Annotated in this window: 98 protein-coding genes, 2 pseudogenes and 2 riboswitches (2 of these 102 running past the window's edge); of the genes and pseudogenes, 64 read left to right on the top strand and 36 right to left on the bottom strand. The window is 70.0% G+C overall.

Translation table 11 applies throughout. The features are described 5' to 3' along the window. The 6 genes from ACN27J_RS19190 to ACN27J_RS19165 form a co-directional block, all read left to right on the top strand. Window positions 1-587 carry the 3' portion of an alpha-ketoacid dehydrogenase subunit beta gene (locus tag ACN27J_RS19190; protein ID WP_421368140.1) on the top strand. It extends 367 nt beyond the left edge of the window, so the window shows 587 of its 954 coding nt (coding positions 368-954); the start codon falls outside the window, past its left edge; the stop codon is at window positions 585-587. Then, the gene (locus tag ACN27J_RS19185) at window positions 584-1,888 is read left to right on the top strand and encodes an aminotransferase class III-fold pyridoxal phosphate-dependent enzyme (RefSeq protein ID WP_421368137.1); all 1,305 of its coding nucleotides are present in this window, start codon (window positions 584-586) and stop codon (window positions 1,886-1,888) included. The genes ACN27J_RS19190 and ACN27J_RS19185 overlap by 4 nt, the downstream gene beginning before the upstream one ends. A 469-nt stretch (window positions 1,889-2,357) precedes the next feature. Next, window positions 2,358-3,590 carry an RCC1 domain-containing protein gene (locus ACN27J_RS19180; protein WP_421368135.1) on the top strand — a complete coding sequence of 411 codons (1,233 nt, stop codon included), beginning with the start codon at window positions 2,358-2,360 and terminating at the stop codon, window positions 3,588-3,590. A gap of 128 nt (window positions 3,591-3,718) precedes the next feature. Then, window positions 3,719-4,966 (top strand): FAD-dependent oxidoreductase, encoded by a 1,248-nt coding sequence (locus ACN27J_RS19175; protein WP_278172281.1) that lies wholly within the window; start codon window positions 3,719-3,721, stop codon window positions 4,964-4,966. Window positions 4,967-4,974: 8 nt separating this feature from the next. Then, window positions 4,975-5,451: a MarR family transcriptional regulator gene (locus ACN27J_RS19170; protein WP_421368132.1), complete on the top strand. Its 477-nt coding sequence runs from the start codon at window positions 4,975-4,977 to the stop codon at window positions 5,449-5,451. Between the two features lie 151 nt (window positions 5,452-5,602). After that, complete coding sequence (locus ACN27J_RS19165) at window positions 5,603-6,889, top strand: cellulose binding domain-containing protein (RefSeq protein WP_278172279.1); 1,287 nt, start codon at window positions 5,603-5,605, stop codon at window positions 6,887-6,889. 283 nt (window positions 6,890-7,172) lie between these two features. Here ACN27J_RS19165 and ACN27J_RS19160 read toward each other — a convergent pair whose 3' ends face one another. From ACN27J_RS19160 to ACN27J_RS19105, 12 genes are all read right to left on the bottom strand, one after another. Continuing rightward, window positions 7,173-7,520, bottom strand: coding sequence for a hypothetical protein (locus ACN27J_RS19160; RefSeq protein ID WP_278172278.1), 348 nt, complete (start codon window positions 7,518-7,520; stop codon window positions 7,173-7,175). Window positions 7,521-7,580: 60 nt separating this feature from the next. Continuing rightward, entirely contained in the window at window positions 7,581-7,946 is a 366-nt protein-coding gene (locus ACN27J_RS19155; RefSeq protein WP_278172276.1) for a hypothetical protein, read from the bottom strand. Between the two features lie 172 nt (window positions 7,947-8,118). Then, window positions 8,119-9,099, bottom strand: a complete 981-nt coding sequence (locus ACN27J_RS19150; protein WP_421368128.1) for a helix-turn-helix domain-containing protein — start codon at window positions 9,097-9,099, stop codon at window positions 8,119-8,121. Window positions 9,100-9,360: 261 nt separating this feature from the next. Further along, window positions 9,361-12,342 (bottom strand): helix-turn-helix transcriptional regulator, encoded by a 2,982-nt coding sequence (locus ACN27J_RS19145; RefSeq protein ID WP_421368125.1) that lies wholly within the window; start codon window positions 12,340-12,342, stop codon window positions 9,361-9,363. Further along, window positions 12,336-12,704 (bottom strand): holo-ACP synthase, encoded by a 369-nt coding sequence (locus ACN27J_RS19140; protein ID WP_421368122.1) that lies wholly within the window; start codon window positions 12,702-12,704, stop codon window positions 12,336-12,338. Before ACN27J_RS19140 ends, ACN27J_RS19145 begins: the two co-directional genes overlap by 7 nt. Then, window positions 12,688-13,920, bottom strand: a complete 1,233-nt coding sequence (locus ACN27J_RS19135; protein WP_421368119.1) for an acyl-CoA dehydrogenase family protein — start codon at window positions 13,918-13,920, stop codon at window positions 12,688-12,690. The genes ACN27J_RS19140 and ACN27J_RS19135 overlap by 17 nt, the downstream gene beginning before the upstream one ends. Next, window positions 13,913-14,515 carry a hypothetical protein gene (locus tag ACN27J_RS19130; protein ID WP_421368116.1) on the bottom strand — a complete coding sequence of 201 codons (603 nt, stop codon included), beginning with the start codon at window positions 14,513-14,515 and terminating at the stop codon, window positions 13,913-13,915. Before ACN27J_RS19130 ends, ACN27J_RS19135 begins: the two co-directional genes overlap by 8 nt. After that, on the bottom strand, window positions 14,512-15,384 hold the full coding sequence (locus ACN27J_RS19125) for a hypothetical protein (protein WP_421368112.1): 873 nt from the start codon (window positions 15,382-15,384) through the stop codon (window positions 14,512-14,514). Before ACN27J_RS19125 ends, ACN27J_RS19130 begins: the two co-directional genes overlap by 4 nt. Before the next feature lie 29 nt (window positions 15,385-15,413). Next, entirely contained in the window at window positions 15,414-15,671 is a 258-nt protein-coding gene (locus ACN27J_RS19120) for an acyl carrier protein (protein ID WP_278172265.1), read from the bottom strand. 96 nt (window positions 15,672-15,767) lie between these two features. Then, window positions 15,768-17,168, bottom strand: a complete 1,401-nt coding sequence (locus ACN27J_RS19115) for an alanine racemase (RefSeq protein WP_421368110.1) — start codon at window positions 17,166-17,168, stop codon at window positions 15,768-15,770. Further along, entirely contained in the window at window positions 17,161-18,555 is a 1,395-nt protein-coding gene (locus tag ACN27J_RS19110; protein WP_421368108.1) for an ATP-grasp domain-containing protein, read from the bottom strand. The genes ACN27J_RS19115 and ACN27J_RS19110 overlap by 8 nt, the downstream gene beginning before the upstream one ends. 2 nt (window positions 18,556-18,557) lie before the next feature. Then, complete coding sequence (locus ACN27J_RS19105; RefSeq protein ID WP_421368105.1) at window positions 18,558-19,526, bottom strand: 3-oxoacyl-[acyl-carrier-protein] synthase III C-terminal domain-containing protein; 969 nt, start codon at window positions 19,524-19,526, stop codon at window positions 18,558-18,560. A 332-nt stretch (window positions 19,527-19,858) separates the two neighbouring features. Between ACN27J_RS19105 and ACN27J_RS19100 the strand changes: the two genes are divergently transcribed. Genes ACN27J_RS19100 through ACN27J_RS19085 form a run of 4 tightly spaced genes read left to right on the top strand, consistent with a single transcriptional unit; the run spans window position 19,859 to window position 25,143 of the window. Then, on the top strand, window positions 19,859-21,631 hold the full coding sequence (locus ACN27J_RS19100) for a condensation domain-containing protein (protein WP_421368102.1): 1,773 nt from the start codon (window positions 19,859-19,861) through the stop codon (window positions 21,629-21,631). Next, entirely contained in the window at window positions 21,628-23,388 is a 1,761-nt protein-coding gene (locus tag ACN27J_RS19095; RefSeq protein ID WP_421368099.1) for a condensation domain-containing protein, read from the top strand. The genes ACN27J_RS19100 and ACN27J_RS19095 overlap by 4 nt, the downstream gene beginning before the upstream one ends. A gap of 2 nt (window positions 23,389-23,390) precedes the next feature. Beyond that, the gene (locus ACN27J_RS19090) at window positions 23,391-24,398 is read left to right on the top strand and encodes an ATP-binding cassette domain-containing protein (RefSeq protein WP_421372337.1); all 1,008 of its coding nucleotides are present in this window, start codon (window positions 23,391-23,393) and stop codon (window positions 24,396-24,398) included. Next, a complete protein-coding gene (locus ACN27J_RS19085; protein WP_421368096.1) occupies window positions 24,382-25,143 on the top strand; it encodes an ABC transporter permease in 762 nt (253 codons plus the stop codon). Before ACN27J_RS19090 ends, ACN27J_RS19085 begins: the two co-directional genes overlap by 17 nt. Window positions 25,144-25,266: 123 nt before the next feature. Here the strand turns inward: ACN27J_RS19085 and ACN27J_RS19080 are convergent, their stop codons facing one another. Continuing rightward, window positions 25,267-27,804: an FtsX-like permease family protein gene (locus ACN27J_RS19080; protein WP_421368093.1), complete on the bottom strand. Its 2,538-nt coding sequence runs from the start codon at window positions 27,802-27,804 to the stop codon at window positions 25,267-25,269. Beyond that, entirely contained in the window at window positions 27,801-28,541 is a 741-nt protein-coding gene (locus tag ACN27J_RS19075) for an ABC transporter ATP-binding protein (RefSeq protein WP_421372335.1), read from the bottom strand. Before ACN27J_RS19075 ends, ACN27J_RS19080 begins: the two co-directional genes overlap by 4 nt. A 580-nt stretch (window positions 28,542-29,121) precedes the next feature. Between ACN27J_RS19075 and ACN27J_RS19070 the strand changes: the two genes are divergently transcribed. The 7 genes from ACN27J_RS19070 to ACN27J_RS19040 all read left to right on the top strand — a co-directional run bounded on the left by ACN27J_RS19070 (window position 29,122) and on the right by ACN27J_RS19040 (window position 37,286). Then, a complete protein-coding gene (locus tag ACN27J_RS19070; RefSeq protein WP_421372332.1) occupies window positions 29,122-29,787 on the top strand; it encodes a response regulator in 666 nt (221 codons plus the stop codon). Window positions 29,788-30,497: 710 nt separating this feature from the next. Further along, window positions 30,498-31,661 carry an amidohydrolase family protein gene (locus ACN27J_RS19065; RefSeq protein WP_421368091.1) on the top strand — a complete coding sequence of 388 codons (1,164 nt, stop codon included), beginning with the start codon at window positions 30,498-30,500 and terminating at the stop codon, window positions 31,659-31,661. A gap of 261 nt (window positions 31,662-31,922) precedes the next feature. After that, window positions 31,923-33,356, top strand: coding sequence for a phosphatase PAP2 family protein (locus ACN27J_RS19060; protein ID WP_421368089.1), 1,434 nt, complete (start codon window positions 31,923-31,925; stop codon window positions 33,354-33,356). A 354-nt stretch (window positions 33,357-33,710) separates the two neighbouring features. Then, window positions 33,711-33,914: a hypothetical protein gene (locus ACN27J_RS19055; protein ID WP_421368086.1), complete on the top strand. Its 204-nt coding sequence runs from the start codon at window positions 33,711-33,713 to the stop codon at window positions 33,912-33,914. An 86-nt stretch (window positions 33,915-34,000) separates the two neighbouring features. Further along, window positions 34,001-35,785, top strand: a complete 1,785-nt coding sequence (locus tag ACN27J_RS19050) for a glycosyltransferase (RefSeq protein ID WP_421368084.1) — start codon at window positions 34,001-34,003, stop codon at window positions 35,783-35,785. Beyond that, on the top strand, window positions 35,782-36,429 hold the full coding sequence (locus tag ACN27J_RS19045) for a DUF998 domain-containing protein (RefSeq protein ID WP_421368081.1): 648 nt from the start codon (window positions 35,782-35,784) through the stop codon (window positions 36,427-36,429). Before ACN27J_RS19050 ends, ACN27J_RS19045 begins: the two co-directional genes overlap by 4 nt. Next, window positions 36,420-37,286 (top strand): DedA family protein, encoded by an 867-nt coding sequence (locus ACN27J_RS19040; protein ID WP_421368079.1) that lies wholly within the window; start codon window positions 36,420-36,422, stop codon window positions 37,284-37,286. Before ACN27J_RS19045 ends, ACN27J_RS19040 begins: the two co-directional genes overlap by 10 nt. 138 nt (window positions 37,287-37,424) lie before the next feature. On the opposite strand, the gene ACN27J_RS19035 is transcribed toward ACN27J_RS19040, so the two are convergent. From ACN27J_RS19035 to ACN27J_RS19025, 3 genes are all read right to left on the bottom strand, one after another. After that, on the bottom strand, window positions 37,425-38,876 hold the full coding sequence (locus ACN27J_RS19035; RefSeq protein ID WP_421368077.1) for an ATP-binding protein: 1,452 nt from the start codon (window positions 38,874-38,876) through the stop codon (window positions 37,425-37,427). Continuing rightward, window positions 38,873-39,565 (bottom strand): response regulator transcription factor, encoded by a 693-nt coding sequence (locus ACN27J_RS19030; protein ID WP_421368074.1) that lies wholly within the window; start codon window positions 39,563-39,565, stop codon window positions 38,873-38,875. Before ACN27J_RS19030 ends, ACN27J_RS19035 begins: the two co-directional genes overlap by 4 nt. 119 nt (window positions 39,566-39,684) lie before the next feature. Further along, entirely contained in the window at window positions 39,685-40,047 is a 363-nt protein-coding gene (locus ACN27J_RS19025; protein ID WP_421368072.1) for a darcynin family protein, read from the bottom strand. Between the two features lie 40 nt (window positions 40,048-40,087). Between ACN27J_RS19025 and ACN27J_RS19020 the strand changes: the two genes are divergently transcribed. Further along, window positions 40,088-40,717, top strand: coding sequence for a TetR/AcrR family transcriptional regulator (locus ACN27J_RS19020; protein ID WP_421368070.1), 630 nt, complete (start codon window positions 40,088-40,090; stop codon window positions 40,715-40,717). A gap of 450 nt (window positions 40,718-41,167) precedes the next feature. Here the strand turns inward: ACN27J_RS19020 and ACN27J_RS19015 are convergent, their stop codons facing one another. Continuing rightward, on the bottom strand, window positions 41,168-41,581 hold the full coding sequence (locus ACN27J_RS19015; RefSeq protein ID WP_421368067.1) for a type II toxin-antitoxin system Phd/YefM family antitoxin: 414 nt from the start codon (window positions 41,579-41,581) through the stop codon (window positions 41,168-41,170). A 125-nt stretch (window positions 41,582-41,706) separates the two neighbouring features. Here ACN27J_RS19015 and smpB point away from each other — a divergent pair, with 125 nt between their 5' ends. After that, the gene (gene smpB / locus ACN27J_RS19010) at window positions 41,707-42,201 is read left to right on the top strand and encodes an SsrA-binding protein SmpB (RefSeq protein WP_421368065.1); all 495 of its coding nucleotides are present in this window, start codon (window positions 41,707-41,709) and stop codon (window positions 42,199-42,201) included. A 159-nt stretch (window positions 42,202-42,360) separates the two neighbouring features. Here smpB and ACN27J_RS19005 read toward each other — a convergent pair whose 3' ends face one another. Genes ACN27J_RS19005 through ACN27J_RS18995 form a run of 3 tightly spaced genes read right to left on the bottom strand, consistent with a single transcriptional unit; the run spans window position 42,361 to window position 44,701 of the window. Continuing rightward, on the bottom strand, window positions 42,361-43,275 hold the full coding sequence (locus tag ACN27J_RS19005) for an NADP-dependent oxidoreductase (protein WP_421368061.1): 915 nt from the start codon (window positions 43,273-43,275) through the stop codon (window positions 42,361-42,363). Continuing rightward, entirely contained in the window at window positions 43,272-43,733 is a 462-nt protein-coding gene (locus ACN27J_RS19000; RefSeq protein WP_421368059.1) for a cupin domain-containing protein, read from the bottom strand. Before ACN27J_RS19000 ends, ACN27J_RS19005 begins: the two co-directional genes overlap by 4 nt. A gap of 14 nt (window positions 43,734-43,747) precedes the next feature. After that, complete coding sequence (locus ACN27J_RS18995; protein WP_421368056.1) at window positions 43,748-44,701, bottom strand: helix-turn-helix domain-containing protein; 954 nt, start codon at window positions 44,699-44,701, stop codon at window positions 43,748-43,750. Window positions 44,702-45,672: 971 nt separating this feature from the next. On the opposite strand from ACN27J_RS18995, the gene ACN27J_RS18990 reads away from it, so the two are divergent. The 3 genes from ACN27J_RS18990 (at window position 45,673) to ACN27J_RS18980 (ending at window position 47,801) form a co-directional block, all read left to right on the top strand. Further along, a complete protein-coding gene (locus ACN27J_RS18990; protein ID WP_278172223.1) occupies window positions 45,673-45,954 on the top strand; it encodes a hypothetical protein in 282 nt (93 codons plus the stop codon). Further along, the gene (locus ACN27J_RS18985; RefSeq protein ID WP_421368053.1) at window positions 45,951-46,307 is read left to right on the top strand and encodes a CopG family ribbon-helix-helix protein; all 357 of its coding nucleotides are present in this window, start codon (window positions 45,951-45,953) and stop codon (window positions 46,305-46,307) included. Before ACN27J_RS18990 ends, ACN27J_RS18985 begins: the two co-directional genes overlap by 4 nt. A 243-nt stretch (window positions 46,308-46,550) precedes the next feature. Then, window positions 46,551-47,801, top strand: a complete 1,251-nt coding sequence (locus ACN27J_RS18980; protein ID WP_421368050.1) for a hypothetical protein — start codon at window positions 46,551-46,553, stop codon at window positions 47,799-47,801. A 179-nt stretch (window positions 47,802-47,980) separates the two neighbouring features. On the opposite strand, the gene ACN27J_RS18975 is transcribed toward ACN27J_RS18980, so the two are convergent. Next, the gene (locus tag ACN27J_RS18975; protein ID WP_421368047.1) at window positions 47,981-49,861 is read right to left on the bottom strand and encodes a hypothetical protein; all 1,881 of its coding nucleotides are present in this window, start codon (window positions 49,859-49,861) and stop codon (window positions 47,981-47,983) included. A gap of 471 nt (window positions 49,862-50,332) precedes the next feature. Between ACN27J_RS18975 and ACN27J_RS18970 the strand changes: the two genes are divergently transcribed. Further along, on the top strand, window positions 50,333-50,674 hold the full coding sequence (locus tag ACN27J_RS18970; RefSeq protein ID WP_421368044.1) for a hypothetical protein: 342 nt from the start codon (window positions 50,333-50,335) through the stop codon (window positions 50,672-50,674). Window positions 50,675-50,721: 47 nt separating this feature from the next. Here ACN27J_RS18970 and ACN27J_RS18965 read toward each other — a convergent pair whose 3' ends face one another. From ACN27J_RS18965 to ACN27J_RS18940, 6 genes are all read right to left on the bottom strand, one after another. Next, a complete protein-coding gene (locus ACN27J_RS18965; protein WP_421368041.1) occupies window positions 50,722-52,308 on the bottom strand; it encodes a hypothetical protein in 1,587 nt (528 codons plus the stop codon). After that, window positions 52,305-53,093: a hypothetical protein gene (locus ACN27J_RS18960; protein ID WP_421368038.1), complete on the bottom strand. Its 789-nt coding sequence runs from the start codon at window positions 53,091-53,093 to the stop codon at window positions 52,305-52,307. Before ACN27J_RS18960 ends, ACN27J_RS18965 begins: the two co-directional genes overlap by 4 nt. Window positions 53,094-53,381: 288 nt before the next feature. Continuing rightward, window positions 53,382-53,969, bottom strand: coding sequence for a hypothetical protein (locus ACN27J_RS18955; RefSeq protein WP_421368035.1), 588 nt, complete (start codon window positions 53,967-53,969; stop codon window positions 53,382-53,384). 535 nt (window positions 53,970-54,504) lie between these two features. After that, window positions 54,505-54,942 (bottom strand): DoxX family protein, encoded by a 438-nt coding sequence (locus ACN27J_RS18950; RefSeq protein WP_421368032.1) that lies wholly within the window; start codon window positions 54,940-54,942, stop codon window positions 54,505-54,507. Window positions 54,943-55,017: 75 nt separating this feature from the next. After that, window positions 55,018-56,253, bottom strand: a complete 1,236-nt coding sequence (locus ACN27J_RS18945) for a 4-hydroxybenzoate 3-monooxygenase (RefSeq protein WP_421368029.1) — start codon at window positions 56,251-56,253, stop codon at window positions 55,018-55,020. Continuing rightward, window positions 56,250-57,053, bottom strand: coding sequence for an arylamine N-acetyltransferase family protein (locus ACN27J_RS18940; protein WP_421368026.1), 804 nt, complete (start codon window positions 57,051-57,053; stop codon window positions 56,250-56,252). Before ACN27J_RS18940 ends, ACN27J_RS18945 begins: the two co-directional genes overlap by 4 nt. A gap of 85 nt (window positions 57,054-57,138) precedes the next feature. Between ACN27J_RS18940 and ACN27J_RS18935 the strand changes: the two genes are divergently transcribed. The 16 genes from ACN27J_RS18935 (at window position 57,139) to ACN27J_RS18860 (ending at window position 76,704) form a co-directional block, all read left to right on the top strand. Beyond that, window positions 57,139-57,951, top strand: coding sequence for a 2-amino-3,7-dideoxy-D-threo-hept-6-ulosonate synthase (locus ACN27J_RS18935; RefSeq protein ID WP_421368023.1), 813 nt, complete (start codon window positions 57,139-57,141; stop codon window positions 57,949-57,951). A 67-nt stretch (window positions 57,952-58,018) separates the two neighbouring features. Continuing rightward, window positions 58,019-59,176 (top strand): 3-dehydroquinate synthase II family protein, encoded by a 1,158-nt coding sequence (locus ACN27J_RS18930; RefSeq protein ID WP_421368020.1) that lies wholly within the window; start codon window positions 58,019-58,021, stop codon window positions 59,174-59,176. Window positions 59,177-59,358: 182 nt separating this feature from the next. Next, on the top strand, window positions 59,359-60,198 hold the full coding sequence (locus ACN27J_RS18925; protein ID WP_421368017.1) for a glycosyltransferase family 2 protein: 840 nt from the start codon (window positions 59,359-59,361) through the stop codon (window positions 60,196-60,198). Further along, complete coding sequence (locus ACN27J_RS18920; protein WP_421368014.1) at window positions 60,198-61,520, top strand: lipopolysaccharide biosynthesis protein; 1,323 nt, start codon at window positions 60,198-60,200, stop codon at window positions 61,518-61,520. Before ACN27J_RS18925 ends, ACN27J_RS18920 begins: the two co-directional genes overlap by 1 nt. After that, window positions 61,517-62,443, top strand: coding sequence for a glycosyltransferase family 2 protein (locus ACN27J_RS18915; protein WP_421368011.1), 927 nt, complete (start codon window positions 61,517-61,519; stop codon window positions 62,441-62,443). Before ACN27J_RS18920 ends, ACN27J_RS18915 begins: the two co-directional genes overlap by 4 nt. Continuing rightward, a complete protein-coding gene (locus ACN27J_RS18910) occupies window positions 62,433-64,775 on the top strand; it encodes a glycosyltransferase family 2 protein (protein ID WP_421368008.1) in 2,343 nt (780 codons plus the stop codon). Before ACN27J_RS18915 ends, ACN27J_RS18910 begins: the two co-directional genes overlap by 11 nt. After that, complete coding sequence (locus ACN27J_RS18905) at window positions 64,772-67,156, top strand: hypothetical protein (RefSeq protein WP_421368006.1); 2,385 nt, start codon at window positions 64,772-64,774, stop codon at window positions 67,154-67,156. The genes ACN27J_RS18910 and ACN27J_RS18905 overlap by 4 nt, the downstream gene beginning before the upstream one ends. Next, window positions 67,156-67,533: a hypothetical protein gene (locus ACN27J_RS18900; protein ID WP_421368004.1), complete on the top strand. Its 378-nt coding sequence runs from the start codon at window positions 67,156-67,158 to the stop codon at window positions 67,531-67,533. The genes ACN27J_RS18905 and ACN27J_RS18900 overlap by 1 nt, the downstream gene beginning before the upstream one ends. Before the next feature lie 98 nt (window positions 67,534-67,631). Further along, window positions 67,632-68,375 carry a glycoside hydrolase family 16 protein gene (locus tag ACN27J_RS18895; protein WP_421368001.1) on the top strand — a complete coding sequence of 248 codons (744 nt, stop codon included), beginning with the start codon at window positions 67,632-67,634 and terminating at the stop codon, window positions 68,373-68,375. Between the two features lie 173 nt (window positions 68,376-68,548). Beyond that, on the top strand, window positions 68,549-70,597 hold the full coding sequence (locus ACN27J_RS18890; RefSeq protein WP_421367998.1) for a YncE family protein: 2,049 nt from the start codon (window positions 68,549-68,551) through the stop codon (window positions 70,595-70,597). A 70-nt stretch (window positions 70,598-70,667) separates the two neighbouring features. Continuing rightward, the gene (locus ACN27J_RS18885) at window positions 70,668-71,795 is read left to right on the top strand and encodes a WxL protein peptidoglycan domain-containing protein (protein ID WP_421367995.1); all 1,128 of its coding nucleotides are present in this window, start codon (window positions 70,668-70,670) and stop codon (window positions 71,793-71,795) included. Continuing rightward, entirely contained in the window at window positions 71,785-72,792 is a 1,008-nt protein-coding gene (locus ACN27J_RS18880) for an ABC transporter substrate-binding protein (RefSeq protein ID WP_421367992.1), read from the top strand. Before ACN27J_RS18885 ends, ACN27J_RS18880 begins: the two co-directional genes overlap by 11 nt. A 35-nt stretch (window positions 72,793-72,827) precedes the next feature. Then, window positions 72,828-73,748 carry a hypothetical protein gene (locus ACN27J_RS18875; protein WP_421367989.1) on the top strand — a complete coding sequence of 307 codons (921 nt, stop codon included), beginning with the start codon at window positions 72,828-72,830 and terminating at the stop codon, window positions 73,746-73,748. Next, window positions 73,745-74,548, top strand: a complete 804-nt coding sequence (locus ACN27J_RS18870; RefSeq protein ID WP_421367987.1) for a hypothetical protein — start codon at window positions 73,745-73,747, stop codon at window positions 74,546-74,548. The genes ACN27J_RS18875 and ACN27J_RS18870 overlap by 4 nt, the downstream gene beginning before the upstream one ends. Further along, window positions 74,545-75,648 (top strand): FecCD family ABC transporter permease, encoded by a 1,104-nt coding sequence (locus tag ACN27J_RS18865; RefSeq protein ID WP_421367984.1) that lies wholly within the window; start codon window positions 74,545-74,547, stop codon window positions 75,646-75,648. The genes ACN27J_RS18870 and ACN27J_RS18865 overlap by 4 nt, the downstream gene beginning before the upstream one ends. A gap of 3 nt (window positions 75,649-75,651) precedes the next feature. Continuing rightward, window positions 75,652-76,704, top strand: a complete 1,053-nt coding sequence (locus tag ACN27J_RS18860) for a FecCD family ABC transporter permease (protein WP_421367981.1) — start codon at window positions 75,652-75,654, stop codon at window positions 76,702-76,704. On the opposite strand, the gene ACN27J_RS18855 is transcribed toward ACN27J_RS18860, so the two are convergent. Next, entirely contained in the window at window positions 76,656-77,471 is an 816-nt protein-coding gene (locus ACN27J_RS18855) for a FadR/GntR family transcriptional regulator (RefSeq protein ID WP_421367978.1), read from the bottom strand. The genes ACN27J_RS18860 and ACN27J_RS18855 overlap by 49 nt on opposite strands. Window positions 77,472-77,602: 131 nt before the next feature. Continuing rightward, window positions 77,603-80,197 (bottom strand): alpha/beta fold hydrolase, encoded by a 2,595-nt coding sequence (locus ACN27J_RS18850; RefSeq protein WP_421367975.1) that lies wholly within the window; start codon window positions 80,195-80,197, stop codon window positions 77,603-77,605. A 219-nt stretch (window positions 80,198-80,416) separates the two neighbouring features. Between ACN27J_RS18850 and ACN27J_RS18845 the strand changes: the two genes are divergently transcribed. The 10 genes and pseudogenes from ACN27J_RS18845 (at window position 80,417) to ACN27J_RS18800 (ending at window position 95,266) form a co-directional block, all read left to right on the top strand. Further along, window positions 80,417-81,487, top strand: coding sequence for an acyltransferase family protein (locus tag ACN27J_RS18845; RefSeq protein ID WP_421367972.1), 1,071 nt, complete (start codon window positions 80,417-80,419; stop codon window positions 81,485-81,487). After that, the gene (locus tag ACN27J_RS18840; RefSeq protein ID WP_421367969.1) at window positions 81,484-82,485 is read left to right on the top strand and encodes a glycosyltransferase family 2 protein; all 1,002 of its coding nucleotides are present in this window, start codon (window positions 81,484-81,486) and stop codon (window positions 82,483-82,485) included. The genes ACN27J_RS18845 and ACN27J_RS18840 overlap by 4 nt, the downstream gene beginning before the upstream one ends. Window positions 82,486-82,562: 77 nt before the next feature. Continuing rightward, window positions 82,563-84,029, top strand: a complete 1,467-nt coding sequence (locus ACN27J_RS18835) for an amidohydrolase (RefSeq protein ID WP_421367966.1) — start codon at window positions 82,563-82,565, stop codon at window positions 84,027-84,029. 95 nt (window positions 84,030-84,124) lie between these two features. Continuing rightward, window positions 84,125-85,282: an enterochelin esterase gene (gene fes, locus ACN27J_RS18830; RefSeq protein ID WP_421367963.1), complete on the top strand. Its 1,158-nt coding sequence runs from the start codon at window positions 84,125-84,127 to the stop codon at window positions 85,280-85,282. A 21-nt stretch (window positions 85,283-85,303) separates the two neighbouring features. Continuing rightward, complete coding sequence (locus ACN27J_RS18825; RefSeq protein WP_421367960.1) at window positions 85,304-86,257, top strand: isochorismatase family protein; 954 nt, start codon at window positions 85,304-85,306, stop codon at window positions 86,255-86,257. Next, complete coding sequence (locus tag ACN27J_RS18820) at window positions 86,241-90,314, top strand: amino acid adenylation domain-containing protein (RefSeq protein WP_421367957.1); 4,074 nt, start codon at window positions 86,241-86,243, stop codon at window positions 90,312-90,314. Before ACN27J_RS18825 ends, ACN27J_RS18820 begins: the two co-directional genes overlap by 17 nt. A 79-nt stretch (window positions 90,315-90,393) precedes the next feature. Beyond that, window positions 90,394-91,161: a 2,3-dihydro-2,3-dihydroxybenzoate dehydrogenase gene (locus ACN27J_RS18815; protein ID WP_421367954.1), complete on the top strand. Its 768-nt coding sequence runs from the start codon at window positions 90,394-90,396 to the stop codon at window positions 91,159-91,161. A gap of 19 nt (window positions 91,162-91,180) precedes the next feature. Further along, window positions 91,181-92,362, top strand: a complete 1,182-nt coding sequence (locus ACN27J_RS18810) for an isochorismate synthase (RefSeq protein ID WP_421367951.1) — start codon at window positions 91,181-91,183, stop codon at window positions 92,360-92,362. Next, entirely contained in the window at window positions 92,355-94,073 is a 1,719-nt protein-coding gene (locus ACN27J_RS18805) for a (2,3-dihydroxybenzoyl)adenylate synthase (RefSeq protein WP_421367948.1), read from the top strand. The genes ACN27J_RS18810 and ACN27J_RS18805 overlap by 8 nt, the downstream gene beginning before the upstream one ends. Before the next feature lie 276 nt (window positions 94,074-94,349). Then, window positions 94,350-95,266 (top strand): annotated as a pseudogene (locus ACN27J_RS18800) (ribonucleotide-diphosphate reductase subunit beta). Here the strand turns inward: ACN27J_RS18800 and ACN27J_RS18795 are convergent. After that, window positions 95,244-95,567 (bottom strand): hypothetical protein, encoded by a 324-nt coding sequence (locus tag ACN27J_RS18795; RefSeq protein WP_421367945.1) that lies wholly within the window; start codon window positions 95,565-95,567, stop codon window positions 95,244-95,246. The pseudogene ACN27J_RS18800 and the gene ACN27J_RS18795 overlap by 23 nt on opposite strands. Window positions 95,568-95,675: 108 nt before the next feature. After that, window positions 95,676-95,884, top strand: a riboswitch (cobalamin riboswitch). 113 nt (window positions 95,885-95,997) lie between these two features. Between ACN27J_RS18795 and metE the strand changes: the two genes are divergently transcribed. Together metE and ACN27J_RS18785 are read left to right on the top strand one after the other, a co-directional pair. Further along, window positions 95,998-98,235 carry a 5-methyltetrahydropteroyltriglutamate--homocysteine S-methyltransferase gene (gene metE / locus ACN27J_RS18790; RefSeq protein WP_421367943.1) on the top strand — a complete coding sequence of 746 codons (2,238 nt, stop codon included), beginning with the start codon at window positions 95,998-96,000 and terminating at the stop codon, window positions 98,233-98,235. Window positions 98,236-98,292: 57 nt separating this feature from the next. Then, a complete protein-coding gene (locus ACN27J_RS18785; protein WP_421367940.1) occupies window positions 98,293-99,708 on the top strand; it encodes a glycine hydroxymethyltransferase in 1,416 nt (471 codons plus the stop codon). Window positions 99,709-99,788: 80 nt separating this feature from the next. On the opposite strand, the gene ACN27J_RS18780 is transcribed toward ACN27J_RS18785, so the two are convergent. From ACN27J_RS18780 to ACN27J_RS18770, 3 genes are all read right to left on the bottom strand, one after another. After that, window positions 99,789-100,739, bottom strand: coding sequence for a MerR family transcriptional regulator (locus tag ACN27J_RS18780; protein ID WP_421367938.1), 951 nt, complete (start codon window positions 100,737-100,739; stop codon window positions 99,789-99,791). 94 nt (window positions 100,740-100,833) lie between these two features. Continuing rightward, window positions 100,834-101,136, bottom strand: a complete 303-nt coding sequence (locus tag ACN27J_RS18775; RefSeq protein ID WP_421367935.1) for a hypothetical protein — start codon at window positions 101,134-101,136, stop codon at window positions 100,834-100,836. 310 nt (window positions 101,137-101,446) lie between these two features. Next, window positions 101,447-101,665: riboswitch (cobalamin riboswitch) on the bottom strand. Window positions 101,666-102,033: 368 nt separating this feature from the next. Continuing rightward, window positions 102,034-103,443, bottom strand: a complete 1,410-nt coding sequence (locus ACN27J_RS18770; protein ID WP_421367932.1) for a short-chain fatty acyl-CoA regulator family protein — start codon at window positions 103,441-103,443, stop codon at window positions 102,034-102,036. Window positions 103,444-103,585: 142 nt separating this feature from the next. On the opposite strand from ACN27J_RS18770, the gene ACN27J_RS18765 reads away from it, so the two are divergent. The 5 genes and pseudogenes from ACN27J_RS18765 to ACN27J_RS18745 all read left to right on the top strand — a co-directional run. Then, window positions 103,586-105,145 carry an MmgE/PrpD family protein gene (locus ACN27J_RS18765; protein WP_421367929.1) on the top strand — a complete coding sequence of 520 codons (1,560 nt, stop codon included), beginning with the start codon at window positions 103,586-103,588 and terminating at the stop codon, window positions 105,143-105,145. Then, window positions 105,142-106,053, top strand: coding sequence for a methylisocitrate lyase (gene prpB, locus ACN27J_RS18760; RefSeq protein ID WP_421367926.1), 912 nt, complete (start codon window positions 105,142-105,144; stop codon window positions 106,051-106,053). Before ACN27J_RS18765 ends, prpB begins: the two co-directional genes overlap by 4 nt. Before the next feature lie 48 nt (window positions 106,054-106,101). Continuing rightward, window positions 106,102-107,223 carry a bifunctional 2-methylcitrate synthase/citrate synthase gene (locus ACN27J_RS18755; RefSeq protein ID WP_421367924.1) on the top strand — a complete coding sequence of 374 codons (1,122 nt, stop codon included), beginning with the start codon at window positions 106,102-106,104 and terminating at the stop codon, window positions 107,221-107,223. 80 nt (window positions 107,224-107,303) lie between these two features. After that, window positions 107,304-107,693 carry an aldehyde dehydrogenase family protein gene (locus ACN27J_RS18750; RefSeq protein WP_421367921.1) on the top strand — a complete coding sequence of 130 codons (390 nt, stop codon included), beginning with the start codon at window positions 107,304-107,306 and terminating at the stop codon, window positions 107,691-107,693. Then, window positions 107,660-108,142: pseudogene (locus ACN27J_RS18745) on the top strand (IS5 family transposase); the annotation flags it as partial. The gene ACN27J_RS18750 and the pseudogene ACN27J_RS18745, both read left to right, overlap by 34 nt. Window positions 108,143-108,302: 160 nt before the next feature. Here the strand turns inward: ACN27J_RS18745 and ACN27J_RS18740 are convergent. Further along, window positions 108,303-108,908: a TetR family transcriptional regulator gene (locus ACN27J_RS18740; protein WP_278110337.1), complete on the bottom strand. Its 606-nt coding sequence runs from the start codon at window positions 108,906-108,908 to the stop codon at window positions 108,303-108,305. A gap of 87 nt (window positions 108,909-108,995) precedes the next feature. On the opposite strand from ACN27J_RS18740, the gene ACN27J_RS18735 reads away from it, so the two are divergent. The 8 genes from ACN27J_RS18735 (at window position 108,996) to ACN27J_RS18700 (ending at window position 115,214) form a co-directional block, all read left to right on the top strand. Next, window positions 108,996-109,280, top strand: a complete 285-nt coding sequence (locus tag ACN27J_RS18735) for an SDR family NAD(P)-dependent oxidoreductase (RefSeq protein WP_421367917.1) — start codon at window positions 108,996-108,998, stop codon at window positions 109,278-109,280. A gap of 59 nt (window positions 109,281-109,339) precedes the next feature. Then, on the top strand, window positions 109,340-109,642 hold the full coding sequence (locus tag ACN27J_RS18730) for a transposase (protein ID WP_421367914.1): 303 nt from the start codon (window positions 109,340-109,342) through the stop codon (window positions 109,640-109,642). Then, window positions 109,639-110,535 (top strand): IS3 family transposase, encoded by an 897-nt coding sequence (locus ACN27J_RS18725; RefSeq protein WP_421367911.1) that lies wholly within the window; start codon window positions 109,639-109,641, stop codon window positions 110,533-110,535. The genes ACN27J_RS18730 and ACN27J_RS18725 overlap by 4 nt, the downstream gene beginning before the upstream one ends. 46 nt (window positions 110,536-110,581) lie before the next feature. Further along, entirely contained in the window at window positions 110,582-111,163 is a 582-nt protein-coding gene (locus ACN27J_RS18720; RefSeq protein WP_421367908.1) for an SDR family NAD(P)-dependent oxidoreductase, read from the top strand. Between the two features lie 152 nt (window positions 111,164-111,315). After that, window positions 111,316-111,768, top strand: coding sequence for a transposase (locus ACN27J_RS18715; RefSeq protein WP_421367905.1), 453 nt, complete (start codon window positions 111,316-111,318; stop codon window positions 111,766-111,768). A 56-nt stretch (window positions 111,769-111,824) separates the two neighbouring features. Continuing rightward, window positions 111,825-112,772: a transposase gene (locus tag ACN27J_RS18710; protein ID WP_421367902.1), complete on the top strand. Its 948-nt coding sequence runs from the start codon at window positions 111,825-111,827 to the stop codon at window positions 112,770-112,772. Window positions 112,773-113,489: 717 nt separating this feature from the next. Next, complete coding sequence (locus ACN27J_RS18705; protein WP_421367899.1) at window positions 113,490-114,713, top strand: PP2C family protein-serine/threonine phosphatase; 1,224 nt, start codon at window positions 113,490-113,492, stop codon at window positions 114,711-114,713. Window positions 114,714-114,761: 48 nt separating this feature from the next. Beyond that, a complete protein-coding gene (locus tag ACN27J_RS18700; protein ID WP_421367896.1) occupies window positions 114,762-115,214 on the top strand; it encodes a PfkB family carbohydrate kinase in 453 nt (150 codons plus the stop codon). Window positions 115,215-115,238: 24 nt separating this feature from the next. On the opposite strand, the gene ACN27J_RS18695 is transcribed toward ACN27J_RS18700, so the two are convergent. Beyond that, window positions 115,239-115,343 carry the 3' end of an IclR family transcriptional regulator gene (locus ACN27J_RS18695; protein ID WP_421367894.1) on the bottom strand. The gene runs 705 nt beyond the window's last position, so 105 of the gene's 810 nt are visible here — the last part of the coding sequence; the start codon falls outside the window, past its right edge; it ends in the stop codon at window positions 115,239-115,241.

Below are 115,343 nucleotides of genomic sequence, written 5' to 3'. Positions count from 1 at the left end.
GCCTGCTCAGCCAGATTCCCGGGCTGGTCGTCGCGGTGCCCGGGTCACCGAACGCCGCCGCCGGGCTGCTGCGCACCGCGCTGGTGCACCCGGATCCGGTGGTGGTGCTGGAATCGCCCCGGCTGTACGCCGCCGACTGGGCGTCGCTGCCCGAGCCGGAGCCGACCGACGCCGCACTGCCGTTCGGCGTCGCCGGCCGCGCCCGCCCCGGCCGCGACCTCACCCTCGTCGGCATCGGCAACACCGTCGCCACCTGCCTGCGGGCCGCCGCCGTCCTTGACCGGGACGGGCTGCACGCCCAGGTGGTCGACCTGCGTACCGCCGCACCGCTGGACCTCGACGGCGTCACCGCCATGGTCCGGGCCGCCGGTGGTCGGGTGATCCTGGTCGACGAGGCCCCGGCCGGCGTCAGCGTCATGTCCGCGCTCGGCCTGCATCTGGTGCGGGCCGGCGTGGTCGCGCCGCACCGGCTCGACCTGCTCGCCGGTGCGCCGGTCCCGGCGCCGGTGAGCCCGCCACTGAACGCCGCCCTGCTGCCAGACGAGGAACACGTCGTGTCCGTCGCCCGCCGAGGAGCCAACCGATGATCGACCGGTCCACCTACCACGCCTGGCACGGCATCACCCCGATGGGCGAGTTCCTCGCCGAGTCCGACCCGGACATGTTCCTCGTCGGCGGCGACGGTAGCTACGCCGTCGACCAGGCCGGCCGGCGTTACCTCGACGCCCGCTCGTCGATGTGGAACGTCACCCTCGGCTATTCGTGCGAGCCGGTCAAGGCGGCGATGCGCCGCCAGCTCGACGAGCTGCCGTCCGGCACGGTCATGCGCTACGAGCATCCGCCCCGGGTCACCGTGCGGTACGCCGCCGCCCTCGCCGCGACGCTGCCGCCGACCCTGCGGCACATCCGGTTCGGCAACACCGGCAGCCAGATGACCGAGGCGGCCGGCATGCTGTCCCGCTTCCACCGCAGAATGACCGGCGAGACAGGCCGTGACCGGATCATCGCGGTGCACGGCAGCTACCACGGCACCGGGCCGTTGGCCACCGCGCTCACCGGTGAGCAGATCCTGCACGAGTGGTCGGCGCCGCTGGACGACCGCGTGGTGCACGTCGTCGGGGGCGACGGACTGCTCGACGCCGTCGCCGGTGTCGTCGACCGGCTCGGCGCGTCGCAGGTGACCGCCGTCATCGTCGAACCGGTGATGGGCAACTATCTGCACGCCGCCAGCGTCGACCAGTTGGCGGCGCTGATCGACTACTGCCGGGCCCGAAACATCCATGTCGTCGCCGACGAGGTGACCACCGGCGCCGGCCGGGTCGCGGCGATGACGGTCAGCGAGCGGCTGCCCAGCCCGCCCGACATGATCGTGCTCGGCAAGGGTCTCAGCGCCGGCTACTTCCCGCTCGCCGCGCTCGCGGTCGCCGATCCGATCTTCGACGCGCTCGCCGAGCCGCCGTTCCGGCTCGGCTTCCCGAACGGCAGCACCACCGACGGGCACCCGCTCGGCGCCGCCGCCGGCCTCGCCGTCCTGGAGATCCTCACCGCCGACGGGTTTCTCGACGGCGTCCGCGACCGTGGCCGGCAGCTGTGCGACATCCTGCGTGACACGCTGGCTGACGATCCGCACGTCGGTGACGTACGCGGTGAGGGGATGCTGCTCGGCCTGGAGCTGCGCTACCGCGACGACGGTACGCCGTGGACGGTGCGCGACGTCTACCGGCTCCGGCTGGCCTGCCGGGACAACGGGCTGCTGACCAGCTACTCCGACGGCGTGATGCCGCTGCTGCCGCCGTTGACCATCAGCACCGACGAGTGCGCCGAACTCGCCGTGATCCTCGGCAAGACGATCACCGCGTACGCCGCCGAGCATCTCGGCGCGCGGTAGCCGGCACGGCCCACCATCGCCGCCGTCGCGGTTACCCGGACGGAGTGGCCAACCTGTCAGGCAACGACCATTCGGTCGATGTCCGGGGAGTGTCTGGAGAAACCGTAGCGCGGTGCCCCGACAAGGTCGCATTTTTCAGCGTACGGCAGGCAGACGGTGCCGTCGTGCAGTCCTCCACCAGCCTGCCACTGTCCACGTAGGCACTGGTGGAAGTGGCAGGTCCGCCAGCACTACGCCGTGATCCTGGTGATGCGGCTGACCGTACATCATCAGGAAAGTGCGTTAATAAGACGTATTCCTACAGTGCTCTCATGCGGGGCGTTCCCGTCATTGGCAACGGTGTCCCATGGCCTCGGTAAGATTCGATGTACATCGATGTATAGTTCACTGGCATGTAGTTGCGGGTCGCTGGTGACCTGCCGGGGCAACGCCGCCTCACCGGAACCGACGATGTCTGGGAGAACAGGACATGAACGAACACCAGGAGAGTTGGCTGCGGATGCGATGGCGGCGGACAGCCCGAACCGCCGTCGCGGTGGCGGCCTCCGTCGGGATCACCGTACTGGCTATCGGGTTCACGGCGGGCGCAGCAACGGCAGGTGTCGGCTCCGCCGACCGGAACGCGCGGGAGGTGGCGATCGCCGCCGCGCCGGTATCCCAGGTCGCCGCCGGCAATCTGCACACCTGTGTGACCCAGACCGATGGAACCCTGTGGTGCTGGGGCAACAACTTCTACGGCCAGCTCGGCGACGGGACCACCACGAACCGGACCGGTCCGGTTCAGATCGGCAGCGCCACCACGTGGGCGGGTATCGACGCCGGCAGCGGCAACACCTGCGGGGTACGCACGGATGGAACGCTCTGGTGCTGGGGCAACAACTCCAGCGGGCAGGTCGGCGACGGCTCGACCACCAAACGGACCAGCCCGGTGCAGGTAGGCACCGCCACCACCTGGGCGAGCGTCAGCATCGGCAGCAACCACACCTGCGCCGTGCGGACCGACGGCACCCTGTGGTGCTGGGGCCTGAACCGTCATGCTCAGCTCGGCGTCGGCTTGTCTCCCTACAAGGCGACGACCCCGCTTCAGGTGGGCACGGCGACCACCTGGGCGAGCGTCACGACCGGCTACGCCCACACCTGCGCGGTGCGGACCGACGGGACCCTGTGGTGCTGGGGCAGTAGCTCGGACGGCCAGCTCGGTCTCGGCATCCTGAGCTACCGGGCGACACCGACGCAGGTGGGCACCGCGACGACGTGGGCCGAGGTGACGGCCGGCTACGTACACACCTGCGCGGTCCGCGTCGACGGGACGCTGTGGTGCTGGGGCGAGGACGGGTACGGCCAGGTCGGCGGGGGCGTCGGCTCCCAGACCACCCCGCTGCGGATCGGCACCGCCAGCAACTGGGCAAGCGTGGACGCGAGCCTCGACTCGTCGTGCGCGACCCGTACCGATGGCAGCCTGTGGTGCTGGGGCAAGAATTCGTCCGGGCAGCTCGGCGATGGCACCACCACCCACCGGTCGACCCCGGCGCAGGTCGGCACCGCGACCACCTGGACGGACGGCTTCTCCGTCACCTACCACGCCTGCGCGGCACGCACCGACGGCAGCCTGTGGTGCTGGGGTGACAACACGTTCGGGCAGCTCGGTGACGGCACCACCACGCACCGGTCGACCCCGGCACAGGTGGCAATGCCGGGCTGAGCACCGCCGGTTCCGCGCCGAGCCGCAGTCAGAAACCGCCGTACGGGCCGCGCCGCTCAACCTGAGCGGCGCGGCCCGTACCGGTGCTACGGCCTTGCCCAGATTGCCTTAGTCATTAAGATAATTGGATGAGCGTATCGACTGACTTCACGGTGGCGATCGCCGGCGCCGGGCTCGCCGGGCTCTGCCTCGCCCAGTACCTGGCGCGCGCCGGCATCGACGTGCACGTCTACGAGCGGGACTCGGGCCCCTACGTCAGGCGGCAGGGCTACCGGATCATCCTCGACCGGCACGGGCTGGCGGCGCTGCGGGAGAGCCTGCCCCGCCCGCTGTACCGCCTGGCGCTGGCCACCGGTGACGAGCCCGGCGGACGCCTGCGCTTCACCGACCGCCGGCTGCGGGACGCGTTCACCATCACCTTCAAGGACGAGCCGCACGCGACCCGCCAGGTCGACCGGCTGACCCTGCGGTCGATCCTGCAGTACGGGCTGGACGGGCGCATCCACTACGGCAAGACCGCCGTCGCGGTCGACAACGGTGATCCGGCCGGGCTGCGGCTACGGTTCTCCGACGGCGGGTCCGCCCCGGCGTCCGTCGTCGTGGGCGCCGACGGCGTCGGCTCGGCGCTGCGCAAACAGCTCATCCCGTACGCGGACCCGGCGACCACCCCGATGGTGGGCATCTACGGCCGGTCACCACTGTGGCAGGGCGGCGAGAGCGTCATCCCGGACGCGCTGCGTACCAGCGGGGTTCTGGCCATCGCCGACCGGCCGGGCCGCGCGTTCTTCTTCACCTCCATGCGGTTCGGCGAACGCCCGCCGGAGGCGTTCGCCCGCCTGGCACCCGGCAGCTACGCGCCAACCGGCGACGACTACGTCATGTGGGGGGTGCTGCTGCGGCAGGAGGAGGTGCCCACCGTCGTCCGCGGAGACCTGCGGGCACTGCGGGACCTGGCCACCCGGACGAGTACCGACTTCCACCCGCTCATCCGGCGGCTGGTCGACACGGCCGAACTGGACGCCACGGTGCTCAACGTCTTCGCCGCCGGCCGACGCCCACGCCGGTGGGCGGTGCCCCGGGCGACGATGATGGGCGACGCCGTGCACGTCATGCCGCCGTTCGGGGCCCAGGGCGGCAACACCGCGCTGCGCGACGCCGCCCTGCTCGGCCGCAAACTGGTCGACGCCCGGACGGACGGCACCCCGGTGGAGGAGGCGATCGCCGCCTACCAGGACGAGATGGTGCCGTACGCCTTCCGTGCCGTCGACACCGCCGCCGGGCTGATGCGCCGCCTCACCGGGGGCGCGGCCGCACCGCACTGGGTGCTGACCCGCGTGCTACCTCGGCTGCACCGGGTCACCGTGCCGGAGGCATGATTGCCGGCATGTCCCACGAGCCGGCCCGTGCGGCCGCGACCGCCGACCTGATGCGCGCCGGGCGGGAGACGTCGCGGCTGTCCATGGTGTTCCGGTACGCCATCGCCGAGCAGCTGGGCCTCACCGTGAGCGACCTGGAATGCCTGGACTACCTGGCGGACAGCGGACCTGTCACCGCGGGGCAGATCGCCGACCGCACCAACCTCACCACCGGGGCGGTGACCAGCATGCTCCGCCGGCTCCAGCAGGCCGGCTACGTCAGCGCCGAGCGCGATCCGGCCGACCGGCGTCGGGTCATCGTCAGCCTGAGGCCAGAGCGGATGGCCGACCTGGAGCGACCGTACGAGCGGTTCGCCCAGCAGACGCAGCGGCTCATCGAGGGCTACACCGTCGAAGAGATCCGGCTGCTGGTCCGGCACTACGACCGGATACAGGCGATGTACCACGCCGAGCTGGACCGCCTCCGCAGCGGCGACACCGCGTAGCGTCCGCCTGAGACGTCGTCGTGCAGCGGTTCTTTGGGAAGTATATTGATGATCTTGACTATTTGTCTCTGACTATTTAGTCTCTTGGTGTCTTGTGTTTCACGGCTGTGGCGGGCTCGCCGGCCACGTCGAACGACGGATCGGAGTGATCATGTCCAAACGGAGATCCGTTGCCGGATCTGTCGCGACGGTGGCGGCCATCGCCCTCGCGTTGAGTGCAGTGATGGTCGGCGGCGGCCTCGGCGCCACCGCCTCGGCCACCGATGTCGGCGCGTTCGCCGCGAGTGCTGGTTGCGGTAAGAATCCGACGCTGACCAGCGGCACGCGGAACATTCAGAGCGGCGGCCAGACGCGGACCTTCACCCTGCGGCTACCCGACGGGTACGACAGGAACCGCCAGTACCGGCTGATCTTTGGCTTCCACTGGCTCAACGGCTCCGCCGGAGACGTCGTCAACGGCAACTACTACGGACTGCTGCCGCTTTCGAACAACAGTGCCATCTTCGTTGCCCCCCACGGCCTCAACGCCGGCTGGGCCAACTCCGGCGGCCGGGACGTGACCTTCACCGACGACATGATCCAGTTGATCGAGAATGATCTCTGCGTCGACACCTCGCAGCGCTTCTCGTTGGGCTTCAGCTACGGCGGGGGCATGAGCTACGCGCTCGCGTGCGCCCGGGCGAACGTCTTCCGTGCCGTGGCGGTCTACGCCGGTGGCGTCATCAGCGGATGCAGCGGCGGTAACGACCCGATCGGCTACCTGCACGCCCACGGCATCAGTGACAACGTTCTGAGTATCGCCGGCGGGCGTTCCATGCGGGACAGGTTCGTCAGGAACAACGGTTGCACCCCGCAGAACGCTCCGGAACCGTCACCGGGCAGCGGCAGGTACATCACCACCACCTACACCGGCTGTACGGCGGACCACCCGGTCGTCTGGCACGCGTTCGACGGCGGCCACACCCCCACCCCAGGGTCCTGGCTCCCGCAGGCGACGTGGCAGTTCTTCGCCCAGTTCCAAGGCGCCACCCCTGGCCCGACGACCCCTGGTCCGACGACCCCTGGTCCGACCACTCCCGGTCCGACGACCCCTGGTCCGACCACTGCGCCGCCGGGCAGCGGAGCCTGCCGGGTCACCGCGAACGTCAACGCATGGAACACCGGCCTCACCGAGGACATCACCGTCACCAACACCGGTACGGCCACGATCAACGGCTGGTCGCTGACCTTCACCCTGCCCGGCGGGCAGAACATCACCAACGGGTGGAACGCCAGCTACTCGCCCAGCTCCGGGCAGGTGACGGCCAGAAACGTCTCCTACAACGGCACCATCGCACCCAACGCGTCAGTCAGCATCGGCTTCCAGGCCACGCACACCGGCAACACGGCCAAGCCGACATCCTTCAGCCTCAACGGCGCGTCCTGCACCGTGACGTGACCGTGGGGTGCCGCAATCGCGCCCATCCAGCTCGGTGGCACAACGGTACCGGACCGGACCGCGCCGGACCTGAGGCCGGCCCGTCGTCGGGCAAGTGGGAGCAGTCGGGCTGCTGACCTGGTCGCCGCACGCCGGACCAGTTGACTACGGACAAGCGGCGGGCCGGATCTCGACAGGGATCCGGCCCACTGCTGTCTGCCAGAATTCTCGCCAGGTCGACGGTCGACGACCGCCGTGGGACCGATCCTGGTCACCGCCGGCAGCTACACCAGAGTCCTGCGGATCAGATGCCGCAGGAGACCGTGGCACCTCCGCCGGAGAGCAGGTCGTTTCGGGACCAGCCCGACACGCCGGTCGCGCGGTTGTGCAGGTAGGTCCAGCGGGCACCATCGTGCCCGGTCCGCCAGCAGCGGAACGTCGCGGTCTGACCGGGCTGGCCGTGGCCGAGTGAGGTGCAGTCGGTGCCGGGTCCGGTGCGGATGTTGATGCCGGTCCCGGCGAACGTGCCGTTGACCTGCGGCTCAAAGCTGGCGATCCCCTGCGGGCAGGACGCTTGGGCCGGAGCGGCGACCGCCAGCACGGCGGCACCGCCCACCATGACAGCGGCGATCGTGATTCTTGCGAGTCTCATCTGGATCTCCCTTGACGATGTGGCCGAACATGTACTGAAGCCGTGCCGGTGGGTGCGGGATCAGAAGTGGGGATCGAGCCCGCTGCCCCAGGTGTACGAACCCGTGCTGGACAGTTGGAAGTCACACTGGATGTGGTATGACCATCCGTTGTTCTTCTCGGTGAGGTAGCTGTGGTGCCGGTAGGTTCCGGCGCTGGGAACCCCGGGCCACAGTTGATCCGTCCAGGTGTACGTGCCGGGCAGGATGCGGCCGGTGTAGGTCTGGCATGGTGCCGATGTGGGGAAGGTCCACCAGCCGTAGCTGCCGTCGTCGAGCTTGATCTCGCGGCTCACCAGCGCGATCGGCATCCCGCTGTAGGGCATGGCAGTCAGGTGCTGGGTCTTCTGGTTGTAGGCCACGTCGGCGGCCTGCGCCGGTCCGGACATGATCGGCATCATGACGAGTACCAGAGCCACCGCGGTGGCCCGGTAGAGTCTCTTTGCCCACGAGCGCACGATCTTCCCTTTCTCAGTGCTGTCGCTTCGAACGAGGTGACATTCCTGAGACGAGACTGCCTGCCGCGGCGACGACTGTCGTTGTGCCTGGACGCACAGGTGTTTAGTCTCCGTGTACGGTCGGGAGCTGATTGCGGAACTCAGTGGGCGACTGGCGGTAACGGGCGCGGAACGCCTGGCTGAAATGCGCGCTGCTGGTGAATCCCCACCGCCGGGCGATCGCGTTGATCGTGTAGGGGGCGAGCCGGGGCTCGGCGAGGTCGCGTCGGCATCCTGCGAGGCGCTGTTCGCGGCTCCAGCCGGCGACAGTGTGCTCCTCCTGCTGGAACAGCTTGTGGAGGTAGCGAACGGAAATGTGGTGCGCTGCGGCGATCACGTTCGGAGTCAGGTCCGGGTCAGCGAGATTGTCGCGGATGAAGGCGTGGATGCGGGCGGTCAGTGCCTGCCGGCGCGTGTCTTCGGGGACGAGCTTCTGGGTGTCCAGCGCATCGGCCAATGCCGTGATCAGCACATCGAGCGTCAGGGTGGCCAGACGCGCGGTCTCGGCCGGGGTCAGTTCGTCCATCTGGTCGGCAAGCTGCAGCAGGAAACGCGACGACAATGCGCCGATGCCGCTGGTGCCGGTAATGCACACAGCACTCAGCTCACGCACCTCCTGGGGAGGAAACGGCAACAGGGCCCGTGGAAAACGCAGGAGTAGCATCCGGCTCGTCGAATCGTCCGGCCGGAGTTCGGCCAGGTACGGCCGCGAGGTGTCGTAGAGCACCAGATCCCCGGTGCCGAACTCCGCGCGTCTACCGTCCTGCGTCAACATGCCGCTGCCACTGACCATGCAGCTCACTTTGAACACTTCCGGGTCTGCCTGCCGGATCAGCCGGGGCGTGCGGCGCACCGAGTGCGGCCTTGTCGTCATCAAGGTCGCCTGTACCGGGCCGAACTCGCAGATGACGACCCGTGCCTCGAACCCGGCCTCGGACTGCCGTTCCCGGGCCAGGTCGTACGGCACCCAGAGTTTCGCGCTGACCTCGCGCCAGAAGGCGAACCGGTCGCCCGGCGAGACGTCGGCAGTACTGACAACGTCCATCAATAGACCATAGCCCACAGTTAGCCTGATGCTAATTCGAGAAATCCGCAGGCCGCCTACCGAGATCAAAGGCGGCTCACAGCGTGACCTCAGCCTGGGCGACCCAGGTAGTCCGGAACCTGGTCAGGGACCTCGAAGACACCGGCTGCCAGGGCCAGGCCGGGCCATGCTCGCCGCCTACGATCTCGACTTGCCCGAATAGGTAGGTATGGGCGTCGGATTGGGCAAAGCCGCACGTTGGCCGCCGTGGCGTCGACGAGGTCAGAAGGACTGCGCCGGGGCCAGCCCGTTGAGGTGGAAGCAGCGCACCAGGGCGGCCCGGTTGGTGACGCCCAGCTTGGTGAACACGTGGGACAGATGCATCTCCACCGTCTTCTGGGTGACGAACAGCCGGGCCGCCACCTGCCGGTTGGTCAGCCCTTCGCTGACCAACGTCGCCACCTGGGTCTCCCGCCGGGTCAGGGCCGAGGACCCGCCTTGGCGGCGGGCCCGCCGGGCGCCGCCCGAGGCACCGGCCAGCCGCCGTCGTTCGGTGTGTACCTGGCGGGCGAACAACCCCGCTCCGCAACGGTCGAAGAGCTCCTCGGCAAGCCGCAGCGTCGCACCGGCCCGATCTCGGTCGCCGTCGGCCACCAGCGCTCTCGCGGCTACTGTGTGGGCGTGCGCGGCCTCCAGCGGCATTCCGACCCGGGTGAGCACATCCGCGGCAGCCCAGGCCGCCACCGCTGCGGCGGTGGGATCCCGTAGCGCCAGGACCCGAGCGCCTGCGGAGGCAGCCAACGCTCTGCGGCCCGGCCGTCCGAGTCGCTCGGCCACCTCGTACGCGCGCTGCGCCCACTCGTCCGCCGCGTCCGGGTCGCCCTCGACCAGCGAGGCCCTGGTCAACATCTCGTACCAGCCGACCTGTGCCCAGGGTTCGAGGTCCGGCAGTCCGGCGGTCGCGGCCACGGCCAGGCAACTGGCGGCGTCCCCCAGCGCGAGCCGGGTCTCGGCGTACGCGCTCAGCGCCAGCCTCCCCGGCCAACCGGAGACGGGCACGTCGAGGGCGTCGGGTTCCGCAGCCGGCCCGACCTGTTCGGTTCCGGTCCAGACGGCCAGCAGTCGGCTCATCGCCTCGGCCGCAACGTGCAGTTCGCGGAACTGCGTGCCGGACGCCAGCCGGAGCGCCTCGGCGCAGTCGTCGGCTGCCTCCGTCAACCGCCCGGCGTACCGGTGGGCCAGGGTCCGGGTACACAACAGGTGCGACAGGGGAAAGTAGCTCGCGGCTCCGGGCGAGACATCGATGGCACGACTGAGGTGGTGTGCGGCCTCGTCGAAGCGGTCCAGCAGGATCTCGCTCCAGCCCACCCACAGGGCGCTCTCCGGCTCCGCGCCGAGTTCCGCGTCCAAGGTGGCGTCGAGCAGCGCTGCCGCTCGGATGGTCTCGCCTCCGGCGGCACGGTTGCCCCGCAGATGGTTCGCGGCCGCGAGCAGACCCAACGCGTGCGCTTGTACCGCACCCGGCACACCGGGGGCGCGGCGGGCGGCGCCCAGCGCGGCTGCCGCCCACCGACGCGCCTGCCCGGCCCGGCCGCTGGTCAGTTCCACCGCGCTGAGCGCGAGTGCCAGGGCCGCATGGTCCGCCGGCCGGGCATCGGCGGGTGGCGTCAAACCGGTGCGCAGCAACGCCGCGGCCTCCCCGTGGCGGCCGAGCTGACGTTCGAGCTGGGCGCAGAGCAGGGTCGCCGACGTGCGGTGCGTGGACGGGTGCTCGTCGAGCAGCCGCAGGGCGTCGTGCAGTACGGCTCGCGCGGCCCTCGGATGGCCGACCGCGCCCAGCGCCCGACCGAGCTGCACGGCGAGCGCTACCCGCTGTCCGGCGGGCTCTGCGGTGCCCGGGAGTAGCCGGATGGCGGTGCCGAGCCACCGGACGGCCGTGTGAGGGGCCCGGTCGACCACCGCAGCGGCCGCCTCGCTGAGCACCTCGACGGCTACGACGTCACCGGGCACTGCCAGCCGCAGCAGGTGTGGTGCCTGAACTTCGGGATGACTCCGGCGACGCCGCAATTCCGCCAACGCGCGGGCGTGCGCGGCCAGGCGCCAGCCGGCGTCGGCGGTGAGGTACGCCGCGTGCTGGACCACGCGGTGCCGGAAGGCGAAACACCCGCTGCCGGTTACCGGGCGCAGCAGGTCGGCGGCGACGAGTTCGTCGATGGCCGCAGGTACCTGTTCGGTGGCGATCCCGGCCACCTCGGTCAGCAGACCGGTGTCGACCGGCTCGGGCCCGAGCACCGCGGCGGCCGAGGCCACCAGGCCGGCCGGCCGGGACAGCAGTTCGAGTTCGGTGGCCAACGCGGCATCCACCTCGGCTGGGAGTGCCCCCAGTTCTGGCAGTTCGCTCGCTGTGCCAGGTAGTGGCACCGCGGCCAACAATGCCGACAGGTACTGCGGGTTGCCCTCCGACAATTCATGCAGCATCGCACGCTGGTTGGCCGAGAGCGGCACGTCGGTCAGCGCGTCGAGGTGGCCCCGGGTGAGCGGCGCGACCTCGATCCGGGTCACCTGCCTGGCGGTGTCCAACGCCAGGCGCAGCCGGGCCGGCGACTGGCGACGGCGGTGCGCCATGACCAGAAGCAGCGGTGTACGCGGGGGCGCGTCGAGTAGGTGGCAGAGCAGGTCGACGGTAGCCCGGTCGCTGTTGTGCAGGTCGTCCAACATGATCAGCAGCGGCCGTTCGGCTGCCAGGGTCTCCAGCAACAGCCGCACGGCGCGTACTTGGCGGGCGCCCACTGGTACGCCGGCCGGGGCCAGCGAACGGGCGCCAGCCAAGCGCAGCGACGGGAAGATGGCGTTGAGCAACTGCGCGTGATCGGACCGGAGTTCGGCCAGGCGTGCCGGTGACACCCGGGGCAGGTACGGGTCCAGCGCATCCACCATCGCCGCCATCGGCACGTCCGAACCGGGCACCGGAGCTCGGCCGGCGAGCACCTGCACCCGGTGTCCTCGCGCCACCACGGCGACCTGGTCGAGCAGCCTGCTCTTGCCGATTCCCGGCTCGCCCGCCACTTCGACGATCCGCCCTTCGCCGTCGAGCAGAGCGGTCACGGCCGCCGCCAGCGTCTCGGTCTCCCGCTCCCGGCCCACCAGTGGCCGGCGGTGGCGATCGACTGCGGTTGACCGGCCGGGCGGACGGGGCAGCAACGCCCACCCCGGATTCCGCTGCTGGTCACCTTGATCGCCCAGCGGGCGTTGCCGAGTCACCATCCGGCAGCGACCACGGCGACCAGGTCCCGCTTGTGGGTGACGGAGACGGTCACGTGGGTGATCGAGGCCGACCGTGCTGCCTGGGCGGCGCTGCCCCGCAACGTGACGTGGGGCGCCCCGCCGGAGCGGCGCAGCAACGCGATGTCCCGGGGAGCGACCCCCTCGAACAGGCCGGTGCCCAGGACCTTGAGCACCGCTTCCTTCGCGGCGAACCGTCCCGCCAGGTACTCCCGGCGTCGGCTGTCGCCGAGCGTCTCCGCCTGGGCCAGTTCCTCGGCAGCGAAGACGTACCGGACGAACCAGCCCCGGCGCAGCAGCCGGTCCAGTTCGTCTACGGCGACCAGATCAATGCCGAGCCGCACCGTCGACCGCCCGCTGCGCCACCGGCTGCGGAGCCGCCTGGCCCCGCAGCAGGCTCTGGAAGACCGCCATGGCGTGTAGGTTCGTCGTGCCCTCCATCAGCTCGAATGCCCGCACGTCGCGGTAGGTCTTCTCGACCCAGGGATGCTCAATCAGGCAGGCGGGGCCCAACAGCTCGGCCACCAGCCGGGTGGCGTCCTCGGCGATCCGCGCCGCGCGCGCCTTGACCGCGCCGATACCGGCCACGTCGACCACGCCGGCGTCGATGCCGGCGGCCACCGCGTACGTCCGATGCCGGACCGCGGCGACGCGGTCCAGAATGCCGTCGAGTCGGTGCCGGTCCCACCGCGCCAGCGTCGAGCGGTGCGTGCGCAGATAGTCGCAGGCGGCCTGGGCACAGCCGATCGCCATCGCCGCGATGCCGGGGCGGAACCGGTAGAGGATGTACGTAGCGCCGTAGAGCCCTCGTCGGCTGGGGGACCGATGCGCGCCGAGCAGGTCCTCCGGGGCCACCACGACGTCCTGGAAACGCAACCGGCTGATCCGTGCGCCGCGCAGGCCGACGGTGGGCAGCAGTTCGCCGCTGAACCCTGGCGCGCTGGTGTCCAGCAGCACGGCCTCGATTCCCCATGGCCCGGGTGCTCGCCGGCAGAACACCACACCGATCTGGGCGCGTGCGCCGTTGCCGATGTAGCACTTCACCCCGTTGAGCAGCCAGCCGCCATTCGGTGCCGGGGCCAGCGTTGTTTCCAGCTCCGCTGCAGCCGAGCCCTTGGCCGGCTCGGTCAGGGCGAAGAACGTGTGGGTGGGAGCGGCAGCCAGCCGGCCGAAGTAGCGCTGCCGCTGCTGCTCGTCGGCCAGCGCCTGGACGACCCCGCCGGACAGCGACGGCCCGGGGGAGGCCAGGATCACGTTGGGATCGCCGTAGGCCACCTGCTCCGTGGCGACCACCTGGCCGAGGACGGTGCTGCTCGCTTCCACCAGCGGCGCCGGGAACTCTCCCGTCGAGCGGTACGGCGGCGGCAGCATCCCCTGAACGGGAAAGCGCACCTCCGGCTCGTCGAGGAATTCGGTGATGGCGTCCGGATCCTGGTCCAGCCGCTGCCCGATCGTGCGCAGCCGACCAATCATCGACGCGCAGTAGCCGGCCAGCTCTCGCGTGCGTTCGTCGAGTAGGTCCGTTCCCGCTGACGGTGCGGCCTCGCGAAGCTCAGTCATCGGCGTTCTCCGTATCGGGGTGCAGGTAGACGTTGCCGACCACCTCGGCGAGGTGCAGGTCACCGGCAGGTCCGTCGGCGAGGAAGCCGCTGGCGCCCAGCAACCGCAGCAGGTCCCGGCCGATATCGACCAGGCGCAGGTGACAGCGCCACCGGGCGTACCGGTCGGTGTGCCGGCGTACCTCGGGAACGAACGCGTCCTCGGCCAGCCGCAGCGCGATGTCGGCCAGTTGACCGACGACGAGCTGCTTGGCCAGCAGCGTGGTGTCCCCTGAGGTACGGCCTTCGAGGTGACGCAGTGCGTGGCTGAGGGTGGTGTCCAGCAGCTCGCGGTGCGCCGGCAGCAGGGCTGACGCGAAGCGGTCGGCGGCAGGCCCCTCACCGAAGGCGGACTCGGGAGTGGCCTCGGCGACGGCGAGGCCGAAACGGGTCAGCGGCCCGGGCGGCGCGTCGGGCAGAGCCACAGTGGAGGCGAGAACATGGCCGGTAGGAGACGCGACCAGCCGGCCGGCTGCCGCTCGACGGTGCAGCGCGTCCAGAACAAGCGGGTACGGCGTGCCCGCCGGGTTCGGTGACGCCGGGGGTGCGGGGTTCACAGTCGAGCCTCCCTGAGCTCGGGTGCACAGGTGTTGGTAAGTACGGCGAGTTGGCTGCGGCCGGTTCGCGGATCGGTGTCACACAGAACCAGGCTGGCGTAACGGTCGGCCCATTCGTCGTGGTGACGGGCCAGGTCCAGCCAGACGCTGGTGGAGTAGCCGCCGGGCTGGCAGCGGTGCACCGGCAGGCCGACCCCGCCGAGCTGATCGTCCGGCGGCCACGGACCGGCGACCAGCAGCGCCAGCCCGGGCGGCAGGCCGGGACGTTGATCGGCCAGCAGGTCACTCAGCGGTACGTCAACACCGGCCGCCCGGGCGGTGCGGAAGCGGAAAGCGGACCTCGCGCCGGTGTCGTTGTCGGTGTCGGTGTCGAAGTAGAGCAAGACGGCGCTGTCCAACAGGGGGGTGTCGTGCACCAGCGGATCCCGATACGGCAGCGTGGTCTGCTCGCAGACGAACAGGGCCAGGCTGGCTGCCTTGCCGGACCGGGCGTATGCGTCGGCGACCCGCAACGCGGTGAACGGTGCCCGTAGGCCCTGCTCGGAGAGCGCGAAACTGCGGCTGCGCCCGCCGAACAGAGCGTTCAGCCGGGTGGTGACGGTCTTGAGGGGATAGCGGTCGGGCAGGCCGTAGGCCAGGATCAGCAGGTCGGGAGTTCCGAACGGGCTGGGGCAGCGCTCCATCAACTCCTCGGCCATCTCGCGGAACCCGATGTTGCGGGACTGTTTCATCAGGTCCTCGTCGACCTCGATTCCGTACGGCGCGAGCAGATCCCGTTGGTAGGCCAACAGCGCCTGGTCACGTTCGTACGGGTTGCCGTCGGGACGTACGAGGGCTGCCGCGCCGCGCAGGGTCAGGGACATCGCCACGTCTCCATGGTGGGCGGTGGGCGTGGCGGTCAGGAACTCACCTTGCGGGCACGCTCCAGGAAGTCGGTCAGCGTGCCCACCGTGCGGAAGTCGTCCATGTTCAGGTTTTCCGGGTCCACCTCGATGCCGATGTTGTCCTCCAGCGCCATGAGTAGTTCGAGGATGGCGGTGGAGTCGAGGTGCATGTCCTCGAAGAGCCGGGTGCCTTCGGACAGCGGGCCGGAGTCACGCATCAGCACCTCGGTCAGCGCGGCCTGGATGCTCTCGACGATCTCGTTACGTTCCATGGGTTCTTCCTCTCGGGATACCCGGTCCGCAGACCGGGTGACACGGCGTGGACTGCTTGAGCCGGCGGCGGTCACATCGACGGCTACGGGACGGGATCAGGTGGCCGCCGGTCCGGCGGACACCGGGATGGACGGCGGCTCCGGCACCGTCGGCACGGCAGCAGCCGACGGTCGGTCCGGCAGCGCCGGAGTGCCCGGGACCGGCGCGGCGGGAACGACGAGATTCTGCGGCCGGAGCAGGTCCTCCACGGTGTCCGCCCGGCGGACCAGGTGCGCTACGCCGTCGAGCACGAGCACCTCCGACGGATGGCCGTGACTGAGAAAGTGCACCGGCGAGGCGCTGGGTCCGTACGCGCCGGAGCGTTCGACGCCGATCAGGTCGCCCGGGCGGACCTCGGGCAGCGGCACCTTCTTGCCGACGACGTCGTTGGGTGTGCAGAGCGGTCCGGTGACCGTGTAGTCCCGCGCGGGCGGGTCGGTGGGTCGGCTCAGCGACCGGATGGGAAAGTTCCGTTTGACGAAGCTGCCGATACCGACCGCCGCCATGTGGTGATTGGTGCCGCCGTCGGCGACGACGAACCACTCGCCTCGCGACGCTTTCACGTAGCGCGCGCGGATCACGTAGGTCCCCGCCCCGCCGACCAGGTAGCGGCCCAGCTCGGTGATGATCCGGGTGCGGGGGTGCTCATCGTGAAACCGCGCCACGGCGGAATTGACGCCGTCGGCCACCGCCTCGATGTCGAGGGGGGACTCGTTGTCGAAGTAGGGGACGCCGAAGCCGCCGCCGACGTCGACGACGTCCAGCCGCAGGTCCAGCGCGGTGGCGAGGTCCGCCGCGGCGGTGAGTACGCTGCGGGTGTTGTGCGCGATGTCAGCGGCGTCGAGGATGCGCGTGCCCATGTAGGCATGCAGGCCGATCACCCGTACGTGGCGCAGCGCCCGCAGGGCCGGGCCGGCCTCGGCGACCAGTTCCTGATCGATGCCGAACTGCCGCGGTTTGCCCCCCATGGCCAGCCGCGATCCCTTGGTGACGAACGCCGGGTTGACCCGCAGCATGACCCGTACCGCCTCGCCTGCGGCGCGGGGCAGCGCACCCGCCATCGCGTCGACGGCGTGGACCTCCTCGATCGATTCGCACACGATCGCGCCGATGCCCTGCTCGATACAGGCGGCCAGCTCCGCCGCCGACTTGCCTGGGCCGAGGAAGATGATTTCCCGCGCCGGCACCCCGGCCCGGCGAGCCGTCACCAGTTCGGCCAGGGACGAGACCTCGGCGCCAGCGCCCAGGGAATGCAGCAACGAACAGATGCTGATGTTGGGGTTGGCCTTGAGCGAGTAGTAGATCTCGACCGACGTGTCGAGCAGACCGCGAAGCTGCCGGTACGTCTCGCGGATGACCTCACCGTCGTAGAGGTACAGCGGGGTGCCGTACCGGTCGGCCAGTTCGGCGACGGGCACGCCCTGGACGGTGTGGCCTTCGATGGCCGGCTCAGTCATGGCTCTCCTCCGGAACGGACAGGGTGGCGACGGCGGCCCGCACCGCGCGGTCGAGGTGGCTGAGCCGGTCGCGGTCTGCGGCCACCAGCAGGGCGTACAGTCGGCCGTCGAACGGATCCGCCGGGCTGCCGGCGCCGACGGGCAGCAGCGCGTTGGCGTTGGCGGTGGCGAAGCAGGTGACCAGCACCTGCTCAGTGTTCCGGGCGGCGCTCACCGTGGTCAGTGCCTGACGTACGGCGTCGAACTCCAGGGACGCGGCGAGCCGCAGAGGGTAATGCCGGGCTAGCGCGACCGCCCCGGGTGGCTGGCACAACTCGGTGACCCCGCCCTGGTAAGTGGACATGTTCAGCCGTGCGTTGATCTCCAGCACCGGGTAGACCGTCTCGTCGGCGCCAACGATGGCGTCCACACCCACCACGCCGTGGTAACCATCGGCGTGCAGCCGGGACGCGACCTCACTGGCGGCGTACTCGATCTGCCGGTACTGATCGGCGCTCAACTCGGCCGGCATCAGGTGGCCCTGGTGTACACCCTGCGCGGTGAGCGCCTGCTTGACGAAGTCGAGCCCGGCCCGCCCGTCCCGCGCGATGGTGACCTGGTAGTTGAGGTCGCACCGCTTGGGCAACCACTCCTCGACGACCACGTGGATCCGGTCGTCGCCGGTGCGGGCGGCCCGACGGTCCACCATGCGCAACAACTGCGCCGCCCGCCCGGGGTTCTCCAGCACCAGCAGTCCCTTGCCGGAGACGCCGTAGGCATCCTTGACGACCAGCGGCTCCCCCGACTCCAACCGGAGCCGGTATTGGGCCAGCACGTCGGCCAGTTCCTGCCGGGTTTCGCAGCATGCTCCGGGCACCGGCCGCAGGCCGGCTGCCTCGGCCAGTCGTCGACCGTAGATCTTGCTGTTTACCTGCTCTACCACTGTGGAGTCCGGTGTGGCGAGGCGGAGACCGCAGCGGCGGGCCAGCTCTTCCTCGTCCGCGGTGGTTCCCATGGGAAGGACACGGGCGCCGGCCGCACCGAGCCGGCGCAGCCGATCGAGCAGGACCGGCGAGTCGAGCGCGTTCGCGGTGGTGGAGCGCTCGGGTCGGCTGTTCTCGGGCACCAGCACGTCTGGCAACGCCAGGCCCTGTTGCGTCAGGTAGTCCCGGTAGTCGGGGTCGAGTGGACGGCTGAGCACGATCGCATCGCCCGTCCCGGCGAGCAGCACGCCCAACTCCTCCATCGCGGCGACCAGCGGACGGGTGGCACCCGCCGGCGGCGCCGGCAGCCCCACGTGGCCTCGGGCCCACTGCGCCTCGGCCTCGAAATTGCACAACAGCACCAGCGGCGTGTCCGCCGAGCCGGTCAGGGCCCGCTTCAGCGTGCGTAGGTATCGGGTGGACATGCTCAACTCCCTGCGCATTCGACGACCATGGCGGAGTAGGTGGCGCCCAGGCCGACGGCGGTCACCAGGTAGCGGCCTCCCTCGATCAGTGCGCCACGTTCGGCGAGCGTCGCGAGGTTGAGGAAAGGGTCCGAACAGGAGCAGTGCGAATATTCGCCGACGTTGTCGAGGAAGACACGGTCCCGATCCAACCCGAGCGTGGCGCAGATGGTGACCCAGGAGGAGACGTTGACGTTGTGGGGGATGACCATGGTGATGTCGTCCAGTTCCAGCGCGGCGGCGTCCAGCGCCTCCCGGATCACCTCTGCCAGGTAGGTGTGGTAGGTGCTGCCGAAGCGGTGCAGTGCCTCCCCGGCGAGTTGGTACCCGTCGAAGAACTCACCCACGGTGCGTGAGGCGTACGACAGCACCCGGGTGCCCGCACCGCCAAGGCCGATCAGGCAGGCGGAGGATGCCTCGCCGATGATCGAGGTGTTCCAGAGCACCTGGATCGCCCTGGTGAACGGCTGTTCGCCGGTGAGCACCAGCGCGAGCGCGTCCGGCTCACCGTCGGCGCGTAGCAGCTCGCCGGCGACCTCGACGGCGAGCAAGCCGCTGGCGCAGGCGTGCTGGGTCACCGCGAACGCCTCGGCGTTGGTGAGGCCGAGGCGTTCACGCAGCCCGTCCGCCGCGATCAGACTGGTCGGGGTGAGGTCCTGCGCGGTGTGCGCGAAGATCAGGTAGCGGATGCGGTCGCGTTCGTCGACGCTAGCCAGCAGGGCCTCGGCGGGCGGACGGACCAGGTCGAAGAGCCCGAGGTCGGGGTCGATGCGCAATCGGTCCAGCCCGCGGATTCGGCGAAACAGCCGGGTCTGGTAGCGGTTGAGCCCCAGCCCTGTCGCGATCTCCTCCACCGTGACCGAGCGCTCCGGCGCGTATGCCTCCATCCGACGCAGTACGACATCGGACCGGATCGGTGCCAGCGAGGTCATAGAGCATCTCTCCGATCTTTCTGATCGTCAGACGTCACTACGTTAAAAGCCGATCATGGCGCTAGCAATGGGGTAATCCCCAGGATCCCGAGGGCTGAGAAAAGCAAAGAAGAAAAGATTGAAGCGTTCGATAGTCATTCATGACAGACAATACGAGAGCTTGCCGGCAATTCGTCGCCAAACCCTCGGTAATCCATACCGAACGGGACGTACGGGCCGGGTTGACTCCCGGGGGCGGCTAACAATGGGGTTTTCCCGACTACCGACAACGGTGCCGTGCGGGCGAGGGTGGGGCGGCAGTGACGTGGACCCGCCGACGCACGGGAGGCACGATGTCCAGTCCCACGCTGGCCGACCGGATGGAGATCGCGTATGCCGGCCTCCGAGCCGGTGAAGGGCCTCTCACCTGCGGTCAGAGAAACACCTGGCAGTGGATGCGGGCAGACGTGTCCAACCCGATGGCCACGCTTCAGTGGAAGCTGCCACTACCATCCGGCACCCTCGCAGTGGACGTGGTGGATGCCTTCGCCATCCTCCTCGCCCGGCACGAGTCGCTGCGTACGACATTCCACGAAATCGATGGGGAGATGCGTCAACGCGTCCTGCTCAGCGGGGTGCTCGCGGCCGAAATCTACCAGGTCAATACCTCTGTCGACCCGAATGTGGCATCTCAGGGGATGATTGATCGGCTCCGCGAGAAGCCCTTCGACTTGGCCAACGAACTGCCCGTACGTTTGGCGATGGCACTGTCTGGAGATAAGGTGGTTTCGGTTGTTGCGATCTATTCCCACATGGCAGTCGATTATGGAAGTATGGCCATTCTGGGCCGGGAGTTCGCCGAGCTGATCGGCACCGCCGGCAACCGCTCGGTCGGGGCAGCCCGACACCAGCCGCTCGACCAGGCGGCTGAGGAGGCCTCGCCGCGCGGGCGGCGCCGGGCCGACGCGGCCCTGCGGTACTGGACCGGGCACCTGCGCCAGGCGCCCCAGTGTCTGATGGCGTTGCCGCCGACCGGCGGCAGGGAGGACGGCCCAGCCAGCGCAGCCCTGCGCTCTCCCTCTGCCGCTGCCGCCCTCGACCGGATCGCCGCGCGGACCCAGGCCGGACCCGTGGCCGCCGTGCTGGCCGCGTTCTCGGCCGTGGTCTCGGTGCGAGTCGACCAGTCCCGCTGTGTGTTTGCCTCGCTGTCGAGCAACCGGTTCACCGCCCGTCTGCGCGACTACGTCGGCACGCTGGCCCAGGACGGCCTCGTGGTGGTGGACGTGGCCGGACCGAACTTCGACGACCTGGTCCGGCGGACCGGTGCGGCCATGCTGCGAGCCAACCGCAACAGCATTTTCGACGTGGCCGATCTGGTGACACAGGCCGTCAAGATCAACAAGGAACAGGGCATGGACTTCAGCCGGGACTGCGTCTTCAACAACATCAGCGCCCACCTGCCCCCGGGTGCCGGCGAGGCGGCCAATGTCCAGTTGCCGGCGTTGGATCCCCCCGACCTGCGCTGGTCGCCCATGTCCGGGGCCGGCGAAAGCAGCCTCACCTGGACGCCGACGCCGCCCTTTCCCAACCGCCTCGTGCTCCAACTGATCAGCGTCCAGCCGGCCGTCGTGCTCGGTCTCAGCACGGGCGACGCCCGACACGTACCCCGGTCCGAAATCGCCGGACTGCTGCGGGGGATGGAACGTGTCCTCGTCGCCGCCGGTGCCGGGCAGGTGTGTCTGGCGGACGTACCCGAACTCAGTGGGCTGACCCCGGTGCCCCGCGACAGCGACTGGGTCCGGGTGGGAGTCAGTTGGGTGCAGCTCAGCGGAGTCCAGGCACTGCTACGCGAGGCACTGGAAACCCCGGCCTACGCGAGCGCCGAACCGGACGGTGACGGGCACCTGCTCACCGCCCACCTCGTCGCCGCCAACGGGGTTCGGACCCCGCGCCAGGCGCATGCGGCGTGCATGGCTCGCCTCGGCGGCCGGTACGCCGTGGTCGCCCCGCACCGCTACGTCCTGCACGACTCGGCTCCGGCCGACCTCACCGACCTGGCGGCCTGGCGTACCCGGCCGGTGCTGGCCAGCGGTGACGGCCGCGCATCCACGGAGGTTGACCAATGACCGCCCCGAGCGAGACCGTCCGGACCGTCCGCCTGCGGGTCGACGGCAACCGCGAGGCTCAGGGCCCGCTGACCCTGGGCCAGGCCAACACGTTGCAATGGATCTCCGCCCTCTCCGACGACCATTTCCTCAGCCTGGTTCAGTGGATCTTCACCGTGCCGGCGGGGACCTCACTGGAGCGTGCCTGCGCCGCCCTTACCGCGCTGGTTCGTCGGTACGAGTCGCTGCGAACTACGTACCACGACGGGCCGGACGGTCCGATGCAGCGTGTGGCGGGCACCGTCGAACTGTCAATCGAGGTACACCAGCGGCCGGCCCAACCCGACAGGACGGCGCTGTCCCGGGAGTTGATCGGTCGGCTGCGCGAGCGCCCGTTCGACCTGTCCAGGGATCTTCCACTGCGGTTCGCCGTGGCGGTCGAGGGGGATCTGGTGCACGCGGCGGTCGCGGTCTATTCGCACATGGCCGCCGACTACGTGAGCTTGACAGTGCTGGGCGAGCGCTTCACCGGGCTGCTCGCCGGGTCCGCGACCGACGAGGACGAGCCACCCCACCAGCCGCTGGACCGGGCCGCGCGGGAACGGTCGCCGCAGGGCCTGCGGCAGGCCGACGCGGCGCTGCGGTACTGGTCGAGCATCCTGCGGCGCCGCCCCCGCTGCGTGCTGCCCCTGCGCGCCGCAGGTGCCGAGTCGTCGGCGCAGGACGGCGGCGCGACGACGCTCGCACCGCGCAGCGCGGACCTCTACTCGCCACGGGCGGCCGCCGCGCTGGACCGGATCACGGCACGTACCGGTGCAAGCCGGGCCATGGCGGTGATCGCCGCGCTCGCCGCAGTGCTCGCCACCCGGTGCGGCCAGCGGCACGTGGTGCTCTATTCCCCCGCCGCCAACCGGCTCGGCATGCGGCCCCGCGACTATGTCGGCACCGTGGCGCAGGACGGTCTGATCAGCGTTGAGGTCGACCAGCCGGACTACGACGCGCTGGTGCGGCACACCGGAACCGCGCTGTTGCGAGCCAACCGGAACAGCGTCTTCGACGCCGACGCGCTGCAGCGGGAGCATGACCGCATCGCACACGAGCGGGGCATGCCGATGATTCGTGACGGCGTCTTCAACAACATCTCCGGCAACGCCCCGCCGGACCTGCCGAAGGTATCCACAGCAGAGACCTTCATCGACTGGTGGACACCGACCGGTTTCACCAATCTGCTCCTGTTTCACCTGGTACGGACCGAGCAGGCGCTGATCCTGGAACTCATCACCGGTGACAACCGACACCTCCCCGACGCGGAAATGGAGGCGCTGCTGCTCGGCACCGAGCGGGTACTCGCCACGGCGGCCACCGGCAACGTCCCACTGGACGACGTCGGCGACATCGCGGGCATCGAACCGTTCGCCCGCGACGGCGACTGGCACTTCGTCGACCACAGTTGGATCCAGCTCAGCGAGGTCAACCGGGTGCTGCGGGCGGCGCTAACCGGACCTGCCCGGGCCTTCGTGGTCGGCGGGGACGAGCCCGACGGCACGACGATCATCGCCCACCTGGCGGCTGCGGACGGGATCACCGACCCCGCGCAGGCACACCTGGCCTGCCTGCGACGGCTCGCCGACTCATACACGGCGATCACTCCACACCGCTACGTCCTGCACCCGGGCGCCCCCGCCGATCCGGCCAATCCGCAGGCGTGGCGCGAGCTGCCAGTGCTGGCCGAGGGCAACGGCCGGTCCGCGGCGGCGGGAAGCGAGGCAGGGACATGACCATCATCGAGGCGAACGGGCTTACCCGTACGTTCCGGGCCGGCCGGCAGAGCGTCGCGGCGGTCCGAGGGGTCGACCTGCGGGTCGAGCCCGGCGAGATCGTCGGATTCCTCGGGCCCAACGGTGCCGGCAAGACCACCACCCTGCGGATGCTCACCACGCTGCTGCGCCCAACCAGCGGCACGGCCCGCATCGTCGGCGCGGATCTGGCCACAGCCCCTCGCGAAGTACGCCGCCGGATCGGGTACGTGGCCCAGTACGGCGGTACCGACCCCAACGCCCTGGTGGAGGAGGAACTGTTCCTACAGGCGCGCCTCTACCGGATCGCCGCCGCCCCGGCGCGACGCCGGGTGGCCGCCCTGCTCGAACAGTTGGACCTCGGCGGGCTGGGTGCCCGGTCGGTCGGCTCGCTGTCCGGCGGACAACGTCGCCGCCTGGACATCGCGCTGGGCCTGGTCCACGATCCGCAGCTCGTCTTCCTCGACGAACCCACCGCCGGCCTTGACCCGCACAGCCGCAACAACCTGTGGGAGCACACCCGCCGGCTACGCGACGACAACGGCACCACCGTCTTCCTGACCACCCACTACCTCGACGAGGCCGACGCGCTCTGCGACCGGATCCTCGTGATCGACCACGGGCGGATCGTCGCCGAGGACACCCCCGCGAACCTCAAGCGTCAGTTGGCCGCGGACATGCTGACCGTGGAGGTGACCGGTGATCCGGACGCCGGCCAGCGGCTCCTGGCCGGGTTGCCGGGCGTCCGACAGGCAGCGGTGACGAGCGCGGGCGATATCCAGATCATCCTGGCCGACGGCGAGCACGGGATCACCGACGTGATCACCACCCTGTCCGGCGCTGGCTTCAACGTCCGTGCCCTGCAACTGGCACGTCCCAGCCTGGACGACGTTTTCCTCAGCCTGACCGGCCGGGAACTGCGCGACGACCCGCAGGGCCGGCCTTCACCCATCCCGACCGCCGAGGGGGCGGATCATGTCCCTGCTCGTTGACATCATCCTGGTGTTCCAGCGCCACCTGCGCATCTCCCTGCGCAACCCGCTGTGGATCGCCATCGGGCTCTCCCAGCCGATAGCCTTTCTGGTGCTCTACGGCCCGTTGATGACCAGCACCCTGTCGATCACCGGCGTCGCGCCGGAACGCGCCTGGCAGACGTACGTGCCGGGGGTGCTCGTGCAGCTCTGCCTTTTCGGCTCCGCCTTCGTCGGGTTCGGTGTGATCGCCGAATGGCGCGGTGGGGTGATCGAGCGATTGCGGGTCACTCCGGTGAGCCGGGCGGCGTTGCTGCTCGGCCGGGTGCTGCGGGACGTCGCGCTGCTGGTGGTCCAGGCGGTGCTGCTGATCGTGGTGGCGCTGCCGCTGGGTCTGCGCGCGTCAGTACCGGGGGTACTGGCGGCTCTCGGCGTGGTCACACTGCTGTCGCTGGGCCTGGCCTGCTTGTCCTGCGCTCTCGCGCTGACCGTGAAGAGCGAGGACACGCTGGGGCCTACGCTCAACACCGGCCTGATGCCGCTGCTGCTGCTGTCCGGGGTGCTGCTGCCGATGTCGTTCGCCCCCCGCTGGCTGGACCTGGTCTCCCGGCTCACCCCGTTCCGGTACATCGTGGACGGGATGCGCAGCGCGTTTCAGGGCGAGGTGTTCAGCCTGACCGTACTCTCGACGGTCCTGGTCGCCCTGGCGATCAGCGTCCTGTCGGTGCTGCTCGGCGTACGGACCTATCTGCGGCTGGGTGCCTGATCCGGTCCTGAAAGTCGGCGGTTCCAGATCCCAGACCCCTACTGATCTCGCGCGCCCGGAGGGACTCGAACCCCTAACCTTTCGATCCGTAGGGTCGCCCGGTCCAGGCGCAGGACCTGCGCATCAGCGGTCCCGGCCCGCCAGCTCGAGCACGGGTACCCGGGATACCCGGAACGCGGGCCACGCCGCGGCTGCGACGCCGGCTGCGACCGCGACGACGAGCGTTGCCGCGAGGCGGGACCACGGTACGACGACGGACGGGATCTCCGCGCCACCGGCGACGTCGATCAGCGCCCAGCCGAAGCCGACAGCGACGGCGATACCGATCGATGCTGCCACGAACGACAGGAGCGCCACCTCGAGCCGCACGATCCGACGCAACTCGCGGCGAGTCGCGCCGACCGCTCGCAGCAGCCCGAGCTCCCCGGAGCGTTCATGGATCGCGAGCGCCGTGGTGTTGGCGACCCCGAGCAGCGCGATGAAGCCCGCGAGGAGGAGCATCCCGTCGATGAAGTTCCGGAACGCGGCGATTCCGCTCCCGCTGCTGGCGACGTGTTCCGCCCGAGTTTCGAAGAACGACCCGGGCGTGGCTCGGACCAGCGCCCGCACGTCCTCGTCGGCGTCTGCGACCGCTCCGTCGGCGAGGTCGACGAACAACCGAGCGTCGAGCAGGCGACCGACCAGGGTGTCGAGTGTCCGACGGTCGACGAAGTACAGAGGGGCCTCGAAACCGCCGGTGCTCCTCGCGACCACGGCGACGATCGGCGCCTCGAGTGTCGAGCGTTCGAACTCGATCACTAGGGTGCCGCCGAGCAGCGTCGGGTCGTCGCCGACCACGGCCACGCCTCCCTCGCTCAGGTCGGCGAGGTCGCCGGCGATCGGGTCGAGGTCGAACGTGGTGGGCAGTGCCGTCGGGTCGATGCCGCCGATCGCCTCGGCTTTGCCTGCCACGATTCCTTCGGTGACGGACAGCGCAGCGACTGCGTCGACGTCGGGCAGCGCTGCGATCCGGCCGGCCAGGGTGGGGTCGATCGTCGGGAAGTCGGCCGTCGCCGACGTGACCACCACGTCCGCCTGCAGTCCGTCCCGAACGTCTGTCCCGACCGCGCTCGTCAGCGAGCTCGCGAAGACCGCGAACATCGTCACCATCGCGGTGCCGAGCATGAGCGCGAGCGCCGTCGACGCCGATCGACGAGGGCTCGCGGCCAGGTTGCCCGCTGCGATCGAGCCACCCACACCGGCGACGCGGCGGGCCACCCGAGCGCCCCCACGCGCTGCGGCGGTCACGATCGCCGGGCCGCACAGCACGAGCGCCGGGACGATGAACGCGACGAGCATGACCCACGTGGGGCTCGAGCGCACCACAGCGACAACTCCTCCAGCGATCGCCGCCGCGGCGAGCAGGAGCCCGCTCGCGGTTCGCGCCGGGCTCACGAGCCGGGGTTCCGCCGCGCTCTCGCGCAGCGCCTCGATCGGCGGCGTCGCCGCCGCGCGGCGAGCCGGGATCCATGCCGAAAGGATCGTCGCGCCGATACCGACGGTCGCGGCGACCGCGATCGAGGCGGTGTTCACGATCGACGGCCCGGTGAGCAACGTGACCCCGGAGAGTCCGACGAGCCAGCGCAGCGCACCCACTCCCGCGACACCGCACACGAGGCCGGCGAGCGTGGCGATCGTCCCGACGAGCGCCGCCTCGATCACCACTGCGCCGAGCAGTTGGCGTCGTTGCGCACCGATCGCCCGCAGCAGCCCCGACTCCCGCCTGCGGCGGGCAACGGTGAGCGCGAACGTGTTGAAGATGATCGTCACACCGATCAACACCGCGACCACGGCGAAGGCCAGAAGGAACACGGTCAGGAACTGCAGCGGTGACGTCGCGGCGTCCTGCATCGTCCGGATGTGGTCGGGCCCGTCGATGACCTCGGCATCAGTCAGCGCTGACAATCGGTCGAGCACCTCGGCGCGGTCAGCGCCCTCCGCGACGTTGACGAGCACCTCCGTCGGCGCCGCGGCGTCGAGCCAGGTGGACACCGCTGCGTCGGGCAACAGCACCGTTCGCTGCAGCGGCGCCGCGTCCGCCGACGCGAACGTCGCGACACCGGTGATCGTCGCGTCGTGTATACCCGTCGTGGTCAGGATCTGTACGACGTCGCCCGGAGCCAGGTCTGCGTCACCGGCGAGGGACCGATCGATCACGATATCGCCGACCTCGATCGGTGGTCGCCCGCTCGTGAGCCGGAAGGGATTGAGCGTCGGGTCGGCGACCCAGTTGCGACCGATGTCGCTCGCCGTGCCGGTTCCGACTGACGATCCGTCGACGACCAGCTTCGCGAATCCGACCCATTGCGAGGCGGCCCCGTCGACGCCATCGACCGTAGCCACGTGTTCGGTGATGTCGGGATCCAGCGATCGCCGAACCGGCCTTTCGGGATCTCCCGGCCCTCCGCCGGGCTCGCCGAGGACGACGCCCTGCACCACGGCGTCCGTCCCGGCCAACGCTTCGGCGATGTCCTCGGCCGCTCGGCCACGCATCGAGTCGGACAGCACCAGCGTCGCGACGAGGAACGCCACCGACAGCGTGATCGCCGTGCCGGTCAGCAGGAACCGACCTCGACTCGCGAACACGCTTCGAGCCGCACTCCGCATCATCATCTGGCTCATCGCGCCAGACCCTTCATCACGTCGATCACCGAATCGGCCGACGGGTGATCCATCACGTCGTGCACTCGGCCGTCGACGACGAACACGACGTGGTCCGCCCAGGCAGCGGCGTTGGGATCGTGTGTGACCATCACGATCGACTGCTGATGCAGGTCTACTGCTGATCGCAGGAATCCGAGGATCTCCTGGCCGGACCGGGTGTCGAGATTGCCGGTGGGCTCGTCGGCGAAAATCACCTGAGGCTGGGCGACCAGCGCTCGGGCGACGGCGACTCGTTGTTGCTGCCCACCCGAGAGCTCCGTCGGCCGATGACGCATGCGATCACCGAGGCGCAGCAGCGACACGACCTGATCGAGCACCGCGGCACTCGGCCGGCGCCCGGACAACGTCATCGGCAGGCAGATGTTCTCCTCGGCCGTGAGCGTAGCCACGAGATTGAACGCCTGGAACACGAACCCGATCCGTTCTCGGCGAAGCCTGGTCAACTCGCGATCGTGAAGGGTCGACAAATCGGTGTTGCCGACGAATGCGCGGCCCGACGTCAGTTGATCCAGCCCGGCGGCGCAGTGCATCATCGTCGACTTTCCCGAACCCGACGGGCCCATCACAGCCGTGAACTTCCCGGTGGGGAACGCGATGGTGACGTCGTCGAGCGCGACGACGGCCGACCGGCCGGAGCCGTACCGCTTGACGGCACCGACGAGCGTGGCCGCAGCGTCATCAACACTGGCTGACAGCGCGCTCGCGGACTGCCGGTCGACGACCGTGGAATCTGAACGTGAGGACACGAGATCTCCGATGAGTGATTGGTCAGGGTTCACACGGTGCTCCGTGGAACCGGATACGGCGAGCGATCTGGGTTGGTAGCCGGCGCGTGCTGTCCCTGTTCACAGTGCCGGCGAGACGCCCTGCTCCATTCATACCGAGCGAACCTGAGGCGACCGTTAATGCGCAGCTCAGGCCGGTGGCCGAACCAGGTGCCCAGCGCATTCATCAGCGTGGTGGCGTCGGGTGACTGCCCGGTGGGGGCAAGGCCCAGGCGACAGAGCACCAGGTCCTGCTGGTGGTGGAGGTAAAGATTGCTCCGGTCACACAGACGTGTGGGAGTACGACGTCGAGCAGGCGAACCGTACGTCACTGGCTTTAACAGTCGTCTCAGGTTCGCTCGGTATGAAGTGGACATCGCCGGGCGACGCGGGTCTCGGCCTCGGCGGCATGGCCGAAGGCGCTGCTCTCCGGCGGCACGGTCAGCCCCGGCCCCGGCCCCGCACCGGACGGCGGCTGGATCGTGCACGCGACCCGGAAAGGCAGCCATTCATGATCACTGTGCTCGTGGTGGAGGACCAGCCGCTCCAGCGCTTCGGGTTCCGCATGCTGCTGGAGAGCACTCCCGACACCGAGGTCGTCGGCGAGGCCGAGAACGGCGCCGACGCCGTTCGGCGGGCCACTGAGCTGCATCCCGACGTGGTGTTGATGGACATCCGCATGCCGGGCGTCGACGGGATCGAGGCCACCCGGCGCATCGTCGCCGCCGGTGGACGTTCGCGGATCCTGATGCTCACGACATTCGACGTGGACCGGTACGCGTTCGCCGCGCTGCGGGCCGGGGCGAGCGGTTTCCTGCTCAAGGACACCCGCCCGGAGGAGCTGCTCGCCGGCATCCGGGCCGTCGCCGCCGGGGACGCGGTGATCGCGCCGGCGCTGACGCGGCGGCTGCTCGACGCGTTCGCCGACCGGCTCGACGATGACCTCTGCGGGCCCACGTGGGAAGATCCCCGGCTGGACTCGCTGACCGACCGGGAGCGCGAGATCCTCGTCGCCATCGGCCACGGCCTCACCAACGGCGAGATCGCGCAACGGTTCACGCTGTCGGAGTCGACGGTGAAGACCCACGTCGGGCGGGTCCTCGCCAAGATCGGCGCACGGGACCGGATCCAGGCCGTCACCCTCGCCTACGACCTGAGACTCGCCCGGCCGAATTAGCGCTTCATCTCGCGCGTCCGTCGAGGGCGCGGCCGTAGTTCCCAGCCACACCGCACCGCACCGCTCCGGGCGGGTCCGCTCTGCCGGGTCAAAGGAGGCGGCGTCAAGCGCGAATCATCGAGGCTATTGGACGTACGCGCGATGAAGGTGAAGTAGTACCGCGGTACCGCCTCCCTCCCGAGATTGACGACCGTGGTACGACGAGACACGACGGAATAGGTCCTAGAGTTCAAGCTACGAAGAGACCTGACAGTCCACGGGGAATTCGCAACGGGCGCCATGGCGCTGGTGACGGCGTTCGCTGCTGTCGTCGCCTGTGAGCGAAACCACCCCCGAATCTGGCGATACGACCAAAACCATATGGCGCACAAACTACGTTATAGGGCGTCCTCTGAGGGGCGCTTGAAGCACAACAGGATCAGGCTCGGTTCGGCCCAGATACTCCCAGAGGAGTACGCCTGCCTGTCGCTGGCGGATGGCGATCCGTGCGTTTTCGTTCACAGCTGAAGGCATCTCTCAACTAAAGGGACATGTCCTGAAGCACTCGCCACCACCTGACCTCTGGTCAGCAACGGGCCGGCCATGTCGCGCCACGCCCGCGCAACGTCAAACTCCGCGCGGAGCTGTCCTGACCTTTGAGGGTGAACTCCTCGGCCTGTTCCACGAACTCACCGACCCGCGCTACCTAAAACAGCAAAGGAGCACATGGCATGAGACCGATCGAAGAAGGCGGAGCGAAACCGTTGATGGGGCGTCGCAGCTTTATCACTCGCGCGGCTGCAATCGGCGCTGGCGTTGGATTATCCGGGACGGCACTCGCATCATGCACCGACGACAAGGAGGACTCGGAAACCTCGCTCAGCGAGAAAGACATCGCGCTTCGTGACCAAGATCTGAAGTTCATCGGCACGGAGGAAACCTTTTCGACTCCCATGTTGTTGCAGCTGAACTCCATCAATAAGGATCACATAGCGTTCCTTGAGGAAATTGGTCTTTCGGATCTGGGCGAGCGCCGGATCGGCGATATGGACGAGGGGGGACTCGATATTCAAATCCTCTCTGCCCATACGCCGTCCGTACAAAACGTCCCTGGGCAAAGGGGCATCGACCTTGCCTATCGTCTTAACCGGCAACTTGTGGACGGGCCAATCGCCAGTTATCCTGGCCGCTTCCAGGCTTTCGCCACCTTGCCCCTGCAGAGCCCGGAGGCGGCGGCGGACGAACTGGAACGCTCGGTTAAGCAAGACGGCTTCTTGGGTGCACTGACCAACGGACACATCGCGAAGAAGTATCTCGATCATCCCGATTTCGAGCCTGTGCTGGCACGTGCCGAAGCCCTCGACGTGCCGATCTACCTGCATCCCGGCTACCCAGCTGACGAGATCTTCCAGATCTACTACAGCACCACACGGTCCAAATACACGGAAGAGTACCAAGACTACATTTTCAGTGGGTCTGGATATGGCTGGCACCAGGAGGTGCTAACCCAATGCATCCGCATGATCGCGTACGGGGTTTTCGACAGATTCCCCAAACTGAAAGTCATCATCGGCCACATGGGCGAAGGTCTTCCCTTCTACTACGAGCGGATTATCGGAGACATGGGCGAGCCGACCGAAGACTCACTCGAGAAGCCCTTCGGGCAGTACTTTCAGGACAACTTCTGGTTCACAACCAGCGCATTCTTCCAAGACAATCTGCTCCATCTCTTGCTGAAATACATCAGCGTAGATCGGGTGATGTTTGCAACCGACTATCCCTTCGCAGGTATCAAAGAAGGGACCGACTGGTTCCGGGCAGTCGATCTTCCGCGTGAGGACAAGGAGAAGATCGCGTTCCGAAATGCCGAGAATCTGTTCGGTATCAAGGTCTGACGCATCGGGGCTTGATTGAGGTATCCCGCTTGTTCAACTGCGGTGACTTTGGTCGCTCCGTTATAGCTGATCCGGAATCGGTCCGGGTTTGCCGGCACTTCAGAGTTGCGGGTGCAGGTCGTTGCTGACATCGCCGGCGGGTTCAGTCCGTGCGGTTCTTGACACCTCCGCCGCCCGCACGTCCGTTAATCGTGGTCTCAGATTCGCTCGGTACGAAGTCGGCATCGAAGAGCGATGTAGCTCGTACCTGGGAGGCTGTTGATGGCAGTCGACGCGGCGCCGTCCGGGGAAGTGCCGCCCGGTCGGTCGGCCGGCCGGTGGGTGCCGCTGCTGGTGGTCGTCGCGGTCGGGCTCGGGTTCGGGCTGCTGGTGCTCCTCGTCCGGCTGCACCTCGAACCGGTGATGAGCGTCGACCGCGGTGTCGTCCGGGAGCTCAACGAGGTCGTGTCGCCCCGGTCGTATCTGGTGAACGCGCTCAACGGGATAACCCGGCTGGGCGGGCAGCCGGTCATGCTCTGGCTGGTCGGCGTCGCCGCGGTGCTACTGCTGGTGCGCCGGCGGTTTCACCTCACGGTCTACCTGCTGGCCACCGCCGCCGGTACGCTGCTGCTCGTCCCGTCGGTGAAGTCGCTGGTCGGCCGGCTGCGCCCAGTGGTGGAGGCGCCGGTGGCGGTCGCGCTCGGCAACAGCTTCCCGAGCGGGCACGCGCTCGGCTCGATGGTCGTCTACGGTGCCGTGCTGCTGGTGTTCCTGCCCGCAGTGCGCTACCGCAGGTTGTTCATCTCGGCGGTCGGGCTGATCGTGTTCGCCATCGGCGTCACCCGGATCGCGCTCGGCGTGCACTACCTGACCGATGTGCTGGCCGGCTGGCTGCTCGGCGTGCTGTGGCTGATTGCCACGGCGTACGCGTTCCGGGTGTGGCGGCGGGAGGCGGGACACCCGGTGGTGCCGCTCGACGAGGGCCTGGAGCCCACGGCCGCCGAGGCGATCAAGCCGGCGCCTGATTCCAGCCGCCCGATCCCGCACTGGTGGGTCAAGGCGACAGAGATCCTGACCGGCTGGGTGTTCACGTTCGGCATCCTGTACGTCGTCGGCTACCTGCTGAAGAACTACACCGAGAGCACCTGGCTGGGGCGTTTCGACGACGGCGTGGTCCGGTGGCTGCAGGCGTTCCGTACGCCCGCCCTGGACGACGTGAGCTGGGTGTGGAGCAAGGCCGGCGACACCCACGCCATTCTGGCCGTCTCGCTGGTCTTCTGCCCCATCGCGCTGGCCGTGTGGCGGCAGTGGCGACCAATGGTGTTCGTGGCGCTTACCATGGCCGGCGAGCTGACCTTGTTCCTGTGCACCGCGGCCGCTGTCCAGCGGGACCGCCCGCCGGCGGCGCAGCTCGACGACCCGATGCCCACGTCGTCGTTCCCGGCCGGGCACATCGCCGCCACGATGTGCATCTGGGTGGCGATCGCGGTTCTGGTCATGGGCCGGGTGCGCAGCCGGTGGCGCTGGCTCGCCGTGGTGCTCGCGGTGGTCATGCCGGCCGGCGTCGCGCTGTCCCGGATGTACCGTGGCATGCACCACCCGACCGACCTGCTCGGCGCCGCGATCCTGACCGCGCTCTGGGCCGGCCTGCTGTGGTGGGCGCTGCGGCCCAACGTGCGTGGGACGTCGTCCGCTGGCCGCTCAGCCTGGTGCTGATCGTGTTCGCGGTCGGCCTGCTGTTCGAGTAGGCGCCGCGCCGCATCCGGTCGGCGCTGTCCTGGTTGCTGTTCGGGGCGACGCTGGCCACCGCGCTGCGGTGGCTGGCGCTGGCCGGGTACGTCCGGGTCAACGACTGCTTCGGCGCCACGTACAGCCCGCTCACCGCGATCTCCGCCACCGGCGGTTCCCTGGTGTCCGACGCTTGCCCCGGTGTGAGCCGTTTGACCAGGCTGCCGCCGCGGTCCCTCAGCCAGCAGATGCAGTTTGCTGACCAGTCCTCCCGCGAGCGACCCAGCGCTTGGGCAGCCCGCGACTCGGCCGGGCTCAACCCTCTCTACGAGCCCCCGCAGCATGCCCGTACCGATTCAAGATCTGATCCCACTTCGCGCTGCGGTGACCCGGTCGGCGGACCTGCTGCGCGAGGGTCGTGGGCTCCTGCTCGACCTCGTCGATCCGGGTGGAGGTCGCGACGCCGTAGCCGCGTGTGCCGGGCAGGACCTCGACGTCACCGGGCTGGTGCGTGCGCTGGGCACCTGGTTCGGTCACCCGGTCTGAGCAGCGCATTAACGGTCGCCTCAGGTTCGCTCGGTACTTGTAGGTCTCAGAGAAAGCGGATGTGACCAGTATGTAGGGGGCTAGTGATGGTGGCTGTGACACAGGCCGTGCTCGATCACCCCTACCTGCTGCTCGGTTTCTTCGTGCTGATTGAAGGGCCGGCCGCGACGATCACTGCGGGCACCCTGGTCGGCGCCGGCGCTGCGGCGTTCTGGCCGATCTGGGTGATCGTCGCGCTGGCCGAGGTGGTGGGCGACAGCCTGCTCTACCTCGTCGGCCGGTCGGCCCGGCGGCCCTGGGTGGCGTCCCTGTTGAGCAGGCTCAAGGCGACGGCGCTGTTCGACCGGCTGGCCGGGATGTCACTCCCTCGGCTGGTGATCACCGCCAAGCTCGTTGACGTCTTCGCCCTCCCGGCGTTCGTGTCGGCGGGGCTCGTCGGGCTTCCGTACCGGAGATTCGCCGCCTGGGTGGGTGCCATCGCCGCCGTACGCGGCCTAGTGCTGATCGGTCTCGGTGCTCTGCTCGGTAGCCAGCTGTCCAACCTGCTCGCACTGCCCGGCGGGATCTTCCTGCTCACTGCGGCCGTCGCCGTGCCGGTCGCTGTCTTCCACCTCGTCATGAAGCGCTACCACCTACGGAAGGTAGCGCCACCCCCTACGAAAGGTAGTGGTCCCATGCGCATCCTCATCGGTGCCGACACCTACGCGCCGCACGTCAACGGGGCGGCCTACTTCGCCCAGCGTCTGGCCGTGGCACTGACCGCCCAGCACGAGGTGCACGTAGCCGCGCCGTCGACGGACACCCGCAGCCATGCCGGCATGTCCAACGACGGCGTCGTCGAGCACCGCGTGCGTTCCTTGCCGGTGCCGGGCCACTCACCTTTCCGGTTCTGCCCGCCACTGGGGCTGCGCGCGGCAGCCCGCCGGGTCCTGGACGAGGTCCAGCCCGACGTGGTGCACGTGCAGAGCCACTTCCCGCTGTGCCGGGCGCTGGTCGACGCGGCGCACGAGCGCGGCCTGTTCGTCATCGCCACCAACCACTTCATGCCCGAGAACCTGATCCACTATCTGCCCATCGGCAACGCCGGCCGCACGAGGGCGCACGAGTGGGCATGGCGCGACGCCGCCCGGGTGTTCGCCAAGGCAGAAATCGTCACGGCACCGACCCCGTACGCCGCGGCGCTCGCCGAGTTCTCCGGTGTCTCCGGGCCGGTCCTGCCCATTTCGTGCGGCATCGACCTCACCCGCTTCCGCGAGCAGGCGCCCGCGGCCGAGTTCCGTTGGGCCTACAGTCTCGCGCACAAGCCCACCATCACGTACGTGGGCCGACTCGACGCCGAGAAGAACCTCGACGTCGTGATGCGGGCGTTCGCGCTGGTGCGGGGCTCCCTCGACGTCCAGTTGCTCCTGGTCGGCACCGGGTCCGAGGACCGGACGCTGCGGTCGCTCGCCGGGGAACTGGGCGTCGCCGAGCACGTCACGTTCACCGGTTTCGTTCCTGACGAGGACCTTCCCTCCGCCTACGCGGCGTCGGCGGTGTTCGTCAACGCGGGCACCGCTGAGCTGCAGAGCCTGGTCACGCTCGAGGCGATGGCAAGTGGAAGGCCTGTGATCGGTGCCGATGCCGCAGCCCTGCCCCACCTCGTACGGGACGAGGAGACCGGCTACCTGTTCCCGCCCGGCGACGTTGTCGCGCTCGCCGAGCGACTGCTGAGGGTCCTCTGCGATCCGAAGCACGCGGAAGAGCTGGGGCGCCGGGCCCGTGCCGTGGCCGAGCAGCACGACCAGACCCGCACGGTGTCCGCGTTCGAGCAGCTCTACCAGCTCCGTTCGGCCCATGAGGCGCCCGCGCCCGTCGAGGTCGCCGCATGACAGCGACGATCGTCCGGGCGGGCACCTCCCGCTGGTATCGCAACGTCCAGCTCAGCCTGGGCGTGGGCACGGCGGCCGGGACGGGCCTGCTGGTGGTCGGCGATGTCGACCCGGTGGACGAGATGGTGAGCGAGTCGATCCGGACCGTGCCAGGCGCTGTTCTGCTGGCCTTGGCGGCGTGTGGGCTCGCGGCAGCCGGCGCCTGGCTCCTGGCCGGCGCCCGGCGCGTGCTGCCACCGGCCTGGCCCCTCACCGTGCTGCTGTCGGTGTGGTGCGTGTCCCTGGTCGCGGTGGTGGTGTTCCCCACGAACCTGCCGGGGACCGAACCGGGCGTCACCGCCGGGGTGCATCGCATCGGTGCGGCGCTGATGGCGGCGCTGCCGCCGCTCTTCGCCCTGCTCATCGCCAAGCGGGCCGGGCACGGGGCCGACCTGGCCCGGGTCCGCTGGCTACGCGCGGCCGGGTGGTCCGCGCTCGCCGCGTGCGTCGCGTTCGCGGCGGTGAACGGGCCGGCGGTGCTGCTCGGCCAAGGCTATCTTCCGTTCGCGGGCCTGGCCGAACGGGTTCTGCTGGCGCTCGTGTTCGTCGTAGTCGGGCTCTGCGCCTGGGTGCTCGAAGGCGAGGAGCGGCCCCGATGGACCTGATGGCCATGATCGAGAACGCGATGGCCTCTCCGGTCATCTATCTGGCGATCCTCGCACTGGCGATCCTCGACGCGTTCCTGCCGTTCCTGCCGTCGGAGTCGGTCGTCATCGCGGCGGCGGTCTTCGCCGTGTCGGGCATCCCGTCGCTTCCACTGATCATCGTGTTCGCCGCGCTGGGCGCCTTTGTCGGTGATCACATCGGCTACCTCATCGGGCGCTTGTTGCGCGAGCGCCGTCCGGGCGGCCGCCTGATCCGCGCCGCCGACAGGATCGCCCCGCACCTGCACCGCCGGGGCGGCGCCCTGATCATCGCGGGCAGGTTCGTCCCCGGCGGTCGCACCGCGATCGTGACCGCCAGCGGTGCCACCGGCTACCCGCTTGCTCGCTTCACCCTGTTCACCGCCATCGCCGCCGTCACCTGGGCCGGCTATTCCGGCCTGATCGGCTACCTCGGCGGCGCCGCCTTCGAATCCAACCCGACGCTGGGCCTGGCGGTCGGCCTCGGTCTCGCCCTGTCCATCACCGCGCTCGGCGAACTGTTCCGCTACGTGTGGCGCTGCCGGCATCCAGTGCGCGCTGGTGGCCATGCTGACGCTGTTCCCAGCGGTGCTCGTGGTGCTTGGCAGGCGGAGTTTGCCGGCCATCCTGCGGTTCAGCACGGCCGTGGAGGAGAGGCCAGGGCTGTGCCGACGGCATGGCGCCGCCATCAGCCGCCGCCGGCGGGTGGCGACGCTCAGCTCGCTCGGAATCCTCGGAGTGCTCGCCATCGGGCTGGCCGGCAACACCGGCGCACTGCGGGAACAGGACCAATTCCTGCGTCGGCGGGCCGAATGTGGAGAATCTCGACACCGAGGTGACCCCAGCCGCGACGGGTAGCTGGTGATCCGCTGGTGCTCGCTCTCCTTCGGCGGCAGCGGGTGTTCCTGATGGCGCTTTGCGTCGACTACAACATCTTCCTGGCCAGCCGGGCCGCCCGCGAGGAGACAGCGGGCGGGTCAACGTAGCGCGGTGTCCTCCCCGGCGGCGAGCCGCGCGATCGGGGCGGGCGGGGCTGCGGCCGGAAGGTCGACCCGAAGTAGCGCGCCACCGCGTGCGGAGCGGGCGACGGTGGCCCGGCCGCCGTGGGCGTCGACGACCCGCTGCACGATCGACAGCCCCAGACCGGATCCCGGCAACGCCCGGGCGCTGTCGGCACGGTAGAACCGGTCGAACACCCGCGGTACGTCGGCGGCGTCGATGCCCGGCCCGGCGTCATCGACTTCGAGCACCGCCGACGCGCCCTCGGCCCGGAGCCGGACCTGGACCGGCTGGTCCGCAGGGGACCACTTGCCAGCGTTGTCGATGAGGTTGATCACCGCCCGCTGGAGCGCAGCAGGACGGCCGCTCACCCACACGGAGGTCACGTCGAGCGCGACCTCGACGTCGGGCATACGGGAACGCGCCCGGGTCGCGGCGGCCACCACCACGTCGGCGAGGTCGAGCGGCTCGGTGCTCTCGTCGCTGACGTCGCCGCGCGCCAGGTCGGTCAACTCGGCGGCGAGGGTGCTCAACTCGGCCATCTGGGCGCCGAGATCGTTGAGTAGCCGGGTCCGGTTCTCCGCCGGCAGTGCACTGTCGAGGGTGCCGCGCCGATCGAGCCGGATCAGCAGCTCGACGTTGAGGCGCAGGCTGGTGAGCGGGGTCTTGAGCTCGTGGGCGGCGTCCTCGGCGAGCAGCCGTTGGGCCTGCCTGGAGTCCCGGAGCGCGGCGAGCATGTCGTTGATCGACTGGATCAGCCGCCGGATCTCCCCACCGCCTTCATCCGGAATGTGGGCGTCGAGATCCTGGGTGTGCGCGACACGTTCCGCGGCGGCGGTCAGCCGGTCGATCGGTGCCAACCCGGTCCGCGCCACGGCCCGCCCGACAAGGGCGCCGCCGACCACGCAGAGCAGTCCGATCAGCAGCATACCGAACCCGAACTGGTTGACCGGGCTGTCGTCGACGACGCGGGCCACCTGGACCGCGCCGTCGCCCGCCCGCAGCGTGTAGACGAGGTAGCCGTCCTCGTCGCTGTCATCCGACTCCATCAGGTCGGCCAGGCCGCCCTGCGCCACGAGCCCGGCGTGCTCGCTGACCGGGGGCAGCGCGGGTTGGCCGGCCGGCGTCCGGGTCGACCCGTCGGGCAGGATGACCCGCACCAGCTGACCGGATCCGGGGTACGGCGGTAGCGGGACCTGCGCCAGACCGGCGAGCTCCGCGTTCGTCGCCACGACGCGGGCGTCGGAGCGTAGCTGATTCTCGGCGGTGTCCCGCAGCTGCCAGTCCAGCAGTTCACTGGCTACCTGGAAGGCCATGAACACGCTGACGGCGATGGCCGTCGCCGCGATCACCGTCAGCCTGGTCCGCAGGGACCGCTGGCGCCACCATCGGGTCAGCCGACGCGGTTCCCGGGCCGCGTGCCTGATCACGGAGGAGTCTCCCGCAACGTGTATCCCAGGCCGCGCAGCGTGTAGATCAATCGTGGCTCACCCTCGGCCTCCATCTTGCGGCGCAGGTAGCTCACATATACCTGGAGGTTGTTGGCGGTGGCGCTCATGTCGAAGCCCCAGATCGCCTCGAACAGCGCTTCGCGGGTCAACACTCGGGTCGCGTTGCGCACAAGTACCTGTAGGAGGGAGAACTCGGTCCGGGTCAGGCGCAGCGCCCGCCCGCCACGCCACGCCACGAACCTGTCGGGATCGAGCCGGACGTCGGCGAACGACAGAACCTGCGACTCCCCGTCGATCGGCGTACGCCTGCGCAACAGAGCCCGCACCCGGGCCAGCAACTCCTCGGTGGCGAACGGCTTGGGCAGATAGTCGTCGGCACCCGCGTCCAGCCCCGCGACCCGGTCGGAGACCTGATCCCGAGCGGTCAACATCAGCACCGGCAGATCCCGACCCGCCGCCCGCAACCGCCGGCAGGTCTCCAACCCGCCGAGGCGGGGCATCATCACGTCGAGGATGAGCAGATCCAGCGTCTCACCGCCGGCCCCACCGACCCCGTCGAGCACGGCAAGACCGTTGGCGACCGTGCTGGTGTCGTAACCCTCGACCCGGAGCACCCGCTCCAGCGATTCACGGATAGCCACGTCATCATCCGCAATCATGATCCGCACGCCCGCCCCCCTACCAGCCGATGCTTTCGCCGCTCATTGTCCCCGACCAACCTGAGACCAGGATTAGCGAGTCGCTGGGCACCGCTCGTGCTGCACGGCGGCGTTGTTCACCAGGATGCTCAGCCCACCGGGTAAGTCCATCGGGTCACGTCCCGGTACCCCTCGACGAGGCCCGGCAGGATCCGCTCGACCCGGAAGTACGGCACCGTGAACATCGGCGTGTCGCGCATCCGCTCCCACAGCCGGTTCCAGCTCAGCAAATCGGGTGTCTGCGCGAGCAGAACATCGCTGCAGCTGGCCGTGAAGGACTCCACGTCGAGCCAGTGAACATCGACCTCCGGCGCCGACGCGAGTACCGGGTGGACCGCGCGCTCCACAGCGGACTCACGCGTGGAATGGTCAAGAGCCAGCCAAGCCGGCAGTGCCGTCAGCTCGACGACGACTACCCATCGAGCGGTTCTTGTAGCAAGTGCTTCAGGCATGCTGGAGACAATAACTGTAGCGAGTGGTACAGTCAAACCCGTGGCCCGACCTGCCGATGCCGCCAAGCGCGCCGAACTGCTGCGCCAGACCTTCGACTACCTCGTCGAACACGGTCTCGCCGACCTGTCCCTGCGACCGCTCGCGGCGGCGCTGGGCACCAGCTCGCGCATGCTCGTGCACTACTTCGGGACCAAGGAGCAACTCGTCACGCAGGCGCTGGCCGCCGTGCGCCCGGACATCGAGGCGCTGATGGATTCGGCGGGCGAAGGCGCAGAGTCGTTGACTGCGCTCGCCCGCATGGTCTGGCAGGACATGTGCGGCGGCGAGCAGGAGCCACGGGTGCGGCTGCTGCTCGAGGTGATGGGCCTGGCGATGACCCAACCAGACCAGTACGGCGCTCTGGCCGCCGACGCCATCCACGCATGGGTCAAACCGGTGGCCCACGCCCTGCGACGGGCCGGCCTCAGCACCGCCCAGGCCCAGGCCCGCGCCACCGCCCTGGTCAGCGGGCTGCGCGGGATCGCCCATGACCGGTACCTCACCGGTGACCGTGCCCGCACCGACGCCGCGGCCGAGCAGATCATCGCTTTGGTCGTACCCCGCCGGCCAGGTAGTTCCGCCGGACCGGCCACTGGTCATGAGGATTCACCTCACCGTGACCCGACGTAAGCGCTCGTCAATGTTGCCGCGCAGGCCCAGTCGACGCAGCCACCCCTCGTCGTCCTGCGCTGCCAGGCAGGGCACCGCGCACGTTGCGCCGGGTCGGCTCTTTCCGGATAAAGTTGCTACTTGAGGCATAGGCCAACAGGCAGGCAACACGGTTGACGCCTCTCGGGGTGGGTCTGCGGCCAGGGTGACGGGAGCGGACGTCGGGAAGGGGGACTGCTGGCGGTCGTGGGAAAGTGCGATTACCTCGTCAGCGACGCCCTGCACCAGGAAATCGCTCAGGCGATGCCTCGTGTTCCGGTTGGTCAGCAACGCCTCCACTGCTGGAACCCGGCGTCGCGCCGCTGGATCCGAGACTCAACGCCACGACCCTGCGGCTCGGGTCCGATAATGGGGGTGGCCGCATTTTCTCCATAGGAGAGACCGGCCCGCCCAGCGACCCCGCCAGCGCGTTCATCGCCGCAGCAGGTCCATGTGCGCGGCCCGCAGTCGCGCCAGCGCCGGGTCGCTGGCCGACGGGATCCGCCGGTCAAGCTCGGCCCAGACCTCCGCGAGGGCGTCGGTCAGCACCCGCAGGTTGTTGGCGTGCTGGCGGGCGCTGCGCTGTCGCGTCTGCTCCAACCGGTGCGCCCAGCCAGCGGTGACTTCGGCGATCCGCCCCGCATCGGCGCGTGCCTGCGCGACGCTGCGCGCGGCGGCCGCCGGCACGATGGCGGCGACGGGGCGGGCGTCGCGGTCGTGCTCGATCACTGTGACGGTGTCGGTCAACTCGGCGAGTGCGACGAGTTGGGCCAGCCGGGTGCGGGCCTCACGCAACGACAGGGTCTGTGGCCGGACGTGCTCCGGATCCAGGGCGGGGGCAGCCATGGGGTCATGGTGCCCGCCGGGTACGACATTCGATGCGTACCTGGGTCCGGATTCTTGCGTCGAGCCTGCTTCATACCGCGCCCCGATACCCTTGTGGGGAGGCGCCGCAGCGAGGTGATGTTTCCATGGGTAGGTCCGGCGAGAGCGGTCACCTGCTGGTGGCCACCAACAAGAGGGCGCGGCACGATTACCAGATCCTGCGCACCTACGAGGCGGGGATAGTCCTAGTCGGCACCGAGGTGAAGTCGCTGCGGGCCGGTCGGGTGTCGCTGGTGGACGCATTCGCGCAGCAAGGGGGCCGCGAAATCATGCTGCACGGGCTGCACATCGCCGAGTACGGCTTCGGGAGTTGGACGAACCACCAGCCCCGGCGTACCCGGAAGCTGCTCCTGCGTCGGGTGGAGATCGATCGGATCCTGGAACGCCTCCGGGAAGGCGGCCTGACGCTCGTACCGCTGTCGCTGTACTTCGAGAACGGTTGGGCGAAGGTCGAACTCGGCCTCGCGAAGGGCCGGCGCAGTTTCGACAAGCGGCAAACCATCGCCGAACGGGAGGCGGAGCGGGAGATCGCCCGGGAGTTCAGCCGTCGACTCAAGGGCAGGCCCCGCCACCAGGGCTGACCAACCACGCCGACCGCAGCCAGTGAATATGTCGGTACTCGCCCCAAGCCTCTCGACCTCGGCCGGCCGGCCACGTATCAAGGCTGGTGCCTGCAACGACCGCCTTCCGGTAGCGCGCCCCACCACCTCAGGCCCGGACTGCAAGTAGCTCGGTCCGGTTCAGCTTCCGGCCATGGTGATGACCAGTTTGCCGCCCTTCGGGCGTTGATTGCGCTCCAGCTCGGTCAGGGCGGGAATCGCCTCGGCCAACGGGACCGTACGGACGATGGGCAGGCGCAGGGTCCGGGCCACCTCCTCCAAATGGGCGGTCACCAGCCGGCCTGTCATGACCCGGAACGGGCCGGGCAGGACGCTTCTGATCATCTTGGCCGGGGTCGGGACGATGTCGACGATGGTTCCGCCGGGCTTCAGCAACGATCGGGCCACGGCGTAGGAAAGCATGCCGGGCGTGTCGAAGACGAGATCGAACCGATTGGCGAGGGCGGCCGGATCGAAGCCGAAACCCACGACCGGTTCGACGCCCAGCTCGCGGGCCTCGTCGGTCGCGGTGTCGCGGCAGCTGCCGGCGACTGAGGCTCCCCGCGCCCGGATGAACTGGACGGCGGACCGACCCACCCCGCCCAGGCAGCCGTTGACGAAGACCGCCTGCCCGGGACGGACCTCCGCGACGGCCTGGTAGGCGGTCAGGCCCACGGTCGGCAGCACGGCGGCCCGCTCGTACGAAAGGTCCACCGGTTTGAGCACGACCGCCTTCTCCGGGACCGTCACCATCTCGGCGAACGCCCCCGCCTGCCGGAAACGAGCCCCGCCGAGTACCGCGTCGCCGACCTTCAAACGGGTGACGCCGGCGCCGACCGCCTCGACGACCCCGGCGAAGTCGTGCCCCATCGCCCGGGGAAAAGAGTGACCGGTCAACAGCTTCATCTCGCCGTTGCGCATCTTCCAGTCCACCGCGTTGGAAGCCGCCGCCCGGACGCGAACGAGAACCTCATCCCGCCCGGGGCGCGCTGGCTCGAACTCCGCGAGCCGCATCACCTCCGGACCGCCGTAGCGGTCGTACTGAAGGCGCTTCACGAGGCGTACTCGTCCGAGATCTCGGTGGCGTAGTTCTCCCACAGCGGTTTCATGGTCTCGGCGTTGACCGGCCGCCCGGAATCGATCATGGCCTTGAAGTCGCGGAAGTACTGCACGTACAGATCCGGCGTGAACGTGTTCAGCATGACCGCGTTCTCGTCGCCGACGTTGGCGAACGTGTGCGGCGCTCCGGTCGGCACGATGACCCAGGTGCCCGGTCCGGCGTCGTACTGGTCCTCGCCGACGGTGAACCGGAACGTTCCCGCCAGCACGTAGAAGCCCTCGTCGTGCTGGGCGTGGCGGTGCTGCAACGGGCTCGGGGTGCCCGGCGCAATGGTGACCTCGGCGAACCCCAGCCGGTGGTCGGTGTGCTCGCCGTTTTCCAGGATGCGGATCTGCTGCGCCCCGCTGCCGAGGATCTCGCCCTCGCCGGGGCGGACGATGTTTACCTTCGCCACGACTTTCTCCATTGCTATCGACTGCCTTGGTGACCACCATCCTGTTCCGGGCCGGCCGTGCCCGTCCTGGTCGTGCGTGCACGGTTGTTGGTTACCAGTGCGCGGGCGTTGTAGCCGTACGTCGTCTTGAAGAGCTTGCTGAAATGGGTGGGATCGGAGAATCCCCACCGGGCGGCCACAGCGGTGACCGTACGTCCGCTCCCGGTCAGCTCGGCCCGGCAGCGCTCCAGGCGGCGACGGCGGATCAGGGCCGCGACGGTGAGCGGCTGGTCCTCGAACAGCCTGTGCAGCCGGCGTACGGAGATGTGGTGGGCGGCGGCGATGCCGGGCGGGGACAGATCGGGATCGGCCAGCCGGGCCTCGATGTAGCCGGCGATCCGGTCCCGCAGCCGCTCGTCCGAGGCCGGTTGTTCGTCGCCCAGCCGGGCCTCCAGTGCGACCGCGATCAGCTCGATGACGGCCGCCGCCGACCGCAGCGCCTCCGCCTCGCGGAACTCGGTCGCCGACCGGACGGATTCGCGGGCCAACACGGAGACGAGAGCACCCGGACCGTGACTGCCGTCGATGCGTACGCCAATGAGCCGGTCGATCTGCGTGGGCCGAATCCGAAGCTCCCGGCGCGGAACCAGGATGGTGACGTGCGCCGAGGCGGTGCTCTCAAACCGGAGCGTACGCGTGGGATCGAGCAGCACCAGGTCGGCCGGCCCGAGTTCGGCGTGGCCGCGCCCCTGCTCGATCCGCGTCTGGCCCCGGGTCATCACCTTGATCGCCAGGTGCTCGCCGTCGGAGGCGTCGCGCTTCCGCCCGATGCAGGCGCTCTCGGGCGTGTCGAGGGAGACCAGTCGCAGCGGCCCGAGGTCTCGGGTGGCGATCCGGCCCCGGAAGTCGGCCCCGGCCAGCTTGTTGACCAGCGGCGGAAACCCGCTGGCGGCCAGCTCGCCCTGGAATTTCTCAAGGTTGCCGATCACCGGTCAACGATAACGGCGACACTTCCGCTCGGACACGGTGTTCGGCTGGGGTCACAGTGGCGCAGGTCTTGTGAACGAACTCGGCGGCTCGTGGAAGCCGCGAAATCCGGCTGGGTCCTGGTGTGTCCGTGCTGGTTCCCCGACGTTCGCGCACCCATGGAGCACCAGGCTCGCCGCTGCTGGTAGCCGGCTCGCCGCTGCGCCCCAACATTCGGACCCAGCGGCAGGGAAGCCGCGCCATGGTCAAAAACCGGGCTGTACGTGACCACTCACGGCCGGACCGGGCCGGGACGTGAGGGATGCTCGTCGTACGAGCACCCACCGAGCACCCAGCCGACCACAAGGGATGGAAAAGCGAAGGGGCCTGACTGCCGTTTCGGCAGGTCAGACCCCTGTTGATCTTGCGCGCCCGAAGGGACTCGAACCCCTAACCTTCTGATCCGTAGTCCGAAGTAGACAACCAAAAATATCCTATTTCGACTCTAGTCCCGGAGCGGTCCGACGGCAACCAGCTCAGTCCGGCCCGATCCTGGTGTGTCCGCCCAGGTCCCGGCCATGCGGGGACTCGTCATCGACATGTGTGAACGAACTCGGTGGTCCGTGGAAGCAGCGAACTCCGGCTGGGTCCCGGTGCGTCCGTGTCGGTTCCCCGGCGTCCGAGCACCTATGGAGCACCGCGTTCGCCGCTGGTGGCCGATGTCTGGTTCGACCGCCGGGACTGCGCCCACCCTTGCCGCCTCATCGGGGGTCGTCCTTCCCGGTCTTCCTTGTGACTGTTGGGCAGGTGCGCGGCGACGGTCCTCTCGGCGGGGTGTCGCGGGGCGGTTGACCGTGTCTCGCCGGGTCCGGTGGTATGCGGGTGGGGGAATCGGTAGGGGTGGTAGTCGTGTGGGGTGTTCCTCGCATGCACGAGTGGGGCGTCGTCGCCTGTCCGGCCGACAGCTCGTATTACGATGTGTTACGGTCGGTGGGTGGGGGAACGCGAGTATGTGTGGACCGACGAGGGCCTGGCCAATGCTCGTCGGAACGACGTCGGTGTCGGTGAGGCGACCGAGGCGTTGTATGCCCCGTCGGGTCTGCGTCATGAGCGGGTGGTCGGGGACCTGCTGCTTATCGTCATGGGGTTGGCCGACAGCGGCCGGGTGATCGCCGTGTTGTGTGACCGGATCGGTGGCACGGGGACGTACAAGATCATGGGGGTTCGTGCCTTGGGCGGCGCGGACCTGGATGAGTGGAGGAGGCGGGTCCTGTGAGTGAGCCGGATTTCGACCGGATGAGCAAGGATGAGGTCATCACCTGGTTTCAGAACACCGACAGCCTGGCGTCGGTGATCAGGTCGATGACCGCGGTGCCGGCGACCGGTGGCGTACCGGAGGCGCCGATGATGCTGGTGAGTATCCGGCTGCCCGTGGCGCTCGTCGAGCAGCTCGACCGTATCGCCGGGGAGTCGGCGACCCGCCGGTCCGACGTCATCCGCGACGCCCTGACCGGGTACGTGGCGGCCCGCACCGCGCCGGTCGGCCAGCACGAGGCCGAGCAGGCCCTCGATGTGCTCCGCCGCATCGTCACCGCGCACACCGGCGAGGGCCGTGCCGACGCGGCCTGACCGCATCGGCGGGAAACGGGCAGACAAAGACGATCGACGCACCTCGGGGTGGGCGTGCGGTCAGGTAACGGGGACGGACGTCGGGAAGGGGATTGCTGGCGGTCTGGCGTGATCGGACTCGGCACCGATATCTGAAACTCCGGCGGGCATGGTCCCTGCGGTGGGGAACACCTTGATGCGGTCCGGTGTCTGTGCCGCCGGGCTGCGACGAGAAGGGAGCCATGCTGGTGGGTGGTGGCGGGTATGCCTGAGCGGACTGGGATGTTGCGGGGTGTGGACTGGGTTTCGCTTGTGGACGCCTACGGTGCGGCCGGGGATGTTCCGGGGTTGTTGCACATGCTGTGGTCGGGCGATGCGGCGGTCCGCCGTGGGGCGTACCGGGCGTTGGCGGGGCGTCTGGTGCATCAGGGTTCGCGGTACGAGGCGAGTGCTGTCGCGGCGGGGTTTCTGATCGATGTCGTGGCCGATTGTGCGGCGCCTGACCGGTTTGCCGCCTGCCAGGTGCTGCGGATGATCGCGATCGGCGACGAGAGTTATTGGTTGACGGAGTTGCCGGACATTGCTGCGGTTCGGCGTGAGGTGGCCCGGCAGGCGACGCTGACGCTGGCGGAGCTGGAACATGAGCAGAGGATGTGGGTGGCTGCGGCCGGCGACGAGGATGAGCGGCGGGGCCGGGAGTCGGCTGCCCGCTACCGGGATGTGGTGGCCGATCGGTGTGCGGCGCGGTGGGACCTGGAGGCGTACGACGCGGTCCGGTCGGGTGTCGCGGTGTATGTGGCGGCGTTGGGGTCGCCGGATCCGGCGGTGCGGTTGCATACGGCGCATCTGTTGGCCTGGTTTCCTGAGGAGCGTGACCTGGTCGTTCCCGCGTTGACGCGCGTGATCGACGAGGATCCGGACCCGGTGGTGGCGGCGACGGCCTGCGTATCCGCCGGTCTGTGTGGTGCGACGGAGGCGGATGCGGGGCTGGTGGAGGCGTTGTCGCGGCGGCTGGCCGGCCCGAACCGTGCGGAGCGGTGGTCGGCGGTGCTGGGGTTGGCCCGGCTGACCGGTCGGCCGTCGCGGGAGCTCATCGAGGAGCTGTACGTCTGTCTTCTGGACGCTACCGAGCCGGTGCCGGACTGGCCTTTCCTGGACGGGGACATGTCGGGGCTGGCGGCGCTGACCCTGGCGCGGCTGGATTCTGACACGGCTGCAGATGGGGTCGAGATCCTGGCATGGCGGCTGGCCGGCACGGTGTCCGGCGCTGACCGGTTCACGCTGGTGGGCGCGTTGCTGGACGCGGCGTTCCCGGACTACGACGCCTCGGGGCGGGGCGGCGATGTTGGGGTGACGGGGTCCGCCCGGATCGTCGAGGCCCAGCGGGCGGCGGTTCGTGCGTTGGTGGACAACGCGGTCTGGGAGGACGGGCCGATGGTGGCGATGCTGCTCGGCCGGTACGGTCTGCCGTCCGCGCCGGAGCTGCTGCGGAGTTGGTCGGCCGGGGACCGTTAGCACCACCTCGGCGGCGGGGGTCGCCCGATATGCGTCGTGGCGGGTCCGGCGACCCCGGAAGCTCGGCAGCCCACCGGCTTCAGGAGGACAGCGAGCCGTGCGAGACTGCGGTCGGGTTCTATGACGAGGCTTAAGGTCGGACGCGACTCGGGTTGTCGATGCGGTGACCCGGGCCAGCGTCACCCGGCTGCGATCTGGCGCAGCGCGACGGCGGTGACGCGCTGGAACTCGTCGTCGCGGGCGATGCTGTCCCACTGGCCGGGCTCGACCAGGCGTCGGTCACCGGCCAGGGTGAGGCGTAGCACAGGTAGCGCGTCGGCGGCCGGTGGCCCGATCTGGCCGAGGGTGCCGATGGCGCGGATCGTCGGTGGCCAGACCTGGCCGTGGCCGGTTACCTGGCGTACGACGTCGATGAGCGGGGCGATGGAGTCTGAGGGGTCGCCGGTGATCCGCCACAGCGCCGTCGCTGCGGCGGCTGTGAGCCACGGGTGGTCGGCGCCGTGCAAGAGGGTACGGACACGGTCGGCGTACCGGCGGGCCGGCGTTCCCAGTTCGGCGAGGAAGTCCAGGGCCGGTGCCTCGCGGTACCGGTCGGCGAGTAGCGGCAGGAACAGGTCGAGCGCGGGCTGGGCGTCTCCGGTCAGCCGCCAGTACGCCCTGACCGCCATCTGTCTGGCCGAGGCGGGCAGCTGCCCGTCAGAGATCAGGGACCGGATCCGGGCTGTGGGAAGCGCCAGCTGGTCTGGAGGACCGGTTTCCGCCAGGGCGTGCAGTGCCCAGACCGCTGCGTCACTGTCGAGCAGGTCGAGCAGGTCCTCGATCGCCGGGGCGGAGATGTGGCCCCACGCGGCGAGGACCCGGGTGAAGGTTCGTCGTTCGTCAAGCGTCGTCGCCGCTCGCAGGCGCGCCCTGACCGCGGGTAGGAGCCGCGCCGCGTGCTGGGGCACACCGCTCAGCACGTCCAGGATGCCCGGTGGCCGGGTCCACCAGCCGCCTCCGTGGTGGCTGTTGAGCGCGTACCCGAGTCGGGGGCTCGTCAGCCGGTCCAGCAGCGGTGCTATGCACCTGGGATCGCCCAGCCGGGTCAGCGCGAGAACGGCGAGATCAGCGGCTGGCAGGTAGGCGTCCGCACTGGCCTCGGCCAACTGGTCGGCCCAGGCGGCGGCCCGGGTTCCGCAGGCGGCCAGAAGGTATGCGGACATGGCCCGGTTCTCGGCTTCCTGGTCGGTCAACCGTTCGGCGACCAGCGGCAGCAGCACGGCGGTGGGTGAGCGCCAGCGGCTGGTGATCTCCGCCGCCGCGCGCAGCGCACCGGACCGGTAGGCGGCGTCAGGATGTGCGAGCAGCCCGGCTGCCAGCAGCGTCCGACCGTTCGGGTCGGCGCCCCACTGACCGTCGATCCAACTGATCATCGCGGCAGGGTGGTCGGTGCCGCACCACGCCTGGCCCCAAGGGCGGAGGTCCGCGCCGCGCAGTGCGGTGAGGGCCTGCTCGGCGAGCGGAGCGTCGCCGCTCCGCACGCTGGCGCGGCTCAGGGCTACCACGGCTGCCAGTCGCTGCGTGTGGTCAGGCCCGATGCGTTTTCCGGCCAACCATTGTCGCGCCTCGGCGTGCTCTGCGTCGGCGCGACCGCGCAGGAGTTGACCTGCGGTGGCGAGGAGACCGATTCTGACCGCGGCGTCGTCCTCGACCTCCCACCGCCGGCGGACCGCCTGCAAGACCACATCGGCGCCGACGACCGTCTGCGCCAACGGAAAGCCGACTTGTCGGCGTACCTGCGGGTCGCCGTCGTCGAGCAGCGCGACCAGCCGGACCAGGTCCCGCGCCCAGGCGGCGGGCCACGCCGCGTCGACAAACCGTGGCTTCGCCCTACGCGCGGCCCGAGCCAGATCGCCGACCAGCTCAACCACCGCCACCCGGGCGGCTGTCCCGCGATCAGCGGCGAGTGTGACCAGGAACGGAAGCGCCGCTGACGCGGCCGGGTACACGCATCCGCCCTGGTGGTAAATCCGCGTGTTCAGCTCGTGGACCGCCGCGTGGCTCTCGCGGGGATCCGCCACTGCCCTCACCAGCTGTGGCACGTCACCCGCTGGCCCGTACGCGTGATTCAACGAGTCCCAGGCCACGGTGTCGAGTCCCGGAAGTCCGGCCGTCTCATCACGACGGCCGTCGGTCACGTCCCCGTCCATCCCGAACTTCCCTACCACCAGCTCGCAGGGGAAGGAAACTTGCGGACCCGTCCCCTCACGGCACGCTGGAATCGAACCGTGGATCGAGGCTACCGCCTCGCTACCGGATTCCCGCTCCACCACGACCACCCCGGCGGATCGATACATCTCCGGGCACCAGTCAGCAGCGACAGACGGGACGGTCCGCGTTCACGCGCCTGCGGCACCGTCCTCGGTCGGGTGGTCCGCGTCTTCGTAGAACGTCGTCCGTGGAGTAAACCGTCGCCGGTCGGCGGCGGTCGGCGGTTTCGGTAGAACGGTGGGAACGGGCGCGTCGCGCCTCCAAGGTTGAGGAGAACCATCATGAACCTCAAGACCGAGCGTGTGGGCCGTGCCGGGGTGCGACCTGTGCGGCGAGTCGGGTCGCTGCTCGCCGCCGTGGCGATGGGTACGGTGATCGGCGCGGCCGGCCTCGCCGGCCCGGCCCTCGCGGTCGATCCCACTCAGTGCAGCAAGGGTCTGAACACCGCGACCACGGCGTGGGGCACCTGCACCGGCGGCGGTGACTGGCGGGTCGTGACCTGGTGCTACCTGACGGGCTCGACCAACTCGGGCTGGTGGAGCTGGCCGAGCGGGACGCACACGCAGTACTCGTCCTGCCCGTCGTGGAGCCACGTCACCAAAGTGATCATCGAGGCCCGCTGACTTGCGGCGCGGTGGCGGCACCGCTCGGAGCGGCCACCGCGCCACCGTCAGGCGCCATGGCGGTCGGCGAGGTCCTGGGCGACGACGACAGCGAGTCGACTCACGGCGCGGACGTCTGACTCCAGGACCTCTTCGGCGCGAGCGCGGTAGCCCTCGATGTAGGCGTCAACCGGTATCGAGCCGCTGGCCAACGTGGCACCGGCCAGCCTGGCGGCCTCGGGGTCGTCGGTCAGCGTGATGGCGATCCGGTGGGCTTCCGCAGCCGTCAGGGCCGGTGCCGTCGCCTGCAGGGCGGTGACCGCGCGGTTCCGGTGGAGCAGGACCGGCGGCACCTCGACGCGTTCGTCGCCAGCGTCGTCGGGGGTGAAGCGGCTCTTGGCCTCGACCGTGGGGCAGCGGTCGAACGCGGCCCAGATCTGCGCCTGTCGCTGGACCGGCCACTCGTGGATCTGCTGGTCGAGTGCGCGGATCAGGTGGCGGTCGGAGCGGTGGACGAAGCTGTCGAGCAACCGGCGCAGGGTGGGGTTCATCGCCCCACCCGGGTCGCGGGAGATCCACACCCGCAGGTTGTCGCGCAGCCGGTCCACCCCGGCCGACAGTTCGCCATACCAGGGGCTTTCGGTGGCGGTCCGGTACCAGCCCTTCTCGTAGGGATCGATGTGGGCCGCGATGCGGCGAGCCAGGCGGCTGACCGCGAAGACGTTGAACGCGAGGACCCCTTCGCGGAAGGCCGGATCGGTGAACTCCTCGCCGATGAGTACCGGGTTCAGGCCCTCGTACGGTTCGTCGGTCCGTCTGGCCCGCCGCAGCCGGGGCCGCCCCGTGGGGTCCATGGCGGTCGGGCTGAGCTGGCTGCCCTGCAGCAGTTCCTCGACGGCGACGATCGCCTCGTGGTGGGCGAAGGTCAACGACAGATCACGCGGCAGGGCGCCCCGCAGAGCCCGACCACCGGCGGCTGGTCCGGCACCAGCGTCAAAGACGTGACCACGCTTGGTCCCCGGGTGCGGATCGTCGGGTGCCGCCGAGTAGAAGACGTAATGGCCGGTGAAGGACACGTCGGGGTACGCCGCGGCCAGCATTTCCTGGATGCTGCCCTTGTAACCGGTGTCCACGATGACCACCGGCCCGTGGGCCGACTCCAGGCGCAGGTCGCTGGCCTGCAGGTACTCGTGCAGCTCGCGCCACGCTACGCCGCCGGGCACGCCAGGCCGGCGCTTGCGGAACGTCTCGATCGCCGCGAACGACCGCCCCTGCCGCTCCAGGTCGGCCAGTGCCTCGTCCATGATGGTGCGGGTGAGGTAGAGGCTGCGGCAGAAGCCGGTGCTGAACTGCGGGTCGATCGCGCTGACCACGTACCCGAGGCTGAACGAGTCGCGCCCGGCGAAGACGACCCGGGTTCGCGGGTCCCGGTCCACAAGATCCCGCAGATGAGGCAGGATGTCGATGGCGGCCTTGACCATCAACGGTGCCAGCAGGTCGCGGCCAACGTCGAACGTCGCCGAGATGATCTCAAACTTGGTGCGGGTGTCGATGCCGAAAGCGCCGAAGAACACGCCGAGATACAGCGGTCGCAGCTCGAATCGCGAGATGTCGACGGTCAGCAGCGGATCGAACAGCGAGTCGGGATTCGTCACAGCTGGCTCAGCAGCACGACGCGAGCCAGCAACACGGTGCCCACGAAAGCGAGCACCAGGTGAACGGACACCCAGATATGGTGTAGCCGCAGTCGGTACACCAGCGGATAGCGGGCAGCATGCTCGGTACGGGACCGGGTCCACGTGGTTTCGATGCGCAGGTGCGGCCGGAGCTGGTCGAGCTGCTGACGGAGCTGGTGCGCTTCGTTCATGTGCATCTGGTGCCGTTCGTAGTACTTGTGACTGCTCACCGCCCCTACGAGCGCGAGCACCACGACGGTGAGGGCCAGTGGCGCCTGTACCAGGACGGGCCGCACGCCGACGCTGGCGACGCCCGCAGCGGCGCAGATCAACGTGATCGTGATGCTGAGGACCGCGCGATGGTTCTCACTCTGGCGCGCCTGATCCCGCTGCTCCTGCCACAGCCGCAGCAGGATGACCACGTCGTCGGCGGACTCCGCTGGTGCCGTGTGCGTCTGCGGTTCGACGGACGCGGTGCCGGCGCTCGCCCGATGCTCGCGGATCGCCTCCCGCGCGCGTTCCCACTTCGGTAGCCACTCCAACGGGTCGCCGCCGCATGCCTCGACGAACGCCTTGACGGTGTCCCAGCTGGATAGGTGGTCACCGCCAGCCGCTTCAGCTAACGCGGTACGCGATCGGCCGGTCCGCCGTGCCATCAGCAAGTACTTCGGTGACCCTGCCTTCTCCCGCAGGAACCGCAACTCCTGAGCGAACTCGGCGATCGGACTGTCATCGGCGCGCAGCCGCCGCTCAGGACGAGACATGCATCAATGGACGAGCGACCGTCATATCGCGCAGTATAGTCGCGGAGGTCGATCTCTGCGGAGTTCGAGACCGCGTGCCGCCGACGGATCTCAGCCCAGTCTTCCAATGCGATCACCCCTCCAGCCTCGGAGGCGTCAGTCCCAGTCCGCCGCTAGAGGGTCAGTCTCAGCGCGTCGTCGACACCCCGGTCTTCCTGCGTTGCGACCATCCCAGCCACGATCTACCACACCAGCTGCCCGCCCGATTCAGCTACGTGCTGTCGGAAGACGCAAGGTGTGAGTACCAGCCTAACCGACCCGCACCGACTGCAGGTCGGCGTCGGTGGACAGGGTGAGTTTCGTGAGAAATGAGGTTTGGTCATGGCGACGTCGGGTGTGATCTTCAAGCGGTGCGGGTGTCGGGACGCCAGTGGCCGGCGGCTGGAACGGCGCTGCCCGCGTTTGGGTGATCGTAGCCATGGCAGCTGGTACTTCCACTGCTGCGCCAGCAACGTGCTCGGCCGGTCCGAACGCGTCCGCCGAGGCGGCTACCCGTCCCAGGCGGCGGCACGCCGGGCACGGGACGAGTGGCTGGCCGCGACCCAGGAGCAGCGCACCGCCAACGGCTGGACCGTCGAACGGTGGTTGCGGCATCGGCTCGACCAGAACATCCGGATCCGAGCAACCACCCGGCTGCACTACACCCGCGATGTCGAACGGGTCCTGATCCCGCACCTCGGCCCGTACCGCCTCGCCGACCTCGACGCCCGACTGCTGCGCACCGTGTTCGACCAGATCGCCCAGATCACCAACACCAGAGGGCTGCCACAGTCCGCGTCGGCGATGCGGCACCTGCGCACCACCCTGCGCGCGGCGCTCAACCTCGCCGTCAGGCACGGGCTGATCGAGGGCAACTGCTGCTCGACATGCACACCCGCCGACCGATCGATGTACTGCCGACCGCACCGCCGACAGGCTCGGCGCGCGCCCCGGAGTCGAGGTCATCTGCCGGGATCGTGGGGGCAAGTCTCAGCGCGTCGTCGACAGTCTTGTTCCGGACGGCGGAGTGCAGCAGTCGCCTTGCATTATCCTGCTGCTGGGATCCCGCTGGCCAGCACGAGGCCGAGTAGGCCCTCGACGTGCTCCGCCCCGTCGTCACCGCGCGCCGGCGAGGGGCACGCCGACGAGGCCTGACCGCATCGGCGGCAACGGTCAGACAACACGATCGACGCACCCCGGGATAGGCGTGCCGCCGCTCGGCCCATCGTCGCGGATGTCCTGTCGGTTGACTGTCTGCGGGAGCATCCGCCGCTCGTCTTCTTTGGCCGCACGTTCGCACTGTCTGCGACCTTCGGCTGTGACCAGTGAGGTTTCACCCGCCGACCACTGTGACACCGAGCCGGGCTCGCCTCCAGCTGGACAAGACGTGTGGTCATTGGGCCTGCGTGGGCCCCGCCGTAGCTGCGGCGGTCCGGCGCGGGCCCAGCCGTGCGTCGATCGACCACGGGCCGGCTCCGAGGGCGGCTATGGCAAGGAAGGTCCAGGCGTAAAGGGCTGCGGACACGCCGCCATTGTTGATGGGCAGCAGGTTGTTCGGTTGGTGAGCGATGAAGTACGCGTACGCCATCGATCCGGAGCACAGGATCGCGGCTGGGCGGGTGGCCAGTCCGAGCAGGACCAGCATGCCGCAGACCAACTGAATGAGTCCAGCCCACCAGTTGGGCCAGCTGCCGAGCGCGACGGCCTCGCCGCTGCCCCGGTGCCCGCCGAAGAGGCCGAGCACGGTGGCCGCGCCATGACAGGCGAAGAGGAATCCGACCACGGCCCGGAAGAGTGACCACACCGGACCGGAGAACTTACCAGAAGACATCGGTCCCCCATCTCGTAATTCAGTTAGGTAAGCCTAACCTAACAAGCGAGCGGGTGGCTGTGACGTTCCCAACGACTAGGCATTTCCCTGCCATCGCCACGGCGTGGGGAAGGGTGTGCCGACGTACAGGCGCCCAAGGGCGCGCCGCGCATCAGGGTTCGCTACTAGCTCGTCCAGCTGCGCACATCGGATCCGCCAGGCGTGCGGATCGTCGTCGCGGGTGTGCAGCAGGTCGGTCATGCCGGTCGAGAACATCTGGGCCTGCCACACCCGGCGCAGCGCCCGGTCGCTGTAGCTGTCCAGTTCACCGGAGCCGGCCCCGGCGAAGAACGCTCCGAGCGCGTAGGAGAGCACAGTGGCGTCCGACACGGCGAGGTTGAGCCCTTTGGCGCCGGTCGGAGGCATGATGTGGGCCGCGTCTCCGACAAGGAAAAGCCTGCCCACCTGCATGGGCTCGGTGACCAGACTGCGTACGGCGATCAGTGTCCGGTCGATGATCTCGCCGGTGGCCAGCGGCGGGTGATCGTCGCTGGCGCTGCGCAGCCGTAGCTCGGCCCAGACACGCTCGTCGGGCCAGTCCCGCAGCGCCGTGCCAGCGGGCACCTGCAGATACTGCCGGGTCAGCTCGGCGCCTCTCGAACTGTGCAGGCTCATCCCCCGACTGCTCACGCAGTACATGCCCTCGGTCGGATCCGGCGCGGTGCGGGCGAGGACGCCGAGCCAACCGAAGGGGTAGCTACGGGAGTGGGTCCGTACGGCGGCTTCCACGGCGAGGGCGTGGGCACGGCCGATGCCGTGGAAGCCGTCGCAGGCGGCGATGGTGACTGCCCGGACCCGCACCGGCCCTGCGGGGCCGATGGCCTGGACGGTTGCCGCCCGGCTGCTGGTTCCGGTGGTCAGCGGCATGTCGTGTCCGTCGATCGCCACCACGGCGGTGTCGAACAGAATCGGCTGTCCAGCCTGATCGGCGGCGTCGACGAGATCGGTGACGAGGTGGTGCTGCGGGTAGAGCATGGCGGCACCGCCACCGAAGGACCGGAAGTCGAAGTGGTGAGTACGGCGTCGATGTCGCAGGTGGAATCCGGCATGCTCGTGGCCTTCCCGGCTCATCCGGGCGTCGACGCCGAGCTCGTGCATGGTGTCACGGGTCGGCTGTTCCACGATCCCGGCGCGCTGCGCGGTGCACAGCTGGTGCCGGCTCTGCCGCTCCACGACGACCGACTCGATGCCCTGTACCGCCAGCATCCGGGCGAGGGCCAGACCGGCGGGTCCGGCGCCGATCACGGCGACCTGCGTGTCGATGCTCTTCATCGTGTCGCCTGCGGCCGGATCGGATCGTCGTCGAGCGGTGCATAGCGGATGAGTTCGCCGGGCAGCGGTTCCGGTAGCCGGAAGACGTCGAAGGCAACCCGCGCGGCCTCCGCCGGCGACAGTGGGGTGCGGGGCCCGCCGGTGGTGTACAGGCTGAAAGCCACCGGCCGGCCTCGGCCGGAAAGGGTCGTCACCGTCGTGCCCACGGTCTTCGACACGACAAGCGCCGAGACGAGTCGGGATCCCGGGTTGGTGCTGTGCCACCACGCCATTGCTTCGAACTCGGACAACGCGCGCGGGCGGGGATCGACGTCGTAGGCGGCGCCGCTGGCGGTGGCCAGCCGGGTCGGGCCCTCCGGTAGGGGCACGACCAGGCCCTCGCCGCCGAACCCGACATCGGCGATCCACGGCGTCGCGTCGACGACGGCGACGCAGGCCGCGTGCCCGAGCGGCAGGCTTTTCGACCCGGGTGGCGGTACGGTCGTCCCGGCGACCAGCCAGGTGCGGACCCCGAGACTGGCCAGCAGCGCCGCGAAGCAGCCGTTGAGTTCGTAACAGATGCCGCCGCCGGCGCGGGTGATCAGCGCGTCGTACATCCGGGCGGGATCGACCGACGCGACCTCGCCGCGGTGGATTCGACTGTTGTCGAACGGCACGGCGGCCAGGTGCCCGGCGACGAGCCGGCGTAGCGACGCCTCGTCCAGCGGCCGTACGTCGTCGACGGTCATGCCGAGCCGGGCGAGGTACTCATCGCGTTGGGCCGTCGCCAGTGGGCGGACCGTGTCCACATCGTTGCGCAAAGTCAGACTATGAAACGTCACCCGAGTAGGTTAGCCTGCCCTAACCAACATCTGACAATAGGTTCGGAGCTTTCGAGGAGACGTTGTGACCGCTTCTGGTGGAGCCGTCCTCCTGCGGCCTTACGGCAAAGCGCTACGTCTGGCGAGGTTGACCGCGCGGCACAAGGGGCGGCATCTGTTCGTGCCGCTGGACCATTCGTTGACCACCGGGTCGATCGCCGGAGGGCGGCCGTACGCGGGCCTGGTGCAGGACCTGATCGTGGCCGGTGCCGACGCCATCATTGTCCACAAGGGGCGGATTAGGTCGATCGAGCCGGGGGCGTTCGTCGGAGCAGGCCTCGTCGTACACCTGTCCGCCGGGACGATGCACTACGCCGACCCGAACTCGAAGGTTCTCGTCGGCTCGGTCGAGGAAGCGGCCCGCTGGGGTGCTGACGGGGTCAGCGTGCACGTCAACGTCGGATCGGCCACTGAGCCCGCCCAACTCCGCGATCTGGGCCTGGTGGCCGGCGAGTGTGACCGGCTCGGCATGCCGTTGGTGGCGATGATGTACGCCCGGGGCGAAAGCCTCGCCGCCACCGCCTCCCAGCCACGGACGCTGGCCCACCTCGCCTGCATTGCCGCCGACCTCGGTGCCGATGTGGTCAAGCTGCCGTACCCGGGCAGTCGGGCGGCGATGCGCGAGGTCGTCGAGATGTCGCCGCTGCCGGTGTACGTCGCGGGCGGGGATCCGCTCGGCGGTCTGGAGCGGACCGTCGAACTGGCGCGCGACATCCTCGGCGCCGGCGCGGCCGGACTGAGCTTCGGCCGCTGCATCTTCGACGCCCACGATCCGATGGCGGTCACGTCGGCGGTGGCGGCGGTCGCGGCCGGTGTCAGCCAGGACGCGCTGGCGTGATCCTGGCCTGCGGCCAGTCTGCTGGGCCAGCCCGCCTGATTTCGAGACAACGAGGAGTTCTCCCAAGATGGATACCACGATCGTCACCGACCTGGTCGTCACGGCCCCGGCCGCCGAACCGGTCGGCAACCGGGGCGGTCGGCGCTTCGCCTGGATAGATCTGCGTACGGTGCCGGCCGACATCGTCGACGCGGTCGTTGACGCCGCGATCCACCAGCGGGTCGACGGCATCGTCTCCGACTCGGTCGGGCAACTCGCTGGCCTGCCGCCGACGGTGCGGCGGATCCTCGTCACGAACGAGGCCGCGCCGGAGGCACCCGCCGACGCGGTCGACCTCGTGGTACGGGAGCTCGCCGAGCCGGCACCGGCCGTGGCGGACGGCGACGGCGTACATGTCGTGGTCTCCGACGCAGCGAGCCTCACCCGCGCCTGCGAACTCGCCGGTCGGACACCGTGGACCGTGTTGACCTTCACAGATCCGACGAAGATCCCGCTGGAGATCGTGATCGCCGCCGCCGGGCAGTCCGCCGGCCGCATCGTCACCATGGTGGACGACATCAGCGACGCGGAGGTGGTCCGGCTGGTGCTGGAACACGGCTCCGACGGGTTGCTGTTGCGTCCGCGTGACGTCGACGATGTCGCGAAGGTGCAACAGATCGTCACGCCATCCGTTCCGGCGATCGACCTGGTCACCCTGGTCGTCGACCGGATCGAGCACATCGGCCTGGGCGACCGCGCCTGCATCGACACCTGTTCGCTGCTGGAGACCGACGAAGGGTGCCTGATCGGCTCGTTCGCGACCGGGTTCTTCCTGTCCTGCTCCGAGACACATCCACTGCCGTACATGCCGACCCGTCCGTTCCGCTGGAACGCCGGCGCGGTGCACTCGTACGTTCTGACGCCCGGGAACCGCACGAAGTACGTGTCGGAGCTGGTGGCGGGTGGTCCGATCCTGGCTGTCCGCTCCGACGGTCAGGCGCGGGAGGTCCGGATCGGTCGGGTCAAGATCGAGCGGCGACCGCTGCTGTCGATCACGGCGGTCACCCCTGACGGCGACACGGTGAACGTGGTGACGCAGGACGACTGGCACGTCCGGCTGCTGGGGCCCGGCGGGGTGGTGCACAACGTGACCGAGTTGCGTGCCGGGGACCGTCTGCTCGGCCACGTGCCCTCGGCGTCCCGGCACGTGGGTCTGCCCATCGAGGAATTCTGCGTCGAACGCTGACGTCCGGGTGTGCCTGCTTGTCTCGAACATCAGGCAGGCGGCGGGCTGGTCCGGGACCGGTCACGTGAGCTGGATAACCGGGGTCTCGGGCTATTGCCTGTTCTCCGAATCGTACTAAGGTAAGCCTTGCCTTTGTCTGACGTTTGGCCCGCTATGGGTCAGGAAACGAACGGAGCACAGACGTGAGCTCCCGCCACCCCCGTTCCACCCGACCGCGAGTCACGATCGTCATCCCCGCGTTGAACGAAGCGCGCAACCTGGAACGCGTACTACCGACGTTGCCCCCGGTCCACGAGGTGATCGTCGTCGACGGCAACTCCGTTGACGACACGGTCGAAACGGTCCGGCGACTGCTGCCGTCGGCACGCCTGGTCAGTCAGACCCGGCAGGGCAAGGGCAACGCGCTCGTCTGCGGGTTCGCGGAGGCGACCGGTGACGTGATCGTCATGTTCGACGCGGACGGCAGCGCGAACGCCGCCGAGATCCCGCGATTCGTCGACGCGCTCGCCTCCGGGGCGGACTTCGCCAAGGGCAGCCGGACCTGTGCCGGCGGCGGCAGTGCCGACCTCACCCGGCTCCGCGGCGCGGGAAACAGCGTTCTGACCTTGCTGACCAACCTGCTGTTCCGCGTCAGGTTCACCGACCTGTGTTACGGCTACAACGCGTTCTGGGTCGACGTACTGCCGATGATGCGGCTGCCGTCGCGGCTGCCGGCCGGGCCGAACGCCTGCTGGGGTGACGGATTCGAGATCGAGACAGTCATCAACTGCCGGGTCGCGGCGGCCGGGTTGACCGTACGGGAGGTGCCGAGCTTCGAGGAGAACCGGGTCCACGGAGTGAGCAACCTGCACGCCTTCCGCGACGGGGTACGCGTACTACGCACCATTTTCACCGAATGGCGCGGGCGCCGGACCCAGGCGGCGATCTCCTCGTACCACCGGGCCGTCATGTGGTCCCCGGTCGTACCCCGGCCGGTCGGCGGGGTCCGCGCCGACAACGAGCTGTCCGACGTGACGGGCTGATGGTGTTGACGGACCGGCCCGTCGACAGCGCCACACTGACGGTCGCGCCGACCACAGCACCGCTGGCGCGGCTGCGGCGGTCGAGTATGGAGTCGCGCGCCGTCACGCTGATGACCTCGTCGATCGTCACCGGCGTGCTCGGCGTTGCGTACTGGGTGGTGGCGGGCCGGCTCTATCCGACCGCCGAGGTCGGACGGGCATCGGCGACGATCTCCACCGCGACCATGCTCAGCTCACTGGCATGCCTGTCCCTGGGCGGGAGCTACCAGCGGTTCCTCCCGGTCGCCGGAGACCGGACCCGCCGGCTCGTCGTCGGCGGACTACTGCTGGCCGGCGTCGTCGCGGCGATCCTCGGTGTCGGGTTCGTCTTCTTCGGAGTCGGCCGCGACGAGTTGTTCCAGCACATGACGGAACGCCTGCTCTTCCCGGCGCTGGTCGTGGTGCTGGCCGGCTACGCCCTGCTCGACCCGATCCTGACCGGTCTGCGCCGGGTTCGCGTGGTAGCCCTGAAGAACGTCTCCCTGTCGCTGCTCAAGATACTTCCGTTGCCGCTGCTGGCGTACGCGGCATCGGATCTCGCGATGACCGGGACCTGGCTGCTGCTCGCCTGCTGCGTCACCGTCGTGATCGCCGGCTGGCTGTTCCGCCACGGGCTCAGCGCCAGTGACGACGTCGCCCCGACCCTGCCACCGGCCCGCCAGATCTGGGCCTTCCAGGGCGCGTCGTTTGCCATGTCGCTCGTGGTCACCCTCACGCCGCTGTGCCTGCCGCTGGTCGTGCTGTCCCAGTTGGGGCCGGAGTCCTCGGCCTACTACAACCTGGCCGCCGCGCTCGGCACGGCGGCCGGGATGCTGCGGGCCAACGTGATCGCCTCGTACGTGGTGGACGCGTCCGCGCCGGGTGCCCCCCAGGCGGCCCTCACCCGGCGGATGATCCGGCTGATGGCGGCGGTCGCCGGGATGTGCGCGGCCGGGCTGGCCGTGGGCGGTCCGATCCTGCTGTGGCTGGTCGGCGGCGACTACCTGGCGGCCGCGACCCCGCTGGTGCTCCTGCTCGCCGGGGAGACGCTCGTCGCCGTGGTGACGGCGGCGTACGCCGCCGTCGTTCAGGTACGGCGACGGCTACGACTCCTGGTCGCGGTCCAGGCCGGCATGGTGGTGGTCACCATCGGTGGGGCGATGCTTCTGGTGCCCACCTACGGGCTGGTCGGGGTAGGACTGGCGATGGTCGCGGCGCAGGCGACGGCGGCTGCGGTGGTCGCCGTTCCCCTGGTACGGGAAGCCCGGTCGCTCATTGCGACAGGCGTCGGTGGGCAGCCATGAGAAGCCCACGGGTGACGGTGCTGATGCCGGTCCACAACGGCGCGGCCCACCTGGCACCGGCGATCCGCAGCGTGCTGGAGCAGACCTTCACCGACCTGGAACTGCTCGTGGTCGACGACGGGTCGACCGACCCGACCGCCGAGATCCTGATGTCGGTGCCGGATCCGCGGTTGCGGGTGCTGCGCATGTCGCGTTCCGGGATCGTCGCCGCGCTCAACACCGGCCTGGACGCGGCGAGCGGACAGCTGCTGGCCCGGATGGACGCCGACGACCTGGCCGACCCCGAGCGCCTCGCCCGGCAGGTCGCGTTCCTCGATCGGAATCCGGGTGTGGTCGCCTGCGGCACCGACTACGAGCTGTTCGGGGCCGCGACCGGCCGGGTCCGGATGCCCAGGACCCCGGCCCGGTGCCGGGCCCGGCTGCTCTTCGGCACCTGCATCGCTCATCCGTCCGCGTTGCTGCGCCTCGCCGTACTACGCGACTCCGGGACCAGGTACCAGGCCGAATACACGTACGCGGAGGACTACAAATTGTTCAGTGAGCTGAGCCGGCTCGGCGACCTCGCCAACCTGCCGTTCACCGGCCTGCGGTACCGGGTCGACGCCGCACAGGTCAGCGCGACGGCGTCGACCGCGCAGCGGACCGCCGCCATCCGGATCTCGCGGGAGAACCTGGCCGCCGCCGGCGTGACCGGCATACCGGAGCGGGTCGCGGCCGACATGATCTGGCCGCCGGGACGCGGGCCGACGGCGGCGTTGCGCTACGCGTACCGGTACGCGCCGACGCTGATCGCGGTCGGCGCACGGGCCGGCGGGCTGGCCGGTGCGGCTACGGCGACCCGGCTGGTACGGGAACGGCTCAACACCGTGCTGCGCCAGCCGGCCGGCACCCGGAGCGAACACGAGACGAGCCATGTCGAGTAGCGTGGCCGGAGTCCGCACGGCGGACCACAGAGCGCCACGGCCCGTGGCGCGGACCCACCCGACGACGGTTCCGGCAGCGGCCGGACCGGTAGCCGTGGTGGTGTGCGTGCACACCCCCGACCGGCTCGCCGTCATTCGCCGGTGCCTCGACGCGGCCACCCGGCAACTGGACCCAGATCATGATCAACTAGTGGTGGTCGTGGACCACCACGACGAACTGCTCCGGCTGCTGCGCGCCGCCGTACCGACCGCGACCGTCATCGCCAACGGCGGCGAGCAGGGACTCTCGGAAGCCCGCAACACCGGAATCGCGGCCACGACCGCACCGGTCGTGATCTTCCTGGACGACGACGCCGTACCAGGCCCTGGATGGCTCGCCGCCTGGCGCCGGATCTTCACCGACCAGACCGTGATGATGGCGGGCGGCGCGGTACGGCCCGACTGGGCCGACGGCCGCGCCCCCCGCTGGTTCCCCGACGAGTACGGCTGGGTGGTGGGCTGCGACTACCGGGGAATCGGCGCGGCCGGCACCCCGGTACGCAATCCGATCGGCGCGAACATGGCGATCCGCCGCGATGCCCTGGACCAGGTGGGGGACTTCTCCGTCCGACTCGGCCGGGTGGCCGCCGTACCCAGCGGGTGCGAGGAGACGGAGCTGGGAATCCGGGTGGGGCGGGCCTACGGCCCGGCCGCCGTCGTGCGGTTCGACGAGCCGACGGTGGACCACCGCGTTCCGGTGGCACGGGCCACGGTCGGCTACTTTCTGTCCCGATGCCACCACGAGGGCCGGTCCAAGGCGGTGCTGTCGGCCGCGGTCGGACGGACTTCGTCGCTGTCGGCGGAGCGGCGCTACGCGCTGCGAACACTGCCGGCCGCGGTGGCTCGGCACTTCGTGGCGGTGGTGCGGGGCGACCTGGCCGGACCGGCCCGCGCCACGATGACGGTGCTCGGTCTGTTCGCCACGGCCGGCGGATACCTGGTGGGCCTGCGCGCCAGCCGGAAACGGGCCGCGACGGCCGCGCACCCCGAGGACCGTCCGATGGCGGTGGTGGAGGTGGAACTGGCTGGCACCGCCGGGCGCGACCTCGCCGTACCGGCGGCGGCCGCGAGTGTCCTGATCCGCTTCCGTGGTCTTCCGGTCGGTCGGGTCGTTCTACCGCCGCGGGTCACGGCCGACGGTGCGGGGGTGCTGGAACGCGCGGTCGAGCGCGGGCTCGGGCCGGCGCTACGGGTGCATCTGGACCGGGCGGGCGTGCCGGTACCGTCCGCGGCGACCCCGGACGAGCTGCTGCGGTTGGCGCGGGCCAGCGCACCGGCGGCCTCCGATGAGCACGCCGTGGCGAGCGGCCAGCCGCTGGTATCGGTCGTGCTGTGCACGTTGGGCACCGAGGCGCGGCTGCCGGCGGCGGTCGCGGCGATCCTTGCCCAGACGTACCGCGACCTGGAACTCATCGTCGTCGACAACGATCCGGTCAGCGACCGGGTCCGGCCCTGCCTGGCAGATGTGGACGATGCTCGGTTGCGGATCGTCGCGCAGCCCCGGCGTGGGCTGTCCAGGGCCCGCAACGCGGGTCTCGCGGCGGCGAGTGGTGACATCGTGGCCTTCACCGACGACGACGCGCTGCCGGACGTGCACTGGCTGGCCGAGGCGATCCGCGGGTTCGCCGTGGACCCCGCCGTTGGCTGCGTGACCGGTCTGGTGACCCCGGCCTGCCTGGACACCCGCTGGGAGCGGCTGTTCGAAGAGTACGGCGCGTTCGACAAGGGTTATATGGCCAAGGTGTGGTCGGTACGGCCCGTCCCGCCACGGCTGGCCCACGCGGCCCAGATCGGGGACCGGGGCCCGCTGTTCCCGTACGTGGCCGGCAACTACGGATCCGGTAACAACATGGCGTTCCGGGCCGAGGTACTGCGAGAACTGGCCGGCTTCGATCCGGCTCTGGGCGCGGGCAGCCCGACGCGCGGCGGCGAGGACCTCGACATGTTCCGGGCCGTGCTCACCGCCGGGCACGCCATCCTGTACGTGCCGAGCGCACTGGTGCGCCACTTCCACCGGGACAGCCGCCCGGCACTGCGCCGCCAGCTGTTCGGCTACGGCAGCGGATTCACCGCGGTGGCCTTCAAACAGCTCGTCTCGGGCTGGTCGGCGGCGCTGCGGATCATGCGCTCCTCGCCCAAGGCGCTGCGGGTGGTCGTCGATCCACAGTCACCCAAGTACGCCGGCCGATCGCCTGATTTCCCGCTGGCGCTGAGCTGCGCGGAGTTCGCCGGCTACCTGGCCGGGCCGTGGCTGCTGCTGTGGGGACGCGTCCGCGCGCGGTGGCGGCGATGACCGGCGCCGAGGTCGACGTGACGGGGAGCAGCCACGGCCAACGGACGGCGCCCGGGGTCGACGTGACAGCGGCCGGGGTCGAGGTGACAGTGGCCGGGGACGGCCGACGGACCACGGCCGCGCCGCGACGGTCCGACCCACGGGCATACGACGTGGTCGCGGTCGCGGTGGCCGGCGTTCTCGCGGTCGTGGTGCCGACCGTGACCCTGCTGGACCTGCCGGTGCCTGGCCGCCTGTTCGCCACCGTCGCCTTCCTCGTCACCGTGCCCGGGGTACCGCTCGGTTACGCGCTGCGCCTGCCGCACCGGCTGGTCACCGTGGTCCTCGCCATCTGCCTGTCGATTTCGGCACCCCTGCTCGCGGTCGCGGTGACGGCGGTGCTGGGAGTGTGGGACCCGTTCACCGTGGTGACGGCCATCGCCGCGATCGGACTACTGGCCACCCCGGCTGCGGTCGCGGCCATCCAACGGAGCGAGCCCGCCGACCAGGCAGCCCTCCCGGTGGCCGACGAGCCGGACCCGCCGGAGCAGGCGGCCGGCCGCGCCGGGCAGGCTGGGCGTTGGGTCGGTTTCGCTGCGGTCGGCGTCGCACTGATCCTGTGGTGGTGGGCGACCCGGCAGCTCGACGCGGCGAACGCCGGCGCGCTGGGGCTGATCGCGGTCGCCCCGATCGGCTACTGGTTGGCGCTCGGCGTACTCGCCGGCGTACTCGGGTGGGCGTTGCTGCGACCCGTTGTCGACCATGTCCTGCTGGCCGTGGCCTGCGTCGCTACGGCGGTCTGCGGCTACCTGTTGGTCGGTGTCGCGGACGGGGCGGCCGGCTACAGCACCGTCTGGGTCCACGTCGGCTTCATCGACTTCGTCAGCCGTACCGGCGAACTGGCCACTGGTGCCGACGCCCGGTTCAGTTGGCCGGGTTTCCTCGCCGGCTCGGCGTACCTGGTCGCGGTCGCCGGCCTGCCTGATGCCAGCGCGTTCACCCTGGTCGCGCCGGTCGCCTTCACCGTGCTGGCGTTGCCGGCCCTGTGGCTGATCGGGCGACTGGTGACCGGTAGTGCCCGACTGGCCTGGCTCGGGGTGGTGCTCTACCTTGCCTTCAACTGGTACCAGCAGGACTATTTCTCGGCCCAGGCCACCGGGTTCGTCCTCTACACCGGAGTGCTCGCGGTGCTGCTGTGGGCGTTCGACGCGGCCGACGTGCCGGCATTGCCCGGCCGGCGGTGGCTGTCCTGGCTGCGGGCGGTGCACCGGATCCCGGGCCGACCGGGGCCAGCCGGGGACCGGCTCAGCGGAACCCGGATGGTCTGGCTGGAGATCGCGCTCACGCTGGTCGTCGCGGCGCTGGTGGTCACCCATCAGCTGACCCCGATCACCCTGGTCGTCGCGTTGCTGTGGTTCGTCCTGGCCGGCGGCACCCGGATGCGGACCCTGTGGCTCAGCGCGGCGGCGATGTTCGTCGGTTGGTTCTCGTACGGGGCCACCGGCTTCTGGACCGGGCACCTGGCGGACCTGCTCGGCGACCTCGGTCGGCTCGGCTCGACGGTGTCCAGCGGGGTCGGTGAGCGCATCGTGGGGGACCCGCTTTATCAACAGATGCAGTTCACCCGGATCGCCTGGACCGGACTGCTCGGGCTCGGCGGCGTGGTGGGCTGGTGGCTGATCCGCCGTCGCCGGATCGCCACGCTGGCGGCCGGTCTCGCCGCGACCCCGGCAGGGCTGCTGTTGGTGCAGTCGTACGGGGGAGAGGTGATCATCCGCTGCGCCCTGTACGCCAGTCCGTTCCTCGCGCCGCTGGCCGCCGTCGGCCTGGCCCGGGTCGGGCAGGCCGTGCTACGACCACTGCCGTACCGCCGGGCACCGATGGTCGCGGGCGCGCTGCGGTTGGGTGCCGTGCTGGCGACGCTGATGGTGACCTTCGCGATGCTGACCCTGACCCGTGGGCTGAACGTGTCGTTCGAGCGGGTGTCCGCCGAGCAGGTGGCACAGGCGCGGGCGCTGATCGCGTCAGCTCCCGACGGCGCGCGCATCGGTACGGTGGAGGCGGTCGGGCCACTGCCGCTGGGCGGTTTCGCCCGGCTCGACCCCGAGCCGGTGCCGCTGCCCGGCTGCCGTGGCCAGCTCCGTGACTGCCTTCTGGACCAGGTCGGCCCGGACGGCGCGAGCGGTCCGGATTTTGTGTACGTCACCGGCGGGCAGGAAGCGGCGGGACGACTGCGCTCCGGCCTCGCCGTCGGGTGGACCGGACAGATCATCGACGTGTTGCTCTCGACGGGCGGGTACCGGGTGGTGGTCAGATCGGCGGAGGTGACCGTGCTGGAACGGGTGGCCGAGGCCGCTGCCGACAGCGAGTCGGAGGAATCCACGGTGGGGAGCGCGGGCTGATGGAGGAGGTCGAGCAGCTTCTGCCGTCACCGGTGTTCGCGGTCCTGGTAGCGGTCGTCGTCGCGCTGTGCGTGCTGGTGTCGGCACTGCGCGAGCGGTGGCTCGGGGAGACGGCGACGGTGGATCCGGTCGTTGTCGGTGCCGACCGGGCCGCGCCAGGTGCGGCGACGCGGGCGGTGCCGGCGGCGTTGCTCCGGCTGGCCCGGGCGGTCGCGGCGGTGTTGCTGGCGTTGGCGTTCACCATCCTGTTGGTGCTGACGCTGGTGCGGTTCGCGGTACTCGCCGATTCACCGCCCGTGGCCCCGGGCGCGCCGGCGGCACCGGCACCGGCCGGACCCGGGGAGACCGCTGCGGTTGACGACGGTGCGCTCCGATGACGGCCGGTGTCCGGCGAGGCCCACGACGTCGACGTACCGGAGCGACGGTCACGGCGGCGCTCACCACCGTGGCGCTACTGACCGTCGCCGGCTGGGCGGTGGTCGACCGGCTCGACCCTGGTGCGGGGGACGGGGCGACCGTGTCGGGTGTGCCGCCACCGCGGGGCGACCTGCCCGGCTGGGAGCTGGTTCTCACCGACGACTTCGGACGCCAAGAGCTGGGAGCGAATTTCACGGCGTACTCCGGAAGTCCCGGCGGGGACCCCTATTCGACCTGGCATCCCGACCATGTCAGCGTGCGCGAAGGGACGCTGGTGCTGGAGGGCTATCGCCGCGACGGTGCCTGGACCACCGGTGGGGTCTCGAACTGGCCGGTGAGTCAGATGTACGGGCGGTGGGAGGTGCGGTTCCGGGCCGACCCCAGCGACGAGATCACGTACCACTTCCTGCTGTGGCCGAAGAGCGACCAGTGGCCGCCGGAGATCGACTTCGCCGAGGACTTCGGCGGCTCGCGGACGGGTGTGTCGGCATTTCTGCATTTCCGGTCCGAGTCGGGACGGCAGAAGGTGCAACGGGATCTGAGCGGTGTCGACTTCACCGCCTGGCACACGGTCGGCGTCGAATGGTTGCCGGGGCAGGTGCGCTATCTGCTCGACGGCGAGGTGTGGGCCCGTGTGGAGTCGGCCGGGGTGCCGGACGAGCCGATGTGGCTGGCGTTACAGGCTCAGTCGGGTGGCTGCGAGCGTAGCAGTGAGTACGGGCTCGCTGCCTGTCCGAAGGCGGGAACGCCCGATCGCGCGGAGATCGTCGTGGACTGGATCGCGGTTTACGCGCGCCGCTGACCCGCTCGCCGCCCTGCGTGACCCCGTCCACCCGCCCAGGTCGCAGCGGCTTCGCCGATGGCCGGTGAACGAGCGACGGGCGTGTCTTGCCCCATCATCAGACAATGGTTAGCCTGACCTAAGTTGCCTCCAATGCTCGGTGGTGACGCCGACAGGAAGTAGAGGACTCGTCCGTGAACACGTACAGATCGCCGTGGGCGCGCCGCCGCGGCACGCTCGCGACAGGGGTCGCCGCCGCGTTGGTGGCCAGCCTGATCGCGGTGACGGCCGGCGCTGGTCCCGCCGCTGCTACCGAATACACCAGCCCCACCGACCCGACCGTCACGTACACCGTGCCCGACGAGGTCGTGGTCGGCGAGTCCATCGCGATTTCCGGGAGCGGCTGGACGTCCCTGGACGGGACCGCCGGCTCGGTCATCGCCGTCAAACTCGACGATGGAGCCGTCTCCACGACGCGGGACGTGGTTCATCCGGTGACCGGTGCCGTGCAGCTCAACAAGACGATCTACGCGATGATCCAAGCCGATGCGAGTGGATCGTGGTCCATCGAGTTGGAGTTCCCGACTCTGAACAACTCGGACACGTCGTGGGCGGTTGGTGAGCGGCACAACGTCCGGCTGCTCACCGGGGCCATGCTCGTCGGCGACGAGACCCGCTCACTGGGAGCCGAGTTCACCGTGGTCGCCGACGGCGGACCCGGTGACCCGGGTGATCCTGGTGACCCGGGCGATCCTGGTGACCCGGGCGATCCGGGCACGTGGGAGTTCGACGTGGATCGGTTCGACCTCGGCGAGGGCCAGTACCAGATCGCCTACTCCGCCCGCAACGACGTGTTGTGGGTGACCCAGGCCGGGGCGCCACCGGTGACCACCTCACGGTTGCACAAGGTCGATCCGGAGACGTTGGAGATCATCACCTCCTACCGGGTCCCGTGGGACGAGCCGAGCGGCACGGCGCAGGGCGTCTTCGGCATCGACATCGACGACACCCGTAACACCGTCTGGACGAGTTCCACCCGACTCAACCGGGTCGCGGTCTACGACCAGGCGACCGGCGAGCACCTGCATTCGTTCGACGACGTCGAGCACGGCCGGTCGGTCGAGGTCGACGAGGCCGGCGGGACCGTCTACGTCACAGCCGTCACCGGCGAGTACGTCGCCACCTTCGACGCGGTGACCTTCGAGCGCGGCCCGGACATCACCGTCGACGGTCAGCCGATGGGGCTGGACCTCGATCCGGTCGGCGGCAAGATCTACACCTCGATGCTCGACACCCCCACGCTCGCCGTGATCGACACCGGCAGCGGCGCGGTGGCGCACCACGACCTGCCGGGCGCGGTCCGTTCGTCCGACGTCGCGATATACCCACAGCGCGACCGGGTCTACGCCGCCAACCAGGACTCGGCGGACGTGACCGTGCTGGACGCCACCAGCTACGACCACGTCACCTCGGTCCCGACGGGCAGCGGCGCGCTCGCCCTGGCGGTCGATCCCGGCACCGGGCTTCTTTATGTCGCGAATTTCTTCGCCCACACGATCAGCGTCATCGACACGGCGACGAACACGGTCGTGTACACGGTCACTGACACCGCGGTACACCCCAACCACATCACGGTCGTCGACGGATCCGCGTACGTGGTGGACCGGGCGACCTTCGGCGGCCGGTCGGTCGACTCGATCATCCGAATCACCCCGACCTCCGTCCCGGACCCCGGTGAGCCAGGCGGCTCCGAAGGCGGCATCACCATCGACGCGACCGTGCCCGAGGAGATCAACGGCCCGCTCACCCTGACCATCGATCCCGGTGCCGCAGTCACCCTGCAGCGGCAGGAAGCCCTCGGCCGGCTGCGGTTCACCGGAGACCTTCCGGCCGTGACGGTCACCGACGCCCGGTCTGCGGCGGCGGCCGCCGACGGCGGCTGGGCGCTGTCCGCGCAGAGCGGCCCGTTCGCCTCCGAGAGCGGCCAGTTCGGTGCCGAACATCTCGGCTGGACGCCGCAGGTGCTGACTCCACGCGGTGGCGTGGTGGCCGGGCCGACAGTTGCCGGTCACCTCGACGGCGGGCCGGGTCTCGGTGCGGCCGCGACCATGGCGACCGCCGACGACGTCGGCCGGGTCGGGGTCACCGAGGTCGGTGCCGACCTCGAACTCGGTCTGCCGTTGGGCACCGTGCCGGGCGGCTACCGCGCCACGCTGACCGTTTCGCTGTTCCCCACGGACTGACGTGACCAGTTATTCACGCAACCGCCACCGCGGGCAGGGCGCGCGACGTTTCCGTCGCGCTCTGCCCGCAGTGGCAGCCGCACTGCTGGCCACAGCGTTGCCGATGGCCGCCGCCGCGCCGGCGGCGGCACAGCCGAGCGGCACGGTCACGTGGGCGGTCCAGCCCTCCGACGCGGACGGTCCGGACGACCGGGTCTCCTTCCGGTACGAACTGCAGCCAGGTGACTCGGTCACCGACCACGTGACGGTCACGAACCTCAGTGACCACGACGTCGCCTTCCGGCTGTACGCCAGCGACGGCATCACCACCTCGGCCGGATTGTTCGACCTGCTGCCCGCCGGTGAGCAACCGCGCGACGCGGGTTCGTGGATCGAACTCGGTCAGACGAGGGTCGAACTCGCCCCCGACCAGCGTACGACCGTGCCGTTCACCCTCCGGGTGCCGGCGGACGCGACTCCGGGTGACCACCCGGCCGGGATCGTCGCCGCGGTCGGTGGCACCGGCACCGACGAGCTGAGCGTGGAACGCCGGGTAGGCGCCCGCGTACACCTACGCGTGGCGGGTGACCTGACACCGGCGCTCGTGCCCAGTGACCCGGACACCGACTTCGTCGGTGGCTGGAGCAGCGACGGCCAGGGCACGATGCACGTCTGGTACGACGTCGTCAACACCGGCAACGTCCGGCTCCAGGGCTCGACCACCGTCGAGCTCCGCGCACCATTCGGTATCTGGTCACGGACCTTTGACGTCGGCGAGGTACCTGAACTACTGCCGGGGGCGACGTTCCGGGTCGAGTTGACCGTCGAGGAGGTCCCGGCGCTGGTGATGCTGACCACCTCCGCCCGGGTCGTCCCTCGCACGGTCGGCGTCGACGAGGTGCCGGTGGCACTACCCGAGGGTGAGGCCCGAGAGCGCACCTGGGCGATGCCGTGGTTCTGGACCTTGACCTCTCTCGTCCTCGTCGCCGCCGTCACCGCCGGTGTGCTGACCCGGGGCCGGCACCGTCGCCAGATAGCAGCCGCGCTCGCCCGGGCCCGTGCCGACGGCCGGCGGGAAGCCGAGGCACCGACGACCGGGAGCGACGCGGAGAGTCCGTCGACCGGGAGCGCGCCTGCCGGGGACCAGGCCCACCAAACCGGCGCAGGCAGCGAACCCGACCCGGTCACGCCGCGACAGGAGACCAGCCATGGCCCATGATCGGCGGCTCACCCGATGGCTGGCGGCGCTCGGCCTGCTCGTCGTAGCGGCGACGGGTGCCTGCGGCAACGGCGGTGGCGACCGGGACACCTTGTCCGTGGCGACCCGGGTGGTCGTCGACATCGAAGGAACCGAGGTCGAGGTACCGCAACGACCGCGCCGGGTGGTCACCTTGAGCGAACCCACTCTGGACGGTGCGCTCGCGTTGGGGGTGACGCCGATCGGCACCACGACCGGACGCGGTCAGTCCGGCGTGCCGAACTATCTGGCGGACCAGGCGGCGGACATTCCACTGCTCGGTAGCGTCGCGCAGCCCAATTTCGAAGCCATCGGGCGCGCCGCGCCGGACCTCATTTTGGTCGACGGAACCTCGATCAACAACAACCCGCCGACGATCGCGCTGCTACGCAAGATCGCGCCGACGGTGTACGCGGGGCACGCGGGTGGGGACTGGCGGGTGACGTTCGGGTACGTGGCCGAGGCACTCAACCTGACGGAACGGGGGCGCGAGGTGGTCGAGGCGTACGAGGCGCTGGTGGCCGAAGTCCACGAGCAGCTGGGCGAACGCCTCGACGAGACGTACTCGATCGTGCGTTGGCAGGGGTCGTCGGCATCGTTGATCCTCAAGGAACTGCCGGCCGGACTCGCGTTGACCGACCTGGGCCTGCGGCGTCCACCGGCTCAAGACCGTACCGGTCGAGGCCACAGCGAGCCAGTCTCGCTGGAGAATCTGGTGCAGATCGACGCCGACTGGATGTTCTTCGGCACGCTCGGCGGATCCTCGGTGGGCAATCCTGACGCCGGGGGTGGGGCCGGCGTCGATGCCGCCCGTAAGGCGCTTGACGACGCCCGGGCGGTGCCCGGTTTCAGTGAGCTCACGGCGTACCAGGCCGACCGGGTCGTGCTGGTGGACGGTTCGGTGTGGACGTCGACCGGTGGACCGCTGTTGATGAACCGGATCGTCGACGACGTAGAAAAGGCGTTGATTGGACAATGAGATTTCATCGTGAGAGTTCAGCATCAGGGCGCCGGGTGCGAGTCGCAGGTCGGCTGGCGTTCGCCACGTCCGTAGTGGCCGCCGTGGCGGTCGTCGGCCTACCGGCCGCCGCCGAGGACGAGACCGCTGGCGTGCCTTCGGCGTCCGCCACGCCGGCCGCGACCAGCCCGGCGCCATCCGCGTCATCGCCGACGTCTGTCGCGTCTGCCGCGCCGACGGTGTCCGCGACGCCCGACACCGTGATCTCGCCGCTGCCGACGCCCGCTGTCACCGCCGGCCCGCTGCCGACCTCCGCTGTCACCGCCGATCCGGTCCTGGACGGGTTGCCCACCCCAGAGCCAGACGCGGCAGCCGCCGCAGCCGCCCGCGTCGGTGTCCTCGCTCAGCCAGCAGAATGCCCGACGAGCGCGGCGGCGACCTTCGAGGTGGCCGGATCGGCGGTGATCGGTGGCACGCTCCGGCTGCAAGGGACCGGATGGTGTCATCCGACCGACGGCGGCTCCGTCATCGCGGTGAAGATCAACGACGGGGCATACAGCCACCTGACCGGTCAAGGGCCGAACGCCAACCTCACGGTCTGGCAGGTGGTCGAGGCTGGTGCCGACGGATCCTTCGACGTCGGCATCCGGCTACCCACCGCGAGCAACTCGACGCCGGAGTTCACCCCCGGCACGTACACGCTGCGGTTGCTGACCGGCTCGCTCAAGGCGGGCGACAACATCCGGGCGGTCCAGACGGACTCGTTCACCGTCACCGCGCCCGCATCCCCCGGTGGATCGCCCACCCCGAGCGGCAGCCCGAATCCGGGATCCGGCGGCACCGACGACGAACTGCCCACCACCGGCATCGATGCCTATCGGGCCGGTCTGCTCGGTGGCTTGTTCATCCTGGCCGGGAGTGTCGCGCTGGCGTGCACCCGTCGGCCCCGCCCGATCAGCCGGGAGGTGGCGGCGTGACCGGCAGGCTTGCGGGCCGCGACGGTCCACGGGTACGGCCAGCCGGGCCCGGCCGTACCCGCAGCCGGCTGGTGGCTGCCCTGGCCGGCGCGGTCGTCGGGCTCGCCGCCGCGACGACGTCCGGGGCGGTGCCGCCCGGCGGTGCCTCGCCGGACACACCGGGTACGGCGTCCTCGGTGTCCCCCCGCGACATCACCCCGGGGTCATCCATCTCGTTCCAGGTCAGCGGTTTCCCGCCGGGGGAGTCGGTCAACATCAAGATTGACGACGGGGACTATTGCGGTGCGGCCGCGGTGCACGGTGCCTGTGTCGTCCACATCCAGCAGATCGCGGCGGACGGTACCGTGTCCGGCAGCGTGCCGGTTCCGGCCGATCTGCCGCCCGGGGCTCACTGGCTGCGCTATCTCGCCACCGAGCAGTTCACCGACGCGAACGGCAACGCGGGCACCAGGGGGTACACCCTGCGGGGCGGGTCGGACTTCACCGTCGTCGCGGCGGGCGGGACCCCCCGCCCGGATCCCGAGGGGACACCGGCGGGTGGCAGCCCGCCCGGCGCGGGCCCGGCCGAGCCCGCTCCGCCACCGGTGACAGACAGCCCAGCGGCCGGCGCCGTCTCGGCGTCCGCCAGTGGGCAGCCCACCGCTACCCCGAGTGGGGTGGCGGTGGTCCGCGTGGCCACCGATGGTGGCCTGGACGGCAACGTCCTGCTCTGGGCGATCCTGGGCGTCGCGTCGCTGGCGGCGATCGGTGGCATCGTCGTGCAGCTGGTCCGCCGCCGATCACGGCCCGACTCCGGATGACCTCCCGACGGGCTACGGTCGCCCCCGATCCGCCAGCCGACCGTGCCTCGACCTCGCCGCCGGTGACGTGCGTCGATCAATCGGGGTCGTCCGCCGTCCGCCGTCCCGGCCTGCGCCGGGCGGTCGTGCTGCTGGTCGCGGTCGTGTTGCTGCTGGTGGGCATCGCCGCCAGCCTGGCCGTCGGATCACGGTGGATTCCACCGGAGCAGGTGTGGGAGGCCCTGGTCCGTCCGGACGAATCGCTCGCGGCGACGATCGTGCGCGGGCAACGGGTTCCGCGTACCCTGCTGGCGATCACCGTCGGGATGGCGCTCGCCGTCGCCGGTGCGGTGATGCAGTCGCTGACCCGTAACCCGTTGGCGGATCCCGGCATCCTCGGCGTCAGCGCCGGGGCGGGACTCGCGGTCGTCGCCGCGGTGGCGCTCGCCGGCTACGTCGGCATCTGGTTCTACCTGTGGTTCGCCTTCGTCGGCGCGGCGGTCGCGTCGCTCGTCGTCTACCTCCTGGGATCGGCGCCGGGCCTCGCCGCGACTCCCGCCCGGTTGGCACTCGGCGGGATAGCGGTCAGTGCTGCGGCCACCTCCCTGGTCCAGACCGTCATCCTGACCGATCAGACGGCTTTCAACGAGTTCCGCTTCTGGGCGGCGGGCTCTCTGGAAGGTCGGCGGTGGGACGTCCTCGCCGCCGTCGTGCCGTTCGTGGTCCTGGGGCTGGTCGTGGCCGTGGCGGTCGGGCCGGCGCTCAACGCACTCGCCTTGGGTGAGGAGACCGGTCGGGCACTCGGCGTGCGGTTCCGTTCGACGGTGGCCGCGACGATGGCTGCCGTGGTCCTGCTGTGTGGGGCGGCGACGGCGGCTGTCGGGCCGGTCGGGTTCGTCGGTCTCGGCGTGCCGATCCTGGCCCGCGCGTTGATCGGTCCGGACCAGCGTTGGGTGAATCTGGCCGCCGCGCTGTACGGTCCGGCTCTGCTCCTGCTCGCCGACGTGGTCGGTCGCCGGCTCGCCGGCGGGTCCGAGGTGCAGGTGGGTATCGTCACGGCGATCATCGGGGGCCCGGTGTTCGTCGCCGTGGTGCGACGTACCCGGTCCAAGGCGGTCTGACCGGTGTCCGTCGACAGCAGACATCTGCGCTGGCGGCTCGGCCCGGTCGCACTGCTGGTGGCCCGCCGTCCGGCGGTGGTGGCGGCGGCGCTGCTCGCGGGCGTCGTCAGCGCCGCCGGCTTCGCGGTGCTGTTCGGTGATCATCCGGCGTCGCCGGGTGAGTCGCTGGCCGCGCTGTTCGGCACCACGGATGACGTGCTGGCCGTGATCTTCGTCCGGGACCTGCGGCTGCCACGGGCGTTGGCGGCGGTCGTCGTCGGCGGCTCGCTCGGCGCCTCCGGGGCGATCTTCCAGTCCGTGTCGGGCAATCCACTGGGCAGCCCGGACATCATCGGCTTCACCGCCGGTGCGGCGAGTGGGGCGCTGGTGAGCATCATCCTGATCGGGGGTACGCCCTCGCAGGTCGCGATCGGGGCACTGGCCGGCGGCTTCGTCACGGCCGTCGTCGTGTACGGGCTGTCGCGCCGACGAGGCGGCGGCGTCTCCGGATACCAGTTGGTCCTGGTGGGTGTGGGTATCGGGGCGGTGCTGTCGGCGGTCAACGCGTTGCTTCTGGTGCGGTCGTCGCTCACCGCCGCGCAGACCGCCGCGCAGTGGCTGGCCGGCTCGCTCAACGCCATGTCGTGGGCGACGGTCTCGGTGGCGGGCAGCGCGGCCTGCCTGCTCGCGGTGCTGGCCGCGCCGTTGTCCCGGCTGCTCGCGGTGCTCATGCTCGGCGACGACGTCAGCGCCGGCCTCGGTGTGCCGCCGCATCGGGTCCGAGCGGTCGCGGTCGCGGTCGGGGTCGCTCTTGTGTCGCTGGCGACCGCGGTCGCCGGGCCGATCGCTTTCGTTGCGCTCGCCGCGCCGCAGCTGGCCCGTCGGTTGACGAGGTCGGCGGGACCGGGAATCGGTGGGGCCGTGATGATGGGCGCGTTGCTGGTCCTCGTCTGTGATCAGCTGGCGCAGCGGCTGTTCGCGCCGGTCCAGTTGCCGGTGGGGGTGGTGACGGGCTCGCTGGGTGGGCTCTACCTGGTCTGGCTGCTCGCCCGGGACGCGCGGCGTCGCCCGGTCTGAGGCTGCACGTGGTCGTCGGCCGGCCGGTCGTCGGCCAGCGCCGGTGCGGCTCCCGGTTGCGACGGGACCGGGTCCGCAGCGGCAGAGCCGGCGAGGACGAAGTCGCGGTCGGCGTGATCCGCCGCCGCCGTACGGGCTCCCTCGACATCGCCGGCGATGATCGCGGTGAGGATGCGCTGATGGTCAGCCAGTCGTTCGCTCGCGGTGCCAGGGGTCAGCACGCCCCGGCCGACCCCGTTTCGCAGCGCCGCGATCGCGCACTGATAGAACTCGGCGAGCAACGGGTTGCCGGCCGCGTCGAAAATGTCGGCGTGGAACGATCCTGGCGACGGCAGGACGAGTGCGCCGGCAGCGTCCGGCCGGCCATCACTCGGGTGGGGATCATGGCGCGGGGCTGCGTCCAACGATCGTCGCAGCCGCTCGATGTCGTCGGCGGTACGGTTCCGGGCGGCCAGCCCGGCTGCCTCGACCTCGATCGCCCGCCGAAGCCCGAGTACCGTGTGGATCGGTTGGTGGATCAGGTGTTCGGTGAGGACCGCGTTGACCGGGCTGCGGGCGCGGACGAACGTTCCCCGGCCGGCACCGCTTTCCAACATGCCGGTGTCGGCGATCGATCGGGTCGCCTCCCGGACGGTGCTGCGTCCGACGCCGAGGAGATTGGCCAGCTCTGTCTCTGTCGGGATGCGCGTGTTCAGTGGCCAGATTCCATCCCTGATCTGCTGGCGCATCCACTCCGCGACCATCTGCGAACGCGATCCCCTGGTCATCGGCGCCCCGCGCTGGTCGCCCGGCCACAAAGCTGGTCCATTGCTCAAACGTTACGCGATCTGCTCGACCGAACGGCTGATGGACCTGTACACCGTTGACTTCCACCCGGATGGCGGTACCGCCGATGGTGCTACGCGGTGCCACCGTCGAGGTAACGCGACAACTCGGCGTCGAGTCGATCCACGATCGGCTGGCAGAACGGTGGCCGTAGGATCGAGGAGTGGCCGCCGTCGACCGGTACGACCGTGTGCGGGCCGGTGAGCACCGTGGTCCACCATTGCGGGCGGTCCGGGTTGCTCGGTGTGGTGAACAGCAGCGTTCGGCCCGGCCAGGAGGTGAGCCGGTGCCGGTTGACCAGCCGCAGACTCTGCTCCCAGAAGACCTCCTCGCGGACCTGGGGGGAGTAGCGGACGAGGCCCGCACCGGCCAGTCGCGTGTGCATGCGTAGTCGGTCCCACAGTGGGGGCGCGGAGGGCGCGTCGCCGTCGACGCCGGCGGCGGCCCGGGCAGCCGCGGAGATTCGGTCCGGTAGGACCGTGTCCAGTAGGACCACCAGCGGCACCTGCGCGCCTGTGGCGGCCAACCGGGCAGCGGTCTCGAGGGCGAGCAGCCCGCCGTACGAATGACCGATCAGGATGTACGGGCCGTGCGGCGCGGTGCTGCGGATCACCTTCAAGTGCCGGTGGACCACGGATGACAGCCGCCAATCGGGTCGTCCCCGGGTCTCGTAACCACTGGCCTGAAAACCGATCATCGACAGGTCTGTGCGGAGCGCCATGGCCAGGGGCAGCAGCGACAGGGCCGGAGCCCCGCCGCCAGCGAAGCCGAACACCGTCGGTCGTCGGCCGAGGGTGGTCCGCGTGCGGCCGGTGGTCGTCACGTCGGCTGCGGTACGCAACGTCACCGCCGTCGCCGGGAGGGTGTCCCGGCGGGCCCCGCGCCGGTCGATCAGCGTCGCGAGTTCGGCGATCGTGGGCGTCGCCGCCAGGTCACGGGAGCGCAGGGCGGTGCCGGTGGCCTGGCGGACCGCGACGATCATCTGCTCGACCGCGAGTGAGTCGGCACCAAGCTGCCAGAAGTCGGCATTCGCCGCCACCTCGGGCAAGCCGAGCACGGCGCACCAGATGTCGGCGAGCAACCGCTCGGTCGGGGTCTGCGGTCGGACCGGCCGCTGCTCGGGAATTGCTGGCAGGGCCGACCGGTCGATCTTGCTCCGTTCGTTGCGCGGCAGTCGGGACAGCAGCACGATCTGGGCCGGCACCATCCAGGACGGCAGCCGCTCACGCAGCGTCCGGCGGACCGAGGCCGGAGTCGTGGAGTGGTCCGTGGCGACTGGCACGACGTGCGCGATCAGCGCGGCCCGGGTCGCTCCGGTGTCGTCCAGGGTGGGTACGACGGTGACCACCGCCTCGGCGATGTCGGGTGAGTCGAGCAGTGCGGCTTCCACATCGGCCGGTTCGACCAGGTATCCGCCGATTTTTACGGCACTGTCCAGCCGGCCCTTGAGATGCAGTACGCCGTCGGCGTCCCACTGGCCGAGATCGCCGCCCCGATAGCTGGTGGTGCCGTCGGCGTTGCGCCGGAACCGGGCGGCGGTCTGGTCCGGGTCGTTGAGGTAGCCACTGGACAGGTAGCGGGAGGTGACGACGACCTCACCGGTGACACCGGGCGGCAGCGGCCGGCCGTCCTCGCCGATCACCTCGATGGTCTTGTTCGCGGCCGGCGTGCCGACCGGGACGATTCCCGGTGGCACCGGCGCCGAGGCGGGCAGCCGGTAGTGCGCCATGATGCCGATCTCGGAGGCGCCGGACCAGCTGACGAACGCGCTGGTCGACGTGAGTCTCGCGCGTAGTCGTCGCACCATGGTGGAGTGGATCGCCTCGCCCAGGGAGGTGACCATTCGTACGGTGGTGAATGTCGCCTGGGCCCCTGGGGCGTCCAGGATCGAGCGCAGCAGCGCGGGAGTCAGGTGCACCGTGCTGACCTGCTGGTCGCGCAGCCAGCTCAACATCCCGTTCAGTCCGAGCAGACGGGGGTCGTACACGTGGACGCTGGAGCCGGTGAGCAGCGACATGAACAGTACGTCGAGTCCGCCGCCGTAGCTGAGCGGCATCACCAGAGCGTTGCGGTCGGCCGGGATCAGGTCGAGCGCGCGGCGGGCGACGTACGCCTGGTTGAGCCAGGTGGCGTGGCTGTGCACCACGCCCTTCGGGCGGCCGGTCGAGCCGGACGTGAAGAAGATGACCGCGGCGTCGTCGCCAGCGCTGTCCGGTGGATCGCCGGGTCCGTCCGGCAGCCCTGCGATGGTGTCGGTGTCGATGCGCCGGGCACCGGCGACGTCGAGGATCTGCTCGGCCCGCTGACTCGGCAGGGTCGGGTCGAGCGGGATCACCGCCCGCCCGGCGAGGACCACGGCGAGCAGGGCACTCGTGCAGCGGGCGGTGGATTCGATGGTGAGCGCCAACGGGATGTGTCGGGCGAGGTCGGCGGTGTGCGCGCGTACCGCGCGTGCTCTGCCGTGCGCGGCACGCCACAATTCCGCGTAGCTGTACTGGCCGTCGGGCGCGGCGACGGCCAGGGCGTCCGGCGTGGTGTCGGCGATGTGCCGCAGGCGCTGGCCGATCGAGGTCCAGCCGCCGGGCACGACCAGCGGTACGGGTTCCGGATGCCCCGTGTCGGGACGGCGCTCGGCGGTGGTGTCGTCCGTCCGGAGAGTGGGGCGCATGCCGGCTCCTCGTCATTCGCGGGTTCGGAGTATGACTTCAAAAGAGTTTAGGTTAACCTAACTATCATCTGACAATAGTTCCTGGGCGAGTCGACGGCCTTCGGATGCCGGACGGGCAGGTGGCAGAGAGGGCTTGACAGCATGGTGGGCGGTGGGACCGGCGGCGGGTCGACCCTGGGACACGCGACGGCCACATCGACGGGCGATCGGCTGGACTGGGTGGACGTCGCACGTGGCGCGGCCATTCTGCTCATCGTCGAGCTGCACACCCAGGGAGCACTCCGCCTGCTCGGGGCCGACCATCCGCTGCTCAGCTCGGTCAACGTCGCCCTCGCCACCGTTCGCCTACCGACCTTCTTCCTGATGTCCGGCCTGCTCGCGGTGTCGGTGCTGGCGGCCCCATGGCGACAGTTCCTGCGACGCCGGCCCGCCGGCCTGCTCTACCTCTACCTTCTGTGGGGCGGCATCCTGCTGGCCGTGACGACCCTGCTCGCCGTCGTCACGGGAGAACCCGCCGCCGTCGCCCGGGCCACCGCGCACGCCCTGCTCGTCGCCGACAGTGAGTTGTGGTACCTCGTCGCGCTCGCCGTCTTCTGCACGGTTTCCCGGCTCACTCGCGGCGTCCCGGTCGCGGTACAACTCGCGGCGGCCGCCGCGCTGGCCGCGCTGGCCGCGACCGACCTGCTCCCGGTCACCTCGTGGGGGGTCGATCACATGCTCTCCTGTTACCTGTACTTCCTGATCGGTCGACACTTCCGGCCGACGGTGACTGCCTTCGCCCGCGGAGCCACGATCCGTCGATGTGTCCTGCTCGGCGTGACGTGGTTGGTGGTCGGCGGCCTGCTACGGCTGGCCGATCCCAGCGGCCGGGCACTGCTCGCGCTGCTCCCGCTGGTCGCCCTGCCGCTGGCGGTCAGCCTCGCCGCCGTCGCCGTCGGCCGACCCGTCGCGGTGCCGCTTCGTATCATCGGTCGGCACACCTTGCCGATCTACGTGCTGCACCCGGTCGTCATCGCGGTTCTCGCCTGGTCGGCCGCTCCCGGCCCGACGACCGACCACCTGTCCGGCGGTGAGCCACCGCCCCACGCCGACCTGCCCCTGGCCGACCTGCCCCTGGCCGACCTGCCCCTGGCCGACCTGCCCCTGGCCGGCCAGGCCTGCTTGGTCCTGGTCACCACGGCCGGGGTGGCTGCCTCGTGCTGGCTCGCCTGGCGCCTTCTACGCCGGATCCCGGGCCTGTTCGAGCTGCCCGCACCCCGGGTGGCGGTAGATCACCGGAGCCGGACGTGATCGCGGCGTCGGGCGTGGACACCAGCGTCTCCGTGGTGCTGCCGGTCTACAACACCGCCGGTACGATCGCCGCCTGCCTGCGGTCGGTGGCCGCGCAGACACTGCGACCCAGCCAGGTGATCCTGGTTGACGACTGCGGCGGCGACGACGCGATCGAGGTCGCCCGTCGTACGCTGGCCGATGTCGACCTGCCGTACCTGGTGCTGCGGCACGACCGCAACCGGCGGATCGGGGCCGCTCGCAACACCGGGCTCGCTAGGGCCACCGGCGAGTGGATCTGGTTCCTCGACAGCGACGACCAGGCCGATCCGACCTTCCTGGCCCGGCTCGTCGCGGCGGCCACCGATCACCGGGCCGATCTCGCGGTCTGCCGTACCCGACGGGTGGATCCGGCCGGCAACCAGCTCGACGTCGTCGAACCCCGCTGGCGGCGCCCGGCGGTCACCGGGGAACAGGCCGCACGCCTACTGCTGGCCGACCGGATGAAGGCGTACGCCTGCAACAAGGTGTTCCGCCGCCGGATCCTGCCGGCCGCGCCGTTCGACCTCGACCGCAGCTACGAGGATTTCCGGCCGGCGCTGCGGACCCTGCTGCGGGCGACGTCGGTGGCGCTGGTCGACGAGCCGCTCTACCGGTACACGGTCGATCCGTCGTCGGTCTCCGGCCACTTCGGCAGACACACCTTCGATTTGCTCACGGTCGCTGACGACGTGCACGCCGAACTCGTCCGCCGAGGGCTGTCCCGGCGCTGGCGTACCGACCAGCTGACCTATCTGATCGCCAACGTGGTCCTACCGCTCGCGAACATGGCGCTGCGCGCCGAACACGCCGGACGCACGGACGACACCACCCGGGCGGCGGTGGCGGCGGCCCGCCGTCGGACGCGGGTGGTCGACTTGGTCCGGCTGCTGGCGGCCGGCCGGATCCATCCGGCCGTGGCCGGCGGCGTACTCAAGGCGGCACCGGCGCTGTACGCACGGGTATTGGCCCGTCGATGAGGTGGCGACCCCACGCGAGCACCACCAACGCCGCGCCGGTCGATCCGGCACGGCCCGATCGATCGTCGGAGGATCGTATGTCGAAGCAGCGGCCGAGGTCAGGTGGCGAGCGCGACGGGGCATCGCCGGAGGCCGGGCGGGACGCGCTCAAGGCAGCGATCGCGGCGGCGATCGACCGGGACGCCGGGGGGCTGACCGCCCTGGGTGAGGACATCTTCGCCCACCCCGAGTTGGCATACCACGAGTTCCGTACCGCCGACGTCGTGGCAGGTGAGCTGCGTCGGCTGGGTCTCACCGTCGAGGAGGGTCTGGCCCGCACGGGCGTACGGGCCCGGCTGCGCGGGCGCGGCCACGGACCGACGGTCTGCGTGCTGGCAGAACTCGACGCGATCCCCACGCCCGGACACCCGGCGGCCGACCCGGTCACCGGGGCGGCCCACTCGTGCGGCCACCACGCCCAGGTGGCGCACCTGGTCGGGGTCGCCCGGGCGCTGACCGAGCTGGCCGCCGGCGAGCTCGTCGGTGACGTGCTCTTCTTCGCCGTACCGGCGGAGGAGTACAGCGACATCGATCGCGCGGGAGCACCGGACGTCGAGTTCCCCGGCGGCAAGCAGGAGCTGATCCGGCTCGGCTGCTTCGACGGGGTGGACCTGGCGATGATGGCGCACGCCCTGGGTACGGGGGAGCCCCGCGACGGGGCCGTTCCGGCGAGGCCTCTTGGGATGACCTGGCAGTACACCGGCTTCGCCACCCGCCGGGCGACGTTCCGGGGTCGGGCGGCACATGCTTCCACGGCGGCCGGGGACGGCGTCGACGCGCTGGGCGCGGCCCGGATCGCCTTGCACGCCATTGACACCCAGCGGGAGTCGTTCGCCGACGGCGTCCGGGTGCATCCGGTGTTGCGGCCCCACCACGGGACGCTCAACGTGGTCGCCGACCGGGCCGAGGTCGACGTCGTGATCCGGGGCCGGACCGAAGCATCCATCGTGGACGCCGGAAGGCGGATCGACCGTGCGCTGCGGGCCGGCGCCTTCGCCGTCGGGGCCGGTGTCGAGCTCACCACCGCACCGGGATATCACCCGCTGTCGGTGGACCGTGCCCTCGGCGACATCTTCCGGGCCAACGCGGTCCGCCTGGCCGGCCCGGCCGCCTGGTCGGAATCCGAGTTCTCCGCCGCCTCCACCGACGCCGGCGACCTCAGCACACTGCTGCCGGTGCTGCACGCCACGCACGGCGGCTGCGCCGGGGTCAACCACTCGGCGTCGTTTCGGATCGTCGACCCGATCCAGGCGTACGTGCAACCGGCGATCGCGCTGGCCTGGACGGTCGTCGACCTGCTGGGCGGAACCGCCGACGCCGCTCACCATGCGGTGGCCGCGTACCGTCCCAGGTACACCCGTTCCCGATACGTCGAAACGCTACGCGCCGTTACCCGCCGCCGCTGGTATCCGCCGCCGGCCGAGCTCGTCGACGGTGGGCTTTTCGACGGCCAGCCGGGACCGGCGTACGAGATCGACAACCCGGTGGAGGAGGTATGGGTCTGACGGATTTTTTCCGGCCGCCGGTGACGACAGGTGTGCCGCCGCACACACCGCGTCCCTATCCGCTACCGGTGTGCGGGAGCCCTCGGCTGGCCCGGTTGTCCGCCGCTTTGCCCGACGACCGGGCGGTGTCCGACTTCTGGGCCGAGGTGGCCGCTCGCGGCACCCCGCTGCTGGAACCCGATGGGGACGCCGTCATCGTGACCTTCCTGTGGCGGGATCCGGACGCGGCGGCGGTGATCCTGCATGTGAACCGGTTGACCGATTTCCGCTGCCTGGACCAGAGCATGATGCGGCGATTGCCGGGCACCGACGTCTGGCATCTGAGCTACCGGATGCCGCCGACCTGGCGGGCCAGCTACGGCGTCGGACCGTTGTCCGTACCACTGGTGCCCATCGATCCCGACCGGCTGGCTGACAAGGCGCGCTGGCGACGGTTGCGGTCGTCGGCGCTGCCGGACCCTCTCAACCGGGCGTCGCTGAGACACCGGGCTGACGGCCCGGCGCTGTCCGTGGTCGCCCTGGCCGGTGCGCCGCCGCAGCGATGGTTCGCCGCCCGCCCGGGAGTCGCCCGGGGGCGGGTCGGCCGACACCAGGTGGGTGACCGTACGGTGTGGAGCTATCTGCCGCCGGGAGCCGGACACCGTGACCTGCCGGTGGTGGTCCTGCTCGACGGCGACGTGTGGGGCGGACAGGGTCTGCTCGGGGCGACCCTGGACAACTTGATCGCCGCCGGCCGGATCCCGCCGACCGTGGTGCTGATGGTCGATTGCGCGGCTGTCCCGACCCGGAGCAGGGATCTGACCTGCAACCCGGCGTTCGCTGGGTTCCTCGCCGGCGATCTGCTCGCCTGGGCTGCGGCCAGGTGGCCGGTCACGTCGGACCCGGCGGCCACGGTGGTGGCGGGTCAGAGCCTGGGCGGGCTGGCCGCCGCGTACACGGCGCTGTGCGCCCCGGACCGGTTCGGGGCCGTGTTGTCGCAGTCCGGCTCCTACTGGTTTCCCGGCGGCGACGTGCGGGAGTGGCTCACCGGGCGGTACGCGGCGACCGAGCGGCTGCCGCTGCGGTGGTACCTGGAGGTGGGGACGCGTGAGTGGGATCTCGTCGAGCCGACCAGGCGGCTGCGTGACGTGCTGCTCGGACGGGGCTACCCGGTGACGTACGCCGAGTTCGACGGGGGGCACGACGTCGCCTGTTGGCGGGGCGGCCTGGGGGACGGACTGATCGCCGTGCTAGGAAACATCAGACAAAGCTAAGGCATGCCTTACTATGCTGTCATGAGCCTGCCTAAGCTGGCCGACTACCAGCCGCCGACCCTTGCCGAGCTGCCCGCCAGCCGCGCCGACTGGACCCTGTCGCCGGACCGCTGCGCGTTGCTGGTGCACGACATGCAGGGATATTTCACCAGGATCTATCCCGAGGGTGGCCGGGCGTTCGGCACCGTCGTCACGTCGATCACGACGTTGCTCGACGCCGCCGGCCGAGCCGGCGTCCCGGTGGTCTACACGGCCGCACCCGGCGACCAGGATCCGGCCCGGCGCGGGCTGCAGACCGACCTGTGGGGGCCGGGACCGAAGGCGGTGCCCGAGGACATCGACATCGTCGCCCCCCTCGCCCCACCGGCCGGTGCCACCACGCTGACCAAGCATCGGTACAGCGCCTTCGTCCGGACGACGCTGGCCGACTGGCTGCGTGAGCGCGGCCGCGACCAGCTGGTCGTCACCGGCGTGTACGCGCACATCGGAGTCCTCGCCACCGCGACCGACGCCTTCTGCCGCGACATCGCGCCGTTCGTCGTGGCCGACGGCGTCGCCGCCTTCGACCGGGCGGGGCATCTGGCGGCGTTGACCCACGCCGCGCACAGCTGCGCCGTGGTGACCGACACGGCGGGTGTGCGCGCCGCGCTTGACCCGGTGTCGGCGGGCGGCGACGGGAAATCGGTGCTGGCCGAACTGCTCGACCCGTTGCTGACCGAACCGGACGCGCTCCGTCGGGCGCTCGCCGACCCGCAGCAGGATCTGTTCGAACTGGGCCTGGACTCGGTCCGGGCGATGTACCTGATCACCGCACTCGGCGACCGGGGGATCGACGTCGACTTCGGGGAGTTCGCGGCCAACGGAACGGTCAGCTTCCTGCACCACCGGATCAGCGAGTCACCGGTGGTGACCGATGCCACTTCGGCTACCGAGGCGAACTCCTCCCCGGGCGGATCCGGTGCCGGCGGCAGTTGAGGGTGACAGCGGCCACGACGACTGGCTGCCGCTCAGCGCAGCGGCCCGGGGCCTCTACTTCGCTCACCAGCTCGACCCCGGCAGCGCCGCGTACTCCACCGCCGAGGCTGTGCACATCGACGGCCCGCTCGACCCCGCCCGGCTGGCCGAGGCGCTGCGCCGGGCGTACCTCGATTTCGACCAGCTCCGGGTGGTGTTGCGGCTGCGCCCAGACGGACCGCAGCAACGGGTGTGCCCCGAGCCGCCGGCCCGGCTGCGGGTGGTCGACCTGCGCGCCGACCCGGATCCGGGGGCCGAAGCCGACCGGCGGATCCGGGCCGATGTCGCCTGCCCGCTCGACCTCGACGGTGGTGAACTGGTCCGTACGGTGCTCTTCCGGACCGGCCCCGACCGGGCCCTGTGGTACCACTGCGCACACCACATGCTGCTGGACGGCTTCGGATTCGCCCAGTTCGCCCGCCGGGTCGCCGACTGGGACCGCGCGCTCGCCGGGGACGGCCCCGCTCCAGCGCCGGTCACCGCGACCCTCGCCGATGTCGTCGCCGAGGACAGGGCGCGCGGCGACGACGTCGCGGCGACCGTCGCCGACGAGCGGTTCTGGGCCCCGCGGCTGGCTCACTCCACAACATCCACTCTGGCCGGACGCTCGGCCGACCCGGCGTCGGCGGCGCTGCGGGTGGCCGTCGAGCTGGCCGACGACGTCCAGCGCACGCTAGCGGCTGCCGGACGGCGCCACGACGGACCGTGGACCGACGTGGTGACCGCCGCCTTCGCCGGCTACCTGGGCCGGATGACCGACCTGGACGAGGTTCGCGTCGGCGTACCACTGATGAACCGGGTGACCGCCGGCCGGCGGGTGCCGGCCGCCGCCCGCACCGTCTGCACCGCCGTGAACGTCGTGCCGATGACCCTGCACCCTGGCCCGGCCACCGTCGGTGAGCTGGTCGCCGAGGTCCGGAGCGAATCGGCGCTGGTACGTGAACACGCGTACACCCGGCAGGAGGAACTCGCCCGCCGGCTCCGCCGCGCCGGGGGTGGCCAGCTGTTCGGCCCGCAGGTCAACATCCTGCCGTTCGACGTGCGTCTGCGGTTCGCGGCCGGTGCCACCGGTGTGGTGCGTAACGTGACCGCCGGCCCGGTCGACGACATGACCTGGTGCCTGCGCGGCGTTCCCGGCAAGGGCCGACCCGTCCGCTTCGAGCTCGACGCCAATCCCCGGCTGTACCGCCACCGCGAGGTTGCCTGGCACGCCGAGCGGATGGTCGCCTGGCTGGCCACGTTCGCCGGCGCCGATCGAACGGACCAGGTCGCCGACCTGCCGCTGCTGACCGCCGCCGACCGGCGCCGGGTGCTGGTCGACTGCCAGGGCCCGGTGGTGGAGCGGGCCAGCACGACCCTGCCGGCGGCCTTCGACGCGCAGGTACGGCGGACCCCGGACGCGGTGGCGCTGCGATACGCCGACCAGGAGCTGACCTACGCCGAACTCGACGAGCGGGCCAGCCGGCTCGCCTGGTCGCTTGCCCAGCGGGGGGTCGCCGCGCGCGATGTCGTCGGAGTCGGTCTGCTGCGCGGTGTCGAGCTGTTCGTCGCCCTGTACGCGCTGGCGCGGCTCGGTGCGACGTACCTGCCGGTCGATCCGGAGCTGCCCGTCCGGCGGATCGCCGGCATGCTCGCCGACGCGCGATGCCGGTGGCTGCTCACCGACAGCCGTGCGGGGCTGCCCACCGGCGAGCTGGCCGACGGCGAGCCGGACACCGGGCGTCCCGGGCCACGGGTGCTCTCGCTCGATCCGGACGCACCGGTGGGCCGGGGGGCGGCCGCCGCGTCACCCGCCCAGTTGCGGCGGCTGCGCGTGGACCGCCGCTACCACGTCGGCCCCGACGATGTCGCGTACGTGCTGTTCACCTCCGGCTCGACCGGACGGCCCAAGGGTGTCCGGATCACCCACCGGGCGATCGACAACCGGCTGGCCTGGATGCAGGACCACTTCCGGCTGCGTACCGGGGAGCGGGTGCTGCACAAGACCCCGATCTCGTTCGACGTGTCGATCTGGGAGCTCTACTGGCCGCTGCGGGTCGGCGGGTGCGTGGTGGTGGTCGAGCCCGGCGGCCACCGCGATCCCCGACACCTGGCCGAACTGATGGTTACCGAGCGGATCTCGACGGTGCACTTCGTACCGTCGATGCTGCGCGCCTTCTGCGCCGACGCGGTGAGTACGGCGGTCGGCGAGGCGGGCCGACTGTCCCGACTGGTCTGCTCCGGCGAGGCGTTGACCGCTGACCTGGCCGCCGTCGCGACGCGCCGTCTCGGTGTCGCTCCCACCAACCTGTACGGGCCCACCGAGGCCGCCGTCGACGTGACCTGCTGGCAGTGGGATCCGGACCAGGACGGCGAGGCGGTGCCGATCGGCCGACCGATCTGGAACACCCGCGCCTACGTGCTCGACCAGGGTCGCCGGCCGGTGCCACCCGGTGCCAGCGGCGAGCTGTACCTGGCCGGGGTCCAACTGGCGGTCGGCTACGCCGGCCGGGACGACCTCACGGCGCAACGGTTCGTCCCCGATCCGTTCGTGCCCGGCGAGCGGATGTACCGCACCGGTGACCTGGCCAGCTGGCGCGACGACGGGGCGCTGCGCTATCTGGGCCGGGTCGACGACCAGCTGAAGATCCGTGGCCAGCGGGTGGAACCGGGCGAGGTGGAGGCGGTCCTCGGCACGGTCGGGCAGGCCGGTCAGGTGGCCGTGGTCGGGGTCACCGGTTCCGGCGACGACACCCGACTGGTCGCGTACTTCACCGGCACCGTCGCGGCGGACCGGTTGCGGGCGGCGGCGGCGCGGCACCTACCGGAGGCGATGCGGCCGACGGCGTACCAGCGGGTCGACGACCTGCCCCTGACCGGCAGCGGGAAAGTCGACCGGGCTGGCCTGGCCGCACGCGGGCTGCCCCGGTCCGGTACGCGGCTCGGTGCCGCCGTCCCGGCCGACTTGTGGCAGCAGGTGATCGGCGAGGTGATGGGCGACGTCCTCGGTCACGACCGGCCGGCGGCCGCCGACACTGACTTCTTCGTCGCCGGCGGCAGTTCGCTGCTGGCGCTGCGGTTGATGGACCGGATCGAGTCCACTGTCGGTATCCGGCTGTCGCTGGCCGACGTCTTCGCGTCTCCGACGCCGGCACAACTCGCCCGGCTGGTCACCCCGGGCCGCGCGGAGCGTGGCCGGTCGGATCTCGGTGAGATCCTGACCTTGCGCACCGGCTCCGGGTGGCCGTTGGTCCTGTTGCCGCCAGCCGGTGGGCTCGGCTGGTGCTACGCGCCGCTGCTGCGTCGGTTGCCGCCCGGGCTGGCGGTGTACGCGATCCAGTCGACTGCCTTCACCGAGCCGGAGCGCGCGCTGCCGCCGACGTTGCCGGCGCTGGCCCGACGCTACCTGGCGGCGATCCGTGCGCTGGTGGGTGACGGCGGGTTCCATCTGGCGGGGTGGTCGATCGGCGGGATGGCGGCGCAGGCGGTGGCCGCGCTCGCCGCGACGGACGGCCAGCCGACCGGGGTGGTCGCGTTGCTGGACGCCTATCCGGCCGCGCAGTGGCGGCATCTCGGCCAGCCGACGCGCACCGAGGTGCTGCGCGGCATTCTGCGGATGGCCGGGGTCGAGCATCTCGTGCCGGCGGAGTCCGTCGTGGACGACGCCGACGTTCACCGGGTGTTGCGGGCCGGGGGCAGCCCGATGGCGGCGCTGGCCCCACAGGTGCTGGCGGCAAGCATTCGCTGCGTGGCCCACGGCACTGAGCTGGTCCGTACCGGGGAGGACGTTCGGTTTCCCGGTGCGGTGCTGGTGTTCCGGGCTGCCGCGCCGCGCGCGGAGACCTGGCTCGACCCAGCCGGGTGGGCACCGTATGTCGGGCGGGTCGAGGTGGTTGACGTGCCGGCGACCCACCCGGACCTGGTACGGGTGCCGGCGGTCGACCAGATCGCGACGGTGCTCGCTGAACGGATCGCGGCAGCCGGGCGACCCGGTGAAGCGCCGGACGCAGTCGTTGCCCAAATGTCAGACAATAGTTAGGCTACCCAAAGTAGGGCGGTGCGGTGTCGCAGCAGCGGACGATCCGCATCGCAAATCCTGGCCACTGACAGGGGGAGCCGTGGAACAGCTACTGGCAGGCGTGGTGGCAGTGGTCACCGGTGCCGCCGGTGGCATCGGTGCCGCAGTCGGCCGAGCCCTCACCGCTGAAGGCGCAGCCGTCGCGGCACTCGACCGGGACCAGTCCCGGCTGGCGGAAACCGCCAGCCGGTCCGGGGCGGCACCGTACCCGATCGACGTCGCCGACCCGGACGCGGTCGACGACGCGATCGAGCGGATCGAGGCCAGGCTGGGACCGATCGGCGTCCTCGTCAACGCGGCCGGGGTGCTGGTCCCCGGTCCGGCCACCGCGATCAGCGACCGCGACTGGCACGACACCTTCGCGGTCAACACCACCGGCGTGTTCCACATGTGCCGGGCGGTCATCGCTCGGATGCGGCCACGGCGCGACGGTGCCGTGGTGACCGTGGCATCCAACGCGACCGGAGTGCCGCGTACCGGAATGGCGGCATACGCGGCGAGTAAGGCCGCCGCGGTCGCCTACACCATGTGCCTTGGTCTGGAAGTGGCCCGCGACGGCATCCGCTGCAACGTGGTGTCCCCCGGATCGACCGACACCCGGATGCTGCACCAGCTGTGGACCGACGGCACAGGGCCGCGCGACACCGTCGACGGGCGACCTGATCAGTTCCGCACCGGGATCCCGCTCGGCCGGATCGGCGCCCCCGACGACGTCGCCGAGGCGGTGGTGTTCCTCGCCTCTCGCCGAGCACGGCAGATCACCCTGCAGAACCTGTACGTCGACGGCGGAGCGGCACTGCGGATGTGAGGGGAGCAACGTCTTGTCAGTGACCCAGACCGGCCTGGCCCGTCCGGACGTCGTCGACCTGCTCGACGCCTACCGTCCCGACGCGGCGTCGTTCTTCTTCGCCTCGCCGCGACAGGCGATGCTCACCACCGGTGTGGCGGCGCTCGTCCCCGACCGGCCGGCCGACCTGCCCACCTACCTGGCGAACCTGCTGGCCGAAGCGCGCGGTGACCTGGCAGAGCCGGTCGCCGTCGGCGCGTTGCCGTTCGCCGGCTTCGCCGGCGCACGCATGGTGGTGCCGGCGGCGGTACGTCTATCCGACCCGATCCCGGCCGCCGGTCTGCCACGGCCCGCCGTCCGCGCCGTCCGGCCGACCCGGGTGCTGCCGGTACCGGCAGCGTCGCGGTACCTGGACGCGGTGCGGCAGGCGGTGGCCATGCTCCGCGCCGGCGAGTTGGACAAGGTGGTGCTGGCGCGCTGCCTGCAGGTTGACGTGGACCAGCCGGTCGACGTGCCGTCACTGCTGCACGCCTTGGCGTGGCGGGACCCGCGCGGCAACACGTACGCGGTGGATCTGCCCGGCGGCCGCACGCTGCTCGGGGCGAGCCCGGAACTGCTGGTGTCCCGCCTCGACGGGCAGGTCGTCGCCAATCCGCTGGCAGGCTCGCTGCCCCGGGCCGCTGACCCGGCGGAGGACCGGCGTCGGGCGGCGGCCCTGCGGGCTTCGGTCAAGGACCGCCGGGAACACGCCTTCGTGGTGGATGCGGTGGTGGAGGCACTGCGGCCCTACCTGCACCAGGTACGTGTGCCGGCCGGACCGCCGACGGTGGTCCCGACCGCCAGCATGTGGCACCTGTCCACCCGGGTCACCGGGCAGGTCATCGACCCCGACGTATCGGCGCTGCAACTGGCGGCGGCGTTGCATCCGACCCCGGCGGTCTGCGGCACACCGGTCGACGCCGCCCGTACCGTCATCTCCCGGCTCGAACCGTTCGACCGCGACTTCTACGCCGGCATGGTCGGCTGGGTCGACGACGCCGGCGACGGCGAATGGGTCGTCGGAATCCGTTGCGCCCAGGTGACCGGGCAGTCGTTGCGGCTGTACGCCGGTGCCGGGATCGTGGCCGACTCCACGCCTGAGGCGGAGCTCGCCGAGACGGCGGCGAAGTTCCGGACCATGCTCACCGCGATGGGTGTCCCCGCGGGAGAGACAGATGAGTGACCAGCCGCAGTCGACCAGCCGCCCCGACCCGGCGCCCGCCACCGACGTCGACTTTGTCCCCTGGCCAGCCGGGTACGCGCAGCGGTACCGGCAGGCCGGCTACTGGCGTGGGGAGACCTTCGACCAGTGGCTCGCCGGGCTGGCGGCACGGCACGGCGACCGGTGCGCGGTGGTCGGTGCCGGCCAGCGGTGGAGCTACCGCCAGCTGCACCGACGGGCGCACCGGCTGGCCGCCGGCCTGCACGATCTCGGTGTACGGCCCGGCGACCGGATCGTGGTGCAACTGCCGAACGTGCCGGAGTTCCTCGCCCTGCTGTTCGCCCTGTTCCGCATCGGTGCCTGGCCGGTGCTCGCGCTGCCCGCGCACCGCCGTGCCGAGATCACTCACCTGGTCGAACTGACCGGCGCGGTCGGTTACGCGGTCGCCGACCGGCACGCCGGATTCGACTACCGCGACCTGGCCCGCCGAGTCCGCTCGTCCAGCGGCGGCACGCTGCGGCACGTGCTGGTGCACGGCGACGCGGCCGAGTTCATCGATCTCGCCGCCCTCGACGGTGACCCCACCGGCCTGCCGGTCGGGCCGGCCGCGAGCGAGGTCGCCTTCCTCAACCTGTCCGGCGGCAGCACCGGGCTACCGAAACTGATCCCCCGTACCCATGACGACTACCTGTACAGCGTGCGGGCCTCCGCCGAGATTTGCGGACTGGACGAGCAGACGGTCTACCTGTGTGTGCTGCCGGTGGCCCACAACTTCTCGCTGAGCTCACCGGGGGTACTCGGCGCACTGCACGCCGGCGGCCGGATCGTGCTCGCCGCCGCGCCGACTCCCGCCGTCGCGTTCGACCTGATCGCCGCCGAACAGGTCACCATCACCGCGCTGGTGCCGCCGTTGGCCAAGCTGTGGCTGCAGGCCGCCGCCAGTCGCCGGCCCGACCTGTCCAGCCTTCGGCTGCTGCAAGTCGGCGGCGCGCGGCTCAGCGACGAGGTGGCCGCCCGGGTGCGGCCGACCTTCGGCTGCCTGTTGCAGCAGGTGTTCGGCATGGCCGAGGGTTTGGTCAACTACACCCGGTTGGACGACCCGCCAGCGGTGGTGACCACCACGCAGGGCAGACCGATCAGCCCGGACGACGAGATCCGAGTCGTCGACCAGCACGACCGGGACGTCCCTCCTGGCGGCACCGGGCAGCTGCTCACTCGGGGCCCGTACACCATCCGGGGTTACTACCGGGCGGCGGCGCACAACGCGACCGCGTTCACCGCCGATGGCTTCTACCGTACCGGCGACCTGGTCCGCCGTACCGCCAGTGGGCACCTGGTGGTCGAAGGAAGGGTGAAGGACCAGATCAACCGGGGCGGCGAGAAGGTCGCCGTGGAGGAGGTCGAGAACCATCTGCTCGCCCACCCGGCGGTGCTGGACGTAGCGGTGGTCGCCGTCCCCGACGACATGCTCGGCGAGCGCACCTGCGCGATCGTCGTACCACGGCAGACACCGCCCCCGGTCGCGGCGCTCCGGGCGTTCCTCCGTGACCGGGGACTCGCCGACTTCAAGATTCCTGACCGGGTCGAGTACGCCGCCGGCTTCCCGCTCACCGGTGTCGGCAAGATCAGCCGGACCGAGCTGCGTGCCCGGCTCGCGGCGGAACTCGCGACGGCGACCGCCGACGATCGCCGAATCGGCTCGCCTCGGAATCATGGCAGGGTGGGCGGTTGACGGGCTGACGCTTCTGGAATTCAACCCCGCCACAGTGCCGCCGGCGGGACCAGGCGCGGGCACGATTGGGGTCTCCGCAGTCAGATCACCTTCGCCACACCACCAGCACTTGGGCCTGTGCCGATCATATTCGCACAAGATGGTGGTTGCGGTGTGCTTCCGCAGAACGGCGGACAGCAGGTTCCGGCGGTCGACCATCGTCCGCCGCCACAGACGCCCGCCCATAGCGAAGCACCGATGCGGTATCCACGGTTCTTCGACCGGTTCCGCGACGCGATCAAGAACACCTGGACCGTCGAAGAGGTCGACCTGCACTCCGACCTCGCCGACCTGGCCCGCCTCACGCCTGCCGAGCGGCACCTGGTGTCCCGACTGGTCGCGTTCTTCGCCACCGGCGACAGATCGTGGCCAACAACCTGGTGCTCAACCTCTACCAGCACGTCAACTCGCCGGAGGGTCGCCTCTACCTGTCCCGGCAGCTGTTCGAGGAGGCGGTGCACGTCCAGTTCTACCTGAACCTGCTGGACACCTACGTGCCGGACGAGCAGGAACGGTTCGCGGCGTTCGCGGCGGTGGACAACATCCCGTCGATCGCCCGCAAGGCCGAGTTCTGCTTCCGGTGGATCGACTCGATCTTCGAGCTCCGGGAGCTGCGTACCCGCGCCGACCGGCGGGCGTTCCTGCTCAACCTGATCTGCTTCGCCGCCTGCATCGAGGGCCTGTTCTTCTACGGTGCCTTCGCCTACGTGTACTTTTTGCGGTCCCGGGGGCTGCTCAACGGTCTCGCGTCGGGCACCAACTGGGTGTTCCGCGACGAGTCGATGCACATGGCGTTCGCCTTCGACGTGGTGGACACCGTCCGCGCCGAGGAGCCGGACCTGTTCGACGCCGAGATGGAACAGCAGGTGCGGGACATGCTCGCCGAGGCGGTCGAGTGCGAGGTGCAGTTCGCCGCCGACCTGCTCGAACAGGGCGTCTCCGGGATGTCCCTGGCCGACATGCGCGAATACCTGCAGCACGTCGCCGACCGGCGGCTGGCCGTGCTCGGCATCGCACCGATGTACGGCTCGACCAACCCGTTCGCCTTCATGGACCTGCAGGACGTGCAGGAACTGTCGAACTTCTTCGAACGCCGGGTGTCGGCGTACCAGGTCGGGGTGACCGGGTCGGTCACCTTCGACGACGACTTCTGATTCGACGACGTTTTCTGCTCGGTTGAGCCGGATCGCTGCTGTCCCGGGCGGAGTTGTCGCCCAGGACAGCAGCGACCCGATCACAGACGCATTCCGTCGGTTCAGATGCGTTGAGCATGGCCTGGATCTGCGCAAGACGGGTCTGGGCATCGCGCAACTGCTGGTGTACTCGTACCGTCCGGGCGACCCGTGCGCCCACCTGCCGACGGGACGCATCAAGGCGGTTGAAGTCCGCAGGCGAGACCGCGATCATTTCACGGCCATCGACAATCACGGCACGCTTGTCGATCTTGCGGCCCATGCGGCACCTTCCGTGCGGACGAAGGTTGGACGACAAGTCCACCACGCGACAGCCAGGCACTGTCCCGTACGTCGGACACCCTGACCCGGACAGCGCCCTCGGGCCCGTACGATGGCCGGTGGAGCTGGTTCGTCCCGTCCGTACGGGCGGGACGTCGTAAGAGGGAACCCGGTGGGAGACCGGGACTGCCCCGCAGCGGTGAGTGGGAACGACCGCCGTCAACAGAGCACTGGACCGCGAGGTCTGGGAAGCGACGGCCAGTAGGCGACTGTGTTATGCCCACGAGTCCGAAGACCTGCCAGCGCTGCGCACGCCGCCGGTGTGCGCCGCCGGCGGCCTCTCGGGAGGGCCAGGGCGGAAAGCCGGTACCCGAGGTGTACCCGTTTTCCCTCCCGTGTCCGCCGGGCACTTCGAGGGAAGGACCCCCTTGGTGAGTACCGCATTCGGCCAGAGCACCGTGCTCGGCTACCCACGCATCGGCGCCAATCGTGAGCTGAAGAAGGCTGTCGAGGCGTACTGGGCTGGCACCATCGACGCCGACGACTTGGAGAGCACCGCCGCCGGGCTGCGGGCCGAGGTCTGGCGTACGCTGCGCGACGCTCGCCTCGACGCGATCCCGTCGAATGTCTTCTCCTACTACGATCACGTTCTCGACACGGCCGTCGCCGTCGGCGCGATCCCGACCCGGTTCACCCGGCTCGGCCTCTCCGCGCTCAACACCTACTTCGCCATGGCCCGCGGCGTGGACGCCGAGCCGGCCCTGGAACTGACGAAGTGGTTCGACACCAACTACCATTACCTGGTGCCGGAGATCGACTCCGACACCGTCTTCACGCCCGATCCGACCAAGGCGCTCAGGGAGTACGCCGAGGCCGCCGAGCTGGGCATCACGACCCGGCCGGTGCTCGTCGGGCCGGCCACGTTCCTGCTCCTGGCCAAGGGCGACGATCCGTTCGCCCGCATCGACGACCTGGTCGAGACGTACGCGCGGATCCTCACCGCGCTGGCCGACGCGGGCGTGGCCTGGGTGCAGCTCGACGAGCCCGCGTACGTCGCCGACCGCACCCCGAACGAGATCGACGCGCTGCGCCGCGCCTACACCCGACTCGGTGAACTGGCCAACCGGCCGCAGATCTTCGTCGCGACCTACTTCGGTGAACTCGGCGACGCGCTGCCGGCACTGCTGGGCACCCCGGTCGAGGCCGTCGGCCTGGACCTGGTGGCGGGACCAGGGAACCTTCACCGGCTCGCCGCCGCCGGCCCACTGGGTGGCAAGACGATCGTCGCCGGCCTGGTCGACGGCCGCAACATCTGGCGTACCGACCTGCGGGCCGCCATCACGGCCGGCGCGACCGTCGCCGGCCTCGCCGATCACATGGCCGTGTCCACCTCCTGCTCGCTGCTGCACGTCCCGGTCGACCTGGCCGACGAAACCCGCCTCGATTCCCGGCTGTCCGAGCGGCTCGCGTTCGCCCGCCAGAAGGTCGACGAGGTCGTCGTGCTCGGTCGGGCGCTGCGCGACGGCACCACGTCACTGCCCGCCCCGGTGCCGCCCATTCCCGCGCAGTGGCGTCACGACGATGTCCGTGGCCGCCTGACCGCTCTGCGGCCCACCGACCGGCAGCGCGGCGACTACGCCACGCGCGCTGACCGCCAGCAGGAACGGCTGGGACTGCCGGAGTTGCCGACCACCACGATCGGGTCGTTCCCACAAACCAGTGAGCTGCGCAAGGCCCGTGCCGCGCACCGGGCCGGCAGGCTCGACGACGCCGGCTACGCGTCGCGGATGCGCGCCGAGGTGGAGCATGTCATCCGCCTACAGGAACAGTTGGGACTGGACGTGCTCGTGCACGGTGAACCGGAACGCAACGACATGGTCCAGTACTTCGGCGAGCAACTCGACGGCTTCGCGGCCACCGAGCACGGCTGGGTGCAGTCGTACGGCTCCCGCTGCGTCCGCCCACCGATCATCTACGGCGATGTGGCACGCAAGGCCCCGATGACGGTGGAGTGGTCCACCTACGCGCAGTCGCTGACCAGCAAGCCGGTCAAGGGCATGCTCACCGGTCCGGTCACCATCCTGGCCTGGTCGTTCGTCCGCAGCGACCAGCCACTCGCCGACACCGCCGACCAGGTCGCGCTGGCCCTGCGCGACGAATGCCACGACCTGGAGGCCGCCGGGATCCGGGTCATCCAGGTCGACGAACCGGCGCTGCGGGAGACGCTGCCGTTGCGCAAGAGCGACCAGAAGGCGTACCTGGACTGGGCCGTCGGCGCGTTCCGGCTGGCCACCAGCGGCGTCGCCGACGACACCCAGATCCACACCCACCTGTGCTACTCGGAGTTCGGTGAGGTGATCACCGCCATCGACGCTCTCGACGCCGACGTCACCAGCATCGAGGCGTCCCGGTCGAAGATGGAGGTCCTCGACGACCTTGCCGCGATCGGCTACAGCCGAGGTGTCGGACCCGGGGTGTGGGACATCCACTCGCCCCGGGTGCCGCCGCGCGACGAGGTGATCGAGGCGCTGCGTCGGGCCGTCGCGGCCGTGCCGGCACGGCGGTTGTGGGTGAACCCGGACTGCGGCCTGAAGACCCGCGCCTACCCCGAGGTCGAGGCGTCCCTGCGTCACCTGGTCGCGGCCGCCGCCGAGGTCCGCGGCAACTGACATCGCTACACCGGGCGGTCCCGTCACGGGACCGCCCGGCTCGACCCGGGAGGAATATTGAACGTCGAATCGACTGCTTTCCGAGCCGCGATCGAGGCTGTCCGCGCGGTGGAGCCACAGATCGCCGATGCGATCGTCAGAGAACTGCACGATCAGCGGGAGTCGCTGAAGTTGATCGCCAGCGAGAACTACGCCTCACCGGCGGTACTGCTGGCGATGGGTAACTGGTTGTCCGACAAGTACGCGGAGGGCACGATCGGCCGCCGCTTCTACGCCGGCTGCCACAACGTCGACACCGTCGAGGCGGTGGCGGTGGAGCACGCCAAAGCGCTCTTCGGCAGCCCCTACGCATACGTCCAGCCGCACTCCGGCATCGACGCCAACCTGGTGGCGTACTGGGCGATCCTGGCTGACCGGGTCGAGGTCCCACATCTGCGCAGGTTCGAGCGGCGGCAGGTCAACGACCTCACCGACGCTGAGTGGGCGCAACTACGCAGCACGTTCGGCAACCAGCGGATGCTCGGCATGTCGCTGGACGCCGGCGGTCACCTCACCCACGGATTCCGGCCCAACATCTCCGGCAAGATGTTCGATCAGCGCAGCTACGGCGTGGACCCGACCACCGGGCGTATCGACTACACCGCACTGCGGGAGACGGCTCGTGAGTTCAAGCCTTTGATCATCGTCGGTGGCTACTCGGCGTATCCCCGCAAGGTCAACTTCGCGGTGCTGCGGGAGATCGCCGACGAGGTCGGAGCGACCTTCATGGTCGACATGGCCCACTTCGCCGGGCTGGTCGCCGGCAAGGTCTTCACCGGCGACTTCAACCCGGTCGAGCACGCACACATCGTCACCACCACGACCCACAAGAGCCTGCGTGGCCCGCGCGGCGGGGCCGTCCTGGCCCAGCCCGAACTCGCCGACCAGGTCGACCGCGGCTGCCCGATGGTGCTCGGCGGCCCACTGAACCATGTCGTCGCGGCGAAGGCGGTCGCGTTCGCCGAAGCCCGTCAACCCGCCTTCGCCGCGTACGCCCAGCAGGTCGTCGACAACAGCCAGGCCCTCGCCGACGGGCTGATGCGCCGCGGCGTGCGCCTGGTCAGCGACGGTACCGACAACCACCTCGTGCTGATCGACGTGCACCCGTTCGGCCTGACCGGCCGCCAGGCCGAACAGGCCCTTCTGGACAGCGGAGTGGTGACCAACCGCAACGCCATTCCCCGGGACCCCAACGGCGCCTGGTACACCTCCGGCATCCGGATCGGCACCCCGGCTCTGACCAGTCGCGGCCTCGGCGTCGGTGAGATGGACCAGATCGCCGACCTGATCCACACCGTGCTCACCAGCACCACGCCGACCGAGGGATCCAAGGCGAAATACCAGATCGACCCGGCCCTGGCCGACCGGGTCAGCAAGCAGGCCACTGAGCTGCTCGCGGCATTCCCGCTCTATCCCGGCGTCGACCTCGCCTGAGCGGACCGGTCCGGGTGGCATCACTATCGCGTGTGTGCCACCCGGACCGTGAACCATTGCGAGATCCGGTCCGCGTCGTTTCAGACCAGACCTTCGACGGTGGCGACCGCGTCGGCGAGCTCGGGGCATGGACCCAACACCCCGGCCGCCGGTGTGGTCTGGGGCGACCAGCCCTTCCCTGCGATCACGACGGCGGGCTGGTAGCCCGACACGTCAGCGAGCGTCCGGAGAAGCTCTGGCCCGCGGTGATGCCGACTGTGACTCCACAGCACGACGACGGTGGGTCGGCGACGACTCACAGCGTCGGCGATCGTGGCGGCTCGCAGCCCGGAGCCCAGGTGCACCGAGGCGATCCCGTCTTCGGCGAGCGCGGCGGCCACGGCGTCCAGCGCCAGGCAGTCGCGGCGCTCGCCGATGGCGATCAGCAGGACCCGAACCGGCGATCCGGAGCGGGGTCGCGGCACCGTGGCGAAGACCTCACTCAAGCAGCGGGCAAGCACCCGCCGGGTGAGCGCTCGACGTGCCTCGCTGTATCGGGCTCGGCTGATCAGGATGAAGGCGGGGCCGGCCAGGGTGTGCCAGGTGTGCGCTACGCCCTGTGCGGCGACCGCCGCAGTCAGGGTTTCCCGCAGGGTCAGTACGTCCATGCGGCGAGCGGCGCGGGCGATCCCACGGGCTGCGGACTCGGTGTGGTGGTCGACGGCAGGGTGGACGACGGGCTGCAGTGTCGCCTGTCGGCGAGCCTGCAGGGCGGCTTCCGCCGCGGACACGCCACGCGCGGTCAACTGGGCCATCACCGTGAGCGCGGCCACGTCCTGTGGCGTGTAACGGCGATGTTGACCGGCTTGGTGACCGCTGGGGCCCAGCCCGTACCGCTGGTGCCAGGACCGCAGCGTCGTGGGGGCCACACCGAGCCGGCGGGCGAGTGCACCGGCGGGCAGCGGCGATTCGGTCGGAGTTCGGCAGTCGTCGGGTGCCGGGGGGTGGCGGCCGGTGGACGGCATGAGGTGAGGCGGCCGGTCGTCACTCATCGGCGTCCCTGCGGCGTGAACACCGACCAGACCCCCGCCGAGGACGGTGCCGTGACCGGTGCGGTTGCGGAGGGCTCCCGGAGGTGACGGTGACTCATGGTCTCGTCTCGGGTGCGGACGCGGGTCGCGGGAGTCGCTGGGCGCGCGTCAGGTCGCTGAGCTGGTTGTCGGCATCGCGTCGTGTGTCGCAGCAGGCCGGTGCTTCCGCGAGGAACTGCTGGATCGTGATGAGCAGTTCGGTCAGGACGCGCACCTGGTGGGTCAGGCTACGAAGCCGGGCCTCGCGTGCTCCGAGTTGCCGGCGCGCGGTGGCGAGACGTTCGTAGTCGGCGACCGGTAGGACGACGAGTTCTTCGCCGTTGATGATCGTGCGTCGGGGCCGCAGCGGTTTGCTCATGGGGTGCTCCGCTCGTGGTGCGGGACAGGGGTGATCGGCCGGCAGGTGCACAGGTTGACGTCGAGGCGATCCCCGCAGCGTGCTCGGACGCTGAGCTTGCATGGCATGCTCCTGAGCGTGAACCGCAGACGGTGCGGCTCGCCAATGCCGGTCGGCATACGGTGCTGTCGAATCGATGCCGCGCGCACCTCTGTCTCCTTCCGGCCGTGAAGACTCGGCACGGAGAGGGTGCGATCGAGCGCAGCACGGGGGACGTGCCGTCGCTGATGGTCAACCCGCCCTCGAAGGTCACCGAGCTCGCCACAGGCCTCGTGCATGTGGACAGCGGGCAGGTCTTCGGACTCGTGGGCGTGACCGGGAGATCCCGGGCTTCCTAGTGACCGTCACTTCCCAAACCCGAATCGGGTCCAGTGTCCTCGACGATGGTCGTTCCCACTTACCGCTGCGGGGCAGTCCCGGACTCACACCGGGTTCCCTCTTGCGCCGCCACGACTGGATGCCGCAGCAGACCGGCTGCGAGGCAAGGATACCGTGTCAGAGCTCTCGAACTGGCCGGCATCTATCAAGCCATCGCTGTCGACGACAACCCGGGTGGCGGCGCTGCGCTAGACCTGCGGTAACACCGGGCCGAGCAGACCACTGGCGCGCAACGTGCGATGTACCACCGGATGCTCGGCGGGCAGGCCGTACCAGTGTCGGTACACGGCCAGAACGACGTCCCGAAGGTGCGCCGGAGGCAGGGGTGCCCGTGGGCGTCAGCCGGTAGAAGCCGTAGCCGGTGTGTTCCCGTGTGGTGTGGTGGCGCGTAGTCCCGGATGGGCAGCTCCCGAACGCCCAGTCGTTGGGAGAAGGTGATGCGCCGGTGCCGTAGTGTTTGCTCACCACGTTCGATGCACGCTATCTGCGGTCCACCGCGTAGGGGATGACGGTGCGCCGGTTCTCGTCGATGAGTAGGCCGCCGGCGGCGGGCGGACGGGCGCGTTGGGCGCAGTCGCGGCGTTCGCAGATGCGGCAGCCGAGGCCGATCGGGGTGGCGGTGCGGGGGTCGTCGAGGGCGATGCCGTCGCTGTAGACGAGCCGGTGGGCGTGGCGTACTTCGCAGCCGAGAGCGACGGCGAAGGTGCTGCGCGGGCTGTGGTGTCCGCGTCCGCCGTGGGTGACGGTGCGGGCGATCCAGAAGTAGCGTTTTCCGTCGGGCATCTCGGCGACCTGGGTGAGGATCCGTCCGGGGGCGGCGATCGCCTCGTAAATGATCCACAAAGGGCAGGTGCCGCCGAAGCGTGAGAAGTGGAAGTCGGTCGCGGACTGTCGTTTCGAGATGTTCCCGGCGCGGTCGACGCGCAGGAAGGCGAACGGTACTCCGCGGCGGGTCGGTCGTTGCAGGGTGCTGAGCCGGTGGCAGACGGTTTCGAAGCTGACGCCGTACTGGCCAGCGAGCAGGTCGACGTCGTAGCGCAGTTGTTCGGCCTGGCGGTGGAAGTCGGTGTAGGGCATGAGCAGCGCGCCGGCGTAGTAGTTGCCGAGGCCGATGCGGGCCAGCGCGGTCGCCGGCGGCGAGGTGAGGCCGGTCGCCAGCTCGCTGATCTGGTCGCCGTGTTCGAGGAATGCCAGCTGGGTGGCCATCTGGAAGGCGCGTTGGCCGTTGGCATGGTTGGCGGCCAGGTAGAGCACCCGGCTGTCCGGGTCGAACCGGCGTGATTCGCCGGTGGCGGGGGGAGTCGTGACGACCACCCGGACACCGTGCTGATCGAGCAGGTATTCGCTGAGCGCCTCGGCCGCTCGGGCGGGCGTCAGCCGTAGGTGGCTGGCGAGCTGTTCGGCGGCGGTGTCCAGTGGGTCGAAGTGGTTGTAGTGCTCGTAGAAGAAGTCGCGTACGGCGTCGTGCGGCTCACCGAGCAGCGGCGGGTTGCCGGTGGGTCCGGCGAGGGCGGCGACCCGTCCGACGGCGTCCTGGTAGCGCTGGTGCAGGGCGACCAGAGCGCGGGCGGCGGCCGGGTAGTCGCGGACGAGTTCGACGACCTCGACCGGGTCGACGCTCACGCCGCTCGCCTCGTCGGCCAGCGCGGTGCGCACGTCGGCACCGAGTCGCTCCACGTCGGTGTCGGCGAAGTGTTCCGGATCGACGCCGAGCACCTTGGCCAGGCGCAACAGGATGGGCGCGGTGAGCGTGCGTTGGCTGTTCTCGATCTGGTTCAGATAGCTGGTGGAGATGTCTAGACGGCGGGCGAGTTCGGCCTGGGTGAGGCCATGCTCGCGGCGGAGCCGGCGCAGTTTGGCGTGCGCGTACAGCTTCTTGTCCGCCGTCACTCGTCGCCTCCTCGCGGTGCCCCGAGCTGCGAATATAACACTTGCAAGTTTTGCAAACGTTGCAGTTTCACTGCTCCCGTCGTGGAAAGTACGCATTTTCCGGGCCTCGACGCAGGACCTGTCGGCCGGTGAGCCTGACAGGGTGACCGCCGAGCCTGAGGAGACCCTGTTGATCGAGCACGTCGTACGCGTATCGCCCAGTGCGGAACGGCTGCCCCGCGACCGGCAGCTGGCCTGGGCTCTGGCCGAGGTGGCCACCGCGCGCGCTCCGCTGGACGCCGACGCGGCGGCGATGGTCGCCAACCGGGTGATCGACAACGCCGCGGTGGCGATGGCCGCGCTGTCCCGGCGTCCGGTCGCGGTGGCCCGGGCGCAGGCCCGGCCGCATCGGATGGCCCCGGGCGCGTCGATCTTCGGCGCCGACCCGGCGCTGCGGGTGTCGCCCGAGTGGGCGGCCTGGGCCAACGGCACGGCCGTGCGGGAGCTCGACTTCCACGACACCTACCTGGCGGCGGACTACTCCCACCCGGGGGACAACATCCCGCCGTTGCTCGCCGTCGCCCAGCACGTCGGTGCCAGCGGCGCGGACCTGCTGCGCAGCCTGCTGGTCGCCTACGAGGTGCACGTGGCCCTGGTGACCGGGATCTGTCTGCACAAGCACAAGATCGACCATGTGGCGCATCTGAGCGCGGCGACGGCGTGCGGGCTGGGCGCGCTGCTGCGTCTGCCCACCGAGGTGGTCTACCAGGCCATCGGTCAGGCGGTGCACACCACCACCGCCACCCGCCAGTCCCGCAAAGGCGAGATCTCCTCGTGGAAGGCGTACGCCCCCGCGTTCGCAGGCAAGGCCGCGATCGAGGCGGTCGACCGCGCGATGCGCGGCGAGGGCGCCCCGGCACCCATCTACGAGGGTGAGGACGGATTCATCGCCTGGCTGCTCGACGGCCCGGACGCCACCTACACCGTGCCGCTACCGGCACCCGGGGATCCACTCCGCGGCATCCTGCGCACCTACACCAAGGAACACTCCGCCGAGTATCAGGCTCAGGCGCTCATCGACCTCGCCCGCGCGATGCGCGACAAGCTGCCCGGCATCGACACCGCCGCCGGGGTGGACCGGATCGCCTCGATCGTCCTGCACACCAGCCACCACACCCACCACGTGATCGGTTCGGGAGCCAACGACCCGCAGAAGTACGACCCGACCGCGAGCCGGGAGACGCTGGACCACTCCATTCCCTACATCCTGGCCGTGGCGTTGCAGGACGGGGCCTGGCACCACGTCGGCTCGTACGACCCGCACCGGGCCGGCCGCCCCGACACCGTCGCCCTCTGGAACAAGATCACCACGGTCGAGGATCCGGAGTGGACCCGCCGCTACCACAGCCCGGACCCGACGCAGAAGGCGTTCGGCGGACGCCTGGAGATCACCCTCACCGACGGCACCGTCCTGCGGGACTCCCTCGCCCTGGCCGACGCCCACCCCGACGGCGCTCGCCCCTTCGACCGCCCGGCCTATGTCCGCAAGTTCACCACCCTCGCCGAGGGCGTGGTCCCCGCCGACGCCCAGCGGGAGTTCCTCGACGCCGCCGCCCGGCTCGCCGACCTCACCGGTGAGGAACTGCCGGCGTTGTTCCCCACGGTCGACCACGCGGCGATCGCGCACGCCGACGCCGCCCTACCGGGAGGAATCGTCCGATGACCTACCTGTACGCGCGCACCAGCGCCACCGCCAAACGCGCGGCGCTGCGCACCGGCCTGGCAAGCGGCGAACTGCTGCGGCTACCGGGCGCCTTCAACCCGTTGACCGCCCGGATCGTGCAGCAGACCGGATTCGAGGGGGTGTACGTCTCCGGCGGGGCGTTGTCGGCCGCCGCCGGTCTGCCCGACATCGGCCTGACCACACTGACCGAGGTCGCCAGCTGGGCCGCGGACATCGCCGCCAGCACCGACCTGCCGGCGCTGGTCGACGCCGACACCGGCTTCGGCGAGCCGCTGAACGCAGCCCGCACCGTCCAACGGCTGGAGGACGCCGGACTGGCCGGCTGCCATCTGGAAGACCAGGTCAACCCGAAACGCTGCGGACACCTGGACGGCAAGACACTGATCGCGCCACAGGACATGGTCCGTCGCCTGCGGGCCGCCGTGGCCGCCCGCCGCGACCCCGATTTCCTGATCATGGCCCGCACCGACGCGCGTGCGGTCGAGGGCCTGGACGGTGCGATCGCCCGGGCGAAGGCGTACGTCGACGCCGGAGCGGACGCGATCTTCCCGGAGGCGCTGGCCGACGAGGCGGAGTTCGCCGCCTTCCGGGCCGCCGTCGACGTGCCGCTGTTGGCCAACATGACCGAGTTCGGCAAGGGCCCGAGCCTCACCGTCGACCAACTCCGCGACCTCGGCTACAACCTCGTCATCTATCCGGTCACCACGCTGCGACTGGCGATGGGCGCGGTCGAGTCCGGTCTGCGTCGACTCGCCGCCGACGGCACCGCCACCGGGCTGCTCGACACGATGATGACCCGTTCCCGGCTCTACGAGGTCATCGACTACGACCAGTACAGCCGCTTCGACGTCGATGTCGCCGGTTTCACCCTGCCACCCGACGCCTGACCACCACGCGGGCGCGGCGCGTCCCGAGATACCGGAGGAACGACACTGATGAGTACCGACATCCGCCGTGGCCTGACCGGCGTGGTGGTCGACACCACCGCCATCTCCACCGTGATCAGCGAGACCAACTCGCTGACCTACGGCGGCTACGCCGTGCAGGACCTCGCCGCCTCCCGCAGTTGGGAAGAGGTCGCCCACCTGCTGTGGCACGGCGACCTGCCCCACGCGACCCAACTCGCCGACTTCCGTGCCGCCGAGGCCGCCCAGCGGTCCCTGGACCGCACCGGGCAGGAACTGTTGCGCAAGCTTCCCGAGACCTGCCATCCGATGGACGTGCTGCGCACCGCGGTGTCCTACCTCGGTGCCCAGGACCCGACCGAGGACCTCGCCCACAGCGCGGCCAACCAGGCCAAGGCCCTGTCACTGTTCGCGAAACTGCCCACCGTCGTCGCCCTGGACCTGCGCCGACGTCGGGGACAGGACCCCATCCCACCGGACCCGACACTCGGCTACGCCGAGAACTTCTTCCACATGTGCTTCGGCGAGGTACCGCCCGCCGACGTGGTCCGCGCCTTCGAGACCACGATGATCCTGTACGCCGAGCACAGTTTCAACGCCTCCACCTTCGCCGCCCGAGTGATCACCTCGACGCTGTCGGACCTGTACAGCGCCGTCACCGGCGCGATCGGCGCACTCAAGGGCCCGCTGCACGGCGGCGCCAACGAAGCGGTCATGCACATGCTCGTCGCCATCGACGACTCGGACCGGGTGGAATCCTGGCTGGACGACGCTCTCGCCACCAAGCAGAAGATCATGGGATTCGGGCACCGGGTCTACAAGAACGGCGACTCCCGCGTACCGATCATGCAGAACGCCCTGGACAACCTGATCGCCGCCCACGCCGACGACCGCATTCGCCGGCTCGCCGAGGTGTACACCAGGCTCCAGACCGCCATGTTCCAACGCAAGGGGATCCACCCCAACCTCGACTACCCCTCCGCACTGGCGTACCACGTGATGGGTTTCGACACCCCGACCTTCACACCGATCTTCGTGATGAGCCGCATCACCGGCTGGACCGCGCACATCGTCGAGCAGCTCACCGCCAACGTGCTCATCCGCCCGCTGAGCGCCTACACCGGCCCGCAGCAGCGTCCCGTGCCGGCCTGACCGGCACCGCAACCACCCAGAAGCCCCGACGTCTGCGGTCCCACCAGGACCAGGCCGTCCGTTTCCCACCAGGAGACGCCATGGAACAGCTCACCCACTTCGTGGCCGACAGACGCGTCGCCGGCAGCACCGGCCGATTCGGCGACGTCTACGACCCCAGCACCGGACAGGTCACCCGGCAGGTGCCGATGGCCTCGGCGGACGAGGTCCACGCGGCGCTCGCCGACGCGGCGGCCGCACAACGGGGCTGGGCCGCCACGAATCCGCAGCGCCGCGCCCGAATCCTGATCCGGTGGTTGGCCCTCATCCACCAGCAGGCCGGTGAACTCGCCACGCTGCTGCCGGCCGAACACGGCAAGACCGTCGCCGACGCACACGGTGACATCCAGCGAGGAGCGGAGGTGGTCGAGTTCGCGGGGTCACGGTCGAACCGGACGATCACGCGCTCGGGCGGTCGCGGGGCGGCCTGAGCACGAAGGTGCACCTGGCGTGTGAGCAGGGGCAGAAGCCGCTGTCGATCGTGTTGACCGCCGGGCGGTGCGGGGACAGCCCGCCGTTCATCGCGGTGCTCGACGGGATCCGGGTGCCCCGCCTCGGCGGTGGCCGGCCCCGGAGCCGCCCGGACCGGGTCCTCGCAGACAAGGCCTACACGTCGAGGGCCAACCGCCGCTACCTGCGCCGACGTGGGATCAGGGCGACGATCCCCTCGAAGGCCGACCAGGACGCGAACCGGCGTGAGAAGGGGTCGAAGGGCGGCCGGCCGCCGACCTTCGACCCGCAGCGGTACAAGCAGCGTCACTCCGTGGAATGCGGCATCAACCGCCTCAAACGCCACCGCGCCGTGGCCACCCGCTTCGACAAACTCGCCGTGCGCTACGAGGCCACCGTGCACGTCGCCGCCATCAACGAATGGCTGTGACCGACTTCGACGCAGGCCCGAGTTCTAACGCCTTCAGTTAGCAGTACTTTTGTCTTTTCATGCGTACGACAGGGACATTCAGTCATACCGAGCCGGGCGACCGAGCAGTCCCCGGCTGGGGACGATCAAAGGTAACGGGACTCAGGTGGTAGCTCCGCCGTCACTGCGGATGGGCGGGTGCCTGCATGGCGCGGTCCAGGATCTTCGCAAGTGGTTGCGGCTGACTGCTCGCGGTCCACGCGGTCAGCGCCGCTTCGACGCAGCCTAGGGCGGCGGCGATCACCGCGTTGGCACGCGGGTCGGAATCGTCGGCGGGGTCGGCTCCGAGGCGACGCGCGATCTCAGGCCGGAGCAGTACCTGCCACCGGGCGTTCTTCTCTCGATGTCGGGCGGCCAACGATGGTGTGTTCACGATCAGGCGAGTGAGGCGTCGGGTGCGCTCGTCGTGGGCTTCGTATTGCTCGATCAGCGCGTCGAGGGCGCGCCGCATGGCGGCCCAGGGTGCTTCGTCGGCTGGTCGGAGGGTCAGCGCGTCGCGCAGGCGCTCGCCGGCGTCGATGGACTCACCGAAGAGCGCCTCCTCCTTTGAGGGGAAGTACCGGAAAAAGGTGCTGCGGGAGATCTCGGCGGCCGCGCAGATGTCGTCCACCGTCGTCTCCTCGTAGCCGCGTTCGAGGACCAGGTTCTGTACGACGGTCGCCACTTCGGCACGCATGGCCTGACGCGCTCGTGCCCGGACGCCGCGCACAACCGGGTTCGGATCCATGCCACTACGGTACTACAAAGCAGAAGTGGTACCGTGTCCCATAAGTGCGATCCAGTCCCTCGGAGGAAAGCGATGAACGGTAACAAGGTGGTCGTCATCACGGGCGCAAGCGACGGCATCGGCGCAGCCGCAGCCCGGCGGCTACGAGGAAACGGGCATACGGTCGTGGTCGTCGGCCGCTCGGCCGAGAAGACCCGCACCATAGCCACAGAACTCAAAGTCGACAGCTATGTCGCGGACTTCACCCGCCTCGACGACGTCGAGCGCCTCGCCGGCCAACTCCGTGCCGCGTACCCACGGATCGACGTGCTCGCCAACAACGCCGGTGGAGTGTTCGGCGCGCGGACCAAGACTGGGCCTGACCCGGTTTGACGGACATCCCAGCTCAGAGGGGCTGTGTGCTCCTCGGGAGGATGTTCATCATGGAAGGCATGGGCAAGAAACCACGCCGGCCGCGCAGAGCGTTCACGCCGGAGTTCAAGGCGGAGATCGTCGAGGTGTGCCGGCGGGGTGACCGGACGATCGTGCAGGTCGCGAGGGACTTCGACCTGACCGAGACCGCGGTCCGTGAGTGGGTCAGGCAGGCCGACGTCGACGCCGGCACCCGGTCGGACGGGTTGACCAGCGACGAGCGCGACGAGTTGGCGCGGCTGCGGCGGGAGAACCGCCGGCTGCGTGAGGACGTCGACATCCTCAAACGGGCCACGGCTTTCTTCGTGAGGGAGACCCGGTGAACGTGTACCCGTTCATCGAGGCGGAGAAGGCGCGGCAAGGCGGGAACGTGAAGCGTTCCTGTGAGCTGCTGGAGGTCTCCCGGTCCGCCTACTACCAGCACCGCGCCGGGCCGTCGCGGCGGGAACGCGACGACGCAGACCTTGCCGCCCGCATCGCGGAGATCCACGCCGACTCGGCCGGCACCTACGGTGCGCCCCGGGTCCGCGCCGAACTCGCCGCGCAGGGGCGGCGGCACTCCGGCAAGCGGGTCGCGCGGCTGATGCGGGGCGCCGGGTTGTGCGGCCGGATGCCGAAGCGGTGGCGGACCACGACCGTGCCCGACCCGGGTGCGGTGTTGTCGGCGGACCTGATCCGTCGGGACTTCGACGTCGCCGCCGGCCGGGTCGACACCCGCTGGTGCGGCGACATCACCTACATCCACACGTGGGAGGGCTGGCTGTACCTCGCCACCGTGATCGACATCGCGTCACGCCGGGTGGTCGGTTGGGCGACCGCCGACCACCTGCGGACCGATCTGCCCGCTCAGGCGTTGTCCACCGCGATCGCCGTCCGACGCCCGAGGGGGCCGGTGATCTTCCACAGCGACAGGGGTTGTCAGTACACGAGTGCGCGGTACGCCCGGCTGGCCGACCGCAGCGGGGTGCGGTTGTCGGTCGGTGGGCGGGGTCAGTGCTGGGACAACGCCGTCGCGGAGTCGTTCTTCGCCACGATCAAGACCGAACTGCTCGACCGGAGGGCGTGGCCGACCAGGGCCGCCGCCCGTGCGGCGATCTTCGAGTGGATCGAGGGGTGGTACAACACCCGCCGCCGTCATTCCACCCTGGACTACATGAGTCCGGCCGAGTATGAGGCGACGGCCTGTGCCCGCAGGTCAGACAGCAAGGTAGCGTGAGATCAACTTACCGACCCTGTCCGTCAAACCGGGTCAACCCCAGACCGTGGATGGCTTCGAGAAGACGTTCCAGGTCAACCATCTCGCGCCGTTCCTGCTCACACGGCGACTGCTGGACACGCTCACCACGTCACGGGCATCGGTGCTGCAAACCTCCAGCACGGTACGGTTCGCCAAGAAGATCGACCTGGACGACCTCGACCACGATCGCAACTACGACCCGGTGCGCGCGTACGGCGCGGCGAAGCTGGAGAACATCCTCTTCACGACCGAACTCCACCGGCGCCACCACGCCAGCGGAATCTCGACGGCCTCCTTCTACCCGGGCAACGTCGTCACGAACTTCGCCTCCGATACCAACAGCCCCGTCATGCGTCTCGTCCGCTTCCTCGCCACCAAGCCGCTGCTGCCGCGCCTCATGCGGCTGTCCACGCCCGACCAGGGCGCAGACCAGATCGTGTGGCTCACCGAAGGCACCCCCGGGACGGACTGGCAGTCGGGTGCCTACTACTACAAGCGCAGGGCCGTCGCGCCCCGGAACCCGCAGGCACTCAACGGTGATCTCGCCCGTGAACTGTGGCGACGCTCCGAAGAGCTACTCGCGGGACGGCTTACCGACGCGACATGACGAACTCGGCGGGTGCGCTACCCACACCCACACCCACACCCGCCCCTGACCTGCAGATCAGGTGCGTCATACCCTCTCGGTCAGGATGGTGTGAGACACCCCGTGTGAGTGGGGTGCTGACCTGAGGACGGGGATCGGAGATCCTTGTGTACGTGTCCACGTCATCTGGCAAGCAGCCGGCCACCGGTGGCGGGGCTGACCCGGCGCCGAAGCCGTCGCGGCGGGTCTTCAGCCCGGAGTACAAGCTCGCGGTGGTCGCCGAGTACGAGAACGCCCCGAACGGCGAGAAAGGCGCGATCCTGCGCCGGGAAGGCCTGTACTCGTCGCACATCATCGAGTGGACACGGGCCCGCGACGCCGGGCACCTCGGCCACGTCGACGGCGGCGGGAAGACGGATACCGCCACCCCCGCTGCGGCCGGGTCACCACGGGTGAAGAAGTCCGCGGACCAGATCGAGTTGGAGAAGCTGCGCCGGCAGAACGAGAACCTGCGGGCGGACCTGACAAAGACCCGGAAGGCGTTGGACATCATGGGAAAAGCACACGCGCTCTTGGAAGAACTCTCCGGGAGCGCGGACGACGACAACCCGCCGAGGAGATCCTGACCGCCGCGTTCGGCGAGCTGCGCGACGCGGGCGGCGCGGTGCAGCGGGCGTGCGCGTTGACCGAGACCTCGCGGGCGACCCACTACCGGCGGGCGCGACCGGTCGGGCCGCGACACGGGCCGTGGCTGCCCCGGACCCCGCCGCCATGGACGCTCAGCGGTGCCGAACGTGACCGGGTCCTGACGGTGTTGAACTCGCCCGCCTACGCCGATCTGGCGATTCCCCAGGTGTGGGCGCGGGAACTCGACGCGGGCCGCTACCACTGCTCCATGTCCACGATGTACCGCATCGCGCGTGCGGCCGGGCAGAGTAGGGAACGACGCCGCCTGGCGGCCCATTCGCCCCGGGTGCGTCCGGAGCTGGTCGCGACCGGGCCCGGTCAGGTGTGGTCCTGGGACATCACCGCGTTGAAGGGACCTGTCAAGGGTGTCTGGTACCGGTGTTACGTCGTCATCGACATCTACTCCCGGTACGTCGTGGGTTGGCTGGTCGCGGCTGCCGAGGACGCGGTCGTGGCCCGTGACTTCCTGGCCGGGGCGATCGGCCGTGACGGGATCGAGCCGCACACGATCCACGCCGACCGTGGCGGCGCGATGGTGTCGAAGCCGGTGTCGGAGATGCTCGTCGACCTCGGTGTCCTCCGGTTGCATTCCCGACCCCGCACGTCGAATGACAACCCGTACTCGGAGGCGCAGTTCAAGACGATGAAGTATGTGCCGGACTTCCCGGCCCGGTTCGGGTCCCTCGCCGACGCGAGAGCGTTCTGCGACGAGTTCTTCACCGCCTACAACCACGAGCATCGGCATTCCGGGATCGGCTGGCACACACCGGCGTCGGTGCACTACGGCACCGCCGAGCAGATCCGCGCGCACCGCCAACGCACCCTCGACACCGCCCACGCCGCCCATCCGGACCGGTTCACCCGCCGGCCACGCGCCCCGAAGCTGCCCGAGCAGGCCTGGATCAACCAGCCAACCCAGCAGGCACAAACCGTCTCAATTTGACTTGACAACTACCGATATGTGTCTCGTGGCGCACCCTGGGGTTGTGTGCAAGTCGACTCGACGGTGGCCATCTCGAGGTCGTCGAGACCACGCCAGGGGCCGGTGTCGCGGACGAGTCCGGCCTTGTACAGGGAGTTGAACCCCTCGGCCATTGCGTTGGCGAGGCAGTCCCCTTTGGAATGAAGGTGATGGCGCAGGCCACGGCGAGGCATTGGGCGTAGCGGATCGCTCGATATTGGCGGATCTCACCCGGACCGGTGCACAGTCAGAGCGGGTCTGACCATGAGCGGACCATGAGCTGAACTCCGTGTCATCGAAGGTTTCGTGAACCGTGTCAATGCTCAGAAGGTAGATGTGTGGCCGGGCCAATCCGACCTGTTCCGCCGACGCGTCGTACTCGCCGATTGATCGACCGCCCGCGATCAGTGCGACCGTGTCAGAGCCAGATCAAGAGACCGTTGACCCTGGTGGGGGAGCGAGCCACGACAGCTGAAGGCCGCAGTCGGGTGGCAGCGGCATCTCGTCCTGTCGGTCGCATGCGCTGGTGGCGCGGGATTCGCGGAGACGGCAGGCGGGCGTGGTGATTGCGCCGCCGCCGTCATGTCCGGTTCCGTCACCGGTAGGTGATAATGGTTGGAGGTCCACCCGACAGGCGGATCATGCATCGTGCTGACGTCGAGCTTCCGGGTCGAGGCTGCGGCCGAGAGAGGATCTGCCATGATCGGTGAGGCTGGCCTGCCGTTCGTGCGGTCTACCGGGACGTATCCGGATCCGACGTCGTCGATAGCCACGATTCTGCTCATCGAGGACGATCCCGGTGACGCGCTACTCACCCGAGAGTTGCTGGCGGACAGCGGAATCAGCGCCCGGTTCACGTTGGCCAGCAGCCTGACAGAGGCCTCGACCACATTCACGACGCCGACCTGTGTGCTGCTCGACCTGCACTTGCCCGACCGTCAAGGGATGGAGGCGCTCCGAGAGGCGCTGCAGCGGTGGCCGGACGCGGCCGTGGTGGTGCTCACCGGTCTGAACGACGCAGCCATGGGCACAGCGGCCGTCGCCGCCGGGGCGCAGGACTACCTCGTCAAAGGCCATATCGACGCAGGCCTGCTGGGCCGTACGATCGAGTACGCCATCCAGCGTCGACGCGCCGTGGTGACGGAGCGACAGCTGCGAGACAGCCGAATGCAGGCCAGCGAGAATACTCGGCTGCAGCGTGGCCTGCTGCCGACGCCGCTGATCACCGATCCCGCGCTGACGGTCGTCAGCAGAATCGTACCCGGGCGAGGGCAGTCGCTACTCGGCGGTGACTTCTTTGATCTCGTGCAGGATGAAGACCACACGATTCACGCGGTCATCGGTGACGTCTGCGGCAACGGCCCGGACGAGGCCGCGATCGGCGTCGGCCTGCGTGTCGGGTGGCGCACCCTCACCCTGGCCGGTGTGGACAAGTCGTCCCGGATGCGGCTGCTGGAACAGGTGCTGGTCGCCGAGCGGCCACACGAGGCGATGTTCGCCACCGCCTGCACGATGCGCGTCGCGCCTGATCGGTCGACGGCGGTGATCGTCAGCGCCGGTCACCCTCCGCCCTTGATGATCACCCCCGGCCGCGCTCACCCCATGCCGATCCGACATCACCTCGGGCTGGGCATGTTTCCCGGACAGGGCCGCTGGCAGGAGTCGGTCATCACGATGCCGGCCGGCGCGGGTCTGCTCCTGTACACCGACGGCGTCTATGAAGGGTTCAGCCAGGACGGCACCCGCCTCGGTGAGCGACGCTTCATCGAAGTCGCCAGCAGGCTGAGCACCATTAGCGAACCGGAAGACTTCCTCACCGCTCTGCTCACCGAGGTCCAACGCGGCGGAGACGGCCGGCACACCGATGACACCGCCCTGCTCTATCTGGCCTGGCCGTCACCATCAATCACCGATCGGGCGTGAGGATCCACTACCCCAGGCAAAGCTGCAACTGGAGTTCCGCTCGACGCCGTGGCGGAAGCCGCCGCTCGGGCCCGTGGGGTCGTGGTGCTCAACCCGGTACCAGCGCTGGCGGTACCGCTGCCCGCCGAACTGCTGAGGAAGGTCGACGTGCTGGTGCCCAACCTGGGCGAGCTGCGATGGCTCGCCGGGGCTGACGAACCACCTGCCGATCTTGACCAGGTGGCGGCACTCGCCCGGCGGATCGACGTTCCGGCGATCGTGGTCACGCTGGGTGCCGAGGGCGCTCTATGCGTTGAGGGCTCATCGGTCATCCACGTGCCCGCGATGCCGGTCGAGGTGGTGGACACCGTCGGCGCGGGAGACAATTTCTGTGCCGGGCTGGTCGATGCTCTGGTGTCCGGCATGGACCTGGCGAGGGTGGCACAGGCAGCCGCCCTGGCGGCGGCCGCTGCGGTGACCACGACCGGCGCGCAAAGCCGTGTGCTGAGTACCAGGCCCTGACTCCTCCGGGCGACCCGAACCTGGTCAGTCGGCCTCGTGTGATTGGGTTACCGCCGGTGTCGACCCGGACTTTGGCCGGTGGCCGAGTGCCCGGGACAGGTTGGCCGCGCTCTGGCGGACCGTGTCGCC

The organism is Solwaraspora sp. WMMB762 (assembly GCF_049179115.1).
GTDB lineage: Bacteria > Actinomycetota > Actinomycetes > Mycobacteriales > Micromonosporaceae > Micromonospora_E.
The sequence above is the reverse complement of the archived record's forward strand: the minus strand, read 5'-3'. Positions and strand labels throughout refer to the sequence as shown.

Bases quoted from the DNA above. Each gene is read 5' to 3' on its own strand.
- ACN27J_RS19185 (WP_421368137.1), top strand. From the start codon at position 584: ATGATCGACCGGTCCACCTACCACGCCTGGCACGGCATCACCCCGATG.
- ACN27J_RS19180 (WP_421368135.1), top strand. From the start codon at position 2,358: ATGAACGAACACCAGGAGAGTTGGCTGCGGATGCGATGGCGGCGGACA.
- ACN27J_RS19175 (WP_278172281.1), top strand. From the start codon at position 3,719: ATGAGCGTATCGACTGACTTCACGGTGGCGATCGCCGGCGCCGGGCTC.
- ACN27J_RS19170 (WP_421368132.1), top strand. From the start codon at position 4,975: ATGTCCCACGAGCCGGCCCGTGCGGCCGCGACCGCCGACCTGATGCGC.
- ACN27J_RS19165 (WP_278172279.1), top strand. From the start codon at position 5,603: ATGTCCAAACGGAGATCCGTTGCCGGATCTGTCGCGACGGTGGCGGCC.
- ACN27J_RS19160 (WP_278172278.1), bottom strand. From the start codon at position 7,520: ATGAGACTCGCAAGAATCACGATCGCCGCTGTCATGGTGGGCGGTGCC.
- ACN27J_RS19155 (WP_278172276.1), bottom strand. From the start codon at position 7,946: ATGTCCGGACCGGCGCAGGCCGCCGACGTGGCCTACAACCAGAAGACC.
- ACN27J_RS19150 (WP_421368128.1), bottom strand. From the start codon at position 9,099: ATGGACGTTGTCAGTACTGCCGACGTCTCGCCGGGCGACCGGTTCGCC.
- ACN27J_RS19145 (WP_421368125.1), bottom strand. From the start codon at position 12,342: ATGGTGACTCGGCAACGCCCGCTGGGCGATCAAGGTGACCAGCAGCGG.
- ACN27J_RS19135 (WP_421368119.1), bottom strand. From the start codon at position 13,920: ATGACTGAGCTTCGCGAGGCCGCACCGTCAGCGGGAACGGACCTACTC.
- ACN27J_RS19120 (WP_278172265.1), bottom strand. From the start codon at position 15,671: ATGGAACGTAACGAGATCGTCGAGAGCATCCAGGCCGCGCTGACCGAG.
- ACN27J_RS19115 (WP_421368110.1), bottom strand. From the start codon at position 17,168: ATGACTGAGCCGGCCATCGAAGGCCACACCGTCCAGGGCGTGCCCGTC.
- ACN27J_RS19110 (WP_421368108.1), bottom strand. From the start codon at position 18,555: ATGTCCACCCGATACCTACGCACGCTGAAGCGGGCCCTGACCGGCTCG.
- ACN27J_RS19105 (WP_421368105.1), bottom strand. From the start codon at position 19,526: ATGACCTCGCTGGCACCGATCCGGTCCGATGTCGTACTGCGTCGGATG.
- ACN27J_RS19100 (WP_421368102.1), top strand. From the start codon at position 19,859: ATGTCCAGTCCCACGCTGGCCGACCGGATGGAGATCGCGTATGCCGGC.
- ACN27J_RS19095 (WP_421368099.1), top strand. From the start codon at position 21,628: ATGACCGCCCCGAGCGAGACCGTCCGGACCGTCCGCCTGCGGGTCGAC.
- ACN27J_RS19085 (WP_421368096.1), top strand. From the start codon at position 24,382: ATGTCCCTGCTCGTTGACATCATCCTGGTGTTCCAGCGCCACCTGCGC.
- ACN27J_RS19080 (WP_421368093.1), bottom strand. From the start codon at position 27,804: ATGAGCCAGATGATGATGCGGAGTGCGGCTCGAAGCGTGTTCGCGAGT.
- ACN27J_RS19070 (WP_421372332.1), top strand. From the start codon at position 29,122: ATGATCACTGTGCTCGTGGTGGAGGACCAGCCGCTCCAGCGCTTCGGG.
- ACN27J_RS19065 (WP_421368091.1), top strand. From the start codon at position 30,498: ATGAGACCGATCGAAGAAGGCGGAGCGAAACCGTTGATGGGGCGTCGC.
- ACN27J_RS19060 (WP_421368089.1), top strand. From the start codon at position 31,923: ATGGCAGTCGACGCGGCGCCGTCCGGGGAAGTGCCGCCCGGTCGGTCG.
- ACN27J_RS19055 (WP_421368086.1), top strand. From the start codon at position 33,711: ATGCCCGTACCGATTCAAGATCTGATCCCACTTCGCGCTGCGGTGACC.
- ACN27J_RS19050 (WP_421368084.1), top strand. From the start codon at position 34,001: ATGGTGGCTGTGACACAGGCCGTGCTCGATCACCCCTACCTGCTGCTC.
- ACN27J_RS19045 (WP_421368081.1), top strand. From the start codon at position 35,782: ATGACAGCGACGATCGTCCGGGCGGGCACCTCCCGCTGGTATCGCAAC.
- ACN27J_RS19040 (WP_421368079.1), top strand. From the start codon at position 36,420: ATGGACCTGATGGCCATGATCGAGAACGCGATGGCCTCTCCGGTCATC.
- ACN27J_RS19025 (WP_421368072.1), bottom strand. From the start codon at position 40,047: ATGCCTGAAGCACTTGCTACAAGAACCGCTCGATGGGTAGTCGTCGTC.
- ACN27J_RS19015 (WP_421368067.1), bottom strand. From the start codon at position 41,581: ATGGCTGCCCCCGCCCTGGATCCGGAGCACGTCCGGCCACAGACCCTG.
- smpB (WP_421368065.1), top strand. From the start codon at position 41,707: ATGGGTAGGTCCGGCGAGAGCGGTCACCTGCTGGTGGCCACCAACAAG.
- ACN27J_RS18980 (WP_421368050.1), top strand. From the start codon at position 46,551: ATGCCTGAGCGGACTGGGATGTTGCGGGGTGTGGACTGGGTTTCGCTT.
- ACN27J_RS18970 (WP_421368044.1), top strand. From the start codon at position 50,333: ATGAACCTCAAGACCGAGCGTGTGGGCCGTGCCGGGGTGCGACCTGTG.
- ACN27J_RS18960 (WP_421368038.1), bottom strand. From the start codon at position 53,093: ATGTCTCGTCCTGAGCGGCGGCTGCGCGCCGATGACAGTCCGATCGCC.
- ACN27J_RS18950 (WP_421368032.1), bottom strand. From the start codon at position 54,942: ATGTCTTCTGGTAAGTTCTCCGGTCCGGTGTGGTCACTCTTCCGGGCC.
- ACN27J_RS18945 (WP_421368029.1), bottom strand. From the start codon at position 56,253: ATGAAGAGCATCGACACGCAGGTCGCCGTGATCGGCGCCGGACCCGCC.
- ACN27J_RS18930 (WP_421368020.1), top strand. From the start codon at position 58,019: ATGGATACCACGATCGTCACCGACCTGGTCGTCACGGCCCCGGCCGCC.
- ACN27J_RS18920 (WP_421368014.1), top strand. From the start codon at position 60,198: ATGGTGTTGACGGACCGGCCCGTCGACAGCGCCACACTGACGGTCGCG.
- ACN27J_RS18915 (WP_421368011.1), top strand. From the start codon at position 61,517: ATGAGAAGCCCACGGGTGACGGTGCTGATGCCGGTCCACAACGGCGCG.
- ACN27J_RS18910 (WP_421368008.1), top strand. From the start codon at position 62,433: ATGTCGAGTAGCGTGGCCGGAGTCCGCACGGCGGACCACAGAGCGCCA.
- ACN27J_RS18905 (WP_421368006.1), top strand. From the start codon at position 64,772: ATGACCGGCGCCGAGGTCGACGTGACGGGGAGCAGCCACGGCCAACGG.
- ACN27J_RS18900 (WP_421368004.1), top strand. From the start codon at position 67,156: ATGGAGGAGGTCGAGCAGCTTCTGCCGTCACCGGTGTTCGCGGTCCTG.
- ACN27J_RS18880 (WP_421367992.1), top strand. From the start codon at position 71,785: ATGGCCCATGATCGGCGGCTCACCCGATGGCTGGCGGCGCTCGGCCTG.
- ACN27J_RS18865 (WP_421367984.1), top strand. From the start codon at position 74,545: ATGACCTCCCGACGGGCTACGGTCGCCCCCGATCCGCCAGCCGACCGT.
- ACN27J_RS18855 (WP_421367978.1), bottom strand. From the start codon at position 77,471: ATGACCAGGGGATCGCGTTCGCAGATGGTCGCGGAGTGGATGCGCCAG.
- ACN27J_RS18850 (WP_421367975.1), bottom strand. From the start codon at position 80,197: ATGCGCCCCACTCTCCGGACGGACGACACCACCGCCGAGCGCCGTCCC.
- ACN27J_RS18835 (WP_421367966.1), top strand. From the start codon at position 82,563: ATGTCGAAGCAGCGGCCGAGGTCAGGTGGCGAGCGCGACGGGGCATCG.
- ACN27J_RS18825 (WP_421367960.1), top strand. From the start codon at position 85,304: ATGAGCCTGCCTAAGCTGGCCGACTACCAGCCGCCGACCCTTGCCGAG.
- ACN27J_RS18805 (WP_421367948.1), top strand. From the start codon at position 92,355: ATGAGTGACCAGCCGCAGTCGACCAGCCGCCCCGACCCGGCGCCCGCC.
- ACN27J_RS18795 (WP_421367945.1), bottom strand. From the start codon at position 95,567: ATGGGCCGCAAGATCGACAAGCGTGCCGTGATTGTCGATGGCCGTGAA.
- ACN27J_RS18780 (WP_421367938.1), bottom strand. From the start codon at position 100,739: ATGAGTGACGACCGGCCGCCTCACCTCATGCCGTCCACCGGCCGCCAC.
- ACN27J_RS18775 (WP_421367935.1), bottom strand. From the start codon at position 101,136: ATGAGCAAACCGCTGCGGCCCCGACGCACGATCATCAACGGCGAAGAA.
- prpB (WP_421367926.1), top strand. From the start codon at position 105,142: ATGACCTACCTGTACGCGCGCACCAGCGCCACCGCCAAACGCGCGGCG.
- ACN27J_RS18755 (WP_421367924.1), top strand. From the start codon at position 106,102: ATGAGTACCGACATCCGCCGTGGCCTGACCGGCGTGGTGGTCGACACC.
- ACN27J_RS18750 (WP_421367921.1), top strand. From the start codon at position 107,304: ATGGAACAGCTCACCCACTTCGTGGCCGACAGACGCGTCGCCGGCAGC.
- ACN27J_RS18740 (WP_278110337.1), bottom strand. From the start codon at position 108,908: ATGGATCCGAACCCGGTTGTGCGCGGCGTCCGGGCACGAGCGCGTCAG.
- ACN27J_RS18730 (WP_421367914.1), top strand. From the start codon at position 109,340: ATGGGCAAGAAACCACGCCGGCCGCGCAGAGCGTTCACGCCGGAGTTC.
- ACN27J_RS18705 (WP_421367899.1), top strand. From the start codon at position 113,490: ATGATCGGTGAGGCTGGCCTGCCGTTCGTGCGGTCTACCGGGACGTAT.